Genomic DNA, 101,676 nt, shown 5'->3' on the forward strand with positions numbered 1-101,676 from the left:
TTCAGGGTGTTCAGATCCTTGTAGTCGATGAACTCGACCCCTTCGGCACTGAAACGGCAATACTTGCGACGACGGAAGAAACGGGACATGGTCTATCCTCGGAATGAATCAGGTGAACAGTGGCTCAGTTCGACGCGGCGGACGGACGATCATCATCGGCATCGTCGTCATCGCTGTCGTCGGAGAAGGAAGAGGATGAGCTGGAGTCATCGTCGTCCCGGTTCTTGGCCAGGGGGGAGACTTCGGTAAAGGCACGCTCCATGCGCATCACCAGGTGACGGATCACGGCGTCGTTGAAGCGGAAGGCACTGACCAGTTCTTCCAGGGCGCTTTCCGGGCACTCCACGTTCATCAGCACGTAGTGGGCCTTGTGCAGCTTCTGGATCGGGTAGGCCAGCTGACGGCGGCCCCAGTCTTCCAGGCGATGGATCTCGCCCTCGGCCCCTTCGATGATGCCGCGATAGCGCTCCATCATGGCGGGGACCTGTTCACTCTGGTCCGGATGGACCATGAATACGATTTCGTAATGACGCATCTTCAGATTTCCTTGCGGGTGACAGCCTCCCGACCAGCGGTGAGGCAAGGTGGATCTCCGGGAACACCCCGGAAAAGAGCGGAATCTTAGCCGTTCGGGGCGGTGGAAGCAATCCGACGCTGCCGCACCGCCTCGTACAGGCACACCCCCGACGCCACCGACACGTTCAGGCTCTCCACCTGCCCCAGCATGGGCAACCGGACCAGGGCGTCACACCGCTCCATGGTCAGCCGCCGCATGCCCTTGCCTTCCGCCCCCAGCACCAGGGCGGTGGGCCCGGTGAGGTCGGCGTCATAGAGTTCTCCGGAAGCCTCGCCACTGGTTCCCACAATCCAGATGTTGAACTCCTTGAGCAGGTCCAGGGTACGCGCCAGGTTGGTGACCTGGATGAAAGGCACGCTTTCGGCGGCGCCCGAAGCCACCTTGCGCACCACCGGGGTCAGGCCGGCGGCCCGATCCCGGGGAGCAATCACGGCCGTGACGCCCGCCCCGTCCGCGGTACGCAGACAGGCCCCCAGGTTATGGGGGTCGGTCACCCCGTCCAGCACCAGCAGCAAGGGCGCCGCGTCGCCGCCCTCCAGCCCCATGAGAAGATCGGGCAGATCCCGCTCTCCCAGAGCGGCCACCGGCTCCACCGTGGCGATGACCCCCTGGTGGCGGGCATCGCCGGCCAGGGCATCCAGCTCCCGCCGGGCTACCCGCCGGACACTCACCCGGGCCTGGGCGGCCAGGTCCAGCAGCGCCTGCATGCGCCCGTCCACCCGCCCTTCCTGAACGCGAAGTTCACGCACCCGGGCGGGGCTGCGACGCAGCAGGGCATCCACCGCATGCAACCCAAAGACATTGTCATTGGCAGCCATGCTTCACCCCTGACGGCTGCGGCGACGGCGACGGGAAGACCGGGCCTTCCCGTCGGCCTCGACCTGCGCCCCATTTGGTTCCGACGCGACCTTGGCGGTCTTCCCACTGGAGCGCTTGCCGGCCTTTTTCGGTTCGGAGGGCGGCACGGCGGCCTCGACCGGGTCGGCGGGCGTCTCCGCTTCCTGTCCGCGACTCTTGCGCCGTCGACTGCGGCCCGACTTGCGGCCCTCGCCACCGTCTCCCCGGCCACGCTTCTCCCCGGGACCCACCTCCTCCGGCACAAAATCGATCTTGCGCTCATCCAGATCCACCCGGGCCACCTTGACCCGTACCGGATCCCCCAGACGATACACCCGACCGCTACGCTCGCCGCTCAGGCGATGCCCCGCCGGATCGAAGTGGTAATAGTCGTTGGACAGACTGGTGACATGCACCAGACCTTCCACATAGATGTCCTTGAGTTCGATGAACAGACCAAAGGAAGTGACGCTGGTCACCACGCCGTCGAACACCTCGCCCACCTTGTCCAGCATGTACTCGCACTTGAGCCAGGCGGTCACGTCCCAGGAGGCCTCGTCCGCCCGCCGCTCCCGCATGGAGCAGCTTTCGCCCAGGGCCACCATGTCGATGTGGGCGTAGCAGAAGTCCTTGGGCTTGCCGCCGTCCAGCACATGATGAATGGCCCGGTGTACCAGCAGGTCCGGGTAACGCCGGATGGGCGAGGTGAAGTGCAGGTATTCCTCGTGGGCCAGACCGAAATGCCCCAGGTTGTCCGGGGCGTAGACCGCCTGGGACAGGGATCGCAGCAGCGCGGTCTGCACCAGCCGGGCATCGGGCCGATCCTTCACCTGCTCCAGCAGGGCCGAGAAATCCGCCGGCGTGGGTTCGTCACCCCCGCGCAGGGACAGGCCCAACTCCCCCAGGAAGCGACGCAGATCCTCCAGCTTGGCGGGCTTGGGTCCTTCATGCACCCGGTACAGGGTGGGCATGCGCTTGCGCTTGAGGAAACCGGCCGTGGCCACGTTGGCGGCAATCATGCACTCTTCGATGATCTTGTGGGCGTCATTGCGCTCATAGGCCACGATGCGCTCAATCTTGCGATCCTCGCCGAAGAGGATGCGGGTCTCGGTGGTCTCGAAGTCCACCGTGCCCCGGGTGTCCCGGGCCTTGCGCAACAGCTTGTAGAGGCCGTAGAGGTTTTCCAGGTGAGGCACCAGGGATTCGCGACGGCGGATGGCATCGGCCTTGCGCTCCACCAGGATCTCGGCCACCTCGGTGTAGGTGAGGCGGGCATGGGAACGCATCACCGCCTGATGGAACTTGGCATCCTTGATGCGGCCACGGGAGTTGATGGTCATCTCGCAGGCCAGGCAGAGGCGATCCACCTCCGGATTCAGGGAACACAGACCATTGGACAGCACCTCCGGCAGCATGGGGATGACCCGCTCGGGGAAATAGACGGACGTGCCCCGATGACGGGCCTCCATGTCCAGGGAATCACCCGGCCGCACGTAATAGGCCACATCGGCGATGGCCACCCAGAGCTTGTAACCCCGACGGCCGAGGGATTCGCAATAGACGGCATCGTCGAAGTCCCTGGAATCCTCCCCGTCGATGGTCACCAGAGGCATGTCGCGCAGATCCAGGCGCCATTCCTTCGCCTCTTCCGGCACCTGATCGGAAAACCCCTTCACCGCTTCCTGCACCGCTTCGGGCCATTCGAACGGCAGACCATGGGCGCGCACGGCGATGTCGATCTCCATGCCGGGGGCCATGTGCTCTCCCAGCACCTCAATGACCTCGCCGATGGCGCGGGTACGCTTGGTAGGCTGCTCCTTGATGCGAACCGTGACGATCTGGCCGGGCCGGGCCTCGCCCATGTATTCCGGCGGGACCAGGATGTCCTGGGGCATGCGCTTGTTGTCGGGGGCCACGAAACCGATCCCGCCTTCCATGGCCAGGCGGCCCACCACCGTCTCGGTATTACGCTCCAGCACCTCGATGATGGCGCCTTCCCGACGCCCGCGGCGGTCGATGCCGATGACCCGGGCCACCGCCCGGTCGCCATGCATGAGGATGCTCATCTGACGGGGGGACAGGAACAGGTCCTCGCCCGGTTCGTCGGGGACCAGGAAGCCGAAACCGTCCGGGTGACCGATGACCCGGCCGCGGACCAGGTCGGACTGGTTGACCGGCAGCCAGCCGCCGGCACGGTTGCAGACCAGCTGGCCGTCCCTCTCCATGGCCCTCAGGCGACGGCGAAGGGCCTCCAGGTCCACCTCTTCTTCCAGACCCAGGCGGCGGGCCAGGGGATCAAAACCGATGGGACCATCCGACTGGTCGACCACCTGCAGGATGAGTTCTCGACTGGGAATGGGACGTTCGTACTTGCGGGCTTCGCGATCGAAGTGGGGATCCTGGGGCAAACTCTTTTTCTTTTTTGTCATGTACTGGCCGATCAAAATTTTTTCTGGCGGAGGTGTTGACAACCCCTCCGGCGGGTACTATTATGGCGCCTTCAGTTGAGACGCAAGAGCAACACGCTTCTCACTGGGATTGCCGAGGTGGCGGAATTGGTAGACGCGCTAGTTTCAGGTATTAGTGGGGGAGACCCCGTGGAGGTTCAAGTCCTCTCCTCGGCACCAACTTGATTTCGATGAACGGCCCGCTCAATGCGGGCCGTTTTCGTTTCAAGCGCCGGATTGTACCTCCTTTACTCCGGGAATCCCAGCCCGGACTTGCTGATCCGCCCAGCCAGCCGGATCAACCCGCCAGAAGAAAGTACAGGATGGCGAGGGCGCCGAGCAGAGCGATGACGGACATGACGACCATGAGTCGCCACATCAGCACGTCCATCGGACCCGGCAGTCGACAGACCGGACCGGAACGCCCTCCCCCGGCCCGCCGCCGAGCCGGGATTTTTGGCGCGCCACGCCTGCCCATGAACGGCAACCGCATGGCGGGACCGGCTCAATCCAGCGCCAGCGCCGACTCCGGCAGGGTCTGGCCGCCGTCCACCACCAGGGTCTGACCGGTGATATAGCGCGCCTCCTCCGAGGCCAGGAACAGCATGGCCCAGGCCACGTCTTCCGGCTCTCCCAGATACCCCATGGGGATGGAGGCCTCCATCCGGCGCAGGTATTCCGGCCCCACATCCTTGAGACCCTCGGTGCGGATGTTGCCGGGCAGCACCGCATTGATGGTGACGTTGTCACGGGCATATTCCAGGGCTGCCGAGCGCATGAAGCCCAGCATCCCCGCCTTGCTGGCACCGTAGTGCGCCCAGCCGGGGAAGCCCGTCATCGGCCCGGTGATGGAGGACGTGAGCAGGATGCGGCCGCTCTGCTGGCGCCGCATGGCCCAGGCGACGGATTTAACGCAGAAAAACACCCCCTTGAGGTTCACGGACATGACCCGGTCCCATTCGGCCTCGCTCATGTTCTCGATGGTGGCCGAGGGGAAGATCCCCGCATTGGCCACCAGAATATCCACGCTACCAAAATGGGACATGGCCTCGCCGATCATGGCCTCCGCATCGGCACGCTTGCTCACGTCCGCCTGACAGGCCACGGCCTGACCACCGTCTTCCTCGATCAGGGCCACCGTGGCCCGGGCGGCGGCCAGATCCAGGTCCGAAACCAGTACGCGCGCCCCCTCGGCGGCGAAGACCCGCGCAATGGTGCGACCGATCCCCTTCCCTGCTCCGGTGACCACCGTACTGCGATCCTGAACCCTGTCGACCATGGATGTACCTCTTGATGGATTGACTCGTGGAAGTCCCCTGCCTCCCTTCGGGGGCAGGGGCATTCATCATGAACCGGCGGCCCTGGTTCGGCGGCCGGACTCATTGGTGATTCGATTCCGTACCGCCTTCTCCAGTTCCAGGATGAAGAACAACACCACGCCCACGGCGAGGATGATGCCCCATTCCTTGAGGCCCACCGGCTCGCTGTCGAAGAAGAACTGCATGAAGGGCGCATAGGTGAATACCAGTTGCAGGGCCACCACGATCAGGATGGCGATGAGCACGGCCCGGGTCCCGATCAACCCCTTGAAGCTCAGGGATGTGACCTGCAGGGAACGCACGCTCAGGAGATAGAAAATCTCCATCACCACCAGGGTGTTGACCGCATGGGTACGGGCCATTTCCACACTATAGCCCTGCTGCACCGACCACAGGTAGATGCCGAAGATCCCGATCAGGAACAGGAACGACACGAACAGGATACGCCAGATCAGGAACAGGGACAGGATGGCCTCCCCCGGCGCCCGAGGCGGCCGTTTCATGACATTCTTCTCCGCCGGCTCGAAGGCCAGAGCCATCGCCAGCCCCACGGAACTGACCATGTTCACCCACAGCACCTGCAGGGGAGTGATGGGCAGGGCCATGCCCAGCATGATGGCGGTGATGATGGAGCCGGATTCACCGCCGTTGATGGGCAGCAGGAAGGTGATGGCCTTCTTCAGGTTGTCATAGACCCGGCGCCCTTCCCGCACCGCGTGGGCGATGGAGGCGAAGTTATCATCCGCCAGCACCATCTCCGATGCCTCCTTGGCGGTCTCGGTGCCGTTGCGTCCCATGGCCACGCCCACGTCCGCCTGCTTGAGGGCCGGGGCATCGTTGACACCGTCGCCGGTCATGGCCACCACATAGCCATGCCATTGCAGGGCGCGCACCAGACGCAGTTTGTGTTCCGGGGTGGTGCGGGCAAACACGTCCACCTCCGGCACGGTACGGCGCAGGGTCTCGTCGTCCATGGCATCCAGATCCCGGCCGGTCAGTACCTTCTCCCCATTGGCCAGGCCCAGTTGTCCGGCAATGGCCCGTGCCGTGCCGGCATGGTCGCCGGTAATCATCTTCACCCGGATGCCTGCCTGCTGACAGTCGGCCACCGCCTGGATGGCCTCCTCCCGCGGTGGGTCGATGAGTCCGAACAGGCCGATCAGTTCCAGGCCGTCCTCCACGTCGGAGAATTTCAGTTCCCGATGCCCCGGTTCCGCCGGCATGCAGGCCACGGCCAGCACCCGCTCGCCCCGGGCCGCCAGGGCATCCACCCGCTCCAGCCAGGCATCCCGATCCAGTGCCGCCGGGCCATCGGTGGTACGCACCCGGCAACACATCTCCAGTAACTGCTCGGGCGCGCCCTTCACGTAGATCATGCCCTGCCCTTCATGGTCATGGTTCAGGGTGGCCATGAAACGGTGTTCGGACTCGAAGGGAATGATGTCGGTACGGGGGCGGTCCTTGTGTTCGAAGACCGGGTCCATGGCGGCCTTGATGCCGGCGGTGAGCAGGGCCCCTTCCATGGGATCTCCCTCCACCTGCCACTGCCCATCCTTCTGGCGCAGACGGGAGTCGTTGCACAGCACCATGGCCCGCAGGGCCTCCAGCAACAGATCCTCTCCAGCCGGATCCACCTCCTTGCCATCCACGGTGAAGCCACCGTGAGGATCGTAGCCCACCCCGGTGATCTCGTAGTCCCGCCCGGCCAGGGCAATGGAGCGCACCGTCATCTCGTTGCGGGTCAGGGTGCCGGTCTTGTCCGAGCAGATGATGGACACCGAACCCAGGGTTTCCACCGCCGGCAGGCGACGGATGATGGCGTTGCGGGAGGCCATGAACTGGACACCGATGGCCAGGGTCACGGTGAGGATGGCGGGCAGCCCCTCGGGGATGGCCGCCACCGCCAGGGCCACGGAGGCCATGAACATCTCCACCACGGTGTAGTCCCGTACCAGCATGCCGAAGGCGAACACCAGACCCGCCAGACCGATGATGGCCACCGTCAGCCAGCGGGCAAAGACGTTCATTGCCCGCAGCAGCGGTGTGGTGAGGGATTCCACGTCGGACAGCAGGGTGCTGATGCGGCCGATCTGAGTGCGGGCGCCGGTTTCCACCACCACGCCGGTGGCCTGCCCCGCCGTGACCAGGGTGCCGGAGAAGGCCATGGACGCCTGGTCTCCCAGATCGGCCCCGGCGGAGACCGCCTCGACGGACTTGTCCACGGGGACGGATTCGCCGGTGAGCATGGCCTCCTGGACCTGTAGGCCCTTGACCTTGATCAGTCGCAGGTCGGCAGGCACCTTGTCGCCGGGCTCCAGCAGCACCAGGTCACCGGGCACCAGCGCCTCGGCCTCGACGGTCATGCGCTCGCCGCCCCGGATGACCGCGGCATGGGGCGAGAGCATGTCCCGGATCGCCTGCAGGGCCTTTTCCGCCTTGCCTTCCTGAACGAAGCCGATGATGGAATTGAGCAGCACCACCGCCAGGATGACGCCGGTATCCACCCAGTGCCCCAGCAGGGCGGTAATGACCGCGGCGCCCAGCAGGACGTAGATGAGCAGGTTGTTGAACTGGGCCAGGAAACGGCCCAGGGGGCCACGGGTCCTGGGGGGCGGGAGACGGTTGGGACCGTATTCGGCGCGGCGGCGCTCGATCTCGTCCGTGGTCAGGCCTTCACGGTCGGAGGTCTCCAATTGCCTGACGGCATCCCCGGCCTCCAGGTGATGCCAGCGGGGGGTGACTCCGGTCTCTTTTTCCTCGGACATGGGGCATCCTTCTTGTGAGTGGACTCACGCGTGAGTGTACCCGGCGCCCCCTCTCCCCCCGTCGGGGGAGAGGAAGGGAATCGGGGAGACCGAACGGCGGACCGCCGGCACTCCCCTGCCCTTACTGGAAGGGATGACGCATCAGGATGGTCTGATCCCGGTCGGGGCCGGTGGAGATGATATCCACCGGGATACCGGCGATCGCCTGGATACGCTCCAGGTAGGCACGGGCGTTGGGGGGCAGACGGTCGTATTCGGTAATCCCCAGGGTGGACTCCTGCCAGCCGGGCATTTCTTCGTACACCGGTTCGCATTCGGCATAGGATTCGGCGCCGGCCGGAGGTTCGGTGACCATGGTGTCGCCGCAGCGGTAGCCCACGCAGATCTGCAGGGTCTCCAGGCCATCCAGCACGTCCAGCTTGGTGATGCAAAGGCCGCTGATGCTGTTGATGGACACGGCCCGCTTGAGGGCCACGGCATCGAACCAGCCGCAGCGACGGGGACGGCCGGTGGTGGAACCGAACTCATGACCGCGGCGGGCCAGATGCTCGCCCATGGTATCGAACAGTTCGGTGGGGAACGGACCGGCACCCACCCGGGTGGTGTAGGCCTTGGTGATCCCCAGCACGTAGTCCAGATCCAGCGGACCCACGCCGCTGCCGGTGCAGACACCGCCGGCAGTGGTATTGGAGGAAGTCACGAAGGGATAGGTGCCGTGGTCCACATCCAGCAAGGTGCCCTGGGCGCCTTCGAACATCACCGCCGCCCCTTCATTGCGCAGGTTGCGCAGACGCTCCGGCACGTCGATCACCAGAGGCCTGAGTTGCTCGCCCATGGCCAGGGATTGTTCCAGCACCTGCTGAAAATCGATGGTGTCGGTGTGGAAGTAATGCTTGAGCACGAAATTGTGATAGTTGAGCACCTCGCCCAGCTTGGCGGCGAAGCGGTCCCGGTGGAACAGATCCCCCAGACGCAGGCCACGACGGGCGATCTTGTCCTCATAGGCCGGACCGATGCCGCGACCGGTGGTGCCGATGGCGGAGGCGCCCCGGGCCTTTTCCCGGGCCTGATCCAGGCTGACGTGAAACGGCAGGATCAGCTGGCAGGATTCCGACAGACGCAGACGCTCACGCACCGGCACGCCGTTTTCTTCCAGCATGGCCATTTCCTTGAGCAATGCCTCGGGAGAGAGCACCACGCCGTTGCCGATCATGCACTCCACCCCGTCCCGCAGGATGCCGGAGGGGATCAGGTGCAATACCGTCTTCCTGCCTTCGATCACCAGGGTATGACCGGCGTTGTGCCCTCCCTGGAACCGCACCACGGCAGCGGCCTTTTCGGTGAGCAGGTCCACGACCTTGCCCTTGCCTTCATCGCCCCACTGACTGCCCAGGACTACCACGAATTTACTCATGTTCAAGCGTCCACCACTGTCCACTGATTGTTTGTCTTGACCAGCACCCGGTCACAGCCCAGGGCCACTGCATCGTTATCCTGCCCGTCCAGCCCCTGGATCACCCGCTCACCCCGGCGACGCAGGTCGACGATGGCGTGGATCAGGTCCGGGTCCGGGTCCGCCGGTGCCAGGATGCCCCCCGGCGCGGCACGTTCCGGACACCGGGACAGGCGCACCAGAGTCTTGAGATCGGCGCTGAAACCGGTGGCCGGACGGGCGCGCCCGAACACGCGCCCGATGTCGTCATAGCGGCCGCCGCGGGCCACTTCCTGGCCGTTGCCGGGCAGGTAGGCGGCAAAGACCAGGCCGGTGTGATAGTGATACCCCCGCAGTTCCGCCAGATCCACATGCAGGGTCACATCGGGGTGGGAGGCCTGCACTGCCCGCGCCAGGTGTTCCAGGGCGTCCAGGGCGATCATCACGGCATCGTCGGCACCGGCCAGTTCGATGCGGGCCCGGTCCAGGGTGTCCCGGTCGCCGTTCAGATCCGCCAGGACACCCAGGCGCCGGCGCTGATCCGCAGTGATCGGCAGCTGAGCCAGACAGGCACGGATTTCCGGCAGGGCCTTGCGCTGCAGCAGATCGAACAGACGGGTTTCCTGCTCCGGGTCCAGCGCCGCGTCGGCGGCCAGGCTGCGGAAGATGCCCACATGCCCCAGGTCCACGCAGGGAGTATCCACTTCGCAGACCGCCAGGGTTTCCAGCATCAGGCGCAGGATCTCCACGTCGCTGGCCAGGCCGGCATGGCCGTACAGTTCGGCTCCCAGCTGCAGCAGGCTGCGGGAACCGGCAAAGCCGTCGGGACGGGTATGCAGCACGGTGCCCACGTAGCACAGGCGGCTGACCCCCTCGCGCTTGAGACGATGGGCATCGATCCGGGCCACCTGGGGGGTCATGTCGGCGCGCACTCCCATGAGCCGGCCGTTGAGTTGATCGGTAAGCTTGAAGGTCTGCAGGTCCAGGCCGTGGCCGGTGCCCGTGAGCAGGGACTCCAGGTATTCCACGAAAGGCGGCATCACCAGCTCGTAGCCCCAGCCGTGATGAAGGTCAAGGATGCGGCGACGGCAGGTTTCCAGGCGCTCCGCCAGCGGCGGCAGGGCCTCGTCGATACCTTCCGGCAACAGCCAGCGGTTGGAATCAGTCATGTGAACGGGTCGCTTGGATTGGTGCCGCATTATAACCCGAGCCGGCCGGCATCACGAAAAATGCGGTGTCATGCCCGTATCCACCAGAGGGCCAGGGCCCCGGTCAACAGGCTGAACAGGCCGATCCCCCGCAACACGTTGTCGGGCAGTTCGGCCACCTGCAGCAGGCCGCGGCGAAAACCGGCGGGATTGAGAAACGGCAACAGGCCTTCGATGATCATGAGCAGGGCCAGTGCCGCCAGCAGATCGGACCACATGATGAGGGAGTGACCTCGCGATGATCAGCCCCGCCAGGGGCAGGTAAGAATGTGATGCACATTTAAGAATGTGATGCACATTGCCGCCGGACGACAAACGGCGGCCACGGGGGCCGCCGCTGTCATGGACTTCAAACCACCGGGATCAGTTCTCCCGGACCCCGCGCATACCCATGGGATCCTGGAAATAGCGGAAGAACTGCGAATCCGGCTCCAGGACGTAGAAGTTGTCCTTGCCCACCATGGTATTGCGATAGGCCAGCAGACTGCGGTAGAAGGTGAAGAATTCCGTATCCTGCTCATAGGCCGCGGCATAGACCGCCGCCGAAGACGCATCACCCTCACCCCGGATCTGCTCGGCCTCACGATAGGCGTTGGCGATGATCACGGTGCGCTGACGGTCCGCGTCGGCACGGATGCGCTCCGACTGCTCCTGACCGCGGGCACGGAAGTCCTGGGCAATACGCTCACGCTCGGCGCGCATCCGGCTGAACACCGATTCACTCACCTCGTCGGGCAGGTCCATGCGGCGGATGCGCACGTCCACCAGGGTCACGCCCAGCTCGCCGGCAGTGTCCAGGGCCTGCTGGCGCACGGCGCCCATGATGGTGATGCGATCACCGGACACCACTTGATCCAGGGTGTACTTGGCAAACTCGTTACGCATGCCGTCGCGCAGGATCTGCGCCATGCGATCCTGGGCGTTGCGCTCGTCACCCCGGGTGGCCCGGAAGAACTGACCCACGTCGTCGATACGCCACTTGGCATAGAAGTCGACGATGACGTTCTTGGCCTCGCTGGTGAGGAAGCGGTCCGGCGGGATGTCCAGGGTCATGATCCGGGCATCGAACTTGCGCACGTTGTTGACGATGGGGAACTTGAAATGCAGCCCCGGATCCAGGTCCGTGCGCTTGATCTCACCCAGACTGAACACGATGACGCGTTCTCTCTCATCCACCGTGAAGGTGGACAGCCACACGACCAAGGCCGCAACGGCTATGGCAATCGCTGCGATCCTAAACATCAACGCACCTCCCGGGAACGGGGATCAGGCCGCTGCTGATTCAGGGGCTGCAACGGCATGGGACGAGTGGAAAGGGTGGACGGCGCGGCGGTGGAGGCGCGGGCATCCCGCAGGGCCTGACCGTCACCACCCATGATCTTGTCCAGCGGCAGGAACAGCAGGTTGTTGCCGCCCTTCACGTCCACGAACACCTTGCTGGCGGAGCCCAGCACCACCTCGGTCGTCTCGATGAACAGGCGCTCGCGGGTCACTTCCGGCGCCTGCTGGTATTCGGCCAGCAGCTGGGTGAAGCGGGCGGCGTCACCTTCCGCCTGGGCCAGGACCTGATCCCGGTAGGCCATGGCCTCTTCCATCAGACGGGCCGCCTCACCGCGTGCCCGGGGGAGCACGGTATTGGCGTAGGCCTCGGCCTCGTTACGGAAGCGCACCTCGTCCTCGCGGGCACGGATGGCATCGGCAAAGGCCTCCTGCACCGGCTCCGGCGGCTGGGCCTGCTGCATGCTCACGGCGGTCACGGCGATGCCGGCGCCGTAGGCATCCAGGGCTTCCTGGATCACCACGCGAGCGGAGGTGGCCACCTCGCCACGTCCGGCACCCAGGATGAACTCCAGGGTGTTCTTGCCGATCCGCTCGCGAATGGCGGATTCCATCACCTGTCGGGCAGTGGCATCGGGGTTGCGGACGTTGAACAGGAAACGCTCCGGATCCATCACGCGGTACTGCACGGCGATGTCCACGTCGATGATGTTTTCATCACCCGTGAGCATCAGGGCCCGGTGCTGGATGGAACGGATGTTGTCGATGTCGACGATCTCCACCCGCTCGATGGGATAGGGCAGATGCCAGTTGGGGCCGGGGGTGGCCACGGACTGGAAGGCCCCAAAGCGCAGCACCACGCCCCGCTCACCCTCGCTGACGATGAAGAAGCCGGAAGCCAGCCAGATCACCAGGGCCAGGATGGCGGCCAGACTGATGCCGGCCGAGGCATGCTTACCCATGCCGCCGCCGTTGCCGCCCTCGCCACCACCACCGCCGCCGAAGACGGCGCCCAGCTTGTTGGACAGTTTCTTCAGGACCTCATCCAGGTCCGGCGGACCCTGGTTGCCGCCACGGTTGCCACCGCCGCCACCCCAGGGGTCTTTGCTGTTGTTTCCTGGTTCGTTCCAGGGCATGAGCTGACTCCGTTGAAAACGCGATCAAACGTCTGATGATAACAGGAAAAACGTGCAGATCAGGCGTACAAACCGCCCATTTTAGTCATCCATCAGTTTCGGTGTGAACCCACCCCCCCGAAAAAGTTCCTCCAGGCGCCGTCGGGGCAGGCGGACCTTGAGACGCAGCTCGCCGGTTTCGCTCACCTCCTCGGCTTCCACCGCCTCCAGGGCATAGAGCCCCGCCCGTTCACGACCGGCCTGGGGCGGCAACGCCAACCAGCCCTGGACGATGGATTCGGCGAAGTAGTCCCCCAGCCACTGCAACAGGTCATCCACCCCCGCCCCGGTCCGGGCGGAGACCCAGGCCCGGGTGGGCGTGCCCACGGTACCCGGTTCGATCCGCGGCTCGGCGCCGGAAATGAGATCGATCTTGTTGAAGACCAGCACTTGGGGCACGTCCCGGGCGCCGATCTCCTCCAACACCTCGTCCACCTGCCGCAGATAGATGTCCCGCTCGGCGGCATGGGCATCCACCACGTGCAGCAGCAGCGCCGCTTCCCGGGTCTCGGTGAGGGTCGCGCGAAAAGCCGCCACCAGGTCATGGGGCAGATGACGCACAAAGCCCACCGTATCCGCCAGAATGACGCGCTGCTGGGAAGGCAGATCCACCCGACGCAGGGTCGGATCCAGGGTGGCGAAAAGCTGGTCGGCGGCATAGACCCCGGCCTGGGTGAGCCGATTGAACAGGGTGGACTTGCCGGCATTGGTGTAACCCACCAGGGAAACGGTGGGGATCTCCGCCCGCCGTCGCGACTGCCGCCCCTGCTCCCGCTGCTGCTCCACCTTCTCCAGTCGTTTCTGAATCTGCTTGATGCGCACGCCCAGGAGCCGCCGGTCGGTTTCCAGCTGCGTCTCGCCCGGGCCACGCAGGCCGATGCCGCCCTTTTGCCGTTCCAGGTGGGTCCAGCCCCGCACCAGCCGGGTGGACATGTGGCGCAACTGGGCCAGCTCCACCTGCAGCTTGCCCTCGTGGGAGCGGGCACGCTGGGCAAAGATGTCCAGGATCAGGCCGGACCGGTCCAGCACCCGGCACTGGAACAGCCGTTCCAGGTTGCGCTCCTGGCTCGGCGAGAGGGCGTGATCGAAGATCACCAGTTCGGCTCCATGGGCCGCCACCAGATCGCGGACTTCCTCCGCCTTGCCGCTGCCGATGAAATAACGGGGGTCGGGCGCCTTGCGGGCACCGGTCACCAGGGCCAGCGGATCGGCACCGGCGGATCGGGCCAGCTCCATGAATTCGGTGCAGTCGTCATCACCGTCCTGCGCGGGAAGGTCCACATGGACCAGGATGGCGCGCTCGCCACTGCGGGGTCTTTCGAACAAGTGGTGTCACAACCTCGATGTGAATGGGTCGGGCGCCTTTCCCCATCAGGGGAAAGGCCTGTCGGAGGCGTCAGTGATGGCCGTCCTGATCGCCCTCATCACCCGTGGAGAGCTTGACCGGCCGGGACGGCACGATGGTGGAGATGGCGTGCTTGTAGACCATCTGGCTCACGCTGTTCTTGAGCAATACCACGAACTGATCGAAGGAATCGATCTGTCCTTGCAGCTTGATGCCGTTCACCAGGTAGATGGAGACCGGAATGCGTTCCTTGCGAAGGGTATTGAGAAAGGGTTCTTGTAGCGTCTGCCCTTTTGACATGGTCTGCTCCCGGGTTATGGTCATCATTATTGTGTTCGGCAGGCGGGGATGGACGATCCCGGCCCCAGGCCTGATGGTTTCAGTCTAGCATACCGCCTGAGTCAAAAATCCCACGCCGATTCCGTTCCCGAACAGACGTGGACGGGCGCGCGGCAGTCATTGCGATCCAAGGTGGACCCGCACCCGCGCCAGCACGCCCGTGGGGTCAAGGCGCTCAGGATCCAACACCTCCACCTCAGGATAGCCACGCAACCAGGTCATCTGTCGCTTGGCCAGCTGTCGGGTGGCGGTGATCGCCTGGGCCACCATGACGTCATGGTCGATCCGACCCTCCAGATACTCCCATGCCTGACGATATCCCACCGCCCGCATGGCGGGCAGGTCCAGACTCAGGTCATCCCGCGCCCGCAGGGCACTGACTTCATCCAGCAGACCCTGTCCGAGCATTTGACGGAAGCGATGGGCAATCCGTTCCCTCAACCGGGTACGATCCGGCGGCATCAGGGCCAGGCGCAACACCCGCCAGGGCAGTTGCGAACGACGGGGACCCCCATGGAACGAGGACAGGGGTGACCCGGTGATGCGGTAGACCTCCAGGGCCCGCTGCAGCCGCTGGGGGTCGTTGGGATGGATGCGTGAGGCCGATACCGGATCCACCCGGGTCAGTTCCCGATGCACCGCCTCCCAGCCCTGCTCGGCCGCCAGGGCGTCGATTCCGGCCCGGATGACGGGATCCGCTTCCGGCAGGGTATCCAGACCAAAATCCAGGGCCCTGAAATAGAGCATGGTCCCACCCACCAGCAGGGGCACCCGCCCCCGCGCCGTGATGTCGCCCATCAGGGCCAGGGCGTCCTCCCGGAACCGGGCGGCGGAATAGGCCTGGGCCGGGTCCAGGATATCCACCAGATGATGGGGGACCCGGGCCAGCACATCGGCCCCGGGCTTGGCGGTGCCCACGTCCATACCTCGATAGATCAGCGCGGAGTCCACGCTGATGATCTCCAGGGGCAGGGACTCGCACAGGCGGATGGCCAGATCAGTCTTGCCGGTGGCCGTCGGCCCCATCAGGAAGACCGCCGGCGGGAGTGTCGGGGCAGAGGTCATGTCAGCGGCCCCGCAGGAACAGACGGTCCAGCTGTTCCATGGACAGGCTGACCCAGGTGGGCCGGCCGTGGTTGCACTGGCCGCTGCGCTCGGTGGCTTCCATGTCCCGCAACAGGGCGTTCATTTCAGGAATGCTCAGGCGCCGGTTGGCCCGCACCGAGCCGTGGCAGGCCATGGTGGCCAGCAGGGCGTTGACCTGCGCCTCCACCCGACGGGACAGGCCATGGGCCTTGAGATCGGCGATCACGTCCCGCACCAGGGTGGCCGTATCACCCCCGGACAACAGGCTGGGCACCGCCCGCAGCCGCAACTGCTCGGGCCCGGCCCGGTCCACCTCGAAACCCAGGCGCCGGAAGTCCTCCTGATGAGTCTCGGCGGTGTCCGCCTCGGCCCGGCTCACGGCCAGGGTCTCGGGCACCAGCAGGGGCTGGGACTTGAGTCCCTCCGACCAGTAGGCCCGCTTGAGACGCTCATAGGTCACCCGTTCATGCCCCGCGTGCATGTCTACCAGCACCAGTCCGTCCACGGTCTGGGACAGGATATAGACGCCCTGCAACTGAGCCAGGGCATGGCCCAAGGGGTGGTCCACCGGTTCGGCGGCCGAGTCGGCGGACCGATCCGGCTCCGGGTGCAGGCGGGCATAGGCGGCCATGGACTCGGCCACCGGCAGGTGCAGGCTGCCCTGGCGCACAGGCCCTGGCCCATACCCTCCCCCGCTTCCCCGACCCGACGGGGAATGCGCCGGAGCGGATGACGGCGACACGGCGGGCACAGGGACGACAGGCCCCGTCGTCGGCATCGTGGCCGCCAGGGTGGGCTCCTCGCCGGCGGCAGGTTCACCGGCAGCGGGCTTCACCCCGGGACGCAATTCGGCCAGGGCCCGGTGCAGACTGCTGAAGAGGAAATCATGCACCATCCGCGATTCGCGAAAGCGTACTTCATGCTTGGCCGGATGGGCGTTCACATCCACCAGCACCGGGTCCAGGGTCAGGTAGAGCACGAAGGCCGCATGGCGGCCGTGATAGAGCACGTCCTGGTAGGCCTGACGCACCGCATGGCTCACCACCTTGTCCCGGACCATGCGACCGTTGACATAGAAATACTGCAGATCCGCCTGACTGCGGGAAAAGGTGGGCAACCCCATCCAACCCTCCAGCCTGAGACCGGCGGCGGCCTGTTCGATGAAGACCGACTGCCCGATGAAAGCCTGGCCACAGACCTGAGCCACCCGATGATCCCGCTCGGCCTGGGACGAGGCCGCCGGCAGCCGCAGGGTGGATTTGCCGTTATGACTCAGGTCCAGGGTCACATCGAAGCGGGACAACCCGATCCTTCGCACCACTTCTTCCAGATGGCCGTACTCGGTGCGTTCCGTGCGCAGGAACTTGCGCCGTGCCGGGACATTGAAGAACAGGTCCTTGACGTCGATGGTGGTACCCACCGGATGAGGGGCCGGCTCGGGATCGTCGAAGCAGTCGCCGCCATCGCCCCGCAGGCGCCAGCCGCTGCCCTCCCCGGCCACCGCCGAGGTCAGGGTCAGGCGGGAGACCGAGGCAATGCTGGGCAGGGCTTCGCCGCGAAACCCCAGGCTGGCCACCCGTTCCAGATCCTCCAGACTGGTGATCTTGCTGGTGGCATGGCGGGACAGGGCCAGGGCCAGTTCGTGGCGCGGAATCCCGCATCCATCGTCCCGGATGCGGATACGCCGCACCCCGCCCTGCTCCACCTCGATGTGGATGCGATTGGCACCGGCGTCCAGGCTGTTCTCCAGCAACTCCTTGACCACGGAGGACGGGCGTTCCACCACCTCGCCGGCGGCAATCTGGTTGATCAGCTGGGGGGGGAGTTCCTGAATGGGCACGCGCGTCAGCTATCCCGCATGGGAATTTCCAGCACCTGGCCCACCCGGATGACATCGGAGCTGAGATTGTTGTGCGCGCGCAGCTGGGACACCGGTACCTGGTAGCGGGTGGCGATGCCGGAGAGGGTCTCGCCGCGCTGGATCACATGCCGCCCGCGGCGCCGTTCCGCCAGCAGGGTGCCCGGCGGGGCATGGCCGTCGAAATAGGCCCGCAGGCCGCCGAGCAGGGCCTCGGCCATGGACTGCTGGAAGGCCGGCGTGCGCAACTTGCGCTCCTCGGCGGGGTTGGAGATGAAGGCGGCCTCCACCAGCACGGAAGGGACATCCGGGGAACGCAGTACGGCAAAGCCGGCCCGCTCCACCCGGGGACTGCGGACCTTCCCCACCCGGTGCAGTTCACCGATCATGGCATCCGCCAGGGTCTTGCTGGCCTCCAGGGTGCCGTTCTGGGTCAGGTCCAGCAGGACCGAGGCCAGGACGTCATCCTTGTCGTTGATAGGCACCGCCCCCAGGCGCCGGTCGGCCTCGTTCTCCCGCTGGGCCAGCCAACGTGCCGCCTCACTGGTGGCGCCGCGATCGGAGAGCATGTAGACAGAGGAACCCTGCACCTGGGCATTGGGGGCGGCATCGGCATGGATGGAGATGAAGACGTCGGCATGCTGCTGCCGCGCCCGGTTGATGCGTTCACGCAGGGGCAGGAAATAGTCGCCGGTACGGATCATCACCGGCGTCATGCCCGGCTCCCGCTGCACCAGGGTCTCCAGACGGCGGGCAATGGCCAGCACCACGTCTTTTTCATAGGTACCGCCGGGTCCGATGGCGCCCGGGTCCTTGCCCCCGTGTCCGGCATCGATGGCGACGATCACATCCCGGGACCGAACCGCTTCCCGGACGGACTGGGTGACGACCGGCTCGGCAACACCTTCCTGCTGGAGGTCGATCACCAGACGGTGACCGGCCCCGTCGGCGGGCCGCAAGAGGAAGGTTCGGGGACTGACGGGATGCCTGAGATCGATCACCACCCGCAGATCCTGTTCATTGCGAGGGGCATGGCGCACGCCGCGCAAAGGCCCCGAGGCGGCACCGGCGGCACGCAGATCGACGGCGGCCCGGGCCTTGCGCAGATCAAGCACCACCCGGTCCGGATTGCTGAGGGTGAACACGGCATGATCCACCGGACCACTGAGCTCGAACACCAGACGCGTCACCTCGCCGTCCACGGAGGTGCGCACCCCTCTCACCGCCGTCTGACCGGACGCCCATACGGCCCCCGGCCACCACAGACCGGCCGCCGTCGCACTGGAGGCGAACAGCAGACTTCGCAGGAATTGCCGCCGCCTGGCTTGGTATCCGTCGTCGGTCACGGTTCCGACCCCCTGAAAAGATTCAGACTCTCTCTCCTATAGTGTGGCTGATGAGACGGGAATTGCAAGCCTGAAAGGGCTGTAATATTAGCCAGATACGCGGCTGTCTTAGGGTGAATTCTCCATCACCTGCCGTACCCACTCCGCACCGGCGGGGCTTTGCGCCGACACCACCACACGACGTCCCGCGCCGCTGGCCGTCAGGGACAGGCACAGATCCGGCGCCGGCAACCAGCCCCGCCCCTGCCGCGGCCACTCCACCAGATTCAGTGCCTGCCCCCCCAGTTCCTCGCGAACCCCCAGGTATTCCAGCTCCTCGGGGTCCTCCAGTCGGTAGAGATCAAAGTGCAGGATGCGACGACCGGCGATGTCATAGGGTTCCACCAGGGTATAGGTGGGACTCTTGACCGCCCCCCCATGCCCCAGCCCCCGCAGGAAACCCCGGACCAGGGTGGTCTTGCCCGCCCCCAGGTCCCCTTCCAGAAACACCACCCCCTCGTGGGGGCAGGCCGCCGCCAGACGAGCCCCGAAGGCTTCGGTGGCGGCCTCGTCCGCCAGTTCCAGGATCATGAATTGATGACCTCGCGCAGATGACATAGAAGATCGGAGGCCAGCAGCCCCCGCTCACCGACCCGGGCCGCCCGATCGGCGGCCGCGCCATGGACCCAGCAGCCCAGGGCCGCCGACTCTGCCAGGCTCCCGCCCGCGGGCAGATGCTGGGCCAGCAACCCGGCAATGATACCGGTCAGCACATCCCCCATGCCGCCGGAAGCCATGCCGGGATTACCGGTATCACACAGATGCAGCCCGGATGCATCCCGGATCAGACTGCCCACCCCCTTGAGGACACAGACGCCGCCATGGCGCCGGACAATGGCGGCGGCCGCGCCGGGTCGGTCGGCCTGGATCGTCGCTGTGTCACACCCCAGCAGGCGCGCCGCCTCACCGGGATGCGGGGTCAGAATCCAGTCTTCCCGGCATCGGGGGGCGGCGGCCAGCAGATTCAGGCCATCGGCATCCACCACCATCGGCCCATCCCAGTCCCCGAGGCGCGCCCACAGGCGCCGCCCCCAGTCTCCGGTGCCCAGCCCCGGCCCCACGGCCACCACGTCGGCCCGCGCCAACAGGACCTCCAGGTCACCGGGGCGCTGGATGCCGTGGCACATCAATTCCGGTCGCGCCAGGGGAATCAGGGCGGCATGATCGGGATGGGTGGCCAGGGTCACCAGTCCCGCCCCCACCCGGGCCGCCGCCTCTCCCGCCAGCCGAACAGCCCCCGGCATGCCCTGACCGCCGCCGATCACCAGCACATGACCAAAATGGCCCTTGTGGGCATCCCGGGATCGCGGCGGGAAGGCCCGGGACAGGTCGGGCCGGACCCGCCGGGCCGCCGGCGGCAGGTCGTCGAACACCGGCGCCGGAACCCCCAGCCCATCCATGAACAGTTCCCCCCGACAGGCCGGCCCCGCCCCGGTCATGAGCCCCAGTTTGAGGCCGATGAAGCTCAGGGTGACATCGGCCTCCACCACACATCCCATGACGGCGCCGGTATCCGCATTCAGCCCCGAGGGGATGTCCAGGGCCAGTATCGGGCCGGCCGCCCGGTTGATGGAGCGGATCAGGCGGGCCATGTCGCCTTCCACCGCCCGCGTCAGCCCCGTCCCCAGCAAACCGTCCACGATCACGTCCGCGGCCGCCAGGGCCTCGTCCGGCGCCGACAGGGGCTGACCGCAGGCCTGCCAGTCCCGCCAGGCCCGCTCGGCTTCGCCGCGGAGCCGGGCGGGATCGGTGGCCGCCACCACCCGCACCGACAGACCCGCCTCCAGGGCCAGGCGAGCCAGCACATAGCCGTCCCCGCCGTTGTTGCCCGGCCCGCAACAGACGGCCAGGGTACGGGCCCCGGGCCACTGCCGCCTCAGCCGGTCGAAGGCGGCCGCGCCGGCCCGGCACATGAGGGTGTAACCGGGAATACCGTGATCCTCGATGGCCCGGCGGTCCAGCTCCCGGACCTGGGCTGCGGTGTAAAGGGCTTCGGACAGGTCGGCGGACATGGCAGGCTCGATCCGGTGGCAAAGGGCTTGTCAGCCGTAGTATAAGCCCAGGATGACCACCACTGATCTGCTCGCCCTGACCCAACGGATCAAGACCTGGGCGCTGGAACTGGGCTTTGACCGGGCCGGCATCTGCGACACCGACCTCGCCGTCCACGAGGCCCACCTGCTGCGCTGGCTGGACCAGGGCCGCCATGGCGAAATGGACTACATGGCCCGCCACGGCACCCGGCGCTCCCGTCCTGAAGCACTGGTCCCGGGCACCCTGCGCATCATCTCCGTGCGCATGGCCTACTGGCCGCCCCGGACCCGGGACGCCGGCTCCGTGCTCGACGATCCCGAGGCGGCCTTTATCTCCCGCTATGCCCTCGGACGGGACTACCACAAGGTGATCCGCAAGCGTCTGCAGACCCTGGCCGAGCGCATCGAGTCGGTCACCGGACCCTTCGGCTACCGGGCCTTTGTCGACAGCGCCCCGGTGCTGGAAAAGGCCCTGGCGGAGAAGGCCGGACTGGGCTGGATCGGCAAGCACACCAACCTGCTCAGCCGGCACCACGGTTCCTGGTACTTCCTCGGTGAACTCTACACCGACCTGCCCCTGCCCCTGGATGAGCCGGAGCGCAGTCACTGCGGTCGCTGTCGGGCCTGCCTGGACGTCTGCCCCACCGCGGCCATCGTTGCTCCCTATGAGCTGGATGCCCGGCGCTGCATCTCCTATCTCACCATCGAGCACCCCGGCAGCATCCCCGAACCGCTGCGGCCGCTGATGGGCAACCGGATCTACGGCTGCGACGACTGCCAGCTGGTCTGCCCCTGGAATCGCCGGGCCGGGGTGGCGGTGGAACCGGATTTTCGTGCCCGGCATGGGCTGGATGACATCGGCTTGGTGACCCTGTTCGACTGGGACGAGCCGACCTTCCTGCGACTCACCGAAGGGTCGGTGATCCGGCGCATCGGCCATGAACGGTGGCTACGCAATCTGGCCGTGGGGCTGGGCAATGCCCGGCCCTCACCCACCGTCCGGGAAGCCCTGACGCGGCGACTGGAACATCCCAGCGCCTGTGTGCGGGAACATGTGCGGTGGGCCCTGGACCGGCACGGTCAATGAGAGAATGCCGGTTATCGGGCCTCGGCCAGGAACCGCTCCACATCCTCCACCATTCGCCGCGAGCCGACATAGAACGGTACCCGCTGGTGCAGATCCTCCGGCGGGATCTCCAGAATGCGGCGGGCGCCGTCGCTGGCCTTGCCGCCGGCCTGCTCCGCGATCATGGCGATGGGGTTGCACTCGTACAGCAGACGCAGCTTGCCCTGGGGGGCCTTCTGGGTGGAGGGATACAGGAACACCCCGCCCTTGAGGAGATTGCGATGGACGTCCGAGACCAGGGAACCGATGTAGCGCGAGGTATAGGGACGACGGGTGTCCGGGTCCACCACCTGGCAATGCTTGATGAACTGCTTCACCCCCGCCGGGAAGTGGGCATAGTTGCCTTCGTTGATACTGTAGATGGTGCCGTTCTCGGGGGTGCGGATGTCCGGGTGGGAAAGGCAGAACTCACCGATGGTCGGGTCCAGGGTGAAACCGTTCACCCCCTTGCCGGTGGTGTACACCAGCATGGTGGATGAGCCGTAGATCACATAGCCGGCCGCCACCTGCTCCGTCCCCGGCTGCAGAAAGTCCGACAGGTCCGCCGGGGTGCCCCGCTCGGTACGGCGGCGATAGATGGAAAAGATGGTGCCGACGGAGACATTCACGTCGATGTTGGACGAACCGTCCAACGGGTCCATGCAGAACACGTACTTGCCGTCACGGGACAGGCCGTCATCAAAGATGGTGATTTCCTGGTCTTCCTCGGAGGCGATGGCGCAGCACTCGCCGGTGGAACGCAGGGCGGCGATGAAGTGCTCATTGGCGAACAGATCCAGCTTCTGGACATCCTCACCCTGGACGTTCACGTCGCCGGCCCGGCCCAGAATGTCCACCAGCCCCGCCTTGTTGATCTTCTTGTTCACCACCTTGGCCGCCACGCCCACATGGTGCAGCAACCGGGACAGCTCCCCCTTGGCATAGGGAAAGTCCGCCTGACGCTGGATGATGAACTCGTTGAGGGTGGTGATGTTGTAAGTGCCGGTCGCTCTTGTCATGATTTACCCGTCAGCCATCATTTTGTTCGGCAAGAGCATACCATGGGTCCCGACCCATGGCCCCCAGCCCCAAGGGCCGCCGCTTCTTGTCCACCGCCATCCCGTCATGCCCGTCAGCGGCATGACATGACCGGCGGCTATACTGCGGTACACCAATGCCACCCGATACCCGGATATCGGGCATGGCCGTCATATCCCAATGGAGAGCATCATGACTTCGTCCACGGAAGCCGGCACATCCACCGCGCCCAAGCCCGCCTCGCCTTCCCTCTGGCGGCCCAGGCTGGGGCTGGTGCTTGGCCCCCTGGTCTTTTTCGGCATGCTGCTGGCGGGCCCGCCCGGGGAACTGGCCGCCCATACCTGGGCCGTGGCCGCCCTCACCGCGCTCATGGCCATCTGGTGGGTGACCGAGGCCATCCCCATCCCGGCCACCGCCCTGCTGCCCATTGCCGTACTACCCCTGCTGGGGGCAAGCACCATCGCCGAAGCGGCGGCACCCTATGCCAATCCCCTGATCTTCCTGTTCCTGGGCGGATTCATGATCGCCCTGGCCATCCAGCGCTGGAACCTGCACCGGCGCATCGCCCTGTTGATCCTGGGCCTGGCCGGACAACGACTGGATCACCTGGTGGCCGGCTTCATGGGCGCCACGGCGGGGCTGAGCATGTGGGTGAGCAATACCGCCACCGCCGCCCTGATGCTGCCCATCGGCATCTCGGTGCTGATCCTGCTGGAAGACCGGGGCATGGACAAGGCGCAGGTCCGCAACGTGGGGCTGGCCCTGCTGCTGGGGATCGCCTTCGGCGCCAACATCGGCGGCATGGCCACCCTCATCGGTACCCCGCCCAACGCCCTGCTCGCCGCCTACATGAACGACAACTACGACCATCAGATCGGCTTTGCCCAGTGGATGATGGTAGGTCTGCCGCTGGCCCTGACCCTGCTGGTGGCCTGCTGGTGGGTGCTGTGTCGCTGGGCCTTCCCGGTGTCCCGGCGGCCGTTGGAGGGGATCGGTGAACTGCTGCGCCAGCAGCGGGAACAGCTCGGCCCGATGACCCGGGCGGAACTGCGGGTGCTGCTGGTGTTCGTCGCCGTGGCCCTGGCCTGGATCCTGCGTCCACTGCTGGAATCCCTGTTCCCCGGCGTCTCCATCACCGACCCGGGCATCGCCATCGTCGGTGCCCTGGCCCTGTTCCTGATCCCGGCGGACTTTCGGCGTCACCAGTTCCTGCTGGACTGGGAGTCCACGCGCCAGCTGCCCTGGGGGGTACTGATCCTGGTGGGCGGGGGCCTGAGTCTGGGCTCCGCCATCGGCGGCAGCGGCCTGTCGGACCACATCGCCGCCTCCCTGGTGCAACTGAGCAACTGGCCCACCTGGACCCTGGTGGGCATCGTGGCCCTGAGCGCCATGCTGCTCAGTCACGTCACCAGCAACACGGCCACGGCCGCCACGGTGCTGCCGCTGGCGGCCGCCCTCGCCGTCAGCCTGGGTCACGACCCCCTGCTACTGGCGATCCCCGTCGCCCTGGCAGCCTCCTGCGCCTTCATGCTGCCCGTGGCCACCCCGCCCAATGCCATCGTCTTCAGCAGCGAACGGATCACGGTGCCGGACATGGTGCGGGCGGGATGGCGCATCAGCCTGATCGCACTGATCCTGGTGACCGCCGCCGTGTTCGGCCTGGCGATGCCGCTGCTGGCCGGGGCATGAGGACCGGGCTTACTCCCGTGCCAGCCGCTTGTAGTAGTTGATCAGCCCGTTGGTGGAGGCATCATGCCCCGCCACCGGGTCCGGATCCCGCAGTTCCCGCAACACGGTGCGGGCCAGCTGCTTGCCCAGTTCCACCCCCCACTGATCGAAGGAGTTCACGTTCCAGATCACCCCCTGGACGAAGATCTTGTGCTCGTAGAGGGCGATCAGTGAACCCAGGGTACGGGGCGTCAGGCGCTTGAACAGGATGGAATTGGTGGGCCGGTTGCCCTCGAACACCCGATGGGGCGCCAGGGCCTGTACCTGGGCCTCGGACATCCCGGCGGCCAGCATTTCCTCCCGGCATTCCTCCAGGGTCTTGCCCCGCATCAGGGCCTCGGTCTGGGCAAAGAAATTGGACAGCAGGATGGCGTGATGCTCCCCCAGGGGGTGATGGCTCAGGCAGGGGGCCAGAAAATCACAGGGGATGAGCTGAGTCCCCTGGTGGATGAGCTGGTAGAAGGCATGCTGGCCATTGGTCCCCGGCTCGCCCCAGATGGCCGGCCCCGTGTGCCAGCTCACCCGCCGCCCCTGCCGGTCCACCGACTTGCCGTTGCTCTCCATGTCCCCCTGCTGGAAGTAGGCCGGGAACCGATGCAGATACTGGTCATAGGGCAGGATGGCATGGCTGCGGGCGCCGAAGAAGTTCACGTACCACACGCCCAGCAGGGCCAGGATGACGGGCATGTTCTCCTCCAGCGGCGCGGCACGAAAATGCTCATCCATGGCGTGGGCACCGTCCAGCAGGGCCTCGAAGTGGGCCATGCCCAGGGACAGGGCAATGGACAGGCCGATGGCGGACCACAGGGAATAGCGTCCCCCCACCCAGTCCCAGAACTCGAACATGTTGGCCGGATCGATGCCGAAGGCGGCCACCGCTTCCCGGTGGGTGGACACGGCCACGAAATGACGGGCGATGGCCGCTTCAGTGCCCCCCTGTTCCAGGAACCAGCGCCGGGCCGAATGGGCATTGGTGAGGGTCTCCTGGGTGGTGAAGGTCTTGGAAGCGATCACGAACAGCACCGTCTCCGGGTCCACCTGGGCCAGAGTCCGGGTCAGGTGGGTGGCATCCACGTTGGAGACGAAATGCATCTGCAGGCGCTCATGGGCATAGGGTTTCAAGGCCTCGCAGACCATCAGCGGCCCCAGGTCCGAGCCGCCGATGCCGATATTCACCACATGCTGGATCGGTCGACCGGTATGCCCCGTCCACTGCCCCGATCTCACCCGCGCCACGAAGTCGCCCATGTGGGACAGCACCCGGCGCACCCGGGGCATGACGTCTTCCCCATCCACCCACATGGGCCGGTCACCGCGGTTGCGCAGGGCCACATGCAGCACCGCCCGATCCTCGGTGGTATTGATGCGCTCACCGGCGAACATGCGGTCCCGCCACTGGGGCACCAGCGCGGCCCGGGCCAGTTCCACCAGCAGATCCCGGGTTTCGGCCGTGATGCGGTTCTTGGAATAGTCCAGCAGGATGTCCTCGAACTGCAGGCTGAAGCGCTGAAAACGCTGGGGATCCTGGCGAAAGAGCTCACGCATGTGAAGATCGCAAACGGCCTCATGATGGGCTTCCAGGGCTTGCCAGGCGAGGGTCTTGGGCAGTGCGTTGCTCATGGGTCACTCCATTTCTATGTTCACGAACGCGAGATCATTTATTTATTATGATGGTCCTAAACCCATCATAAACAGGGAGCGCTTCATGGCCGTGACGTCATCAAGGCGCCGCGGACATGACATCGGCCTATGCGAATTCTCTTCGCCACCAGCGAGGCACACCCCCTCATCAAGACCGGCGGACTGGCGGACGTCTGCGGCAGTCTGCCCCCGGCCCTGAAACGACTCCGGCACGATATCCGCCTGATTCTGCCAGCCTATCCGGCCGCCCGGGCCGCGGTGGGCAAGCTGGAGACGGTGGCCGAGTTCCCCGTGGCCGGCAGTGAGCAGCCGGTCAGGATCCTGGAAGGGCTGCTGCCCAAGACCCGCGTCCGGCTCTATCTGGTGGACTCCCCCCTGCATTTTGATCGTGCCGGGGATCCCTACCGGGCCTCCGACGGGCGTGACTGGCAAGACAATCACCTGCGCTTCGGCGTCTTTGCCCGGGCCATCGTGAAACTGTCCCTGGACCAGGCAGGCCTGGACTGGAAGCCCCAGGTCCTGCATTGCAACGACTGGCAGACGGGTCTGGCCCCGGCCCTGCTGAGCCAGCACGGAGAGCGGCCGGCGACCCTGTTCACCATCCATAACCTGGCCTACCAGGGCCTGTTCCCCCGCCATGCCCACGAGGATCTGATCCTGCCGCCGGAATTCTGGGGCATGTACGGCCTGGAGTTTCATGGCCAGCTCTCGTTCATCAAGGGGGGACTGGTCTATGCGGACCATCTCACCACGGTCAGCCCCACCTACGCCCGGGAGATCCGGACCGCCCAGTTCGGCTACGGTCTGGACGGCCTGCTCAATGCCCGCGCCCAGGATCTGAGCGGCATCCTCAACGGTGCCGACTACCGGCATTGGGACCCGGCCGGAGACCGCCATCTTGCCCGGCGTTACAACGTCGAACAACCAGAAGGCAAGGCCGACTGCAAGGCCGCCCTGCAGGCCCACTTCGGCCTTGAGATCAATCCCGACATACCGCTGCTGGGCCACGTGGGGCGCATGGTGGCACAGAAAGGGGTGGACCTGATCCTGTCCGCCTGCGAACCCCTGCTGGCGGCCGGTCAGATCCAGTTGGTCATCCTGGGCAGCGGCGACCGCACCCTGGAGTCACGGGCCCGGGCCATGGCCACGCGCTACCCCGGCGCCATGGGTCTGCACGTGGGTTACAACGAGGCCCTGGCCCACCAGATAGAAGCCGGAGCGGATCTGTTCCTGATGCCCTCCCGGTTCGAACCCTGCGGCCTGAATCAGCTCTACAGCCTGCGCTACGGCACCGTGCCGGTGGTCCGGCGCACCGGCGGCCTGGCGGACACGGTGATCGACGCCGACGCCCACCACATGGCCGAGGGGACCGCCACCGGCCTGGTCTTTGACGGCCCCACCACCGAGGCCCTGGGCGAGGCGATTCAACGGGGTCTCGCCCTGTACCGGGACCGCGCCGTCTGGACCCGTCTCATGGGGCACGGCATGCGCCAGGAATTCAGCTGGGACCGCAGCGCCCAGGCTTATCAGGATCTCTACAAGCGACTGGTGAACCGATGATGCCCACCACCACCAAGGACACCTCTCGCTTCCTGGTCCCCAGGGACCGGGAACTGCGCGCCCGGGTGAAGCTGTTCGGCAATCTGCTGGGCAACATCATCCGGCGCCTGGAAGGGGAAGCGGTACTGCAGGCGGTGGAAACCCTGCGCAAGGGTTTCGTGGCGCTGCGCAAGAAGGACAACCCGGACAAGCGGGAGCGTCTGATGCGCTATATCGACGCCCTGGACCCGAAGACCCTGGAAACCATCATCCGGGCCTTCAGCATCTACTTCAGCCTGGTCAACCTGGCCGAAGAGGAATACCTGCACCGGGAGCGCCGCCGCCAGGTCACCGAAGGCGGCCCCCTGTGGCTGGGCTCCTTCGATCACACCATCCGGGTTTTCCACGGCCGGGGCGTCCCCCCGCGGGCGCTGGAAAGCCTGCTCGACCGGCTGGAATACATGCCGGTGTTCACCGCCCATCCCACCGAGGCCCGGCGGCGCACGGTGATGGAGGCCCAGCGGCGCATCTTCCTGGCGGCGGAGCGCCTGGACATGCCGCGCCTGGGCCGGGAGGAACGGGAAGAACTGACCCGCCAGCTTGAGGTGCAGATCCAGATCCTGTGGCGCACCAATGAAGTGCGGGTGAAGAAGCCCCAGGTGCAGGACGAGATCAAGTACGGGCTGTTCTATTACGTGGAAAGCCTGTTCGACGCCGTGCCCCATACCTACCGCCTGCTGGAAAAGGCGATCCGGCGCAGCTACGGCAGCGACGAACACGGCAACCCGGCCATCAGGGTGCCCAGTTTCCTGCGCTTTGGTTCCTGGATCGGCGGGGACCGGGACGGCAATCCCTACGTCACCCCGGCCATCACCGAAATGGCCTGTCGCCTGGCCATGGAGCAGGTGCTGTCCGAATACCTGCGCCGGGTGCACACCCTGCGTTTCGTCCTGACCCATTCCCTGCTCATGTGCCGCCCCACCGAGGCCTTCATGCAGAGCCTCGAGGAGGATGAGAATATCTCCAGGGCGGTGTTCAAGGAGCTGCCGGACAAAATGGAATCGGAACCCTACCGGCGCAAGCTCTACATCATCCGTTACCGGCTGCGCGAGACCCTCGACACGGTGCGTCGTCGGCTCGCCGGGGAAACGGCGGTGATGCCCACCCATGCGGCCTATGCCTCCAGCCAGGCCCTGCTGCGGGATCTGACCCTGATCCGCGACTCCCTGATCAGCCACGGGGACGGCAATGTAGCCCGCGGAGAACTGACCGACCTGATCCGCCTGGTGGAAACCTTCGGCTTTCATCTGCATCACCTGGATGTCCGACAGGAATCCACCGTGCACACCACGGCGGTGACGGAAATCCTGGCCCAATGGGAACCGGACATCGACTACGGCAAGCAGGACGAGGCATCCCGCCTGCGGCGACTCTCCGAACTGCTGGATCGGGAACAGTGGCCGAACCTCTCCCGTGATGCCCTCTCCGAGACTACCCGGGAAACCCTTGAGGTCTTCCACGTCATTGCCCGCATGCGCGGCGAGGTGGGTCCGGAAGGCATCGGCACCTACGTGATCTCCATGACCCACGCCGCTTCCCATGTCATGGAAGTGATGCTGCTGGCACGCCTGGCGGGACTGTGCGGCCGCAACGACCAGGACGAGCCCTTCTGCCATGTCCGGATCTCGCCCCTGTTTGAAACCATCGAGGACTTGCGGCACGTGGAGTCGGTGCTGGAGCACCTGCTGGGCAACCCCATCTATCGGACCCTGCTGCGCGCCGCGGGCAATCTTCAGGAAGTCATGCTGGGGTACTCGGACTCCTGCAAGGACGGCGGCATCCTCGCCTCCGCCTGGAACCTGTACCAGGCCCAGCAGCGGATCATCGCCATCACCGGCGCCCACGAGGTGGAATGCCGTCTGTTCCACGGCCGGGGCGGCACCATCGGTCGCGGCGGCGGCCCCACCCACGAGTCCATCCTGGCCCAGCCGCCCGGCACGGTACAGGCCCGAATCAAATTCACCGAACAAGGGGAGGTCCTGTCCTACAAGTACAGCAACACGGAAACGGCCATCTACGAGCTGAGCATGGGCACCACGGGGCTGATCAAGGCCAGCGGGGGGCTGATCGGCCTGGGCAGCCAGGACCGGACAGCGGATCTGGAGGTCATGGACACCCTGGCCCAGCAGGGGGAAAAGGCCTATCGCACCCTGACGGACCACACCCGGGGTGTGCTGGACTATTTCTACGAAGTCACGCCGGTGGAGGAAATCGGTCAGCTCAACATCGGCTCCCGTCCCTCTCATCGGCGCAAGGCAGACCGCTCCAAGAATTCCATCCGCGCCATCCCCTGGGTGTTCGGCTGGGCGCAGTCGCGCCACACCATTCCCGCCTGGTACGGCCTGGGCACCGCCCTGCGGCAGTGGCGCAAGGACGATCCCGGGCGTCTGGAACAGCTCCGGCAGATGTATCGGGAATGGCCCTTTTTCCGCGCCCTGCTCTCCAACAGCCAGATGTCCATGGCCAAGGCGGACATGGAGATCGCGGAAGAATACGCCAGACTATGTCACGACCGAGGCTTGGCGGAGCGGGTGTTCGGTCTCATCCGGGAGGAATACCTTCGCACGGTGGAGGAGGTACTCACCGTCTCCTGCAAGGAGACCCTGCTGGATGACAACCCGGTGCTGGCCCTGTCCCTGATGCGCAGGAATCCCTATCTGGACCCCCTCAATCACATCCAGATCACCCTGCTGAGACGCCATCGGGCCCTGCAGGGGAGCGGAAGCGACGGGGTGGATGACCCATGGCTTTCCCCCCTACTGCGCTCCATCAATGCCATTGCGGCGGGGATGCGCAACACCGGCTGACGGACGGAAGCATTCATGGGATGACAGGTAGCGCCAAACGGCGGCGGCGGCAGGCAAAATCCGGCGGACGGACCATAATCGGTAAGGCGTCGCCGCCGACTGTCAGGGCGCGATGCAATCCAGCCTGTCAACTACATGCTTGCCGAAAGACGGCGGAGGTGATCGGCCATGAATCTGGCCACGGTTCGCTATATCGCCCAGAACAAGGGCATTGATCCCGGCTCATTACCCAAGAGAGAACTGATCCGGGCCATTCAGGTGACGGAAGGAAACTCACCCTGCTTCGGCTCCGCCGAGACAGGGAGCTGCGAACGGGTGGAGTGTCACTGGCACCTGGACTGTCTGAAAACATCCACGCACCGGGGCAGCTGACACCCCACCCGGTGAAGTCTGCTCAGGCGGCCTGGGTGGCAATCTCGTCGCCGGTGCCGGTGACGTGGTTATGCTCGTTCAGGTAGACCAGGGAAGGCTTGAACAGGTCCGCCTCGGCCGCCGTCATCTGGGCGTAGGCGCAGATGATCACCCGATCACCGGGACTGGCCTTGTGAGCCGCGGCACCGTTGACCGAGATCACACGACTGCCCGCCTCGGCACGGATGGCATAGGTGGTGAAACGCTCCCCATTGGTCACGTTGTAGATCTGGATCTGCTCATAGGGGCGAATGCCCGCCAGTTCCAGGAGATCCGAATCAATGGCACAGGAGCCTTCGTAGTCCAGCTCGGCGTGGGTTACCGCCGCCCTGTGGAGCTTGCATTTGAGCAGAGTCAAGAACATGGTTTCAAACATCCTCCAGGCATTACGCCCCTTCGAGTCCCCGAGGGGCTGTCGTTATCATCCCTGCACATACAGGACTTCCCTCATCCGGCGGATGAGGGAAGGTCCAGGCATAGATTGTCAATGAGCCTCGCCCGGCCCAGCCAAGCGGCCGCCAGAATCACCAGTTGGGTGTCTCCCGGCTGCGGCGGCAACAGATCCCGTCTTCGCCGCACTGCAACATAATCGGGCCGCAGACCCCGTTTTTCAAGTATTTTCTCTGCTTCCCGCTCCAAACCGGGGCAATCCCGCTCCCCTGCCTGCATGCGCGCGGCCAGCTCCGACAGCACCTGATAAACAGCCGGGGCCAATGGGCGTTCATCCGCGCCCAGATAGGCATTGCGCGAACTCATGGCCAGGCCGTCGGCTTCCCGGACCGTGGCCAACCCTTCGATGCGCACCGGGATATCCAGATCGGCGACCATGCGCCGGATCAGCAGCAGTTGCTGGAAATCCTTCTCGCCGAACACGGCCACATCCGGCTGCACCAGGTTGAACAGCTTGCAGACCACGGTGGCCACGCCGACAAAATGACCCGGCCGATGCGCCCCCTCCAGCAATGCGGACAGTTCGGGCACGTCCACCCGGGTCACCTGCTCCCGACCCGCCGGATACAGCTCACCTTCGGAGGGCGCAAACACCAGGTCCGCGGCCTCGGCCGCCAGCAGCCGGCAGTCCTCCGCCAGGGTACGGGGATAGGCGGCCAGGTCTTCGGCCCGGTCGAACTGAAGTGGGTTGACGAAGATGCTCACCACCACCCGGTCCGCCAGGGTTCGGGCATGGCGCACCAAACTCAGGTGGCCTTCATGGAGATTGCCCATGGTGGGCACCAAGGCAACCGTGCAGCCCTCCGCCTGCCAGGCCCGGCGTGCGCCTCGCAGGTCTTCAACATGATGTACGATATCCATGATCAGGTCAGGAAGCTGTGTTCCGCGGCGGGGAATGCCCCCGATTTGACAGCCTGCACATAGGCCGCCAGAGCGGCCTGCACGCTCGGCTGTTCGGCGAGGAAATTCTTTGCAAAGCGCGGGGCGTGATCGGTCATCCCCAGGATGTCCTGAACCACCAGGATCTGTCCGTCACACTGGACACCGGCACCGATGCCGATGACGGGGATCCGGGCCATGGCACGGATCTCCGCCGCCAGGGTGGAGGGTACGCATTCCAGCAGCAACATGTCGGCGCCGGCCTCCTGCAGGGCCATGGCATCCTTGATCATGCGCTGGGCAGCTGCCGCCTCCCGTCCCTGGACCCGGTACCCACCGAGCTTGTGGACCGACTGGGGCCGCAGCCCCAGATGGGCACAGACAGGGATGCCGTGATGGGACATGGCGGTGACCACTGCCACCTGCTGGGCATCTCCCTCCAGCTTGACCATCTGCGCCCCGCCTTCCTGCATGAGTCGGGCGGCATTGTGCAGGGCCTGGTCCACCGACACGTAACTCATGAACGGCATGTCGGCCATCAGCAGGGCACGACGCAGGCCACGGGCCACGGCCCGGGTGTGGTAGATCACATCATCCACCGTCACCGGTACCGTGGTTTCGTGGCCCAGCACCACCATGCCCAGGGAATCCCCCACCAGCACCAGATCCACGCCGGCCGCGTCCATCAGACGGGCCTGGATGGCATCGTAGGCGGTGAGACTGGCGATGGGTTCCTGTCTCTCGCACAGGCCCTGCAGATCCCGCAGGGTCAGCCTCTTTGTCTGGGAGTGTACGCTCACGCTATATCCGCGGTTATCAGAATGAAGATGATGGTCCGCCCCACCGACCACCGCTCAGACGGCGGACGGTAGCGGATTGAAGTAATGACGCCCCGCGCGCACCGTGCGCATGAACGTCAGCAGCTGCTGAAAATCCTCGTCCCGTTTGACCCAGTCGATCTCGCCGGCGTTGACGATCAGCAGCGGGGCCTCCGCATAATGATAGAAGAAACTGGCATAGGTATCACTCAGACGCTGCAGATAGACGCTGTCCATCATGCGCTCGAAGGCGCGTCCCCGCTGGGCGATACGCTCCCGCAGAACCTCGACCGGGGCCTGCAGATAGATCACCAGATCCGGCCGGGGGACATTCCGGTCCAGCTCATTGCGAATCTGCTGATACAGACGATACTCGTCGGTGTCCAGGGCCACCTGAGCGAACAGCTCATCCTTGGCCAGCACAAAATCCACCACCCGGATTGGTGGGTGTCCCGCCTCCTGCCTGGCCATGTCGCGCAGCAGCCGCAGACGCTGCATGAGAAAGCTGAGCTGGGTGGGCAGGGCGGTACCGCGGGGATCCTGGTAAAAACGCTCCAGAAAGGGATTGTCCTCGGGGGATTCCAGCACCAGCTCCGCACCGAGGACCTCGGCCAGGCGTTGGGCCAGGCTGGTCTTGCCCACACCGATGGGACCCTCGACAGCGATATACGTCGGTTCGGCTTCAGTCATGCAGGTTCTTCCACCAGTCTTTCCAGGCCGGAGAGCGGACACCGGACCAGCAGATCCGCCAGCGCTCCCTGGCCGGGAATTCGGAGATCGGGGGCTATTTCCGCCAGAGGATACAGGACAAAGGCTCGCGCCTGTATACCGGGATGGGGCACCGTCAGATGCGGCTCCCGGATGACCCGGTCACCATAGAGGAGGATATCCAGGTCCAGGGTTCGCGGCCCCCAGCGCTCGCCGTGGCGGACACGACCATGACGACGTTCCAATTCCAGCAATGCCTGCAGCAGTTCCGAGGGAGAGAGTCGGGTTTCCAGTGCGGCCACCGCATTGATGTAGTCCGGCTGATCGGCCGGCCCCATGGGAGGGCTGCGATAGAGGGAGGACTGCCGCAACAGGCGGGAATGGGGCAAGCTCGCCAAGGCCTCCAGGGCATCAAGAACCTGGGTGCGCGGCGTCCCCAGATTGGCGCCGATACCAATATAGGCCAGTGCGGGCGTCATGACGTCAGACGTTGCCGGATGACTTGCCGCGCGACCGGCGTCGCCGGCGGGACCGGGGTTTCTTGTCGGACACTTCCACCATGCGACGCCGCTCCGCCTCATCCACTTCCTGCAGTCGGGTCCACCACTCGCAGCCTTCCGCGAGCGCCTCGCCGGAGCGGGCACGCAGACAGTAGAAATCATAGGCAGCCCGGAACCGGGGGTGGGTCAGCAGGCGCAGGGCGCGGGCACCGCGGCGATGTTCGAAGCGGGGTTGCAGTTCCCAGATCTCCCGCATGGGCAGGGCAAAGCGCTTGGGGATCAGGATATGGCGGGCTTGGCGGGACAGAATCATGCTCCCGGCATGTTGCAGCGCGGGGAGTTCGGCCTCGCCCTCCTCCATGAAGCGGCGCGCGGCGTGGCGTACCGGCTCCCACAGCAGAACCGCGTAAAGGAATGCCGGATTGACCCCCTTGCCGGACTGGATGCGTTCATCCGTATTACGCAGGGCATTGGCCACGAAGGTGATGGGAAAGCCCTCTTCCTCGTGGGCGAGGGCCTCTTCCGTCAGCGGAAACATGCGTCCGAAAAGATCGTGATGCCGCAGTGCCTCGAAGGTCTGCAGCCCGCAGCCGGCGTGAAACAGTTTGATCACCTCGTCGAACAGGCGCGCCGGCGGCACATCCAGCAGCAGATCCCCCAGACGGGACAGGCAGGACTCCGTCGCCGCATCCAGGCGAAAGCCCAGTTTGGTGGCGAAACGGACGGCACGCAGCATCCGTACCGGATCTTCCCGGTAACGCACTTCGGGATCACCGATCAGCCGCAATATCCCCTGATTGAGATCATCCATGCCGCCGGTGTAATCCACCACCGAAAAATCCCGGATGTCGTAGTAGAGGGCATTGATGGAAAAATCCCGGCGCCAGGCATCCTGCTCGATGGTGCCGTAGACATTGTCCCGGATGATGCGACCGTCCTCGATCAGGGCCTCGGCGGCGCCATCGGCATCCCCCTCATCGACGAAGCTGTCATGGGGGGCACGAAAGGTGGCGACCTCAATGATCTCCGGCCCGTAAAATACATGGGCCAGACGGAAGCGCCGCCCGATCAGCCGGCAATTGCGGAACAGGCGCCGGACCTCCTCTGGATGGGCATCCGTGGCCACATCGAAGTCCTTGGGTTCGCGGCCCAACAAAAGATCCCGCACCCCACCGCCGACCAGGCAGGCACGAAAGCCGGCATCCTTCAGGCGGTAGAGGACCTTGAGGGCGTTCTCGCTGATGTTGGCGCGGGAAATGCCGTGCTCCGCACGGGCATAGATGCGGGGAGCACCGGCACCGGATTCAGGCTGAATTGGCTGAAGTTCGTTGGACACGCATGTCTTATGCTGCTTGTTGTGGGCGCTATCATAGCAGCTTCGTATCGGCATGAGGACTTTACCTGATGAAGCCGGCGCCCACGGGCGGGGTCATGCCCGCCCGGCGGCTTCATGCCATGGATCACATGGCCATTTCGGAATACGGCAGCATTGCCACCTGACGGGACTGACGCGGCCCCTTCACTTCCGCCAGCAGAGTGCCGCTCACCTTCTGGAACCGCTTGAGCTCCTCACCGGCCAGGCGCTCGCTGCGCGGCAGTTCAGCCCGCATGGCATCCACGGGGCGACCATTCACGTGCAGCTCATAGTGCAGATGGGGGCCGGTGCTGCGACCGGTATTGCCGGACAGGGCAATACGCTGGCCACGTGACACCGTCTCGCCGGGACGCACCAGGGCGCGACTCAGATGCAGATAGCGGGTGGTATAGCCCTGCCCGTGCTCAATCACCAGGAAGCGACCGGCATAGGGATGCTCATCCACCCGCACCACCCGGCCGTCGGCGGGTGCCTGAATCGGCGTACCGATGGGCATGGCGAAATCCGTACCGTGATGGGGGGCGACGGTGCCGGTCACCGGATGCCGGCGCCGCAGATCGAAGGGAGAACTGATCCGATAGCTGCCGGCAAAGGGACGCCGGTCAAAGGGCGGCAGCAAGCTGTGCCCCTCGGGGGTGTAGAAGCGTCCGTCCACATGACGGGCGGCACTGATGTTCAACTGTGCCCCCTGGTAATCAAAGGCCAGCAGTCGCAGCTCGATGGGCTCGCTCTCGCCGGCCAGGGTCTCCTGTTCCACCAGCAGGGAGAAGACATCCCCACTGCGGGCATGCATGCGTACCGGCAGGTGACGATCCAACAGCACCGCCAGGGCGGCGGCCGACCGACCGGAGAGTTCGTCCCGACCGGCCAGGGCAGCGGAAATGCTGCCCTCGACCCTGGCAGTGATCACCATATGGGTGATCTCACGACTGTTCTGCACTTCGCGGCGTTCAAAGTCCCAGCCGTCCGCGACCCGCTCCCACTCCACGCCCTTGCCACGCTCGGTCCAGATCCGCAGGCGGGTCAGATAGCCCTCATCATCGGTCTGCCACTCCACCTGCTGCCCCACACTCAGGCGATTGAGCACGCGGGCATTTTCGGCATCGCCCAGCAGGCGGTACAGGGTGGCCAGCGGCAGCCCCCAGTCCCCGACCCAGAGGGAGGATAGGCGATCACCACGGGCAATGGTGTACTCGAACCAATCGGAAGCCTTGGGTGCCTCTTCCTCGTCACCCAGGCTGAAGGACTCGTAGGAGGTTGGATTCTCGTCCGTCCCCGGCGCCGGGCTCATGCGCTCCTGGGGCATGAAGGAAGCCCGTTGCAATTCGCCCTGCCCTACCTCGGCGGCCGAAGCCACCGCAATGCGGCGTCGTTCCCGGGGCTCGGGAGCGGCCGGCAGGGCTGCGCCCCCTTCGGCCGACGGGCCCGCGGGGATGTCCAGGGCCTGGGTAAGGGTTGCGGACGGGGAGGAATCACCACCGAAACCGGAAAGAATCTTGGGATACAAAGCAATAATGATCAGGAAAACAGCAAAGATTCCCATCACCATCGAAACACTTGGTCTTGAAAACGGCATGGATGCCCCCGTAATTTGCTCACAATGCCTTGCCCTTGTCCCGCCGGCTTCTGACGGCACGCATGTTATCGGGCGCGGGTCCCTTTCCGGTCACGCCGGCAAGACCCGGACGGTCAAAGCGCTGGAGACATCGGCGGCGCCGACTCCCCTTTGCGGACGTTCTCCCGACGCCCGCCTGGACAGGGCGGAATTCCCTTGGTGGAAATTTCCGCTTAACCCCAAAACACGGGGGAGAATAGCACCAGATAAAACCAGGTGCGAATAAATATCATCAAATCAAGCGTTGAGGATGCATTTTTACCACATCACTTTCAATTTTTCGTGACATCCATCACGCTTCAGAAAAGCCCTTGAACACAGAAAACGGGCCCCGAAACGGGGCCCGCACGAGACGTGGTCTCAGCCGATAGGGCGAACAACAGCCTCAGAAGGAGGTAAACAGACCACCATTGACCGGAATGTTGGCACCGGTGATGTAGCCCGCCTCTTCGTCGCAGAGCATGGCCACGGCGAAGGCGATGTCGGCCGTGGAGCCCATGCGCCCGGCCGGAATCTGCGCCACGATGGCGTTGCGCACATCCTCGGGCATGGCGTCGGTCATGGCCGTGGCGGTATAGCCGGGGGACACGGTGTTGACGGTGACACCCTTGGCGGCCGTCTCCTGGGCCACCGCCATGGTGAAGCCGTGCATACCGGCCTTGGCCGCGGAATAGTTGGCCTGACCGAACTGACCCTTCTGACCGTTGACGGAGGAGATGTTGACGATGCGGCCGAAACCGCGGGAAGTCATTCCCTCCACCACGTGACGGGTGACGTTGAACACGCTGTTCAGATTGATGTTGATGACATCACGCCACTGGTCTTCGGTCATCTTGCGCAGCGTCTTGTCCTTGGTGATGCCGGCGCAGTTGACCAGGATGTCGACGGGTCCCAGGCGGGACTCGATGTCCTGGATCATGTCGGCACAGGACTGGAACGAGGACACATCTCCGGCGGCGATGTGCATGTCCAGGCCTTCCGCCTTCATCTGCTGCTGCCAGGCCTCGGCCTCGGCCTGCAGGGCGGGCAGGTAATTGGCCACGACCACATGACCCTGACGGGCCAGCTTCTTGCAGATCTCGGTGCCGATACCGCCGGTACCGCCGGTCACTAACGCTACTCGCTTGGTCACTATTCGGACTCCTTGTTTCTTGACTGGCCTTGAGGGCTGCGACAGAGGAAATCAGGCAGCCTTCTTGGCAACAGTGCTCACGTGCTTGACGGTTTCTTCCGCCGCCTTGACGGAATCATCCATCAACCGGCTCATGGAATTGCGGGCATCATCAAGGATCTCCTGCCCGCTCTTGTAAGTGGCAACCATCTTCTGGCTGCAATCACGCAGCAGATCCGTCTGCAGGGTCACGAGTTCCTGATACCCCTTGGCCTTGCCCACCTGCTCAAGGTGTTTCATGCTCACATCCACCAGGCCCGTGGTCAAGTCCAGCTGCTGCTCCACCAGCTTCTGGAAGGTCTGCTGGTTGATGTCGCTCAACTTGCGGAAGGTGTCGAAGCCGGTCTGGTTGGCCTTGTTGAACAGCTCGATCATGTCGTTCATGGTGCGCTCTCCGGGTTGGGGTTATGTGGACACAGCATCCAGCCTTGCCGCCGCCTATGCTGCAGCGCAACATATAACCCCATCCGGGCACGGCGTCAAGCCGATATGCGGGTTTTGCGACGCATACCCGCCCGCCACCCCACCAAGCGCGGACAGTCGACTATTTCGGTTTTTTTCCCGCCTTGTCCGCGGTGGCGGTGCCCCCATCACCCGAATCCGCCGGCGGCGACTGTTCCGGCGGCTTGGCGGGATCCTTCCTGGTCTCATGACCCGGGCCGGGGAATACCGCGGCCTTGAAGAACTGATCCTGCATGCCTTTCCAGAACTCCAGGTTGCGACGGGTCATCTCGGTAATGTCCCAGGTAGCCCGCCCACCCAGCACGTCCCGCATGCGGTCATTGAAATCCCGCTGCTGATCGGCGAAGAATCGCAGGCTCTGGTCCAGATAACCGGAAAAAGCCTCATGAACCGCCTCGTCATAGAAGCGGATGAAACGCACCAGCATCTCGGTGGTGAAGAGCGGCTCTCCGGCCGTCTCCTGCTCGGTGATGATCTGAATCAGAATGCCCCGGGTGATGTCCTTGCCCGACTGACTGTCGATCACCTTCACGTTGATCCCGCGGCGCACCAGCTGCTGTACATCGGCCAGCGTCACATAACGGCTCTCCTCGGTATCGTAGAGACGCCGATTGGGATACTTCTTCACTATCCGCGGTTCGTTCACCCACTTCTCCCATCAACATTCAACTGGACCGCTTGCAAAGGGCGGATCCGAAAAGAAACCCGAATCCGCCCGTCACGCCCCGGTCAGACTGCCTCGACAGCCAGCGCCACACCCTGACCACCACCGATGCACAGGGTGGCCAGACCCCGCCTGGCACCGGTGCGCTTCATGCCGTGCAGGAGGGTCACCAGCACCCGGGCGCCGGAGGCACCGATGGGATGGCCGATGGCAATGGCCCCGCCGCTCACGTTCACCTTGGACAGGTCCCAGCCCAGCTGCTTGTTGACTGCAATGGCCTGGGCGGCAAAGGCCTCGTTGGCCTCCACCATGTCCAGATCGGCGGGACGCCAGCCGGCCTTCTCCAGGCACTTGATGGTGGCGGGGATGGGACCGGTGCCCATGATCGCCGGGTCCACGCCGGCGGCGGCGAAGGAAACGATGCGGGCCAGGGGGTTGAGGCCCAGCTCGCTGGCCATGGATTCACGCATGACCACCACGGCCGCGGCACCGTCATTGATACCGGAGGCATTGCCGGCGGTCACCGTGCCATCCCGGCTGAAAGCCGGCCTCAGCTTGCCCAGGCCTTCCGCCGTGGTGCCGTGACGGGGAAATTCATCCATGTCGAAGACCTTGACCTCGCCCTTTTTCTGCGGAATCTCCACCGGCACGATCTCATCCTTGAAATATCCCGCCTTCTGGGCGGCCTCGGCCCGCTGCTGGGACTGGGCGGCAAAGGCGTCCTGCTCATCCCGGCTAATCCTGAACTCGCCGGCGATGTTCTCGGCGGTGGTGCCCATGTGATAATCATTGAAGGCACACCACAGGCCATCCTTGATCATGGTATCCACCATCTTCCAGTCGCCCATCTTGGTTCCCTGACGGGAGCCCGGCAGGACATGGGGAGAGGCACTCATGTTTTCCTGGCCTCCGGCGATCACCACGTTGGAATCGCCGCACAGGACCGACTGCCAGGCCAGATGAACCGCCTTGAGACCACTGCCGCAGACCTTGTTGATGGTCATGGCCGGGGAAGAATAAGGGATACCGGCCTCCACGGCGGCCTGACGGGCGGCATTCTGGCCCACGCCGGCCTGCAGCACCTGCCCGAGGATGACCTCGTCCACCTGCTCGGGGGACAGGCCGGTGCGAGCCAGCAGCGCCTTCATGACCATGGCCCCCAGGGTCGAGGCCGGAATCTGTGACAGGGAACCGTTGAAGGTACCGACCGGGGTGCGCGCCGCATCGACGATGACAATAGATTCAGCCATGTAAATCCTCCTGATCAGGGGCGTGTTTCTGAAATGGGGTATGCCTGCGGCCACCCCTTGACCGGGTTTTCATGCCGGGCACCGGGGGTGGTTCGCACTTTCAGGGTACTTGGTCTTGCTTTCCTGGCATATTTGATCCAAAAGGAATGGCACCCTTGAGGATCAAGTGATTGCTCCGGAAGTTTATACCAGAAGCGCTGCACCCCTGACCAACCATGGAGCATCATCCCGGCAGAATTGTTGCAGCGCACAAAATCTATGCTAACCTTATCCTTATAATGCTGTACCCTGTCAGATCGTCCCAAGCAATGACCGCCCAGGCCCGGGAATGCCCGTCGGCCCAGGCTCTTGATTGAGCGGTCGCGACAACGATCCCGGCTGATAACCACCTGGCCCAGAATGGACCCAAAGGAGATGATTGATGGCTGACTCAAACCCCTTCAACCCCGAAGACTGGATGGAAGCCCAGCGCAAATACTGGTCTGCCTGGATGGACATGAGCCGCAAGGCCGTAGGCGGCAGCGAAGGCACCAACCACTGGGGGGATGGCCTGGATCAGTGGTGGAAGACCGTTTCCAGCGGCATGCCCCTGTCCGGCAATGACGCCATGGACCAGATGATGAAGATCGGTCGCAATTATTTTTCCATGGCGGAAAACCTCTATCGGGGCGCGGAAGGCAACAATGCCGCCGAGGCCGTGAACAAGTGGCTCGACCAGATGAGCAACGCCTTCCAGGGCTTCACCAACATGCCCGGTGCCAGCCGGGATGCCAATGCCTTCTGGCAGATGCCCCTGGACACCTGGCGTCGCGCCACGTCGTCCTTCATGCCCATGCCGGGCGACTACATGCAGGCCCTGCGGCCGCCGGCCCGTGCCCCCTACGGCGATGCCGTGCAGGAACAGCTGGACCGTTTCCTGTCCGTGCCCGGCGTCGGTTACACCCGCGAATCCCAGGAGCAGTACCAGAACCTGGCCAAGCTGATGGTCAATTACCAGCAGGCCATGCAGAACTATCAGGCCGCCTTCAACAAGGTCGGCATGGACTCCATCGACCGCTTCCGCGCCCGTCTGGACGACGCCGGTCGTCAGGACAAGCCCATCACCTCCATGCGCGCCCTCTACGATGAGTGGGTGGACGTCTGCGAAGAGGTCTACGGCGAATTCGTCATGTCCGAGGAGTACGCCAAGATCTACGGCGAGATGGTCAACAGCCTGATGGCGGTAAAGCGCCAGGGCACCCGCCTCATGGACGAGGTCACCGAAAGCCTGAACATGCCCACCCGCCGCGAAGTGAACACCCTGCACCGCCGCCTGCAGGAAAGCCGCCGTGAACTGCAGGCCCTCAAGGCCACGGTTCGCAAGCTGACCGATCAGGTGAACGGCCAGCCCGTGCCGGCAAGCGTGGAAGCCCAGGTGGAAAGCAAGGCCGAAGACAAGGGGAACGCCAGCGCCTCCCGCGCCGCCACCGGCACCCGTAGCCGCGCCACGGCCACGAAACGCCAGACCACCACCAAGGCCAAGCAGAACGACTAAAAGGAGAGCCGGCCAATGATTCCGATTCAGATCAGACCCGATCAGGTCATGGACGAACTGACCACCTTCCAGAACAAGCTCACCCAGGGCCTGCAGAACCTGGCCGATGCCGGTGACATTCCCTCCGGCGTGACACCCAAGGAAGCGGTCTACAAGGAAGACAAGCTCACCCTGTACCGCTTCCAGGCACCGGCCTCCGTGGTCCAGCACCCGGTACCGGTGCTGATCGTCTACGCCCTGGTGAACCGCCCCTACATGACGGACCTTCAGGATGACCGCTCCACGGTCAAGGGCCTGCTGGAAGCCGGCATGGATGTTTACCTGATCGACTGGGGCTACCCTGACCGGGCCGACCGTTTCCTGACCATGGACGATTATCTCAACGGCTACCTGGACCGCTGCGTGGACGAGATCTGCCGTCGCCACAACCTGGACAAGATCAACATCCTGGGTATCTGCCAGGGCGGCACCTTCAGCCTGTGCTACAGCGCCATGCATCCGGAAAAGGTGCAGAACCTGATCACCATGGTGACCCCGGTGGACTTCCAGACCCCGGACAACATCCTCTCCCACTGGGTCAAGCACGTGGACATCGACACCCTGGTGGACACCATGGGCAATGTCCCGGGTGAACTGCTCAACTGGACCTTCCTCAACCTCAAGCCCTATCAGCTCATGGGCCAGAAGTATCTGGACATGGTGGAAGTGCTGCAGGACAAGGACAAGCTGGACAACTTCCTGCGCATGGAGAAGTGGATCTTCGACAGCCCGGACCAGGTCGGCGAAACCTACCGCCAGTTCATCAAGGACTTCTACCAGAAGAACAAGCTCATGAACGGCGGCCTTCAGATCGGCGAGTACGAAGTGAGCCTGGCCAACGTGACCATGCCGGTACTGAACATCTTTGCCGAGCAGGATCACCTGGTACCGCCGGATGCCTCCAAGGCCCTGGCCGGCAAGGTGGGCACCAAGGACTACACCGAACTGTCCTTCCCCGGCGGCCATATCGGCATCTATGTGAGCGGCAAGGCACAAAAGACCGTACCGCCAGCCATCGGCAAGTGGGTCAAGGAACGGGGTTAATCAATCCCCTGTCATCCCTCTCCCCCTCCCCCACCGGGGGGAGGAGGGAGCGGCGCCACCCGGCCCGTGCGCCGGAATTCCAGATAGTCATCCAGTATCCGGCGATGATCGAAGGCCAGGGGCCGGTCCACTTGGTCCGCGGCCACAACCCAGACCGCCTTGGCATCATCCGCCGCCACCGGCATCCCCCGGGCAACCGCCGCATAGACGGCACTCACCGTATGCCCCCGTTCATCCCGGCCGGGATCCGAATAGCAGCCCAGCAGGACCTCCAGTCGCACCACCAATCCGGTTTCCTCTTGGGCCTCGCGGATCGCCGCCTGCTCCAGTGACTCCCCCACATCCATGAAGCCGCCGGGCAAGGCCCAGCCATGGGGCGGATTGAGGCGCTCGATCAGCACGATACGATCGGCCTGATCCTCCAGGCGGATGATCACATCGGCGGCGATGAGCGGCGTCACGGGTCTGGGCACGGGACTACTCCTTGCCGATAAAGCGGCGGATATGACGCCGGTCACGGCGATCCGGGCGATGTTCGGTATGGGGCACCGCCAGGCGGGCCAGACGCCGTGCTTCGGCCTCCTCGGCGCGACGGGCCCGACTCTGTTCCGACTCCCGGTACAGGGCCTGAGCCTCGACGGCGGGCCGACGCCGATCATTCAGCCCCACGACCTCCACCTCCCAGGCCTCGGCATTGCGGGTGATGCGAAGCCGGTCCCCCACCTTGACGGCCCGGGCCGGCTTGACCCGCTGCCCGTTCACATGGACGTGTCCCCCGCTCACCGCCTCGGCGGCCAAGGCGCGGGTCTTGAAGAAACGGGCGGCCCAGAGCCATTTGTCGATTCGCACAACATCCAGTGGGTCACTCATGAATCCTGCCTGCGTGGGTTGATACACTGTCCAGCTTACCAAACCAAGGAGCCGCCTCTCCTCATGCATCTGAGACTTATCAGCTTCGAACTGTGCCCCTTCGTCCAGCGCAGCGTCATCACCCTGCGCTACAAGCAGGCCCCCTACGAGATCGACTATATCGATCTGGAACACCCGCCGGAATGGTTTCTTGCCCTCTCCCCCACCGGCAAGGTCCCGGTGCTGCAAGTGGATCGACAGACGGTTCTGTTCGAATCCGCCGTCATCAACGAATTCATCGACGACATCACCCCGCCTAGCCTCAAGCCCAGCGACCCGCTGACCCTGGCCCTGAACCGTGCCTGGATCGAATTCGGCAGCCAGGCGATCATCGACCAGTACCGGCTCATGATGTCGGAAACCGAGCATGACCTGGAACACCACCTGGCCGCCGCCATCGCCGGCCTGCGCCGCCTGGAGGCCAGCCAGGGAGAAGGCCCCTGGTTCAATGGCGAGGCCTTCTCCCTGGTGGATGCCGCCTACGCCCCCCTGTTCATGCGCTATGCCCTGCTGAACCAGGCCATGCCCCTGTTCGACGGGGCCGATTTCCCCCGCATCCAGGCCTGGGCGGACCGGCTCAATGCCCTGGAGGCGGTCAAGGGATCCGTGGTGCCGGATTTTGCCGCCCGTCTCAAGGCCTATCTGCAAGCCAGGGAGGGGTACGGTCCCCGGCAATTCGCCGGGATTCCGGGCTAAGGCACGGATCAGTCCGGCCCGTCCCGGCAGGGCCAGAGGACGATCCGGGACTCCCAGTCATCCCCCATCTTCTGCTCGCAGAGGATGCGGCCGCGCACGGATACGCCCGCCCGGTGCACGCTCTCCGGGTCATGGGTAAGCAGGGGGTGCCACGAGGGCAACCCCCTGCCCTCGTGCAACCGGCGATAGGCACAGGTGGGCGGTAGCCACGCCACCTGGCTCACCTCATCCGGACTCAGCCGGACACAATCCGGCACCTGGGACAGACGATCCTCATAATGGCTGCAGCGACAGGTCAGAGGGTCCAACAGGCGGCAGGCCACGTCGGTGTAGTAGATCTCGTCGGTATCCTCGTCCTGCAGCTTGTGCAGGCAGCAGCGTCCGCAGCCGTCGCAGAGGGCTTCCCATTCATCAGTGTCCAGGTCGGCCAGCGGCCGCCCCTCCCAGAAACCGGGCCTGCACCATGCCCCGGTCATGGCTGCAACCGGTCCAGACCCTCGCCGGCCAGGATGCGGCCCTGGGCCTCGTCGAAACGGGCCGGCGCGACATAGTGCAGCACATCCCGCCCCCGGCGATTGAACATCAGCACCAGTCCCTGCTCCGGATAGAGCCAGTAGCGGCGGCCGTCATCCATGGGCAGGCGCCGCACAGGCTCACCGAAACGGGCCAGCACGGAATCCTCGTCATACCGGGCCCTGGGGACATAGGTGATTTCCACCACCGGCAGGGCCAGCGCGGCCCGGGTGTCGTTTTCCGACAGTTCGAGGCGGCGCGCGCCGCTGGGGGTGGCCTTGCCATGGACCGCCCGCTCGGCAAACCCGGCCAGGGTCTGCTCATCCGCCGCCAGCACCGCCAGGAAGTTGGCCTCGAAAGGCCCCAGTTTCACCGGCCCGAAATAGGCTTCCAGGCTCTGCCCGTCCTCCCGGCTCTGAAACAGGGCCAAGCTGGGAAACACCATGAACCGCTCCCGCAGTTCCGACAGGGGCGTCTGTTCCAGATGGATACCGAAGACACTGGAGGTCCCATCGCCATGGACTTCCACATCCCAGGGCAGATTGTCGTAATGGGTCCGGGGTGGCGAGCCGGTCAGCAGAAAGGCCAGCCCGAAAAAGGGGATGGCAACGGTCAAGGTCAGCAGGATCTTTTTGAACATGATGGGGTCACACAGGGAAACGCCGTGGGATGGACAAGATTAACATTCCCCGAGCGGCCGGGCGCGGCCGCCGGACGGCACGAAGCATCCGCCCGATGGGAAGACAATCACCCATCATTCAACTAAACTCTTAGTAAGCCTCAATCCAAGACAAGCCGATGGTCATCACAACCGCAAGCCAGAGTGCACTGTCCGGCATCCACGCCGGCATGCAGGGGCTGCGCAAGAACGCGGCGGAAATCGCCAGTGCCGGACAGATGGACGGCACGGCACGGCGAGGTCTGACGGCACCCCTGGTCGAGCAGGTTCAGCACGCCAACCAGGTGGAAGCCGCCGTCAAGGTCCTGCAGACGGAAGACCGGATGCTGGGCGCACTCATCAACGTGAAGGCCTAACGGCGAGGAGTCCAAGCCATGATGGTCACGACCCCAGTCATGAACCCGGTTCAGCCGGTGATTCCCAACCCGGTGGTCCCCGCGCCCGTGGAACGCGAAGGCGGCGGCGGCACGGTAACCGCCACCGAAATCGACCGGGCCGTGCTCAACAGCGAGGAGGTCGAACAGGGACGTCCCGACGCGGCGCGTTCACAGGAAGAAGCCATCGCCCGTCAGCAGGGCGGCAGTGAGCTGGCGGCTCAGGCCCGACTGCAGGCGGCCCGCGAAGCGGAAACCGCGCCGGCCGGCTTCGGTGTCGATCCCGCACGGCAGGCAGTGGCCGGCCCCGAACAACAGGCACCCGCTGCTGCCGACACGAACGATAGCAGCGGGCCGATGTCCGGCACCGTGCCCGGCAACGACACCGGCCCGCAGACCGTGACCCAGATGCAGGAACAGCTGGAATCACGCATCGTCCGTGACATGTTCCCCGACCCCAACCGGCCGGCGGAATCCAATCGGTTCTTCGACGTCACCTGAGGTCGGTCGAGGTCGCTCGTGTTCCTGCCCCAAGCCCCCTGATTCAGGGGGCTTTTTGTTTGATCCCGCCGACCCCCGCACCCCTCTCCCATCATGACCCATATTGGCGCCGCACCGACCTCCCCCGTATACTGAGCGGCTTATCCCAAGCACGCATCAGGCAATGACCGAACCGGACACCCAGGGCCCCACCCACTTCATCCGCAACCGCATCCGCAAGGAACTGGAAGCAGGCCAGTATCAGCAGATCATCACCCGTTTTCCGCCGGAGCCCAACGGCTACCTGCACCTGGGTCATGCCAAGTCCATCGCCTTGAACTTCAGTGTGGCCGAGGAGTTCGGCGGCTATACCAATCTGCGTTTCGACGACACCAACCCGGCCAAGGAAGAGCAACGTTACATCGATGCCATCAAGGAGGATGTGCACTGGCTGGGCTATGCCTGGAAGCATGAGCGCCATGCCTCCGACTACTTCGAACAGCTCTACGAGTGGGCCCTGCACCTGATCGACCACGGTCTGGCCTATGTGGACAGTCAGGACGCGGATACCATCCGCGCCCAGCGCGGCACCCTCACCGAACCCGGCGAGGAAAGTCCTTTCCGCAACCGCCCCAGGGAAGAGAGCCGTGATCTGTTCCAGCGCATGCGGGCTGGCGAGTTCGCGGACGGCGCCCATGTGCTGCGGGCGAAGATCGACATGGCCTCCGGCAACATCAACCTGCGGGACCCGGTCATTTACCGCATCCGCCACCTGACCCACCCGCGTACCGGCAACCAGTGGTGCATCTACCCCAGTTACGACTACGCCCACGGCCAGAGCGATGCCATCGAGCACATCACCCACTCCCTGTGCACCCTGGAATTCGAGGATCACCGCCCCCTGTATGACTGGCTGCTGGCACACCTGCCGGTACCGTCCCGCCCGGTACAGATCGAGTTTTCCCGGCTGAACCTGGACTACACCGTCCTCTCCAAGCGCCGCCTCACCCGCCTGGTGGATGAAGGCCATGTGAGCGGCTGGGACGATCCCCGCATGCCCACCCTGGCCGGGGTCCGTCGCCGGGGCTTCACCCCCGAGGCCATCCGTGCCTTCTGTGCCGAGATCGGCGTCACCAAGTCCGACTCCATCATCCCCTTCGGCGTGCTGGAAAACGCCCTGCGCAATGACCTGAACGAACGCGCCCCCCGTACCATGGCCGTCCTGCGCCCCCTCAAGCTGGTGCTGACCAACTTCCCGGAAGGCGAGACGGAGTGGCTGGAAGCGGCGGTCCATCCCCAGAAGCCGGACATGGGAACCCGCCGGATCGCCATGTCCCGGGAAATCTTCATCGAGGCCGACGACTTCATGGAAGAAGCGCCGAAGAAGTTCTTCCGTCTCAAGCCCGGCGGCGAAGTACGCTTGCGCAATGCCTTCATCATCCGCTGCGACGAAGTGATCAAGGACGCGGACGGCCAGGTGGTGGAACTGCGCTGCACCCTGGACCCGGACACCCGCTCCGGCCAGCCCGGCGCCAACCGCAAGGTCAAGGGCACCATCCACTGGGTCTCCGCCGTCCACTCGGTACAGGCCGAAGTCCGGCTTTACGACCGTCTGTTCCAGACACCCGACCCCGCCGGCGACAAGGCCGTGGACTTCATCGAACATCTGAACCCGGAATCCCTGGTGATGATCCCGGATGCCCGCCTCGAACCGGAGACGGCCCAGGCACGTCCGGGCGAGTCCTTCCAGTTCGAGCGCCTGGGGTATTTCGCCGCCGACCCGGACGGCACCCCGGAGCGTCCGGTATTCAACCGGGCCGTCACCCTGCGGGATACCTGGGCAAAGATCGAGAGTCAGGCCTGACCGCCCCCCGAGGGAGTCAATCCCGCCAGGCGCACCTAAAAAAAGCCCCCGCCGATGATCCATCGGCGGGGGCTTTTTTCATGTCACATCATTTCATTTCCCATCAGCCGCACTTGCTGTCCCCGCAGTTCAGGCAGGTGAGGCAGTTGTCCATCACCACCACCGCCTTGGTGTGGCACTTGCCGCAGAGTTGGGCACCGGGAGGAAAGCTTTCCCGGGCCTGGGGATCGTCGCTGGCCTGGTGCACACTGGCCTCGTACTGGGCGCGCTTTTCCTCCACCAGGCGGCGCTGGTGCTCGTCCAGGCCCTCGTCCTTGATCAGGCCGATCATCCGCATGTGGCTCTCGATGGCATCGCCGATCTCGGCCACCAGCGAGGGCATGTACTTGCCGCCCTTTTTGAAATAGCCACCCCGGGGATCGAACACCGAGCGCAACTCCTCCACCAAGAAGGTGACGTCGCCGCCCTTTCTGAACACCGCCGAGATGATACGGGTCAGGGCCACGATCCACTGGAAGTGATCCATGTTCTTGGAGTTGATGAAGATCTCGAAGGGGCGCCGCAGTTCGTGCTCGGTACCCGGGTTCAGGATCACATCGTTGATGGTCACGTACAGGGCATGCTCGGAGAGCGGAGTCTTCAGCTTGTAGGTGGACCCCAGCAACATCTCCGGCCGTTCCAGCTTCTCGTGCATGTGCACCACCTTGGGGGCCTTGTCGGCCGTGTCCGCGGCCGGCGCCGCCACGGGCGCCGGTTCCTGGGGCATTGCCGGCGGCTGGCTCTCACCATCGGGGTGAGGCTCGCGACTGATGCCGAAATCCACGATCTTACTGCTGATCTTGATGGTCATGATGATGCCCCTGTTCAGAATTTACCGTAATACCCTTCCTTCAGGGCATCGTAAAGATTGGCGGCGTTGTGGGTCTCGCCGTCGTATTCGATTTCTTCGTTGCCCTTGGCCAGCACCACGCTGCCGTCTTCCAGCACGAAGCGATAGGTGGTGTTCTCCAGATCCTTTTCCTTCACCAGCACGCCCTGGAAGGCCTCCGGGTTGAAGCGGAAGGTGGTGCAGCCCTTGAGCCCCTGCTCATAGGCGTACATGTAGATGTCCTTGAAGTCGTCGAACAGATGGGCCGTGGGCACGTTGATGGTCTTGGAAATGGACGAGTCGATCCACCGCTGTGCCGCCGCCTGCACATCCACATGGGCCTTGGGATCGATCTCGTCGGCGGTGATGAAATACTCGGGCAGTTGGGCCTTGGGGTCTTCCGCATAGGGCATGGCCTCGGGATTGACCAGGTGCCGGTAAGCCAGCAGCTCGAAGGAGTACACATCCACCTTTTCCTTGGTCTTCTTGCCGGAGCGGATCACGTTGCGGGCATAGTGATGGGCGAACGAGGGCTCGATCCCGTTGCTGGCATTGTTGGCCAGAGACAGGGAGATGGTCCCCGTGGGCGCGATGGAAGTGTGGTGGGTAAAGCGGCAACCCTGGGCCGCCAGGGACTTCACCAGCTCAGGGTCCACCTGGGCCACCTGCTGCATGTAACGGCTGTAGCGGGCATGCAGCACCTTGCCCTTGATCCTGTCGCCCACCTTGATGCCGTCCTGCTCCATTTCCGGGCGCAGGCGCAGCATGGTGGGGGTCACCTCGAATTCTTCTTCCATGATGGGCGCCGGCCCCTTCTCCCGAGCCAGGGACAGACCGGTGCGCCAGCCCGACAGGGCCATCTCCCGGGTGACGTCCTCGGTGAAGCGCAGGGATCTTTCCTCGCCGTACTTCATGCCCATCATGGTGATGGCGGAACCCAGCCCCAGATAGCCCATGCCGTGGCGGCGCTTGCGGATGATCTCCTCCCGCTGCTGGGGCAGTGGCAGGCCGTTGATCTCCACCACGTTGTCCAGCATGCGGGTAAAGACGGCGACGGTCTCCCGGAACTGTTCCCAGTCGAACCGGGCCTTGGCGGTGAAGGGCTCGCGCACGAACTTGGTGAGGTTGATGGAGCCGAGCAGACAGTTATGAACAACCACGCCGTTCACCACCAGCGTATGGGTGGAATATTCCTCGATGTCATACACCGTTTGCTCACCCATGGCGGTGATGGCCTCAATTCGGGCGACATGGTCTTCCTTGGGTGCCCGCCACCGCTCCTTGCCAGCCAGCAGGGATTCCAGCTTTTCCTGCTTGGTGGTGTTGAAAAGGAATCCGATATACCGATAAAAACGATAAGCATCCTGATGCTGCAGGCAAAGTGTGTAGAAGGCGTTGCCTCTGGAAACGGACGCCATGATGGTCCCGTGAATCCCGAAATTCAGCAACAGAAGCTGGATGTCCTGCAACCACTCCCGAGAGGCAGAAGTCAGACGGATATTGAGCTTTTCAGTGTCGATGCTGCCATCGGCGCAGAACACGGCCGTCAAAAATGATGCCTGCTTGGCAGAGTCCGCACGCCAGATCCGCTCCGGCACCCGCACTTGGCGGGAGCGATAATCCTCCAGGCCCAGATTAGATTTCAGGTTCTCGATAGCGGAAGCACGATAGCAAGCCAGAGAGTACACATTGCGTGCCTGCCCCGTATACGCCTGACGCAGCGTACCTGAAGTCCCTGTCATGGCAGCAAACTGCGGCGCAATTGTCTCCATGGCCACATCGTCCTGATCGCTGAACAACACGCCTGCCGAATGGGTAAGCCATCCATCGGCCAGTAACCAGCCGTAGGTTGCATACTCCAGATCCAGGGCATAACGATCCATGGTCGGCATCTGCAGGGCCAGATCGGGTAGCAGCACCCGGTACGTCTCCTTGCGGTGACGACTGATGCGCACAGGCTCATGGGTCAGGCGCTTGATGGCCTCGGCAAGCGCCTCACAAACGACCCGCTCACCATATGCCGCCGGCTTGTCCTTGTAGCGGCCGGCGGTCAACTGAGCGGCATGGACATAACCTTCCACCGCCCGCAAGGGGGCCAGAGACAGATCCAGACGATCAATCTCTTCCATCAGTGGGTGGTAGCGGGATAGCTGAAGCCCCTTGGGACTTTCCTGATAATTCACCTTGAGCTGATCCAGCAAGGTGCGTAACAAAGCCCGCCGGGACTGACGGGTCACCATCAACTGATCGCCGGTGTAAGTCTGCAGGAGGTATTTCAGGGCGCCCAGGTAAAAGGGGTCCGCCAAGGAGAGATGGGACAGTTCCCGGGCCTGCACGTGGACAAGACTGCCCACATCAAGTTGGTCCACCCGACGCCAGCCATCGGGTGTGTATACCTGATGATCCGCGGTCAGTTCGATACGCTGACCATTGTCGAAGCGAACCTCGAACACCTCGCGGGTTCCGTTTTCAACCAAGGTACAGGGCCTCAGGTCCGTCTTCTGCCCGGAAAACACATCATCCACGGCCACTTTCAACGCCTCGCCTTGCTGCACCAAGGCAAAGGCATCCTCGGTGCGAATGAGGCCGAAATTGGTATTCAAACGCATATCGCCAGTCCAGCATGCCCCATAAGGAGGTAACGGCTGCTCGCCGCATGGGTTCGTCGCCCGGATCTGCTCGCACCACCAGTTGTTGTTCATCTCATTGACCTTGTCGATGAGCACGAAGCCCGGCTCGGCATAGTCATAGGTGGAGGTCATGACCACGTTCCACAGCTTGCGGGCCGGCAGGCGTCGGTAGATGCGGCAGGCCACCAGGCCGTCATTATTGGTGATGTAGTCGGCGGGATCGGGCCAGTCGCGCCACAGCACCTGCGCCGGATCATCCAGGTCGATGCCGTCCTGCTCCGCCTCCTGCAGGGTCATGGGGAAGGCCAGGGGCCATTCGGCGTCATCCTTCACCGCCTGCATGAAATCGGCGGTGATGAGCAGGGAGAGGTTGAACTGGCGCAGGCTTCCGTCCGCTCGCTTGGCGCGGATGAAGTCCACCACGTCCGGGTGACCGATATCGAAGGTGCCCATCTGCGCGCCACGCCGCCCCCCGGCGGAGGAAACGGTGAAGCACATCTTGTCGTAGATATCCATGAACGACAAAGGCCCGGAGGTATAGGCACCGGCACCAGAGACATAAGCCCCACGGGGACGCAGGGTGGAAAAGTCATAGCCGATGCCGCTGCCCGCCTTCAGGGTCAGGCCCGCCTCGTGGAGCTTCTGCAGGATGTCGTCCATGGAATCATGGATGGTGCCCGACACGGTGCAGTTGATGGTGGAAGTGGCGGGCTTGTGCTCCCAGGCGCCGGCATTGGCAATGATGCGGCCGGCCGGGATCGCCCCCTGGCGCAGGGCCCAGAGGAACTTGCCGTACCATTTCTCCCGCAGCTCGGGGGTGGCCTCCACATCGGCCAGGGCCCGGGCGATGCGCTTCCAGGTATCGTCCAGGGCCTGATCCAGAACCTCTTCGGTGCGGGTCTTGAGACGGTACTTCTTGTCCCAGATGTCCAGGGAGGCCGGCTGCATCGGCACTTCCCGTGAAGATGGATTCGCAAGGGCTTGTTCGGCCTGGGATTTCATCGGGGGATTCCTTTTTGAGATACAACTTGTTGTGCCCTGCAGAATGCATTAGCACAACATAGGGGAATTTCGTGGGGAAAGACTAGCCCCTGGGCGGGAGAAATTCAAGCTGGAAAGTCGGAGGGGAATGGGCTACGGCGCAGCCGATTGTTAAACCCTTAATCGTACATTATCCTGTACATGATAAACATCTTGTACAGGAGCGCCCCATGGATGCCATCAGCTACACAGCCGCTAGAACCAACCTGGCAAAAACCATGGAACGGGTCTGCGAAGACCATTCTCCGGTGATCATCACCCGGAGCAAGTCGCAGTCCGTGGTCATGATCTCTCTTGAAGATTATGAAGCGTTGCAAGAGACTGCATATCTCCTGCGCGCACCAAAGAACGCCCGTCGTTTGCTGGAATCCGTCGCCGAACTGGAGCAAGGTGGCGGCCAGGAAAAGGGGCTTCTTGAATGAAACTTATCTTCTCCGAAAACGCCTGGGAAGATTATCTGTACTGGCAGAAAACCGACAAAAAGCTCCTGAACCGAATCAACAAACTGATCAAGGAGACAAAACGAGAACCGTTCGAGGGCGTCGGCAAACCAGAGCCCCTCAAACACAGTTTCGCTGGTTACTGGTCCCGCCGAATTAACGACGAGCACCGCATGGTCTACAAGGTTACGGATGACGCATTGCTCCTTGCCCAGCTCCGGTACCACTACTGATTTAACGTTGAGGTTCACCGGAGGCAAAAAGCATAGTGAGGAACGAGCGGCGCTGCTTTTTCTGTCCGTGTGAAATTGCCTTGTTATGCGATTTATTCATCTCGTCGCTTTCCAGACTTTAAAGGGAATCCATACAATAACGCGCAGCAATATATATATTAGCGTGATAGGAAAAAATATAATGGCTAGCACTATCAATATCTTTTCCAGTGGTTTCGCTTCACTTGCTACTTCACCATCTTCTGCATTCCATTCCTCTTCTTCATAGAACAGCCTTCCGCCAAACATATCTTTTACATTTACCAGCGCAGAAAAGACTGAATCCGGAATTTTTCCTTCGCATCGAATCTCATAAGATGATTCATCGAAAAAAACCATAAATTCGCACTCAACAGACTTTTCTATAATGCTCTTATGTGCGAGATTTGCTTCCTTTTGAAACATCGTACATGCCTCTTCATAGTGTTCAGGCACTCTAATTGATACTACTTGGCTCATATACCTACTTTACGCATAACGCCGCCAGCACGCGCGACTTTGTAGTGAAGGCGAAGCCGAACCTTACCGTGACCCGGACAGCGCGCCAATCGGCAACGCTTGGCGTGATGAGGCAGAAGTCAGCAGACGGCATAGTAGCCAAACGCTCACCGTAATGGGTGAGACACGGTGAAGGTCACCACGGTTGCATGGTCCTTTGAACTCCGGAGGAAACGCCCCGTGCGGACTCGCATGCGGGGTGTTGTGGAGGCCGGGAGAGAAAAACCCCCGGTTATCTGATTAAAACTACCACAGCACCAGCCCCCGCGCTCCTGACGAAAAGTTCTTTGAAAACTCCCAGAAACGATCAAAGCTTCCTTCAAATTGCCAGTTTATGCCGTCGGCTCCCGGGAATCCCTGCTGTAGCAAGGAGTAGAACTCGATCGCGTCAACGTCTACTGGCATTGAATGAAATACGACCTTTCCTGGGGAAACATAAACGTTGTGGCATCCATTCTTGCGTGGAGTTCCGTCACGCTTCGTTGGAGAAGCGACAGAGGATAGGGTAGCCACATCCACTAGCCACGTCTGGGAAAGTAGATTTGGGTTCTTTTTTAGCTCCGCCGTGTTGCCCACCAAAGGGAAGGCATAAAACACGGAGCGAACTTGACCCTTAACCTGAGTGCGCAAGGCGACAAGTTGATCATGGGGTGCAAGAAATACCCGCTTCTTTGACCTCAGGACACGGTTGGACGCCTTGAACTGAAAGATAAGCAAGCGACCACCAAGCTTCGTACAGGCATCAAAGCCAGCTCTTGCCTCCTGCTTCTGAGTTAGCCCAAACCAAAACAGCTGTTGGTTTGACCCCACATGTTTCGAGGCTTGAGCGCAAATATTAAGTTCTAGGGTCTTTTCTGAAAGCTTCATGCCACCTGAACTTCCCCGTGAGTTCTAACGCCGCGCACACCAGCGCGAGCTTGCGAGCGTCCGACAGCCGAAGGCTGTGTAGTGCTGCGCTTGGTTATGCCTAAATCTGCACATCGTAGCCTGCCGCCTTGAGTTCACGAATGATACTGTAAGCTTGCTCATCTATAGAGCCCCCAACTTTTTTGTAAACAAGCCCGCTTAAATCACTGGGTATTGCGACCTCACCTTTGTGCAGACAGCATACCCGTGAACGTCCAAGTCTCCCGACAAAATACCCAAACTCGAATATCACGTTTGGTCTTGCTCGTTTTTCTAAGTCCCTCTCCTGCTCTGGAAGGCCTAACTGAGTAATAGTGTAGGCAACTTCGTCGGGCGTAAGTAAGATAAACGCATAACCTACATCTGCATGCTTTTCGAATTTTTCAATTATCGTTGCGCCTTCATCTACTTGACGATGCAACACCACTGGCTCCAAGCCAATTTCATGCAGAAACCTTTCGATGTCCGCTTTCAACTCCGAGTCGTGCCCATGGACGACAAAGACTCTATTGGATAATGATGCTGAACGATGTGTTGTAATCGGCCCAGCTAGCTCCCCGTATACATCAGACTCTAGTGCAGTTCGAGTAAGCTCAAGCGCTTTTAGTAGATTTGATTTAGCACTTTCGAATTGTTCTGGCCCATTTCCCTGGGTATAAGCCGACGCTCCCTTTGCCACAAGTGCTCGTGCGGGAGATGAATCTTTGCAAATCCGGTCGACGGTATTGCGTGATCTCGTCTTCCACGCGAGCCAATCTGGCGTGTCTGTTCCTCCGTACTGACCAGGGTAGCTGGCATCAGGCTGGCAGAAGTTGGACCAATTAAACTTCTGGCCCTCCTCTATGAGGTTGTCGATAAGTTTTATTTCACTATCCATATTCACTATATTTCTTCTTGGCTAGTAAAAGGCATAACGCTGTTGTAACTGGACCAAATTGCGGGGCAGTTTTGTGTTCGCTGCGCTCATAACACAAAACCGCTCCGCAATTTGGTTCCGGCTTACAACTTTGTTATGCACCTAATGAACACCTCGACATAAACTATTGCCCCCATAATATAGGCGGCTGCCCTGCTGGCCTATTCGCGATATTACAATAATCTATAGCTTCTAATAAGCTTGGGGGGAAGTTCATATGGGACGTATTTGCATCAAATACCCATTTAAAATATTCCATTACAAAAGTTCGCAACACCCTAACGCTGAAATACCATTGCTCATCAACAGTAACTCCGGGCAAGTCCTCGTGAAAAAAATAGCTGTACCAATTTGACTCCATACCCGAATGAACTTCGTCTACAATTCGCTTCTTCGCAGCCTTCTCATCAAGCCTAAAGTGTTTGCTTCCATTGACAATATCACGTACAACTCCCAATACAATTTTCATTTGCATTGGGAGTTTATTCCAGTCTCTTTTTGTCCTGGACTGGCATTTTGGGTCATCACTTTTCTTCCAATCGTGGTAGAGATGCCAAGCAGTTACAAAGAAATTGAAGGCGTCATAAATTTCAAATCCCTGCTCCAGTCTGTTTGATTCAAAAATCAACTTCCGATAAAGATCGTTACTGTCTCTCAACCAAAAAATCGGACCTTCATTCGGAGTTGACAATTTAACCATAGCCGATTTTATCTCTCTAACCTTGGCGGGAGGCTCAAAATTTTGAGCTTGCATAACAGTATATTATGCCCGCGTCGTCAGTATTGGTATTAACCCGGCAATCAAATAAATTAATTGACTTCGTTTTTAATCTTCAAAAAATCAGCAGCTTATAACAGGCGATACAGACATGAATGGTTGCCGGGTTAATAATAGTGCTGTCATGGCCTACTGTCTGAGCAGAGTTATACTCAATTCCGGTGTACGGGAGTGGGGAGGCAGGGTGGCGTATTCTGTTGACTGATCACGTCCAATATCTCAACTGGTCGATGACTGCCTGCCCCTCGCGCACACTATTTGTTGTGCTACGCAGAGAGAATTAGCACAACATATGGTACTTTCGTGGGGAAAGACTAGCCCCTGGGCGGGAGAAATTCAAGCTGGAAAATCGGCGGGGAACGGGCTACGGCGCACAAAAAAATGCCCCTCTCCCCGACCGGGGAGAGGGGCACCGGGCAGCACCCTCAGCCGCTGGTGATCAGGGCGTTCAGGCGCCGCACGAAGCCGGCGGGATCTTCCAGCTGACCGCCTTCGGCCAGGATCGCCTGATCCATCAGCAGGCTGGCCCAGTCGGCGAAACGGGCGTCGTCGGTCTCCTCGCCCATGCGCTCGATGAGACGATGGGCCGGGTTGACCTCCAGCACCGGGCGGGTATCCGGCAGGTTCTGACCCGCCTGCTTGAGCAGCTGCTGCATGTACAGGGCCATGTCGTGCTCGGAGAGGACGATACAGGCCGGTGAGTCGGTGAGCCGGTGGGAGAACCGCACGTCTTCCACCCGTTCCTCCAGAGCCGCCTTGATGCGCGGCAACAGATCCCTGACCTTTTCCTCGGCGGCCTGCTGGGCCTGCTTTTCTTCCTCGGTCTCGGTGTCACCCAGGTCCAGTTCGCCCTTGGCCACGGACTTGAGGGACTTGCCGTCGAATTCGTGCAGGTGGGACACCAGCCATTCGTCTACCCGGTCGGACAGCAGCAGCACTTCGATGCCCCGCTTGCGGAAGACCTCCAGATGGGGGCTGTGCAGGGCCGCCGTATGGCTATCGGCGGTGATGTAGTAGATGTGCTGCTGGCCTTCCTTCATCCTCGCCACATAGTCCGCCAGGGAAACGGTCTGGGCGGATTCACCGGTGTGGGTGCTGGCAAAGCGCAGCAAACGGGCGATCTGTTCCCGGTTGGCATAGTCCTCGCCGGGGCCTTCCTTCATCACCCGACCAAAGGCATCCCAGAAGGTCCGGTACTTTTCGGGCTCGTTGGCGGCCATGTCCTCCAGCAGGCCCAGCACCTTTTTCACCGAGCCGGCGCGCATGCCGTCGATGAGTTTGTTGCTTTGCAGGATCTCGCGGGAGATGTTCAGAGGCAGGTCGCTGGAGTCCACCACGCCGCGCACGAAGCGCAGATAGGTGGGCATCAGGTGTTCGGCGTCGTCCATGATGAAGACCCGCTGTACATACAATTTGATCCCGTGGCGACGGTCCCGATCCCACAGATCGAAGGGCGCGCGGGTGGGGATGTACAGCAGGGAAGTGTATTCCTGGCGCCCCTCGACCCGGTTGTGGGTCCAGGCCAGGGGGTCCTCGAAGTCGTGGCCCACGTGCTTGTAGAAAGCCTTGTACTCGTCGTCGGTGATCTCCGATCTGGGACGGGTCCACAGGGCATTGGCCCGGTTCACCGTGTCCCATTCGCCGTTGGGCTCACCCTTGTCGTCGGTGCCGGGCATGGCGATGGGCAGGGGGATGTGGTCGGAATAGCGGGTGATGATGTGACGCAGCCGCCACTGATCCAGGAACTCGTCCTCGTCCGCCTTCAGGTGCAGCACCACTTCGGTGCCCCGCTCGGCCTTTTCCACGGTTTCCACGGAGAATTCGCCGGTACCGTCGGAGACCCAGCGCACGCCGTGCTCCGGGGTCATGCCGGCACGGCGGGTGGTGAGGGTCACCCGGTCGGCGACGATGAAGGCGGAATAGAAGCCGACGCCGAACTGGCCGATGAGATGGGCGTCCTTCTTCTGGTCGCCGGTGAGCTTGCCGATGAATTCCCGGGTGCCGGAACGGGCGATGGTGCCGATGTTCTGGATCACCTCCTCCCGGCTCATGCCGATACCGTTGTCACGCACGGTGATGGTACGGGCCTCTTTGTCAAAGCTCACCTGGATCTGCAGCTCCCCCTGCCCTTCCATCAGGGCGTCGTCGGACAAGGCCTCGAAGCGCAGCTTGTCGCAGGCGTCGGCGGCATTGGAGATGAGTTCGCGCAGGAAGATCTCCTTGTTGGAGTACAGCGCATTGATCATCAGGTGCAGCAGTTGGCTGACCTCGGTCTGGAACTGTCGGGTTTCCTTGTGGGTATCAACGCTCATGGATGCTCCGCGATTGAGAATTGGCTCTGATCAGGTGAGAGGTATTTGGGGATGATCAGTCGGGTTTCAAGGGGGGCTCAATCCCCTTGCGGAGGTACCCGCCATTCCAGCGTGCTGCTCCCCTGCCCCTGGGGGTCAAGGCAGGCGTACAACCAGGCCTGTACGTCGGCCAGAGTCCGATCAAGCTGCCAGGGCGTATTGAGGATGGCCATGCCCGATCCATTGAGCCCCATGGGGGTCTGCGGCGGGGCAATACACAGCTCGCTCACCAGCAGGTCCTTGACGCCGCCCCGCGCCAGCCCCTGGACCAGGCCCCGGTGCCGCCCGGCGGACAGGATGGGATACCAGACCATGACGACCGCGGTCGGCCAACGACGATGGGCCTCCAATATCAGATCCAGGGTCTCCCGGTACTCCCGGTCCCGCTCATAGGGCGGGTCCACCAGGACCAGTCCGCGACGGATCACCGGCGGCAGCAGGGCCTTGGGGAGTTCACGGGCGTCCCGCTGATGCACCGCCACCCGCGGATCGCCGGAGAAGTTGGCCCGCAGCACCCCATGATCCGCCGGGTGCAGTTCATTGAGGATCAGTCGATCCTGATCCCGCGTCAGCATCCGGGAGACGGTGGGGGATCCGGGATACAGGGTCAAGGTGCCATCCGCCGCGTTCAGGGCGCGGATCATCTCCAAATAGGGTGACAGGGCCTCGGGCGGATTGGGTGCGGACCAGACCCGCATCACGCCATCCCGGTACTCGGCGGTCTTGAGCGCCAGTGGATCATGCAGATCATAAAGACCGGCACCGGCATGGGTATCCACCACCGCCAGCGGCTTGTCCTTGCGGGTCAGGGCCGCCAGCACACAGGCCAGCAGCGCGTGCTTGTGCACGTCGGCAAAATTGCCGGCGTGAAAGCCGTGACGGTAACTCAACATGTAGGGATTCTCTCGGGACTCAAGACAAGGGCGATGCCGGGGAAGAAAAACGGCGGACAGGCACGAGCCGTCCGCCCGGAAGTCCCCCATGGACTCCGCGGAGATGATAGAGGTTTTACGTCACTCAGGGAAAAGATTCGGGACATCCCTGTCCCGGGCCGTGACCGTCATCTGGCGTGGCGGGAGTTCACCGGCGATTCCGGATCCAGCAGGTAGGCCATGATGTGGGCAATGCTTTCCTGCGTCAGGAACTGGTTGACACCAAAGCGAGGCATCTGGGTACAGGGGAAGAAGCTATGAGGATTGTAGATCATGTCGTAGACGAATTTGCGCACCGCCTCGCTGTCACCGCGCAGGGCACCATAGGCGGCCAGGCTGGGCCCCAGATTGCCGAAACCCAACTCATCCGGGTCCAGCTGGTGGCAGGCGTAGCAGTTCCCGCCCACGGGCTGGCTGTGATCATCCACGTTATGTCCGATGCGAAACCCCGTCCCGCTGCGGGCCAGTTCGGCACCCTGGCGCCAGTCTCCCAGCTGGATGCCGCCCTCGGGATAGACGATGCTGTCCCGAGCTGCCCCAACGATGCGCACGGCCAGTTCGGGCTGAGGACGATTACGAGCCTCGCTGCACATGCGTTGCAGGACATCCTGTGTCATGCGATCCGCCGCCGTGGTGCCTTCCTGGGTGGCCTGATCCAGGTTGAAACTGCCCGAACGGAAGATCAGGTACTCGGCGTAGGCCTCCGGGGACATGCGACTGAAATCCCGCTCCGCCTGGGTATCCGGCCGAGGCTGGGCACATCCGACGATCAGGGCCGCCGAGGCCAGCACCATGCCGATGGTGACCAGGGCATATCCGACAATATTGTTCTGTTTGTTCATGATCCGCTCCCCCCCCGGCATCAACGCTTGAGATCAGGCAGGGTGGCCACGCCACCCCGGGCCTGATGGGTCCAGTAGGAAATGATGGCAATGGAGGCATCCGACCCGAACTGGATGCCGGCCTGGCGCATCTGGTAATAGCAGCCCCGGACCCGATGCTGGGAAGTCCTCACCACCCCGTGACCGATGCGGTAGGCGGGCCAGGAGATGGCCTTGGACCATTCCTCAACATTGGATTCCACCGGCAGGAAGGATAGCCGGATGCGCTTGCGGGGCGTGGTGTGGCAGGTGGCGCAGGCAAAATCCATGCTGCCGGCACGACGATGGAACAGGACCTCCCCGGCGTTGCGGGTCAGCCGTTCCATGGGATGATTCATGGGAGGGTTCCACTTCATGCCGTTGGACTGGCTGGCCACGTAGGTATAGATGGCCACCAGATCCGCCTCGCGGGTGTCGCTGGAGTGCTTGCGGGCAATGGGGTCATCCTGGTCGGTGAATCCCTGGAGGGTTTTCATGCAATGGATGATCCGGGACTCAAGATCCATGACCCGCCCGGCATCCTCGAACCAGCGCGGCATCCGCACATAGGCCCCTTTCAGCACCCCGGGCCCCAGCCCGAAGTCACAGCGCTCCAAGGATGCGTTCTTCGGTCCCCGGACCTCATGAAACAGATCCTCACCACGCCACTGGGTCAATTCCGCGGGATTGTCATCGGCCAGCATGAGCAGCTGTTCACGCCCGGTCAGATACGGTGAATCGGAAGCCATGGCACCACCCACCAAGCTTCCGGCCAGCGCCACGCCGGCCAAGATATTCTTCAGCATACCCCTGTCCTCCACACGTTTTTCCAACGCCGTTGTTGTCTTTACTCAGCCCCCGAAAAGCACGCAAACGGGCGCCCGAAGCCCTTGCGCATAAGACTGAGCGCAACATAGACAAATGTCAATACATCAAGGAATACACTAAGAACCCGAAGGAATAACGAAGCATGACGAAGACACCGACACGCCTTCGTGCGCCAGCAACCAGGATTTGATCTCAATCCCGGCACCACGGGTCGCGCCTCCATAGCCGCACAGACTGCCGTCGGCCGCGATCACCCGGTGACAGGGAACGATCACCGGCAGTGGGTTGGCCCGGCAGGCACCACCGACTGCCCGGGGACCGGACCCCTGCCGGCGGGCAAGCCCCCCATAGCTGAGAACCTCACCACTGGGAATTCGGCACAGTGCCGACCAGATGCGCTGCTGAAACGGGGTCCCTGCCAGGTCCAGGGGCAGGTCGAAAATGAAGGCGGGATCATTGAAATAGTGCCGCAGCTGTGCCGCGGCCCGGGACGAAAGGGGATTGCGGGGATCGCGCAGGGGGACTTCGCCGGTGACATAATCCAGCGCCATCAGCCCCCGATCGGAGCAGCGCAGAGCCAGTCGCCCCAGTGGCGAGTCCATGACCAGATCGTAATCGGGACTGCAAGGCATGGATGAAACCATGCCCGGCAGCCTACTGCTGCAACTGCAACTGTTGCAAGCGTTGCCTGAGCACCACCCGGCGCTCCGCCTCCGGGGTACGACGGATCAGGTCCTCGTAAATGACCCTGGCATCCCGGACCAGACCCGCCTCCCCGAGCGCCTCGGCCGCCTGGAACCGGGCACTGAGCGCCCACATGTCGGTACTGTCCCCCAGCAGGGCGGAGCGCAGATACAACCGGGCGGCCTGCTCATGCTCGCCCAGAGCACGGTGGGAGTCGGCCTGCCAGAACATCAGTTCACGCAACCTGCGCCGCTCCGTCAACCGGGGGGCAACCACCTGAAACAGGTTCAGGGCATCCTGATGACGACGGACCGACTGCAGATCGAACAATACCTGCATGAAACGGTCCGCCGCCTCACCTTCCAGCTGACGGACCCCGGACAGCACCCGGTAAAGGCCATCGATACCCGCCTCCTCCTGGCCGCCCAGAATCAGGGTACGCGCCCGGCGCAATCCCCACAGGAACGGGTCCACCCCCTCCGGCGCCCGCTCCAGACCCGCCATCAGACGGGAAGCGGTGTCGAGATCTCCCTGTCCCAGGGCGGTTTCCGCCAGCAGATGACGCACCGGAGCCGGGACCCGGTCGGCCGCTCCGAACGGGCCGTCGCCAAGATAGAGGGCCTGCAGCAATGACTCACCCAGACCTTCGACGGTCGCCAGCTGCTCACTCAGACGCCGATGGGCCTGGGCCTGCCCCTGCGGCATGGGGCTTCTCAGGGCAACGACCGCCAGCAGCCCACGGGCAGCCAGGGGCTGCCGGGCCTGCAGACTGTCCACCAGCGTGAACCAGGCCTCGTCATCACCGATCAGGAGCTGACGCTCGTTGGCCAGACGCTCCCCCAGGCGCAGATAGCTCTGCCAGAGCGGCTCTGCCGTCAGTCGATACAGGTCATCCCCGCTACCCAGCCGGGACTGTGCCACCAGGGCGGATTCCAGCACCGGAATCTGCTGCACCGGATCCTGCAACGACCGGGCGGCCACGGCCGCAACCGCCAGATAGCGCGCCGCCGCCACCGAGTCCCGGTCCTGTCCGCGGGCGGCCCGACCGGCCTGGCTGACCGCCTCCTCGGCGGCAAGCGCGCCGGCCCGGAATCGGGCCAGGATGCGCAAGGCGCCGGCCTCGTGACCGTCCACGCCGGTCAGGGCGTTGACCGCTTCCTCATGCCGCCCCACCGAGAGCAGGATGCGCGCTTCCAGCAGTGCGGCATCCCCAGCCTCGCCGCCGTAATCCAGGCGGTAACGACGCAACGCGGTCAGGGCGTCTTCCGGCCGACCATCCAGGCTGTAGGATTCCGCCAGCATGCGGCGCCAGGCCCGAAACCAGGAGTCCGTGGCGTTCGGGGCACCAAACCAGATCAGGGGCCTGAGTACATCCCGTGCTTCCCGCCCCCGTTCCAGGGCGATGAGGGCATGGGCCTGCCGGGTGCGGGTCCAGATCAAGAAATCCACCGGCAGTTCCACCGGCACCCCCTGAGTCCGTTCCACCACCTGCTCCCAACGCTCGCTGGTTCCCAGGATCTCGATACGCGCCTGTTCCCGGGCCATCCATCGCCCCGGCTGGGCCTGATGATCCACCGGTTGCCTCGCCAGCACCCCCAGGGCCAGATCGGTGGCACCCAGGCGCGACAGGGCCATGGCCTCATCCACCACCGGGTCGGCAAGGACCCGCGGCATCCCGCCCAGCAGCAGGCTCATCAGGAAAAAGACCAGGAAAACCTTCGGCATCCGTAAACCAGGCATGACGATACTCCTTGACCACATCCTCCGGCGGCCCATCAACACAGGCGAAAAAAAAGCGCCCCGGTTTCCCGAAGCGCTTTCTTCATGACTCTCAAGACCACCGCTATTACTTGATGTCTTCCTTGATGCGGGCGGCCTTGCCGGTGCGGCCACGCAGGTAGTACAGCTTGGCGCGGCGCACGGCGCCACGACGCTTCACCTGGATCTCCGCCACGGTGGGGCTGTAGGTCTGGAACACGCGCTCCACACCCTCGCCGTGGGAGATCTTGCGCACCGTGAAGGCGGAGTTGAGGCCGCGGTTACGCTTGGCGATGACCACGCCTTCAAAGGCCTGCAGACGCTCACGGTTGCCTTCCTTCACCTTCACCTGGACGACAACGGTGTCGCCTGGCGTGAAATCGGGCACCTCGCGGTTCATCTGCTCGGCTTCCAGTTGCTGGATGATGTTGCTCATGTTTCGACCCCTGTCAGTCACTGCTCGGCGCGGCCTGCGCGTCCGCCAGCTCGCGTTGATATTCTTCCAGCAGGCGGCAGTCCGCCTCGCTTAATTCCTGTTGTGCCAATAGATCGGGCCGCCGTTCCCAGGTTCGACCCAGCGCCTGCTTGCGACGCCAGCGCTCGATACGGCCGTGGTCACCGCAACGCAGCACTTCCGGCACGCCCAACCCGTCCACCACTTCCGGCCGGGTGTAATGAGGACAATCCAGCAGTCCCTGGCTGAAGGAATCCTGCGTGGCGGACAATGCGTCCCCCAGGGCCCCGGGCAAGAGCCGGGCGCAGGCATCGATCACCACCATGGCTGCCAACTCGCCACCGGACAGCACGTAGTCGCCGATGGACCATTCCTCGTCCACTTCCAGCTGAATCAGCCGCTCGTCGATACCTTCGTAGCGGCCTGCCAGCAGTATGACCCTGGGCAGGGCCGCCAGGTGGCGGACACCCGCCTGGTCAAGCCTTTGCCCCTGGGGGCTCATGTAGATCACCCGGGCCGGCGCCGGATCGTCGACCCTGGCCGCCTGAATGGCCTGGCGCAAGGGGTCCACCTTCATCACCATGCCGGGACCACCCCCATAGGGCCGGTCATCCACGGTGCGATGCCGGTCACGGGTGAAGTCCCGCGGGTCCCAGCAATGGACGGACATCAGCCCACGCTCGCGGGCACGCCCCGTGATACCCCAGTCGGCGACCGAAGCCACCCAGTCGGGGAACAGGCTGACGACATCGAATCTCACCGTGGCGGACCTAGAAATCCGGGTCCCAGTCCACGCGAATGATGCCCGCCTCCAGGTCAATCTCCTGGATTACCTGATCCCTGACATAGGGGATCAGACGCTCCCGATCTCCACTGACCACCAGTACATCGTTGGCGCCGGTCTCCATCAGGTGATCGACCCACCCCAGACTGACGGCCTCAAGGTTGATCACTTCCAGGCCGACCAGATCGGCCCAGTAATACTCGCCCTCCGGCAAGGGTTCCAGCTGCTCCCGGCGAATGCCGATGGACGCGCCGATCAGTGCCGCCGCGGCATCGCGATCATTGATGCCCTCCAGCTTGGCCACCACGCCCTTGCCATGAGCCCGGCCGGATTCCACCTTCAGGACTTTCCACTCGCCGCCGATCTGAATGGAGAGCGGATCATAGTCCACGATGCCTTCGCGGGGCTCGGTCTCGGAAAACAGCTTGACCCAGCCCTTGACGCCGTAAACCCCGGCAACACGACCCAGTATGATCCAGTCCGGACGGTTCATCGGCGGGGCGACTCGAACGGACCGTCGCCTTAGGCGGCGGCAGCGTTCTGCTTGGTGAATTCCTTGATCAGCCTGGCGGCGCGGTCGGAAGCCGCGGCACCCTTGGACAGCCAGTGCTCCACGCGCTGGGCATCCAGGTGCAGACGCACCTCCTGACCACGGGCCACGGGGTTGAAGTAGCCCACGCGCTCAATGTAGCCGCTGTCGCGGCGGCTGCGGGAATCGGTCACCACGATGTGGTAGAAAGGCGCCTTCTTGGCGCCGCCGCGAGCCAGTCGAATCGTTACCATCTGCTGTTAGCCCTGCTTGTCTGGTATCGTTTGGGGGACATGCCCCGGAAAAACGCGCCATTATACACGCGCTTCGGCAAGGTACAAGCTTCAGAAGGGCAAACGCCCTCCCGGCATGCGGCCCTTGAGGGATTTCATCATCTTGCTCATGCCACCCTTGGAGAACTGCTTCACCATCTTGCTCATCTGCATGTGCTGCTTGAGCAGGCGGTTCACGTCCTGCACCTGGGTCCCGGACCCGGCCGCAATGCGCCGCTTGCGTGACCCCTTGATGATGTCCGGATGACGACGTTCCTTGGGGGTCATGGAGTTGATGATGGCCACCATGCGCTGCAGATCCTTGTCATGGGACTTGTTCTTGATGGCATCGGGCAGATCCCCCGCCCCAGGCAGCTTCTCCAGCAGGGAACTCACGCCGCCCATCTTGGACATCTGCCCGAGTTGATCACGCAGGTCCTCCAGATCGAAGGTCTTGCCCTTCTTGATCTTGCGGGCCAGCTTCTCGGCCTTGTCCTGGTCCACCTGGCGGGAAGCCTCTTCCACCAGGCTGAGGACGTCCCCCATGCCCAGGATGCGGGAGGCCAGGCGATCGGGATGAAACGGCTCCAGGGCGGCGGTTTTCTCGCCCATGCCCAGGAACTTGATGGGCTTGCCGGTGATGTGGCGTACCGACAGGGCCGCTCCGCCCCGGGCATCGCCATCGGCCTTGGTGAGGACCACGCCGGTGAGCGGCAAGGCGTCGTTGAAGGCCTTGGCGGTATTGGCGGCGTCCTGGCCGGTCATGCTGTCCACCACGAACAGGGTCTCGGCGGGATCCAGGCGCGCATGCAGGCGCCGGATCTCGTCCATCATCTCCCCGTCGATGTGCAAACGCCCGGCGGTGTCCACGATCAGCACGTCCTGATACTGCTTGCGGGCCTGCTCCAGGGCGGCGGCGGCAATGTCCAGGGGGTCCTGACCGGACTCGCTGGGGAAGAAGTTCACACCCACTTCGCCCGCCAGGGTCTGCAGCTGCCGGATGGCGGCGGGACGGTAGACGTCACAGCTGGCCACCATCACCTTCTTGTCCTGACGCTCCTTGAGCCAGCGCGCCAGCTTGGCCACGGTGGTGGTCTTACCCGCCCCCTGCAGGCCGGCCATGAGGATCACCGCCGGTGGCTGCACATTGAGTTTGAGGCCGTCATTGGCCTCGCCCATGACCTTGATCAGCTCATCGTTCACCACCTTGACCAGGGCCTGGCCCGGGGTCAGGCTGGCCAGCACTTCCTGGCCCACCGCCCGCTCCTTCACCCGGGCGATGAACTCGCGCACCACCGGCAGGGCCACGTCCGCTTCCAGCAGGGCCTTGCGGACCTCGCGGATGGTGTCCTGGATGTTCTCCTCGGTCAGGCGGGCCTGGCCGCGAAGGCGCTTGATGGTGCCCTGAAGGCGTTCTGAAAGGCTGTCGAACATAGGCTTTTAGGCGCCGCGGCGCTGCATGCAACCGGTTGGAAGGGTGAGGGATTATATCGTGAAAACATCGCCACTGCAGAGCCGCAGCAGCTCCCGCCCGGGAACCCGGGCCTGCAACGCGGCAAACACGCTGTCTTCCTCGCCGGACTTGAGGTGGGTGATGCCGACCCGGGGAGCATGACGCAGCTTGGTAAGATCCCTCGCCAGCAACGCGGGACAGTAATGTCCCGCCTGCTGGCCCAGGGCCTGCTCCCGGTCCGGAAAGGCACATTCCACGAACAAAAGATCCAGGGTGTCATGGGCGTTGAGGGCATCCCAGAAACCGTCATTGCTGGTGGTGTCGCCGCTGAAGGCAAAGGCCGCCCCGTCCCGCTCCACCCGATACCCCACCGCCGGTACCGAATGGGCCACCGGCAGCATGTCGATGCGACGTCCGTCCAGATAAATGGGGACAGCGGGTTCCATGGCATGGAACCGCACCACCGGCCGCTCCCGTTCCGGCAGCTCGAAGAAATCCGGCCAGATCTGCCAATTGAAAATGTGATCATGGATAATATGCATACAATCCGCACGGGCATGGATCACCAAGGGCCGGGACTGCAGCCGGCTGAACAGGGTGTCCAGCAGCAGCGGAAGACAGGCTATATGATCCAGGTGGGTATGGGTGATCAGCAGATGCCTTATCCTGGCCATGGCTTCCAGGGACAGGTCACCCACTCCGGTGCCGCAGTCGATGAGGATGTCGTCATCGACCAGGAAGGCGGTGGTACGACGGCCGGCGCCGATGCCGCCGCTGCAACCAAGGACCGTAATCTGCATGCTCCTTGCGCACCTTGCTGGACCAGAATATTGAGCTTGATCCTAACACGCTGTCCGCCGGGACCGATATCATGTTCGATCCCTTCTCCGGGAAGGGAATTTATGCAATGATTCTCAATTGAAATCTAAGGTTTGGTGCTCATAAATGCTCGTAGCCGCCATCGGATTCATCACCACCGTGCTCTACTTCACAGGGGGCGCTCTGCTCATGCAGCGGTTGCGCAAGGGCTCCGGCGGCGCCGCGCCGCCCGCCCGGGGCAAGATGCTACTGTTCTCCGTCTGGGGAGGGGCGGTTGCCCTGCACGCCCTGCTGCTCTACCTCCACGTCTTCAGTGCCAACGGCACCGGCATGGGGGTCTTCAGCGTGGTCTCCATGGTGGCCTGGCTCATCGCCTTCTTCCTGCTGGTGGCCTCCATCCGTTACCCCATCCATATCCTCGGCATCCTCCTGCTTCCCTTCGCCGGGGTTACAGTATCCCTGGAGCTGGCCCTGGCGGGAGACCTTCACACCACCACCGCGGTCGACCCCAGCCTGCGCGCCCACATGCTGCTGGCCATGATCGCCTTCAGCCTGCTGACCATCGCCGCCATCCAGGCCGCGCTGCTGGCCTTGCAGAACTACAGCCTGCACAACCACCGCCCCGGCGGACTGATTCGCGCCCTGCCGCCGCTGTCCACCATGGACTCCATGCTGTTCCACGTCATCGGCTGGGGCTTCATCTTCCTGACCGCGGCCCTGGTGACCGGCCTTTTCGTGCTGGAAGACCTGTTCGCCCAGCACCTGGCCCACAAGGTGGTGTTCGCCATCATCGCCTGGATGATCTTCGCCACCCTGTTGATCGGCCGCTTCCGCTTCGGCTGGCGGGGCCGGCTGGCCGCCCGCTGGACCCTGATCGGATTTGCCCTTCTGTTTGTGGCTTACGTGGGCAGTAAGATGGTCCTGGAAATGATCCTGGGCGTCTGACGGCAAATCGCGCCGGATGGCGGGACGGGGCCGGCTTCCACGACGGCCCCGTCCCGCATTGCGGCACGCCCCTTGACAGAGACATGATCCGGCCCGTGTAATTCCACGGGTGTTCAACCGCCCCGTGGTACCGGACCCACCTTGGAACAAATACCCCTGAGTGTACTGGCGGCATTGCTGGTCACACTGTTTTTCTGCTCCGCCTTCTTCTCCGGCTCCGAAACTGCGCTGATGGCGCTCAACCGCTACCGCATGCGCCACCTGGCCCAGGCCGGGCATGGGGGCGCCGGTCGGGCCCAGCGGCTGCTGGACAAGCCGGACCGGTTGATCGGCCTGATCCTGCTGGGCAACAACTTCGTCAACATCATCATCACCCAGCTGGCCACCTATATCGGCTTCCGGCTCTACGGGGATGCGGGCATCGCCATCGCCACCGGCCTGCTGACCCTGGCCCTGCTGGTCTTCGCCGAGGTGGCTCCCAAGACCCTGGCGGCCCTGCACTCGGAGAAGGTGGCCTACCCGGCCGCCTACGTCTACACCCCCCTCATGGTCGTCGCGTACCCCCTGGTGTGGACGGTCAACCTCCTCTCCAACACCGTCCTGCGGCTGCTGGGCGTGCGCGCCCAGGCCCGCGCCCAGCACGCCCTCTCCAGCGAAGAACTGCGGGTGGCCGTGAACGAGGCCGGCGCCCTGATCCCGGCCCGCCATCAGCGCATGCTGGTCAACCTGCTGGATCTGGAAAAGGCCACCGTGGAAGACATCATGGTGCCCCGCAACGAGATCGTGGGTATCGACCTGGAAGATGACTGGGATGAAATCACCCAACAGCTCATTCACAGCCAGTACACCCGACTGCCGGTGTTCGAGGGCAACGTGGACAACATCCTGGGCTTCATTCACCTTCGCCGAGTCCTGCCCATGGTCTACCGCAACGAACTGACTCCGGGACAGCTACGCGAATCCCTGCGTGACCCCTACTTCATTCCCGAAGGGACCAACCTCAATCGCCAGCTCCTCAACTTCCAGCGGGAGAAGCGGCGCATCGGCCTGGTGGTGGATGAATACGGCGACATTCAGGGGCTGGTCACCCTGGAGGACCTGCTGGAAGAGGTGGTGGGCGAGTTCACCTCGGACCCGGGCGCCATCACCCCGGAAATCCTCCCCCAGGCCGACGGCAGCTATCTGGTGGATGCCACCATCCATCTGCGCGAACTCAACCGACTGCTGGGCTCCCACTTCCCCCTGGATGGCCCCCGCACCCTCAACGGACTGTTGCTGGAACATCTGGAAACCATTCCCGATGCCAATATCAGCGTGCTCATGCAGGGGTATCCCATGGAAATCGTGCAGGTAAAAAACAACGCCATCCGCACCGTGCGCATCAGTCCGCGCCTGCCGCCGCGCCCGACGGCACAGGAGTGAGCGCGTCGTGGCCAAGCCAAAGACCCAGTACCAGTGCACCGCCTGTGGCGCATTGACCCCGAAGTGGAGCGGCCAGTGCCCGGACTGCGGCGCATGGAACGCCATGGAGACGGTGATCTCGGCGCCCGCCGCGCCCACCACCGGCCGCTTTGCCGGATATGCCGGCGCCGCCGCTCCCCAGGTGCGCCGCCTGGGCGATGTCGGCGGCGGCGAGCAGGCCCGCACCAGCACCGGCATTTCCGAACTGGACCGGGTTCTGGGCGGTGGGCTGGTACAGGGGTCGGTGGTACTGATCGGCGGCGACCCGGGTATCGGCAAGTCCACCCTGCTGCTGCAGACCCTGGCCACCCTGCCGGAGCTGCACAGCCTGTATGTCACCGGCGAGGAATCCCCGGAACAGGTCTCCCTGCGGGGGCGCCGCCTGGGCCTGCCCTGCGACGACCTGCGCCTGCTCACCGAAACCTGTGTCGAACGGATCACCGCCCACGCTGAACGGGAACGGCCTCAGGTGATGGTGGTGGATTCCATCCAGACCATCTACTCCGAACAGCTGCAGTCCGCCCCCGGCTCGGTGGCCCAGGTACGGGAAAGTGCCGCCGTCCTGGTGCGCTACGCCAAACAGACGGGGACTGCCCTGTTCATCGTCGGCCATGTCACCAAGGAAGGTCAGATCGCCGGTCCTCGAGTGCTGGAGCACATGGTGGATACCGTTCTCTATTTCGAGGGGGACCCCGGGGGACGCTACCGGGTCCTGCGAGCGGTCAAGAACCGCTTCGGCGCGGTCAACGAACTGGGCGTGTTCGCCATGTTGGAAACCGGCCTCAAGCCGGTCACCAATCCCTCGGCCATCTTCTTGTCCCGCCACGAAGCCCCCGTTTCCGGCAGCGTCATCATGGTCACCCGCGAGGGAACCCGGCCGCTGATGGTGGAGGTGCAGGCCCTGGTGGCCGAAAGCCATGCCCCGCAGCCGCGCCGCATCACCGTGGGACTGGAACAGAACCGGCTCACCATGCTGCTGGCGGTACTCCACCGCCATGGCGGCCTGGCCCTGTATGACCAGGATGTCTTCGTCAACGTGGTGGGCGGGGTCCGGGTCACCGAGACGGCAGCGGACCTGCCCATGCTGCTGGCGGCCCTGTCCAGCTTCCGCGACCGCCCCCTGCCCCATGAACTGGTGAGCTTCGGCGAGGTGGGTCTGGCTGGAGAGATCCGTCCCGTGCCCAACGGCGAGGAACGCCTGCGGGAAGCCGTCAAGCATGGCTTCACCCGTGCCATCGTGCCCGCCGGTAACGCCCCCAGAAAGCCCATCGACGGCATGGAGGTGATGGCGGCCAAGCGCCTGAGCGACATTCTGGAGTGGATCTGACCCGATCCAGGACAGGCAAACTCGCCGTTGGGCTTTCCCGTCCCGCCGGATTCCTATAAGTTAGCAGCCTTTCAGGTACATCTCAGGTACATCCCCGATCAAGGACCAGGAGTGATGGTGAAGAAAACGCCCCCGGCCGCCGAGCCCGCCACCTTCGAGCAGGACCTGGAGGCACTGGAGGCGCTGGTCACCCGCATGGAGCAGGGAGAACTGAGCCTGGAGGCCTCGCTCAAGGAATTCGAGCGCGGCATCGCCCTCACCCGCCGATGCCAGCAGGCCCTGACCCAGGCTGAACAGAAGGTCCGCCAACTCACCGAAAGCGGCACCGACATCGACTTTGACACGTCGGACCACGGCACCGACGAGGAAGGAGAACGCTGAGTGGAGTCCCGCATTTCCGAACTGCAGCAACGGTTTGAGAACGCCCTGGCCGGCTGGCTGCCGGGGGAAAACATCCTGCCGGCGCGCCTGCACGAAGCCATGCGCTACTCGGCCCTCAACGGCGGCAAGCGGATTCGTCCCGTCCTGACCTATGCCACCGGCATGGCCCTGGGCGTCCCGCTGGAACGCCTGGATGGTCCCGCCTGCGCGGTCGAGTTGATCCATGTCTACTCCCTCATCCACGACGATCTACCGGCCATGGATGATGACGACCTGCGCCGCGGCAAGCCCACCTGCCACAAGGCCTATGACGAGGCCACCGCCATCCTGGCCGGTGACGCCATGCAGGCCCTGGCCTTCCAGATCCTGGCCTGCGACCCGGCCATGGTGGACGACTCCCGGGCCCGACTGCGCATGATCGAACACCTGGCCCGGGCATCCGGCTCCCGGGGCATGGTGGGCGGACAGGCCATCGACCTGAGCTTCGAGGGCCAGACACCGGACATCGCCCAGCTGGAAAACATGCATATCCACAAGACCGGCGCCCTGATCCGGGCCGCCGTGATGCTGGGCTTCAACAGCTGCCCGGATGTGGACGAACCGCTGGCGGCCAGACTGGACTGCTTCGCCAAGTCCATCGGACTGGCCTTCCAGATCCGTGACGACATCCTTGATGTCGAGGGCGATACCCAAACCCTGGGCAAGACCCAGGGCGCGGACCAGGCCCTGGGCAAGGCCACCTACCCGGCCATTATCGGCCTGGAGGCCTCCAAGCAGCAAGCCCGGGAACTGGTGGATCGCGCCCTGGACAGTCTCAAGGAGCTGGACGAAGGCGCCGACCTGCTGCGCTGGATCGCCCGCTACATCATCGAACGCATCCATTGAGCCGCCGCCGCGGCACCCGGCCCATGCAGGTTTCGGCTTGCGCGGCCGGGCGCCCCTCCGGATAATGCACTTTTCGCCGAACGACAGTGAAATGACACACACCGTTTCGTACCCCCTGCTGTCTCGCATCCAGTCACCGGAAGACGTGCGCAAGTGCTCTCTCAATGAGCTCCCCGTACTGGCGGACGAGTTGCGCGGCTTCCTACTGGAATCGGTTTCCCGCACCGGCGGTCATCTGGCGGCCAACCTGGGCACCGTGGAACTGACCATCGCCCTGCACTACACCTTCGCCACCCCGGAAGATCGCCTGGTCTGGGACGTGGGCCATCAGAGCTACACCCACAAGATCCTCAGCGGTCGCCGGGATACCATGCATACCCTGCGCAAGAAGGGCGGCCTGGCCGGTTTCCCCAAGCGGGACGAGAGCCCCTATGACGCCTTTGGCGTCGGTCACTCCAGCACCTCTATCGGCGCGGCCCTGGGCATGGCCCTGGCGGCCCGGCAGAAAGGGGAAAAACGCAAGTCCATCGCCATCATCGGCGACGGCGCCATGACCGCCGGCATGGCCTTCGAGGCCCTCAATCACGCCGGCGACGAGAAGGCCGACCTGCTGGTCATCCTCAACGACAACAACATGTCCATTTCGCCCAACGTGGGCGCGATGAACCGCTACCTGGCCCGCCTGCTGTCCGGCCCCATCTACTCCACCATGCGGGAAGGCAGCAAGAAGGTCCTGGAGCACATGCCCCCCATGCGCGAGTTCATGCGGCGCGCCGAGGAGCACGTCAAGGGCATGATCATTCCGGGCACCCTGTTCGAGGAACTGGGCCTGAACTACTACGGCCCCGTCGACGGCCATGACGTGGTCGGACTGGTCAAGATGCTGCGCAACCTGCAGGCCATGGACGGACCGCTGCTGCTCCATGTAGTCACCCACAAGGGCCGCGGCTACGCCCCGGCGGAGGAAGACCCCTGCACCTACCATGGCGTGGGCAGCTTCGATCCGGAACAGGGTATCCAGAACGGCAAGAGCGGCGGCACCCCCACCTATACCCAGGTGTTCGGCGACTGGCTGTGCGACCAGGCCGCCGCCGACGAGCGCATGGTGGCCATCACGCCGGCCATGTGCGAGGGCTCCGGCATGCGGGCCTTTGCCTGCAAGTATCCGGAGCGTTACCACGATGTGGGCATTGCCGAACAGCACGCCCTCACCCTGGCGGCCGGCATGGCCTGCGAAGGCTTGAAGCCGGTGGTGGCCATTTACTCCACCTTCCTGCAGCGCGCCTATGACCAGCTGATCCACGACGTGGTGCTGCAGGATCTGCCGGTGCTGCTGGCCATTGATCGTGCCGGCGTGGTGGGTCCCGACGGCCCCACCCATGCGGGCAGCTTCGACCTGTCCTTCCTGCGCTGCATCCCCGGCATGGTCATCATGACCCCCGCCGACGAAAACGAATGCCGCCGCATGCTGTCCACCGGCTATCTGCTGGATCAGCCGGCAGCGGTGCGTTACCCCCGCAGCAAGGGCACCGGCGTGACCATCGACGAAGGCCTGCTGCCCCTGCCCGTGGGCGAGGCCGACATCCGCCGCAAGGGCAAGGGCGTGGCCATCCTGGCCTTCGGCACCCTGCTCACCCAGGCCCTGGAAGTGGCCGACACCCTGGATGCGACCGTGATCAACATGCGTTTTGTCCGCCCCCTGGACGAAACCCGGGTGCTGGAAGTCGCTCGTACCCATGACCTCATCGTCACCATCGAGGACAATGTGGTCGCCGGCGGGGCCGGTAGCGCCGTGGCCGAGTGCCTGGCACGCCATGACGTGACCGCCCGCCTGCTCCACCTGGGCCTCCCCGACCGTTTCCAGAGCCACGGCACCCGCGAGGAACTCCTCGCCGATGCGGGACTGGACACGGCCGGCATCGAGGCCGCCATCAAGGCTCGCCTGTGATCAGCAGGCTTGTGCCGCTCATGACAGTCGCGTAATATCCGACAAAACTGGTAAACAATAGCCCGCCGTGCCCAAATACACCCTCAAGGTGCTGACCGATTTCGCGTCGGCACATACGCTCCGTGATTACCCGGGGAACTGTTCCCGCCTGCATGGTCATAACTGGAAGGTCGAAGCCGAAGTGGAGGCCACGGTGCTGGATTCCCTGGGCATGGCCGTGGACTTCAAGACCATCAAGTCGCTGGCGAGAGAAATCGCCGGCGAGCTGGATCACACCTATCTCAACGATCTGGCACCCTTCCGGGACGTGAACCCCACGGCCGAGAACATCGCGGCCTGGTTCTTCCGGGAGATGGCTGCCCGCCTGAACGCACCGGGCGTCCGGGTCAGCGCCATCACCCTGTGGGAGACCGAGCGGGCCTGTGTCCGCTATACGGAAGAGTAGCCAAAGGACACCGTCATGAGCACAACCGTCTCCCCGGCCCGCGCCTCGGCCATTCCCGATGTGCAGTCCAGCGCCGATACCCGGCGCATCCCCATCAACAAGGTGGGCATCAAGGACATCCGCCATCCGGTACGGGTGCGGGATCGCACCGGCAAGGACCAGCACACGGTGGCCTCCTTCAACATGTACGTGAACCTGCCCCAGGACTTCAAGGGCACCCACATGTCCCGCTTCGTGGAGATCCTCAACACCCACGAATACGAGATCACCGTGGACTCGTTCAAGACCATGCTGCACGAGATGGCGGAGCGCCTGGAAGCCGCCACCGGGCACATTGAGATGCGCTTCCCCTTCTTCGTCAACAAGGCGGCGCCGGTATCCGGCGTGCAGAGCCTGATGGACTACGAAGTCACCTTCATCGGCGAGATCAGTGACGGCAGACCGAGCATGAACATTCAGGTGGTGGTGCCGGTCACCAGCCTCTGCCCCTGCTCCAAGGGCATCTCCGAGTACGGCGCCCACAATCAGCGTTCCCACGTCACCGTCAATGCCCGGGTGGAACAGTTCGTCTGGGTGGAGGAACTCATTGATCTGGTGGAATCCCAGGCCTCCTGCGAGCTCTACGGCCTGCTCAAGCGGCCGGACGAGAAATACGTGACGGAGCGGGCCTACGACAATCCCAAGTTCGTGGAAGACCTGGTTCGCGACATCGCCATCCGCCTGAACGGGGATGCACGGATCAGTGCCTATTCCGTGTCCTCGGAGAACTTCGAGTCCATTCACAACCATTCCGCCTATGCCCTGATCGAGAAGGACAAGACGGCAGGTTGACGCCAGGGAACCGGGCAGGGCGCCATGCCCTGCCCGCGTGAAGGGAATGACCCTATCCCTGATTGCCGCCGGGATTGAGTTCCTGCTCGATCCGCTCCAGTACCGCGGCGGCCTCGCCGCCTGACAGCGCTTCCCCGGCCTGGGAGCGGGGAATCACCTGCACCCAATCCCCTGCCTGCCGCAGATGAATCTGGTACTGGGTATCGGGTCGCAGCCTGGCACCCTCACCGGTACTGAACAGGCGACTGAAGAAGCCGCCCCGGCGCTCGTGGGCCTCGGGCCGGAAGGTCACGTAATACACCCCTTCACTGCGGTCCTGGTCGTCCACCAGCAGAGCGGCCCGATCCAGCAACACCCCCATGCGGCGCCAAAGTCCGGTGAACTCACCCCGAACCTCCAGGGCGGTTTCACCATTCGCCTCGCTCAGGCGCAGCCCCGGGGTGAGATCGGGGGCCTGCCCCAGGGCTTGGGCGGCCTGCTCGGGCTCCAGACCCAGATGCACCATCAGGCGCACCAGCATCTCGGCCTCGGCTTCCGGATCGGAGGGACGCATGCGCCAGCGGACAATATCCTCCCGCTCGGCCACTTCCTCGACACTGCGATGGCTGACAAAGACGGCCGTGCCGGAGTCCCCCTGGGGCTCCAGCCGCACACGATACTGGTCCCGGGTACTGGCATCGTAGAAATCGCCGAACAGCCTGCCCAGCAAACCTCGGATACCGCCCTCCATGGGCACCTGGGCACGGGCCTGGAACCACTCGGTTTCCAGAATGCCCAACGCCGGCTCTTCCCGGTTCAGGGGCAGCGACTGGGCCTGGAAGAAGGCCCTCAGCTGGGGCCAGAGATCCGCCGGCGGCGTATCCTCCACCTCCAGCCAGCGCACATTGCCTTCGCGACGAAGCTGCAGCGTGCTCGCATCCACCAGGACCGGCACCCGGGCCTGGGTGCCGGAAGAGATCTCTCCCGGCACTGCCCGGCGATCCTCCAGGGCGCTGGCCCTGGCCGTGGTCTGCTCGGGGATGCGGAAACTCGGGTCCACGTTCGGGGCCACCAGGTCGGGGGGGACTTCCAGGGCCCGGGTTTCGCGACTGTCGGCGTGACCATCACGGGAGCCGAGGCTCCCGCAGGCGGTCAGCACCATGACGGCAGTCAGGCCCGGCAGCAGTATCCAGGCCCTGGCCATATTGAGAGATGTCTTCATGCAGGATAGGTACTCAAGGGTATGCCGGCGGCCCGCAGGGCTTCACGCAGGGGCTCGCGCAGGGGTTCGGACAGGGGCGTCAGCGGCAGGCGGATCCCGGGCGGGATCAGGCCCATCTCATGCAGGGCCCACTTGACCGGAATGGGGTTCGACTCCAGGAACAGGGCCTTGTGCAGCCCCTTGACGGGGGTATCGGCGGCCACGGCGGCCTCCCTGTCGCCGGCCAGTGCCGCGGCGCACATGTCATGCATGGCGCGCGGTGCCACGTTGGCCGTGACCGAGATGATGCCCTTGCCGCCGGCCAGCATGAATTCCAGGCTGGTGGCATCGTCGCCGCTGTAGAGATCCAGACGGTCGCCGCATCGCTCCATCAGGAGGCGGGCCCGGTCCAGGTCACCCGTGGCTTCCTTGAGACCGACGATGTTGGAAATATCCGCCAGGCGTTCCACGGTCTCGGGCAGCAGGTCCACGGCGGTCCGCCCCGGGACATTGTAGAGGATCTGGGGAATGGGCACGGCATCGGCGATGGCCCGATAATGACGGTACAGCCCCTCCTGGGTGGGCTTGTTGTAATAGGGCGTCACCAGCAGGCAGGCATCGACGCCCATCTGCATGGCCACCCGGGTCAGGTCGATGGCCTCCGCCGTGGAATTGGCCCCGGTCCCGGCAATCACGGGAACGCGTCCGGCGGCGAACTCCATCACAAGGCGGAGCACCCGGCAATGCTCGTCCACATCCAGGGTGGCGGACTCCCCGGTGGTGCCCACCGCAACGATGGCGTCGGTCCCCTGGTCGATATGAAACTCCACCAGCCGCTCCAGCGCCGATTCGGAGATGAAGCCATCCTCCTCCATGGGTGTGACCAGTGCCACCATGCTGCCGTGAAACATCGAAACCTCCGCGCTGAATGCAAGCGGACATAGTAATGTCCGCCCTCCTCACCATCAAGCCATGACGCGGGTGCGTGCGGGATTGTTTCCACGCCGCCGCGGACGCCTCGCCACCGCCGCGGCCTTGATAGGCGAGGCAGGCGGAAACTGATACCCTTTGCCCATCATCATTGCCTGTCCGTGACCATGCCCCAGCCCACCAAGCATCCCCGTACAACTCATCTGGTCATTTCCGCCATGGGGGAGGACCGCCCGGGACTGGCGGAGCAATTGTCACGGGTGATCCTGGAAAGCGGCTGCAGCATCCAGGACAGTCACATGTCGGCCCTGGGGGGCACCTTTGCCGCCCTCATGCTGGTATCGGGCAACTGGAACACCCTGAGCAAGCTGGACGGTGCGCTGGCGGCCCTGGGACGACAGGCGGACCTGGAAATCCTGTCCCGGCGCACGGGTCCGCGCCAGGATACGGTGGTGCCGAGCCTGCCCTACTCCGTGGATGTGATTTCCCTGGACCAGCCGGGGATCGTGCATCAGCTGGTGGGCTTCTTCACTGCCCGCGGGGTGGGCATCCGTGAACTCAACAGCCATGCCTATGTGGCCGTTCACTCCGGCACCCCCATGTTCAATGCCCACCTGTCGGTGGAGATCCCCACCACGGAACATATCGCCTCCCTGCGGGAGGACTTTCTGGATTTTTGTGATGAACTGAATCTGGATGGTGTCATCGAACCCATCAAGGGGTAGGTCAGTGACACATGAGGCCACCCCCAGGCTGATTTGCAGTGATTTCAGGCTCAGGAGACCAGGCCCATGACGGACAACACGATCGAAATCGGCGGGAGCGTGCCCGATTTTGAACTCCCCGCCACCGGCGGCGACCCCATCCGACTCTCGACACTGCTGGCGCAAGGCCCGGTGGTGATCTACTTCTACCCCAAGGACGATACCGCCGGCTGCACCACGGAAGGCAAGGACTTCACCGCCCGCCACGATGCGTTTCGCGCCGCCGGCGTCACGGTGATCGGCATTTCCCGCGACAGCCTCAAGTCCCACGAGAAGTTCAAGGCCAAGCACGGCTTTCCCTTCGAACTGCTGGCCGATGAATCCGAAACGGTCTGCGAGCAGTTCGGGGTCATGAAGCTGAAAAACATGTACGGTAAACAGGTGCGAGGCATCGAGCGCAGCACCTTCCTCATCGACCGGGACGGCATCCTCCGCCGGGAATGGCGCAAGGTGAAGGTGGCCGGCCATGTGGACGAGGTGCTCAAGGCCATCGACGTGCTCTGACCCACCCGCCCCCGTTCCGGAGCCCGTTCATGGTCAAGAAGGACATCCACGGCAAGCGCCTGTTCGTGCTGGACACCAATGTGCTCATGCACGATCCAGCGGCGCTGTTCCGCTTCAAGGAACATGATGTGTTCCTCCCCATGGTGGTCCTGGAGGAACTGGACAAGGCCAAGAAGGGCGTTTCCGAGGTCGCCCGCAACGTACGCCAGGCCAGCCGGTTCATCGATGAACTGATGGCTGACGCGAGCCACGCCCAGATTGCCCAGGGGCTGCCCCTGACCGGCGCGCGCCTGGGCGACTCGGATGCCGCGGGTACCGGCCGGCTGTTCTTCCAGACCCGCGTGCTGTCCTCCCATCTGCCGGACAACCTGCCTGGGCGCACCCCGGATCACACCATCCTGAGCACGGCCCTGGCGCTGCAGGGAGAACGGCCGGACGAGGCCGTCACCCTGGTCTCCAAGGACATCAACCTGCGCATCAAGGCGGCGGTACTGGGCATCCATGCGGAGGATTACTACAACGACCAGGTCCTGGACGACGTGGACCTGCTCTACCGGGGCACCTGCGAGCTGCCGGCGGATTTCTGGGACAGCCACGGCAAATCCATGGATTCCTGGCAGGAGAGCGGTCGCACGTTCTATCGCCTCACCGGCCCGCTGGTGACCCAGTGGCACCCCAACCAGTGTCTCTATCGGGAAGACGATCCTGCGTTCACCGCCCTGGTACGACGCCGGGAAGGTGACTCCGCGGTGGTGGAACTGGCCCGGGATTACACCGGCGCACGACACACGGTCTGGGGCATTCACGCCCGCAACCGGGAACAGAACTTTGCCCTGAACCTGCTGATGGATCCGGAGGTGGACTTTGTCTCGCTGGTGGGCACGGCGGGCACCGGCAAGACCCTGCTCACCCTGGCGGCGGGCCTGGCGCAGACCCTGGAGGACAACCGCTACCGGGAAATCATCATGACCCGGGTGACGGTGCCGGTCGGCGAGGACATCGGCTTTCTGCCCGGCACCGAGGAAGAGAAGATGACCCCGTGGATGGGGGCCCTGATGGACAACCTGGAAGTGCTCACCCGCTCCGAGACCGGGGGTGACTGGGGTCGGGCGGCGACCCAGGACCTGATCGGTAGCCGAATCAAGATCCGCTCCCTGAACTTCATGCGCGGGCGCACCTTCCTCAATCGCTTCATCATTCTGGACGAGGCCCAGAATCTCACGTCCAAGCAGATGAAGACGCTGATCACCCGGGCCGGCCCGGGGACCAAGGTGGTCTGCCTGGGGAACGTGGGGCAGATCGATACCCCCTACCTGACGGAAACCACCTCGGGCCTGACCTACGTGGTCGATCGCTTCAAGGACTGGGACCATGCCGGCCACGTACTGCTGCAGCGGGGCGAACGCTCACGACTGGCGGATTTTGCCTCCGAGCATCTCTGAAAACCCGCGCTCAGGCCGCCTCGTTGTCGTAACGTGTCTGTTCCTCATGATCGGGCATGTTGCCATGGCGGGGCCAGGAACGGATCACCGCCTGGATCAGGGTGGCCAGCGGGATGGCGAAGAAGACCCCCCACAACCCCCACAACCCGCCGAACAGGATCACCGCGGTGATGATGGCCACCGGATGCAGATTCACCACCTCGGAGAACAGCAGGGGCACCAGTACGTTGCCGTCCAGGAACTGGATCACCGCATAGGCAATCAGCACATAGGTGAACTCGCTGCTCACCCCGAACTGGAAATAGGCCACCACCGCCACTGGAATGGTCACCAGGGCCGCACCGATGTAGGGGATGATCACCGACAGCCCCACCATGAATGACAGCAGCAGGGCGTAGTTGAGATTGAAGTAGATGAAGGTCAGGTAGCTGGCGGCCCAGACGATGAGGATCTCCACGAACTTGCCGCGGACGTAGCTGGCGATCTTGATGTTCACCTCGGCCCAGACCTCGTTGGCCAGGCCCCGGTCCCGGGGCAGGAAACCGGTGATCCAACCCAGGATGGCATCCTTGTCCTTGAGCAGGAAGAACACCATGATGGGCACGATGACCAGGTAGACCATGATGGTGACCGCATGCACGGCCGAGGCCAGGGTCAGGTTCACCACCCGCTGCCCCAGGGCGATGGATTCCGCCCGGATGGCACCCATGATCTCGCGCACCTGCTCCTCGGTGATGAACTGGGGATAGCGCTCGGGCAATTGCAGCAGGATGTTCTGTCCCTGCACCACCATGTTCGGCAGTTCCCGTACCAGCTGGGTGATCTGCTGACTCAGCACCGGCACCACCACCAGCAGGGTGGCCACCAGTACCGCCATGAACACCAGGAAGACCAGGGTCACCGCCGCCATGCGCGGAATGCGCCAGTTCTGCAGGCGACGCACCGCCCCCTCCAGCAGGTAGGCAATGATGATGCTGGCCAGCAGCGGCGCCAGCAGCCGGCCGGCAAACAACACCACGGCAAATCCCAACAGCAGAAGGAACGCCAGGATCACCACCTGGGGATCGGAAAAATGGCGTTCGTACCAGCGACGCAGGACCGGGATCATTCGCGGGCCTCGCACAGACGCTGATAATGGCGGGCAAACACCGCCTCCAGTTCATCGATCACTTCCACCGCCGCCCGCCCCTGCATCACATGTTGGGTCATGAGCTGTGAAGTCTCGTTGAGCAGACGCGCCTTGTCCAGCATCGGATAGGTGGCGGACAGGCGTTTCATGGCCCGGATCACGCTCTCCTCCTCGGGACGGGGAATGGGTTCGGGTGCGGGAATGGACGTGGGTACCGCCGCGGCTCGGCCGGCAAGGAACTCGGCAAAGGCCAGCAGGGTATCCCGATCAGCGGTCGACAGGCCACGATACAGACTCCGCAGGCGTCGCTCGGAGGTGGAATGGGGCGGCAGACTCACTTGGGCTCCAGTTTGAGATTGAACACGGGCATCTTGCGGCGCTCCCGCATCAGGCCCAGCGCCGTCACCAGGGCCGCCACCACCCGGGCCGTCATGTCCTGCATCCGCGGCCAGAGATCCCGGGCCTGCACCAGCAGTGCCGTGATGTCGGGGGGCGGATTGTGCCCGGGCTCCATGATGATGTCTTCCAGCATGCCCGGCTTGAGCTCGGGCCGAAACAACAGACCGTAGGTCAGGGGATCGGGCCGCACCGCCAGCCAATGCCCCGACTCGTCCACCAGGATGGGCTCCAACCCCTCGGGCAGGACGATGTTACCATGGTACATCACCAGTACCTGCTGCCCGTCCACGGCCTCCGCCAGGGGATCGCCCTCGCCTGCCGGCGTCTTGCGGGCGGTGACGAAACCCGCGGTGCAGTCAGGCGACAGGGTCGCCTCGCCGCCGGCGGCCTGCGCCACCAGCAGCCCCCCCATGCCCAGCCCCACCACCGGACGCCGGGCCTTGCGGAAAATGTCGATCAGGCGCAACTCATCGGGCACCTGGGGATTGCGGGCCGCGTCGGCGGTGGGCCAGGCGCCTCCCAGCAGCCAGAGGCCATCGAACTGGGCAGCCGATCCCGGCAGCCCCTGTCCGACGAAGGGACGGAAATAACTGAAGCCGATATCTCGACGCTCCAGGTGGCTCTCGATCAGGCCGAGAAACTCTGCATAGCTGTGCTGTACAACCGCATAGTTCTTCATGGCGGACTCCCTTGCAGGGTCTCGCGGCCTGAAGCACCGGATCCTGGGCGGGGACCGGTCAGGAAGACGGACAGCGCTCCTCCTCGGCAGCGGACTGGGTTTCGCAGTAATCACGGGCGAAGGACAGGAGTTCCTCCATGGCCCGCAAGCGGAACTTCTGGCGCTGATGCACGAACGAAAACTGTCGCGTCAGGGGCGGCTCCAGCGGGATGCCCACCAGACGTTCCAGGGCCAGTTCCTTGTCGATGGTGGAACGGGAGAGGATGGAGACCCCCATGCCGGCCTCGACAGCTCCTTTGATCGCCTCGGGGCTGCCCAGTTCCAGACAGATGGCCAGGCCGTTGCGATCCACGTCCTGGGCGACCAGATAATCCATGATCACCTCGCGGGTGCCCGAGCCCTCTTCCCGACAAATGAAGGGGAACGGCAGGATCTCTTCGATGCTCAGGCAGTCCTTCTTCGCCAGGGGGTGGGAGGGCGGGACAATGACCACCAGTTGATCCAGTCGGCACATCTCCACCTGCAGGTTGCGGTTGGACACGGGGCCTTCCACCACGCCAAGGTCGATGATGTTGTTCTCCACCATGGAGACGATCCCCTCGGAATTGGACACCTTCAGGCGCAGGTTCACTTCCGGATACTTCTTCTTGAAGTTACCCAGCAAGGCCGGAAGCATGTACTCGGCGATGGTAGTGCTGGCCCCCAGGGTCAGTGCGCCGGTGACATCGCCGGTGATCTCCCGAATGGCGTTGTCCATCTCCGTGTAGGCCTCGAAGATGCGCTCGGCATACCCGTAGGCAGTGCGTCCCGCCTCGGTGAGACTGACCCGGTTGTGGGTACGATCGAACAAGCGCGTATTGAAGTGTTCCTCCAACTGGCGGACCTGAAAGGTGACTGCCGGTTGGGTCATGTGCAGGGCCTCCGCCGCCTTGGTGAACGACAAAAGTCGCGCCACCGTATAGAACACCTGAAGTCGTCGGTCAGCCATGATGGGATATCCCTGATTTCGTCCTACACTCTGATGATTGGGTATGGTGACTGCAACGGGAGGGTATGCATGAGCAAGGCTTGGAGGCAGCTGGACCTCAAGGGGGCCGGTCTGCAGCAGATGAATGCCGAATACATCCGCGACATGCGCCGCCCTGTCGTTGCCTATGCCCTGATGGCCGCTTTCCCGCTGGGCCTGCATCGATTCTATCTGAAGGAACCCCTCGGCGGGATTGCCTACCTGATCCTGAGTCTGAGCCTGCTGTTGGGCCTGCCCATCGGTGCCGGGATCTTGCTGCTGCTACCGGCCCTGGGTCTGCTGGGCGGCGCGATTTTCGATCTGTTCTGGATCGACCGCCGCGTCACGCACCTCAACAAGACCCTGCGCATGCGCCATTTCCTGCGGCCGGATCATCGGCCGCCGCCGGGTTATCAAGGACGAGGAGAAGAACCGGATCCGCGAGAAGAGCGGAGCACCGGGGCGCAACCGGCCTCTTTCAATCAGCAGGAAGCCATGCTCCGGGCGCTGATGAAGGCCAACAAGGGCCGCCGGACGCCACCCTGAGGCAAGGGTCGTCCGGCATTCACGGATCGCCCGGGCGCCAGATACCGAAGGCCTCCTGGGGGGCGTGGGCAGGCTCCGGCGGCACCTGACGCTGCTGTGCCACCACGTCCTCGAACACGCTTCCCATGAAGGCCTGCAGTTGCTCCAGAAACTCCCGGCGTCGATCATCCGGCACGTGCTGGCAGGCCAGCAGGTAGCCGGTGACGGCGGCCATGTACTGGACCGCCACCAAAGGATCCCCGCAGCGCGGGTCGTGGCCGGCCAGCACTTCCTGCAGTTGCTGGACCAGTTCACCTGATAGTTGCAGTGTCTCGCTCATGGGCGAAGCATATCGCGATCATTGCCGAAGGTCAGCCCCTCCCCGGCACAATCCACCGCCACCACATCCCCGGGGCCGTACTCGCCCCGCAGGATGCGCTGGGCCAGCGGATTTTCCAGCTGCTGCTGAATCGCCCGCTTCAAGGGGCGGGCGCCGTAGACCGGGTCGAACCCGGCTTCGCCCAGGCGATCCAGGGCCGCCTCGGATACCGTCAGTCGCAGGTCGCGATCCGCCAGGCGACGACGCAGATAATCCAACTGAATGGTGGTGATGGCCCGGATCTGATCCCGACCCAGGGGATGGAAGACCACCACCTCGTCCACCCGATTGATGAACTCGGGACGGAAATGGGTGCCGACCACCTCCATCACCGCCGCCTTCATCTGATCATAGTGTTCCTCGCCGGCCATCTCCTGAATCAGCTGGGATCCCAGATTGGAGGTCATCACGATCACGCTGTTGCGAAAATCCACCGTACGGCCCTGGCCGTCGGTGAGACGACCGTCATCCAGCACCTGCAACAGCACGTTGAAGACGTCCGGATGGGCCTTTTCCACCTCGTCCAGCAGGATCACCGAGTAGGGCTTGCGCCTGACTGCCTCGGTCAGGTAGCCACCTTCCTCGTAGCCCACGTACCCCGGAGGCGCGCCGATGAGCCGGGCCACGGAATGTTTCTCCATGAACTCCGACATGTCGATGCGCACCATGGCCTCGTCGGTGTCGAACAGGAAGGCGGCCAGGGCCTTGGTCAGCTCGGTCTTGCCCACCCCGGTCGGCCCCAGGAACAGGAAGGAGCCATTGGGGCGGTTGGGATCGGAAAGCCCCGCCCGTGCCCTGCGGATGGCATCGGCCACGGCCCTGACTGCCTCGTCCTGCCCCACCACGCGCCGGGTGAGGGCCTCCTCCATGCGCAGCAGCTTCTCCCGCTCCCCTTCCAGCATCTTGGCAACAGGGATGCCGGTCCAGCGGGAAACCACCTCGGCAATCTCCTCGTCGGTCACCTTGTTGCGCAACAACCGCATCTCGTGCATTTCCGCCTGGGCGGCCATGTCCAGCTGCCGTTCCAGCTCGGGAATGCGACCGTATTGCAGCTCGGACATGCGTCCCAGGTCGCCGGCCCGGCGCGCGGTCTCCAGCTCCAACCGGGCCCGCTCCAGTTCTTCCTTGATGGAGGCGGTGCCGGACAGGGCGGCCTTTTCCGCCTTCCAGATCTCGTCCAGGTCCGAATACTCCCGCTCCAGGCGATCGATCTCCCCCTCCAGGGCCTCCAGGCGCTTGAGCGAAGCCTCGTCGGATTCCTTTCTCAGGGCTTCGCGCTCGATCTTGAGCTGAATCAGACGCCGCTCCAGGCGATCCATGCTCTCGGGCTTGGAGTCGATCTCCATGCGGATGCGGCTGGCCGCCTCGTCCACCAGATCGATGGCCTTGTCCGGCAGCTGGCGATCCGTGATGTAGCGATGAGACAGGGTCGCGGCGGCGACAATGGCCGGATCGGTGATCTCCACCCCGTGATGGACCTCATAACGCTCCTTGAGGCCACGCAGGATGGCGATGGTGTCCTCCACGTTGGGTTCGTTCACCAGCACCTTCTGGAAGCGCCGCTCCAGGGCGGCGTCCTTCTCCACATACTTGCGATACTCGTCCAGGGTGGTGGCGCCGATGCAGTGGAGCTCTCCCCGCGCCAGGGCCGGCTTGAGCATGTTGCCCGCGTCCATGGATCCCTCCGCCTTGCCGGCGCCCACCATGGTGTGCAGCTCGTCGATGAACAGGATCACCCGTCCCTCCTGCTTGGCCAGGTCACTGAGCACCGCCTTGAGCCGCTCCTCGAAGTCACCACGGAACTTGGCCCCGGCGATGAGCGACCCCATGTCCAGGGACAGCAACCGCCGGTCCTTCAGACCCTCGGGCACTTCGCCGTCCACGATACGCTGGGCCAGCCCCTCGACGATGGCGGTCTTGCCCACGCCGGGCTCGCCGATGAGGACGGGGTTGTTCTTGGTGCGCCGCTGCAGCACCTGAATGGCGCGGCGGATCTCCTCGTCGCGACCGATCACCGGGTCCAGCTTGCCCTGTTCGGCGCGCTCGGTGAGATCGATGGTGTATTTTTCCAGGGCCTTGCGCTGCTCCTCCGCATTGGGGTCATCCACCCGCTGACCACCACGCAGGTCATGGATGGCCTTGTCAACGGCCCCCTTGGTGGCGCCGGTCTTGCGAAGCAGTTCACCCAGTTGACCCTGATGCTCCAGGGCTGCCAACACGAACAGTTCGGAAGAGATGAACTGATCCTTGCGGTCCTGGGCCAGCTTGTCGCACAGATTCAGCAACCGGCCGAGGTCGTTGGAAATGTGCAGGTCACCGGCCGCCCCCTCCACGCTGGGCAGACGCTCCAGGGCCTCCCCCAGCTGGGACCGCAGCAGATTCACATTGACGCCGCTCTGAGCCAGCAGGGGTCGCACCGATCCCCCCGCCTGGTCCAGCAGGGCGATCATCAGGTGGACCGGCTCGATCATCTGGTGATCACGGCCCACGGCCAGGGACTGGGCATCGGCCAGTGCCAGCTGGAACTTGCTGGTGAATTTGTCCATGCGCATGGTGGCAAAACCCCTTGAGACTATGTCAGATTAATCCTGGATATTGGGCTGGAGCGGCAGGCTTTCAAGCAGGACTGACTTGCAACCCATTTTTATTAACATATACCTGCGCCGGTGATCCATGCTGTCGCCATCACGGCGTTTCGGAACGTCCCGCCTGTGGCACAATCCAAAGTGATATAAGTCATATCTGCCCCCATTCACCGGTTTTTATAATTTTTGGCGGGCGGCACTTCACGACGGCGACGGATCCTGCCCGCCCCCCGGAGCCGCCGGGCGGTCCGGAACGGGAGTGCGAGGCCGGCCACTTGTTCAGAGGATGTACCGTGTCATCAGTCAGTCAATATCCGGTATCACTCGACCAGCCCCTGGGCACCGGTACTCCGGGCGTGGGCCGAGATGCCGGAGGCGACTGCCTGGATACCGGTGGCCCCCTGCATGGGGCGGTGGAAACCCTGCTGGGCCGGATCAAGAACTGGTCCTTCCGCAGCGACCATCTGCTGCACCTGAGCGTACCCGTCCCCCGGACCAACCCCTTCCGCTGGCTGCAGGCCGCGCCGGCCGGCGAGCGCAGCCTGTGGCAGAACCGGGAAGGGGACGAAAGCATCGCCGGCATCGGCATCGCCGCGGCGTTGAGCGCCCGGGAAGCCACTGCCTACCCTGCCCTGCTGCGCCGGATCCATGACATCCTCGACGGACAGGCCACGGCCTTCATCGGCGGCTTTTCCTTCGACGGCCAGGCCGGGAAAGACGACTGGGAGGGGTTTCCGGCGGCCCGTTTCGTGCTGCCGGCCGTCGAGCTGCGACGACAGGGAGGCCAGTGCCGCCTGGGAGTGAATCTGCTGGCGGACTCACGACGGGATTTCATGACCCGCAAGACCCGGCTCATCGCGGCCCTGTGCCGACTGCGTCAGACCCCGGCAGACGGCCTCCCCCGGGCAAGCGTGCGCATCACCCGGCGCGTCGACCACATGGACTTCGACACCTGCAGCCGCCACATCGGCAACATCCTTAACCACATCGCCCAGGGTCCCATCCGCAAGGTGGTACTGGCCCGGCGGGTGGACCTGCAGCTGAACGAATCCCCGCCGGCCTTTCTGACCCTGGAACGCTGGCATCGCAGCAATCCCGGCAGCTTCTGCTTTGCCATTGAAAATGGGGAACGGCTGTTCATGGGATGCTCCCCGGAGCGCCTGTTCAGTCGTTCCGGCCGACATGTATTCACCGAATCCCTGGCCGGCACCGTGCGCCGCGGCGGCACGGCGCAGGAAGACGCGGCCCTGGAACGCGTCCTGCTGCAAGATCCCAAGCTGATCCATGAGCATGAGCTGGTCACCCGCTATGTACGTGAACAGATCGCGCCCTGGATCACCCAGATCGAAGGCCCCGCCCAGGCCCAGGCCGGTGTCTTCAAGCTGGATCGCATCCAGCACCGCTACCTGCCCATCCATGCCACCCTCAGGGAGGACGTGCGTGACGAGCAGTTGCTGGCGGCCCTGCACCCCACCCCGGCGGTCTGCGGCTTTCCCCGCGGCGAGGCCCGGGATCTGATCAGCCGTCAGGAGACCGCCCGGCGGGGCTGGTACAGCGGCGTGATCGGCAGGATCTGTCCGCAGCGCTCGGAATTCGCCGTGGCCATCCGCTCCACCCTGCTCCATCGCAATCAGGCATTGTGCTACTCCGGCGTCGGTATCGTGGAAGGCTCCGACCCCGCCGCGGAATGGAACGAACTGGAGGCCAAGATCGAGTCCTTCCTCGCCGTGCTGGAATCCTGAGGGGCGGTCATGGAGGCACCGTTCACCCACATCAATGAGGCATGGGCGCATCTGCTGATAGATCGTCTTTATCAGCATGGGGTACGGGATATCTGCCTGGCCCCGGGCAGTCGCAGTGCCCCCTTGGCCCTGGCCGCGGCCCGTTATCGGGACGACCATCCCGAGCTGCGGTTGCATACCCACTTCGATGAACGTGGCCTGGCCTTCCTGGGACTGGGTCTGTGCAAGGCCAAGCGACGCCCGGTCGCCCTGATCACCACCTCGGGCACCGCCGTGCCCAACCTGCATCCGGCCCTGGTGGAGGCCTTCCAGACCCATCAGCCCCTGGTGGCGATCACCGCCGATCGTCCCGAGGAACTGGTGGGCTGCGGCGCCAACCAGGCCATCGTCCAGCCGGGCATCTTCCAGCACCATGTGCGTGCAGCCCTGAATCTGCCGGCCCCCGACGCCGCCCTGACCGGCGGCTGGCTGGCCCAGCAGCTTGATAGGGTCCTCGCCCGGCTCCAGGGACCCGGACGCGGTCCCGTGCATATCAATGTCCCGTTCCGGGAACCACTCTACGGCACCGAAGAATCCGTCGACTTCGGCCCCTGGCTGTCCGACGTGGTACCGGTGGCATCCTCCCCGCCGCCATTGCCCGGCTTCAGCCTGCATCGGCTCAGGGAGCCGGTGATATTCGTCGCCGGGCAACTGGATACCGACGAGGCCGCGGCGGTCCTGGCCCTGGCCGAACGGTCCTCGGTACCCATCCTGGCCGACATCGGCAGCCAGCTGCGGCTCACGGAACATCCCTGCGTCCTGGCCCACCCGGATCTGCTGCTGGCGATCACCCATGTCAGACGCCGCTTCAAGGCCATGCATCAGGTGATCCAGTTCGGCGGCCGCATCACCAGCAAGCGGATCAATCAATGGCTGGCAGGCTTCCAGGGTCAGTACTGGTTGGTGAGTCCCCATGAGGACAGTCTGGACCCGGAGCACCGGGCCACCCAGATCCAGGCCTCGATTCCCGAGTTCTGCGGCCAGATCCAGATCCCGCCCCAGCGAGGGCTGGGCATCGACGCCCTGCAGTCCCAGCTCGGCGAGCATCTGACGTTGGCACTGACCTATCCGTTCTCGGAGCCGGCCGCGGCCCGCATCATCACCGAGACGATCCCGGAGGACATGCTGCTGCTGCCCGGCAACAGCCTGAGCATCCGACTGCTGGACATGGTCGCCCGTCCCGGACGCGGCAATCGCTGCATCACCAACCGGGGGGCCAGCGGCATCGACGGACTGGTGGCCACGGCCATGGGACTGGCCATGGGGCATCCGGCCGGGGCCACCCTGCTGATCGGGGATCTGTCCCTGCTCCATGACCTGAACAGCCTGGCACTGGCGAAACAGTGTTTCCACCCGCTGATCATCGTGGTCCTGAACAATGACGGTGGGGGCATCTTCAACCTGCTGCCCGCCGCCGAGCAAAAGTCGCATTTCCAGACCCTGTTCCAGTTGCCCCACGGCCTTGCGTTCCGCAATGCGGCGGCCCTGTTCGGCCTGGCCTACGCCAACCCGGATTCGGCCGCCGGCTTCGAAAAGGCCTATACCGATGCCTGCCGCAAGGGCGGCGTCACCCTGATCGAACTGAACTTCCCCCCCAACCAGAGTAGCCGGATCATCAAGGGCCTGATCGGCGCCCTGGTGGACGTCCGCTACGAGACATGACCCGGCCAGCCCCCATCCGCTCACGGGGTGCCGCCCATCTCCCCACCCTGGTCCTGCTCCACGGTTTCATGGGTTGCGGTGATGACTGGCTACGGACGGCCCGCCTGCTGTCGGATCGTTACCACTGCCTGCTGCCGGACCTGCCGGGGCACGGAAGTCAGCCCCTGCCGGCAGATCTGGACTTCGAGGGGTACTGTGAGCGGTTCTGGCGGCAGCTGGCACCCTTGCTGCCGGCCCGCATCGCCCTGGCGGGCTATTCCATGGGCGGGCGAATCGCCGCCTGGCTGGCAACCCGTCATCCCGAATCCATCGCCGCCCTCGTCCTGGAGGGCGCCCATCCGGGGCTGGAAACCGAGGCAGAGCGCCGGGCACGCCGCCGCCATGACGAAAACTGGGCCACGCGGCTGGCGCGTGAGCCCTGGCCGCAGGTCCTGGAAGACTGGTATCGACAGCCGGTGTTTGCCGACCTGGCACCCGCTCGCCGGGAAGCCTTCATCCGGGTTCGGTCCGCCCAGGACCCCGCCACCCTGGCCCGGGTGTTGCTGGCCACCAGTCTGAGTGGCCAGCCGGACCTGCGCCCCGGTCTGGCCGGACTGACCTGTCCCCGGGTTTTCATCGCGGGCGCACAGGACACCAAGTTCAGTGCCTTGGGACAGGCACTGGCCGACACCTGCGTCGGGCTTGAACTTGTCAAACTGGACGGCCTGGGGCATAACTGCCACGCTCAGGACCCCGGGCAGGTGGCCGCCGTCATGGAACGGGTCTGCCACCCCATGCATTTCACCCAAACGAGTAAAGCATCCTCATGAGCACAGCAGCGTCTTCCATCATCCCGGCACTGGACTGGCAGGACCACTCGGCCCCTTATGAAGATATCCTCTATCACAAGGCCGAAGGCATCGCGAAGATCACCATCAACCGGCCGGAAGTCCGCAATGCCTTCCGCCCGCGCACGGTCAAGGAGCTGCGCCAGGCCCTGTCCGATGCCCGCTTTGACGAGGGGATCGGTGTCATCATCCTCACCGGCCAGGGGGATCTGGCCTTCTGCTCCGGAGGTGACCAGCGGGTCCGGGGGGATTCCGGTTACAAGGATGAACAGGGCGTGCATCATCTGAACGTGCTGGATCTGCAAAAGGAAATCCGCTCCTGCCCCAAGCCGGTGATCGCCATGGTGGCCGGCTATGCCATCGGCGGCGGCCACGTGCTGCATCTGATCTGCGACCTGAGCATCGCCGCGGACAATGCCCGCTTCGGCCAGACCGGCCCCAAGGTGGGTTCCTTTGACGGCGGCTTCGGCGCCAGTTATATGGCCAGCGTGGTGGGTCAGAAAAAGGCCCGGGAGATCTGGTTCCTGTGCCGGCAGTACGATGCCCGGGAAGCACTGGACATGGGGCTGGTCAACACCGTGGTGCCGCTGGCGCAACTGGAGCAGGAAACCGTGGCCTGGTGCCGCCGGATCCTGGAGCACTCCCCCATCGCCCTGCGCATGCTCAAGTCCGCCTTCAATGCCGGGGTCGATGGCCAGGCGGGCATCCAGGAACTGGCCGGCAACGCCACCATGCTCTTCTACATGACCGAAGAGGGGCAGGAAGGCCGCAACGCCTACCTGGAGAAACGCAAGCCCGACTTCCGCAAATTCAGACGTCAGCCCTGAAGTCGTGCCGCCGACGGGAACGGAAAACCCATGGCAGCAGGGATGCCCGCCCCATGAAATCCGGCTTTGGCGTTTCTCCCTGCCCCTCCGTCAGGCGTTATCCATGCCGGGGCACACCCTGACACGACGGGAGGGACTGCTGCTGGAATGGTGTCGGCCCCGCGCGGACAGCCTCTGGTCCGAGATCAGTCCCCTGCCCGGCTTCAGCCGGGCAACGCTGGCCCGATGTCATCAGCAGGTCCGGCAGATCCTTGAACAGGACGGCCCCCTGCCCGACCGCCTCCTGCGTCTGCCGATGGAAACCGCCCCGGAGGTGTGTTTCGGCCTGGAAGCCGGACGGCTGCAATGGAGCGGACAATTGCCACCGGCGGCTCCGGTCCCCCGCTGCCGTCTGATCCGCCATGACGATGCCCTGGACATTGCCGCGGATCGGGCATCCCCCTGTTTCAAGCTCAAGGTGGGGCGCGACGCCCTGGCGACGGACATCGACAGGATCCGCCGGGTCACGGCACGGCTCACGGAAGGGCAGCAGCTACGCCTGGATGCCAATCGCTCCTGGACCCTGGAACAGGCCGAGACACTCTGTCGCGCCATCGACCACCGACGGATCCAGTTCATCGAGGAACCCCTGCCGGCAGGCAGTGACTACCTGTCATGGTGGTCCCGTACCGGCATCCCCTTTGCCTGGGATGAAACCCTCAGAGAAACCATGGCCCCCGATCTGCGGACACCGGGCCTGGGTGCCCTGGTCGTCAAGCCCATGCTCACCGGCCTGAGCCGCGCCGGCATGCTGATACAGCAAGCCCGCCAGCTTGGCATTCCCGTCGTTCTGAGCGCGGCCTATGAAAGCAACCTCACCCTGGACTTCCACGCGCGCCTGGTCCATGACTGGGATCTGCGGGGTCCACAGGGCCTGGATACCTTCGGTATATTTGCCCGGGCGCTGCTGACGCCCATCCTCAGCCAACCGGAACATCGTACATTGCCGGTCACACCACACGCTGAACTGGAATACCTTGGATGCTGGACATGAAACACACCCCGCCCCATGCCGACGTGCCCTGCCTGCTATGGCAGGCAGGCAGGCGTCATGCCGGGACCCTCGCCATCATCACCCCGGAAGACAGCCTGAGCTTCGCCGAACTGGAAACGCGGGTGGATCATCGGGCCATGACCTTTCTGGCCCAGGGCGTGCAGGGTGGAGACTGGATCGCCCTGCGGACCCGGACCACGATTGACGGCATCATCGACCTGCTGGCCGTTCTGCGCAGCGGCGCCTGTCTGTTGCCGGTCAATCCGGCCATGCCGGAAACCCCGTTGCATGCCCTGCTGCGGCAACAGGGTGTTCACTGGCTGGTACGGGAACCAGGGCAGCCCCTGCAACCGACCGATACGACCGAACGGGATGTGATCGTCCCGTCCCCGCCATCCCCTCCCCCGGAACTGCGCCGTCAATTTCAGCCGCACACCCCCTGCACCGGCATTCTGACCTCCGGCTCCACCGGGCAACCGAAGCTGGCCGTCCACAGCTACGCCAACCATGCGCTCAGCGCCGCGGGGGCCGCGACACGCATTCCCCTGCGGCCGGGAGACCGATACCTGCTGTCCCTGCCCACCCACCATGTGGGTGGACTGGCCATCGTGTTTCGCTGTCTGATGGGGGGGGCCGCCCTGGTGCTGGACGGGCGCGCCGAGGATACCGGTTTCCTGATGCACATGGGCGTGACCCATGTCTCCATGGTGGAAACCCAGTTGCACCGCCTGCTGCAACAAAGCGGCCCGCCTCCCTCCAGCCTGCGGTACCTGCTCCTGGGGGGCGGGCCGGTCCGTGACTCATTGCTGGAGCAGGCACGCCGGCAGAACCTGCCCTGCTGGACCAGCTATGGCCTGACCGAGATGAGTTCCCAGGTGATCACCCAACCCCCGGAGGGACCGGCCCGCATCCTGCCTCATCGGGAATGCCGGCTGGCCGAAACCGGCGAGATCCTGGTCCGCGGTGACACCTTGTTCCTCGGGTATCGGGACGCGGGACGCATCCTCCCCGCGACCGATGAAGAGGGCTGGTTCCATACCCGCGACCTGGGTCGCTGGGAAAACGGCCGTTTCCATGTGGTGGGGCGGCTCGACAACCAGTTCATCAGCGGCGGGGAAAACATCCAGCCGGAAGCCATCGAGCAACTGCTGCATACCCATCCCGACATCCTCCGTGCAGTGGTGGTGCCGCGACAGGACGCGGAATTTGGCCAGCGCCCGGTGGCCTTCATCCAGTCCGGCACGGAACTGGATGCCCATGCCCTGCGCACCTGGATGCGGGAACGGCTCAAGCCCTTCATGGTGCCGGTGGCCTTCCTGCCCATGCCTCCCACCAGCGGACTCAAGATTCAACGCCGCGACCTGATCCGGCTGGCCAATGTCATGCATCCCCGGGAAATCTGATCATGTCCCTCTGGCAACGCCCCATCGATCTGCAGGCCATCAATGCCGCCCACCAGGGGACCCTCATGGAAGCCCTGGGGATCGAGATCACCCGGATCACGGACACGGCCCTGTTCGGCACGCTGCCGGTGGATGCACGCACCCGACAACCCCATGGCCTGCTCCATGGCGGCGCCTCCGTGGCCCTGGCCGAAACCCTGGGCAGCGTGGCCTCCAATCTGGCGGCCCCGCCAGGCTGGGTGGCCGCCGGCATGGAGATCAGCGCCAGCCACCTCAAGTCCGTCCGCCACGGTCGGGTCCTGGGCTGTGCCCGCCCCCTGCACCGGGGACGCAGTACCCAGGTATGGGACATCCAACTGGAAGACGAGACGGGAACCACGATCTGCGTCTGTCGACTGACAGTGATGCTCAGGGAGAAAAACCCCGTATAGTACGATGACAATCCCTCACCGGAGATCCCCCATGGCGACGCCCGGCACCTTGAGTCCTTCCGCGGACGACTCGATCGGTCCGAATGCCCTCACCCTGGTGTTCGGTGCCAGCGGCTACATCGGCAGTAACCTGGTACCCCGCCTGCTGGCCCGCGGCACCCGGGTTCGGGCCTCTTCGCGCACGCTGAAGGTACTGGAGGCCCGGGGCTGGACCGGTGCCGAACTGGTCCCGGCCGATGCCCTCAAGCCCGAGACCCTGGGGCCGGCCCTCAAGGATGTCCAGGTCGCTTACTATCTGGTCCACTCCATGGGGGCCGGCAAGTCCTTCGGGCGCCTGGACCTGGAAGCGGCGAGACATTTCGCCCGTGCCGCCGCCGAGGCCGGGGTCCGGCGCATCGTCTATCTGGGCGGGCTGGCCCCGGACTCGGCACGCAGCGAGCACATCGTCTCCCGACGCCTGACCGGTGACGAGCTGCGCAAGGGCAGCGTCCCGGTCACCGAATTGCGGGCCGGGATCATCGTCGGCCCCGGTTCGGCGGCCTTTGAAGTGATGCGTGATCTGGTCCTGCACCTGCCGGTCATGGTCACCCCGAAATGGGTCTCCCGCACCTCACCGCCCATCGCTCTGGAGAATCTGCTCGACTACCTGGAGCGCGCCCCCCGGATCCCGGAGGCCGCCGGCGAGATTCTGGATACCGGCGGTCCCGAATACCTCACCTACGCAGACATGATGCGCATCCTGGCCGAGGAGGCCGGGCGCACGCCACCCCGGATCATCCCGGTCCCCCTGCTCTCACCGAAACTCTCCTCCTACTGGCTGCGTCTGGTCACCTCGGTGCCCACCTCCATTGCTCAGGCCCTGATCGAGGGCCTCAAGGAAGACTATGTGGCCGATGATGCACTGACCCGCCGCCTCATGCCCCAGGCGCTGATGGATTTTCGTACCGCGGTGCGCGCCACCTTCGAGGCTGAAAAATCCCACGGAGTCGCCGCCCGCTGGACCGAAGGGGCGTTCATGTTCCGAGACTACCGGGTGGACTACGCCTATTACGCCAAACAGGCTTCCGGCAGTGCCCTGGTGGAGGCCACCCCGGATCAGGTCTGGGAGGTGGTCCGTCGCATCGGCGGGGAAAACCGCTACTTTGCCCATGAACTCCTGTGGAGGATCCGGGAAGGCATCGACTGGCTGCTGGGAGGCCCCGGCCGCAACTACGGTCGCCGTCATCCGACCGAGCTGCGCCTCGGCGACATGGTGGACTCCTGGCGGGTGATGGCCATTGAACCGGAACGACGCCTCACCCTGGGATTCGGCATGCGCGCCCCCGGGGCGGGTGTGCTGGAAATCGAATTGTCACCGGAGGCGCCGGGCACCCGGATCACCGTCACCAACTACTGGCACCCGGCCGGCGTGTGGGGGCTGCTGTACTGGTACCTGATGGCACCGGCCCACGCCTTTGTCTTCAAGGGATTGGCCGAGGGGATCGCCGGAAGGGTCCGGGCCGCTTGACCCGTCCGATGGTCTTTGACATAACCACGCGGGGCATGATTCGTCCCGCCGTTCATGGGAGCTGATTATCAGATGCCGGTCGTTGATCATGACATGCTGTTTCCCGCGGACCAGGAGGAAGTCTTCGGGATGATCCGGCGGGTGGATGAATTCCCCCGCTATGCCGACGCCGTGGAATCCGTCACTCCGCTGGACGACAAGACCTATCGCTGGCAGGTCCGCGCCAACGGCATGGTCTTTCACTGGGACGTGACCATCATCGACGAGGATCCACCGCACATGATCCGCTGGCAGTCCCTGAGCGGCATCCGCAATACCGGACACTATCGGTTTTCCTCCGTCCCCGGCGGCACCCGGGTGCAACTGACCATCGAATATCATCTACCCACCCGGCTGCTGGACAAGACCGTGGGCCGGGTGGCCAAACCGATCATCCATCACATCAGTCGTCAGGCCTTCGAACGTATCCGCCGCTCCCTGATCAATGCCCGAGCGCTGGATTCCCGCAACGGCTCGTCCGGTTCGAAGACCTGACATCCCCCCATTCCCTTGATCGGAACAACCCTGCATGGACAAACAGCAACGCATCATTCAGATGTTCAACGACATCTCTCCCACCTATGACAGGCTGAATCGCATTCTCAGCTTCGGGGTGGACCGGCAGTGGCGACGCAACGGTTGCCGGGCCGCCATGAAAATTCATGGCGGTCCGGTGCGCCATCTGGTGGATGTGGCCACCGGCACCGGTGACCTGATCCTGTTCTGGCGCGAAGCAGCCGCATCCCAGGGCACCACCATCGAACGGGTCACCGGCGTGGATCCGGCCGTGGGCATGCTGGAACTGGCACGCGGGAAGGTGGATGACGTGACGTTCATGGAGGCACCGGCCACTGCCCTGCCTCTGGAGGACGACAGCGCCGACCTGATCAGCATCAGCTACGGCATTCGCAACGTGGTGGACGTGGAGGGTGCCCTGAGGGAATTTCACCGGGTGCTGGCACCGGGCGGGCTGGCGGTGATCCTGGAGTTCATGAGCCGTGAAAAACTCACCCTGATGGACCGGATGAATCGTCTCTACATGAGTCAGGTACTGCCCCGTGTCGGCGCCATGATTTCCCGGGACAAGGAAGCCTACACCTATCTGCCGGAGTCCATCCAGGGCTTCATGAGCACGGAACAGCTGTGTGACATGCTCACCCGGGCCGGGTTTGAGCTGGTGGAGGTGCAAGATGAATTCCTGGGGATTTCGACGCGGTTCATCGCCCGCAAACCGGCCGCCTCCGCAAGCCAGTGACTGGCCGGGCATCGCGGCACATGACTTGATCATCATCAACCCATGCCGGGCATGACAGCCCGCATGGCCATTTCGACACAGATATAGAGAATAGAAAGGGAGACACCCATGCGGGTAGCCATTATCGGGGCCGGTATCAGCGGTCTGGCCACGGCCTTTTATCTGCAACGCGCCCGGAGCGATGCGGACATCGTCATCTATGAAGCCAATCCCCACGTGGGCGGCACCCTGCACACCATCGACATCGAGGGGTTTCGCTTCGAGGAAGGCGGCAACGGCTTTCTGAGCAACAAGCCGGACATGCTGCAACTGGTCACGGACTGCGGCGCCGGTGACGTACTCATGCGCAGTCAGGATGCCTCCCGCAGACGCTTCATTTATACCGATCGAATGCACCCCATGCCCGACTCTCCGGGCAAGTTTCTCAAGACCGAACTGCTCAACTGGCCGCAGAAACTGCGGGTGATGGGCGAGGTGTTCATTCGTCCCAAACGGGACGATAGCGACGAGACCCTGCAGTCCTTCGGCTACCGTCGTCTGGGCAAGGCATTCACCGACATCTTCCTGGATGCCATGACCGCCGGCATCTACGGCACCACCGCCGACCGGGTCTCCGTGAAGGCGGCCTTCCCCCTGGTGACGGAGCTGGAACGCAAGCACGGCGGCCTGTTCAAGGGCATGATCGCCCGCCGCAAGCAGAGCGCCGGCCCCGGCGGCGTACTGATGAGCTTCAAGGGCGGCATGAACGCCCTGACCGAACACCTTCACAAGACCATCAAGGCAGAATGGCATCTGGGCACACCGGTGGAAGCCGTGGTTCAGGAAGGCAAGGGGTTCCGGGTCGAGGCCGGCGACAAGTCGAGCACCGTGGACCAAGTGATCCTGGCTGTGCCGGCTTATGCCGCCGCCCGCATCCTGGCCGGACTGGACCGGGAGCTGGAACAGCAGCTGGATGCGGTCAACTATGCCCCCATTGCCGTGGTGGGCTTTGGCTGGAAGCATCTGGACCACCCCCTGGACGGCTTCGGCGTGCTGACCACCGCCGCCGCCCGCATGCCCTTCCTGGGCATCCTCTGGGACAGCTCCATCTTCCCGGACCGGGCGCCGGAAGGCATGAAATGCGTGCGCGTGATGCTGGGTGGACAACGGGATCCACACATGGTGGATCTGGACGACGACGCCCTCATTGCCCACGCCCGGGACGGCGTCACCAAGGCCCTGGGGATCGATGTCACGCCTGACGTGCAGTTCGTGAAGAAATGGCCGCGGGGCCTGCCTGGCTACCCGGTGGGCCATATCGAGGCCATGGATCGTCTGATGGCCCATGTGGGCCGTTATCCGGGGCTGCACCTGACCGGCAACGCCTACCGAGGCATTGCCATGAACGACTGCGCCCGCAACGGTCGCCTGACCGGCGAGGCCGCCGCCCTGCTGGGAGAGAAAAAGCTGTAGGGAAGACCTTCCGCCTGTGATGGTCCCACCTCTATCGTCATCATTCCTTCGTCATTCCCGCGTTTTTTCTGTCTTGACGAGGGGGGCCACTTTATTCGTCACTCCCGCGCAAGCGGGAGTCCAGGGTTTTCTGCCCTGTCACTGGATTCCCGCGTTCGCGGGAATGACGGAGGAGGTGGCGGGAATGACGCGGGGCGGGAATGA

The 101,676-nt window shown here is 63.9% G+C and carries 97 protein-coding genes and 1 tRNA gene (1 of these 98 only partly in view); 37 read left to right on the forward strand and 61 right to left on the reverse strand.

Translation table 11 applies throughout. From position 1 onward, the window contains the following. The 4 genes from rpsR to rnr form a co-directional block, all read right to left on the reverse strand. Positions 1-89: the start of a 30S ribosomal protein S18 gene (gene rpsR / locus LQD11_RS11230; protein ID WP_090208543.1), read on the reverse strand. 136 nt of this gene lie to the left of the window's left edge; the window shows 89 of its 225 coding nt (coding positions 1-89); its start codon is at positions 87-89; the stop codon falls past the left edge of the window. 35 nt (positions 90-124) lie between these two features. After that, a complete protein-coding gene (rpsF, locus tag LQD11_RS11235) occupies positions 125-535 on the reverse strand; it encodes a 30S ribosomal protein S6 (protein WP_238617620.1) in 411 nt (136 codons plus the stop codon). An 86-nt stretch (positions 536-621) separates the two neighbouring features. Then, positions 622-1,395 (reverse strand): 23S rRNA (guanosine(2251)-2'-O)-methyltransferase RlmB, encoded by a 774-nt coding sequence (rlmB, locus tag LQD11_RS11240; protein ID WP_238617621.1) that lies wholly within the window; start codon positions 1,393-1,395, stop codon positions 622-624. 3 nt (positions 1,396-1,398) lie between these two features. Beyond that, positions 1,399-3,843, reverse strand: a complete 2,445-nt coding sequence (gene rnr, locus LQD11_RS11245) for a ribonuclease R (RefSeq protein ID WP_238617622.1) — start codon at positions 3,841-3,843, stop codon at positions 1,399-1,401. A gap of 111 nt (positions 3,844-3,954) precedes the next feature. Between rnr and LQD11_RS11250 the strand changes: the two genes are divergently transcribed. After that, positions 3,955-4,041, forward strand: a tRNA-Leu gene (locus LQD11_RS11250). Positions 4,042-4,366: 325 nt separating this feature from the next. On the opposite strand, the gene fabG is transcribed toward LQD11_RS11250, so the two are convergent. From fabG to LQD11_RS11320, 14 genes are all read right to left on the reverse strand, one after another. Next, a complete protein-coding gene (fabG, locus tag LQD11_RS11255) occupies positions 4,367-5,140 on the reverse strand; it encodes a 3-oxoacyl-ACP reductase FabG (protein ID WP_238617623.1) in 774 nt (257 codons plus the stop codon). A gap of 66 nt (positions 5,141-5,206) precedes the next feature. Further along, on the reverse strand, positions 5,207-7,945 hold the full coding sequence (locus LQD11_RS11260) for a cation-transporting P-type ATPase (protein WP_238617624.1): 2,739 nt from the start codon (positions 7,943-7,945) through the stop codon (positions 5,207-5,209). Between the two features lie 121 nt (positions 7,946-8,066). Further along, the gene (locus LQD11_RS11265) at positions 8,067-9,359 is read right to left on the reverse strand and encodes an adenylosuccinate synthase (protein ID WP_238617625.1); all 1,293 of its coding nucleotides are present in this window, start codon (positions 9,357-9,359) and stop codon (positions 8,067-8,069) included. 2 nt (positions 9,360-9,361) lie between these two features. Beyond that, the gene (locus tag LQD11_RS11270; RefSeq protein WP_238617626.1) at positions 9,362-10,546 is read right to left on the reverse strand and encodes an ATP phosphoribosyltransferase regulatory subunit; all 1,185 of its coding nucleotides are present in this window, start codon (positions 10,544-10,546) and stop codon (positions 9,362-9,364) included. Positions 10,547-10,614: 68 nt separating this feature from the next. Next, positions 10,615-10,803 (reverse strand): DUF2065 domain-containing protein, encoded by a 189-nt coding sequence (locus tag LQD11_RS11275; protein WP_238617627.1) that lies wholly within the window; start codon positions 10,801-10,803, stop codon positions 10,615-10,617. 145 nt (positions 10,804-10,948) lie between these two features. Continuing rightward, positions 10,949-11,827 carry a protease modulator HflC gene (hflC, locus tag LQD11_RS11280; RefSeq protein WP_238617628.1) on the reverse strand — a complete coding sequence of 293 codons (879 nt, stop codon included), beginning with the start codon at positions 11,825-11,827 and terminating at the stop codon, positions 10,949-10,951. Continuing rightward, positions 11,827-12,999, reverse strand: a complete 1,173-nt coding sequence (gene hflK / locus LQD11_RS11285) for an FtsH protease activity modulator HflK (protein WP_238617629.1) — start codon at positions 12,997-12,999, stop codon at positions 11,827-11,829. Before hflK ends, hflC begins: the two co-directional genes overlap by 1 nt. A gap of 81 nt (positions 13,000-13,080) precedes the next feature. Next, positions 13,081-14,364 (reverse strand): ribosome rescue GTPase HflX, encoded by a 1,284-nt coding sequence (gene hflX, locus LQD11_RS11290; protein ID WP_238617630.1) that lies wholly within the window; start codon positions 14,362-14,364, stop codon positions 13,081-13,083. A 70-nt stretch (positions 14,365-14,434) separates the two neighbouring features. Then, complete coding sequence (hfq, locus tag LQD11_RS11295; protein ID WP_238617631.1) at positions 14,435-14,683, reverse strand: RNA chaperone Hfq; 249 nt, start codon at positions 14,681-14,683, stop codon at positions 14,435-14,437. A gap of 156 nt (positions 14,684-14,839) precedes the next feature. Then, positions 14,840-15,787 (reverse strand): tRNA (adenosine(37)-N6)-dimethylallyltransferase MiaA, encoded by a 948-nt coding sequence (gene miaA, locus LQD11_RS11300; protein WP_238617632.1) that lies wholly within the window; start codon positions 15,785-15,787, stop codon positions 14,840-14,842. Position 15,788: 1 nt separating this feature from the next. Next, on the reverse strand, positions 15,789-17,648 hold the full coding sequence (mutL, locus tag LQD11_RS11305; protein ID WP_238617633.1) for a DNA mismatch repair endonuclease MutL: 1,860 nt from the start codon (positions 17,646-17,648) through the stop codon (positions 15,789-15,791). Positions 17,649-17,653: 5 nt separating this feature from the next. Continuing rightward, a complete protein-coding gene (locus LQD11_RS11310; RefSeq protein WP_008930679.1) occupies positions 17,654-19,012 on the reverse strand; it encodes an N-acetylmuramoyl-L-alanine amidase in 1,359 nt (452 codons plus the stop codon). 108 nt (positions 19,013-19,120) lie between these two features. Beyond that, on the reverse strand, positions 19,121-19,582 hold the full coding sequence (gene tsaE, locus LQD11_RS11315; protein WP_008930678.1) for a tRNA (adenosine(37)-N6)-threonylcarbamoyltransferase complex ATPase subunit type 1 TsaE: 462 nt from the start codon (positions 19,580-19,582) through the stop codon (positions 19,121-19,123). Continuing rightward, positions 19,579-21,063, reverse strand: coding sequence for an NAD(P)H-hydrate dehydratase (locus LQD11_RS11320; RefSeq protein WP_238617634.1), 1,485 nt, complete (start codon positions 21,061-21,063; stop codon positions 19,579-19,581). Before LQD11_RS11320 ends, tsaE begins: the two co-directional genes overlap by 4 nt. 52 nt (positions 21,064-21,115) lie before the next feature. Between LQD11_RS11320 and queG the strand changes: the two genes are divergently transcribed. Next, positions 21,116-22,171: a tRNA epoxyqueuosine(34) reductase QueG gene (gene queG, locus LQD11_RS11325; protein ID WP_238617635.1), complete on the forward strand. Its 1,056-nt coding sequence runs from the start codon at positions 21,116-21,118 to the stop codon at positions 22,169-22,171. Positions 22,172-22,182: 11 nt separating this feature from the next. On the opposite strand, the gene fbp is transcribed toward queG, so the two are convergent. Further along, positions 22,183-23,208, reverse strand: coding sequence for a class 1 fructose-bisphosphatase (gene fbp, locus LQD11_RS11330; RefSeq protein WP_238617636.1), 1,026 nt, complete (start codon positions 23,206-23,208; stop codon positions 22,183-22,185). 211 nt (positions 23,209-23,419) lie between these two features. Here fbp and LQD11_RS11335 point away from each other — a divergent pair, with 211 nt between their 5' ends. After that, entirely contained in the window at positions 23,420-24,916 is a 1,497-nt protein-coding gene (locus LQD11_RS11335; RefSeq protein ID WP_238617637.1) for an SLC13 family permease, read from the forward strand. 9 nt (positions 24,917-24,925) lie between these two features. On the opposite strand, the gene pgi is transcribed toward LQD11_RS11335, so the two are convergent. After that, on the reverse strand, positions 24,926-26,575 hold the full coding sequence (pgi, locus tag LQD11_RS11340) for a glucose-6-phosphate isomerase (RefSeq protein ID WP_238617638.1): 1,650 nt from the start codon (positions 26,573-26,575) through the stop codon (positions 24,926-24,928). A gap of 129 nt (positions 26,576-26,704) precedes the next feature. Between pgi and glgA the strand changes: the two genes are divergently transcribed. The 3 genes from glgA (at position 26,705) to LQD11_RS11355 (ending at position 31,374) form a co-directional block, all read left to right on the forward strand. Next, complete coding sequence (glgA, locus tag LQD11_RS11345) at positions 26,705-28,156, forward strand: glycogen synthase GlgA (protein ID WP_238617639.1); 1,452 nt, start codon at positions 26,705-26,707, stop codon at positions 28,154-28,156. Beyond that, the gene (gene ppc, locus LQD11_RS11350) at positions 28,156-31,002 is read left to right on the forward strand and encodes a phosphoenolpyruvate carboxylase (protein ID WP_238617711.1); all 2,847 of its coding nucleotides are present in this window, start codon (positions 28,156-28,158) and stop codon (positions 31,000-31,002) included. Before glgA ends, ppc begins: the two co-directional genes overlap by 1 nt. 168 nt (positions 31,003-31,170) lie before the next feature. Further along, positions 31,171-31,374: an SAP domain-containing protein gene (locus tag LQD11_RS11355; protein WP_238617640.1), complete on the forward strand. Its 204-nt coding sequence runs from the start codon at positions 31,171-31,173 to the stop codon at positions 31,372-31,374. A 22-nt stretch (positions 31,375-31,396) separates the two neighbouring features. Here the strand turns inward: LQD11_RS11355 and panD are convergent, their stop codons facing one another. From panD to LQD11_RS11410, 11 genes are all read right to left on the reverse strand, one after another. Continuing rightward, positions 31,397-31,777: an aspartate 1-decarboxylase gene (gene panD, locus LQD11_RS11360; protein WP_008930669.1), complete on the reverse strand. Its 381-nt coding sequence runs from the start codon at positions 31,775-31,777 to the stop codon at positions 31,397-31,399. A gap of 83 nt (positions 31,778-31,860) precedes the next feature. After that, the gene (panC, locus tag LQD11_RS11365; protein WP_238617641.1) at positions 31,861-32,724 is read right to left on the reverse strand and encodes a pantoate--beta-alanine ligase; all 864 of its coding nucleotides are present in this window, start codon (positions 32,722-32,724) and stop codon (positions 31,861-31,863) included. Positions 32,725-32,726: 2 nt separating this feature from the next. Further along, positions 32,727-33,542, reverse strand: a complete 816-nt coding sequence (gene panB / locus LQD11_RS11370; protein WP_238617642.1) for a 3-methyl-2-oxobutanoate hydroxymethyltransferase — start codon at positions 33,540-33,542, stop codon at positions 32,727-32,729. Between the two features lie 54 nt (positions 33,543-33,596). Beyond that, entirely contained in the window at positions 33,597-34,250 is a 654-nt protein-coding gene (locus LQD11_RS11375; protein WP_238617643.1) for a deoxynucleoside kinase, read from the reverse strand. Continuing rightward, the gene (gene folK / locus LQD11_RS11380) at positions 34,247-34,747 is read right to left on the reverse strand and encodes a 2-amino-4-hydroxy-6-hydroxymethyldihydropteridine diphosphokinase (protein WP_238617644.1); all 501 of its coding nucleotides are present in this window, start codon (positions 34,745-34,747) and stop codon (positions 34,247-34,249) included. Before folK ends, LQD11_RS11375 begins: the two co-directional genes overlap by 4 nt. Before the next feature lie 4 nt (positions 34,748-34,751). Continuing rightward, complete coding sequence (pcnB, locus tag LQD11_RS11385) at positions 34,752-36,104, reverse strand: polynucleotide adenylyltransferase PcnB (RefSeq protein WP_238617645.1); 1,353 nt, start codon at positions 36,102-36,104, stop codon at positions 34,752-34,754. Positions 36,105-36,228: 124 nt separating this feature from the next. Beyond that, positions 36,229-37,692 carry a peptidoglycan DD-metalloendopeptidase family protein gene (locus LQD11_RS11390; RefSeq protein WP_238617646.1) on the reverse strand — a complete coding sequence of 488 codons (1,464 nt, stop codon included), beginning with the start codon at positions 37,690-37,692 and terminating at the stop codon, positions 36,229-36,231. A 451-nt stretch (positions 37,693-38,143) separates the two neighbouring features. Continuing rightward, positions 38,144-38,890, reverse strand: a complete 747-nt coding sequence (gene phbB, locus LQD11_RS11395) for an acetoacetyl-CoA reductase (protein WP_238617647.1) — start codon at positions 38,888-38,890, stop codon at positions 38,144-38,146. A gap of 51 nt (positions 38,891-38,941) precedes the next feature. Next, positions 38,942-39,313 (reverse strand): phasin family protein, encoded by a 372-nt coding sequence (locus tag LQD11_RS11400; RefSeq protein ID WP_238617648.1) that lies wholly within the window; start codon positions 39,311-39,313, stop codon positions 38,942-38,944. 160 nt (positions 39,314-39,473) lie between these two features. Beyond that, the gene (gene phaR / locus LQD11_RS11405) at positions 39,474-40,037 is read right to left on the reverse strand and encodes a polyhydroxyalkanoate synthesis repressor PhaR (RefSeq protein ID WP_238617649.1); all 564 of its coding nucleotides are present in this window, start codon (positions 40,035-40,037) and stop codon (positions 39,474-39,476) included. A gap of 83 nt (positions 40,038-40,120) precedes the next feature. Then, complete coding sequence (locus LQD11_RS11410; RefSeq protein WP_238617650.1) at positions 40,121-41,305, reverse strand: acetyl-CoA C-acetyltransferase; 1,185 nt, start codon at positions 41,303-41,305, stop codon at positions 40,121-40,123. A gap of 421 nt (positions 41,306-41,726) precedes the next feature. Between LQD11_RS11410 and phaE the strand changes: the two genes are divergently transcribed. After that, entirely contained in the window at positions 41,727-42,839 is a 1,113-nt protein-coding gene (gene phaE / locus LQD11_RS11415) for a class III poly(R)-hydroxyalkanoic acid synthase subunit PhaE (RefSeq protein ID WP_238617651.1), read from the forward strand. Positions 42,840-42,854: 15 nt separating this feature from the next. Next, on the forward strand, positions 42,855-43,922 hold the full coding sequence (locus LQD11_RS11420; RefSeq protein WP_238617652.1) for a class III poly(R)-hydroxyalkanoic acid synthase subunit PhaC: 1,068 nt from the start codon (positions 42,855-42,857) through the stop codon (positions 43,920-43,922). An 11-nt stretch (positions 43,923-43,933) separates the two neighbouring features. On the opposite strand, the gene LQD11_RS11425 is transcribed toward LQD11_RS11420, so the two are convergent. Further along, the gene (locus tag LQD11_RS11425; protein ID WP_238617653.1) at positions 43,934-44,395 is read right to left on the reverse strand and encodes an NUDIX domain-containing protein; all 462 of its coding nucleotides are present in this window, start codon (positions 44,393-44,395) and stop codon (positions 43,934-43,936) included. 4 nt (positions 44,396-44,399) lie between these two features. After that, positions 44,400-44,792, reverse strand: a complete 393-nt coding sequence (locus LQD11_RS11430; protein ID WP_238617654.1) for an RNA-binding S4 domain-containing protein — start codon at positions 44,790-44,792, stop codon at positions 44,400-44,402. 63 nt (positions 44,793-44,855) lie between these two features. Between LQD11_RS11430 and LQD11_RS11435 the strand changes: the two genes are divergently transcribed. Next, positions 44,856-45,527, forward strand: coding sequence for a glutathione S-transferase family protein (locus LQD11_RS11435; protein WP_238617655.1), 672 nt, complete (start codon positions 44,856-44,858; stop codon positions 45,525-45,527). Positions 45,528-45,535: 8 nt separating this feature from the next. On the opposite strand, the gene LQD11_RS11440 is transcribed toward LQD11_RS11435, so the two are convergent. Together LQD11_RS11440 and LQD11_RS11445 are read right to left on the reverse strand one after the other, a co-directional pair. Further along, a complete protein-coding gene (locus LQD11_RS11440; protein ID WP_238617656.1) occupies positions 45,536-46,003 on the reverse strand; it encodes a YcgN family cysteine cluster protein in 468 nt (155 codons plus the stop codon). Continuing rightward, the gene (locus LQD11_RS11445; protein ID WP_238617657.1) at positions 46,000-46,680 is read right to left on the reverse strand and encodes a hypothetical protein; all 681 of its coding nucleotides are present in this window, start codon (positions 46,678-46,680) and stop codon (positions 46,000-46,002) included. The genes LQD11_RS11440 and LQD11_RS11445 overlap by 4 nt, the downstream gene beginning before the upstream one ends. Before the next feature lie 158 nt (positions 46,681-46,838). Between LQD11_RS11445 and LQD11_RS11450 the strand changes: the two genes are divergently transcribed. From LQD11_RS11450 to LQD11_RS11460, 3 genes are all read left to right on the forward strand, one after another. Then, entirely contained in the window at positions 46,839-47,075 is a 237-nt protein-coding gene (locus LQD11_RS11450) for a hypothetical protein (RefSeq protein ID WP_008930651.1), read from the forward strand. 18 nt (positions 47,076-47,093) lie between these two features. Then, positions 47,094-47,594: a hypothetical protein gene (locus LQD11_RS11455; RefSeq protein ID WP_238617658.1), complete on the forward strand. Its 501-nt coding sequence runs from the start codon at positions 47,094-47,096 to the stop codon at positions 47,592-47,594. A gap of 163 nt (positions 47,595-47,757) precedes the next feature. After that, positions 47,758-49,437 (forward strand): glutamine--tRNA ligase/YqeY domain fusion protein, encoded by a 1,680-nt coding sequence (locus LQD11_RS11460; RefSeq protein ID WP_238617659.1) that lies wholly within the window; start codon positions 47,758-47,760, stop codon positions 49,435-49,437. 103 nt (positions 49,438-49,540) lie between these two features. On the opposite strand, the gene LQD11_RS11465 is transcribed toward LQD11_RS11460, so the two are convergent. Together LQD11_RS11465 and LQD11_RS11470 are read right to left on the reverse strand one after the other, a co-directional pair. Beyond that, positions 49,541-50,287, reverse strand: coding sequence for a TSCPD domain-containing protein (locus tag LQD11_RS11465; protein ID WP_200176808.1), 747 nt, complete (start codon positions 50,285-50,287; stop codon positions 49,541-49,543). Positions 50,288-50,301: 14 nt separating this feature from the next. Then, a complete protein-coding gene (locus tag LQD11_RS11470; RefSeq protein ID WP_238617660.1) occupies positions 50,302-53,937 on the reverse strand; it encodes an LAGLIDADG family homing endonuclease in 3,636 nt (1,211 codons plus the stop codon). A 209-nt stretch (positions 53,938-54,146) separates the two neighbouring features. Here LQD11_RS11470 and LQD11_RS11475 point away from each other — a divergent pair, with 209 nt between their 5' ends. Then, positions 54,147-54,398 carry a type II toxin-antitoxin system Phd/YefM family antitoxin gene (locus LQD11_RS11475; protein WP_200176806.1) on the forward strand — a complete coding sequence of 84 codons (252 nt, stop codon included), beginning with the start codon at positions 54,147-54,149 and terminating at the stop codon, positions 54,396-54,398. After that, the gene (locus tag LQD11_RS11480) at positions 54,395-54,649 is read left to right on the forward strand and encodes a Txe/YoeB family addiction module toxin (RefSeq protein ID WP_135480032.1); all 255 of its coding nucleotides are present in this window, start codon (positions 54,395-54,397) and stop codon (positions 54,647-54,649) included. Before LQD11_RS11475 ends, LQD11_RS11480 begins: the two co-directional genes overlap by 4 nt. Positions 54,650-54,745: 96 nt before the next feature. Here LQD11_RS11480 and LQD11_RS11485 read toward each other — a convergent pair whose 3' ends face one another. From LQD11_RS11485 to LQD11_RS11560, 16 genes are all read right to left on the reverse strand, one after another. After that, a complete protein-coding gene (locus LQD11_RS11485; RefSeq protein WP_238617661.1) occupies positions 54,746-55,147 on the reverse strand; it encodes a hypothetical protein in 402 nt (133 codons plus the stop codon). A gap of 285 nt (positions 55,148-55,432) precedes the next feature. Continuing rightward, positions 55,433-56,053: a hypothetical protein gene (locus tag LQD11_RS11490; protein ID WP_238617662.1), complete on the reverse strand. Its 621-nt coding sequence runs from the start codon at positions 56,051-56,053 to the stop codon at positions 55,433-55,435. A gap of 100 nt (positions 56,054-56,153) precedes the next feature. After that, the gene (locus tag LQD11_RS11495) at positions 56,154-56,969 is read right to left on the reverse strand and encodes a TIR domain-containing protein (protein WP_238617663.1); all 816 of its coding nucleotides are present in this window, start codon (positions 56,967-56,969) and stop codon (positions 56,154-56,156) included. 163 nt (positions 56,970-57,132) lie between these two features. Then, positions 57,133-57,762: a hypothetical protein gene (locus LQD11_RS11500; protein ID WP_238617664.1), complete on the reverse strand. Its 630-nt coding sequence runs from the start codon at positions 57,760-57,762 to the stop codon at positions 57,133-57,135. A 449-nt stretch (positions 57,763-58,211) separates the two neighbouring features. Further along, positions 58,212-60,098 carry a molecular chaperone HtpG gene (htpG, locus tag LQD11_RS11505; RefSeq protein WP_238617665.1) on the reverse strand — a complete coding sequence of 629 codons (1,887 nt, stop codon included), beginning with the start codon at positions 60,096-60,098 and terminating at the stop codon, positions 58,212-58,214. 77 nt (positions 60,099-60,175) lie between these two features. Continuing rightward, positions 60,176-61,030 (reverse strand): 23S rRNA (adenine(2030)-N(6))-methyltransferase RlmJ, encoded by an 855-nt coding sequence (locus LQD11_RS11510; RefSeq protein WP_238617666.1) that lies wholly within the window; start codon positions 61,028-61,030, stop codon positions 60,176-60,178. Between the two features lie 167 nt (positions 61,031-61,197). Continuing rightward, complete coding sequence (soxX, locus tag LQD11_RS11515; RefSeq protein ID WP_238617667.1) at positions 61,198-61,911, reverse strand: sulfur oxidation c-type cytochrome SoxX; 714 nt, start codon at positions 61,909-61,911, stop codon at positions 61,198-61,200. A gap of 20 nt (positions 61,912-61,931) precedes the next feature. Continuing rightward, the gene (soxA, locus tag LQD11_RS11520; protein WP_238617668.1) at positions 61,932-62,735 is read right to left on the reverse strand and encodes a sulfur oxidation c-type cytochrome SoxA; all 804 of its coding nucleotides are present in this window, start codon (positions 62,733-62,735) and stop codon (positions 61,932-61,934) included. A 138-nt stretch (positions 62,736-62,873) separates the two neighbouring features. Then, on the reverse strand, positions 62,874-63,389 hold the full coding sequence (locus LQD11_RS11525; protein WP_238617669.1) for a methylated-DNA--[protein]-cysteine S-methyltransferase: 516 nt from the start codon (positions 63,387-63,389) through the stop codon (positions 62,874-62,876). Between the two features lie 22 nt (positions 63,390-63,411). Next, positions 63,412-65,181, reverse strand: coding sequence for a tetratricopeptide repeat protein (locus LQD11_RS11530; RefSeq protein ID WP_238617670.1), 1,770 nt, complete (start codon positions 65,179-65,181; stop codon positions 63,412-63,414). A 106-nt stretch (positions 65,182-65,287) separates the two neighbouring features. Next, positions 65,288-65,635, reverse strand: a complete 348-nt coding sequence (rplS, locus tag LQD11_RS11535; RefSeq protein WP_008930640.1) for a 50S ribosomal protein L19 — start codon at positions 65,633-65,635, stop codon at positions 65,288-65,290. Positions 65,636-65,648: 13 nt separating this feature from the next. Next, positions 65,649-66,413, reverse strand: a complete 765-nt coding sequence (gene trmD, locus LQD11_RS11540; RefSeq protein ID WP_238617671.1) for a tRNA (guanosine(37)-N1)-methyltransferase TrmD — start codon at positions 66,411-66,413, stop codon at positions 65,649-65,651. 10 nt (positions 66,414-66,423) lie between these two features. Continuing rightward, entirely contained in the window at positions 66,424-66,930 is a 507-nt protein-coding gene (gene rimM / locus LQD11_RS11545) for a ribosome maturation factor RimM (protein ID WP_238617672.1), read from the reverse strand. Between the two features lie 29 nt (positions 66,931-66,959). Then, positions 66,960-67,220: a 30S ribosomal protein S16 gene (rpsP, locus tag LQD11_RS11550; protein ID WP_008930637.1), complete on the reverse strand. Its 261-nt coding sequence runs from the start codon at positions 67,218-67,220 to the stop codon at positions 66,960-66,962. A gap of 90 nt (positions 67,221-67,310) precedes the next feature. Then, entirely contained in the window at positions 67,311-68,672 is a 1,362-nt protein-coding gene (gene ffh / locus LQD11_RS11555) for a signal recognition particle protein (RefSeq protein WP_008930636.1), read from the reverse strand. Positions 68,673-68,723: 51 nt separating this feature from the next. Beyond that, positions 68,724-69,491 (reverse strand): 3',5'-cyclic-nucleotide phosphodiesterase, encoded by a 768-nt coding sequence (locus LQD11_RS11560; RefSeq protein ID WP_238617673.1) that lies wholly within the window; start codon positions 69,489-69,491, stop codon positions 68,724-68,726. A 145-nt stretch (positions 69,492-69,636) separates the two neighbouring features. Between LQD11_RS11560 and LQD11_RS11565 the strand changes: the two genes are divergently transcribed. The 8 genes from LQD11_RS11565 to folE2 all read left to right on the forward strand — a co-directional run bounded on the left by LQD11_RS11565 (position 69,637) and on the right by folE2 (position 77,733). Next, positions 69,637-70,455 (forward strand): cytochrome C assembly family protein, encoded by an 819-nt coding sequence (locus LQD11_RS11565; protein ID WP_238617674.1) that lies wholly within the window; start codon positions 69,637-69,639, stop codon positions 70,453-70,455. Positions 70,456-70,596: 141 nt separating this feature from the next. Next, positions 70,597-71,877 (forward strand): HlyC/CorC family transporter, encoded by a 1,281-nt coding sequence (locus tag LQD11_RS11570; RefSeq protein WP_238617675.1) that lies wholly within the window; start codon positions 70,597-70,599, stop codon positions 71,875-71,877. A 7-nt stretch (positions 71,878-71,884) separates the two neighbouring features. After that, a complete protein-coding gene (radA, locus tag LQD11_RS11575) occupies positions 71,885-73,243 on the forward strand; it encodes a DNA repair protein RadA (RefSeq protein WP_238617676.1) in 1,359 nt (452 codons plus the stop codon). 114 nt (positions 73,244-73,357) lie between these two features. Beyond that, positions 73,358-73,624, forward strand: a complete 267-nt coding sequence (locus LQD11_RS11580) for an exodeoxyribonuclease VII small subunit (RefSeq protein WP_238617677.1) — start codon at positions 73,358-73,360, stop codon at positions 73,622-73,624. Continuing rightward, complete coding sequence (ispA, locus tag LQD11_RS11585; protein ID WP_238617678.1) at positions 73,625-74,509, forward strand: (2E,6E)-farnesyl diphosphate synthase; 885 nt, start codon at positions 73,625-73,627, stop codon at positions 74,507-74,509. Between the two features lie 91 nt (positions 74,510-74,600). Beyond that, positions 74,601-76,457, forward strand: a complete 1,857-nt coding sequence (gene dxs, locus LQD11_RS11590; protein ID WP_238617679.1) for a 1-deoxy-D-xylulose-5-phosphate synthase — start codon at positions 74,601-74,603, stop codon at positions 76,455-76,457. Positions 76,458-76,524: 67 nt separating this feature from the next. Further along, positions 76,525-76,902 carry a 6-carboxytetrahydropterin synthase QueD gene (queD, locus tag LQD11_RS11595; protein ID WP_200177040.1) on the forward strand — a complete coding sequence of 126 codons (378 nt, stop codon included), beginning with the start codon at positions 76,525-76,527 and terminating at the stop codon, positions 76,900-76,902. 15 nt (positions 76,903-76,917) lie between these two features. Further along, complete coding sequence (gene folE2 / locus LQD11_RS11600; protein WP_238617680.1) at positions 76,918-77,733, forward strand: GTP cyclohydrolase FolE2; 816 nt, start codon at positions 76,918-76,920, stop codon at positions 77,731-77,733. A gap of 52 nt (positions 77,734-77,785) precedes the next feature. Here folE2 and bamC read toward each other — a convergent pair whose 3' ends face one another. Next, the gene (gene bamC, locus LQD11_RS11605; RefSeq protein WP_238617681.1) at positions 77,786-78,934 is read right to left on the reverse strand and encodes an outer membrane protein assembly factor BamC; all 1,149 of its coding nucleotides are present in this window, start codon (positions 78,932-78,934) and stop codon (positions 77,786-77,788) included. Continuing rightward, entirely contained in the window at positions 78,931-79,824 is an 894-nt protein-coding gene (gene dapA, locus LQD11_RS11610; protein ID WP_238617682.1) for a 4-hydroxy-tetrahydrodipicolinate synthase, read from the reverse strand. The genes bamC and dapA overlap by 4 nt, the downstream gene beginning before the upstream one ends. Before the next feature lie 186 nt (positions 79,825-80,010). Here dapA and LQD11_RS11615 point away from each other — a divergent pair, with 186 nt between their 5' ends. The 3 genes from LQD11_RS11615 to LQD11_RS11625 all read left to right on the forward strand — a co-directional run bounded on the left by LQD11_RS11615 (position 80,011) and on the right by LQD11_RS11625 (position 82,553). Next, complete coding sequence (locus tag LQD11_RS11615; RefSeq protein ID WP_238617683.1) at positions 80,011-80,568, forward strand: glycine cleavage system transcriptional repressor; 558 nt, start codon at positions 80,011-80,013, stop codon at positions 80,566-80,568. 66 nt (positions 80,569-80,634) lie between these two features. Beyond that, positions 80,635-81,111, forward strand: a complete 477-nt coding sequence (locus LQD11_RS11620) for a peroxiredoxin (protein WP_238617684.1) — start codon at positions 80,635-80,637, stop codon at positions 81,109-81,111. A 29-nt stretch (positions 81,112-81,140) separates the two neighbouring features. After that, positions 81,141-82,553: a PhoH family protein gene (locus LQD11_RS11625; protein WP_238617685.1), complete on the forward strand. Its 1,413-nt coding sequence runs from the start codon at positions 81,141-81,143 to the stop codon at positions 82,551-82,553. Positions 82,554-82,563: 10 nt separating this feature from the next. Here LQD11_RS11625 and LQD11_RS11630 read toward each other — a convergent pair whose 3' ends face one another. Genes LQD11_RS11630 through LQD11_RS11645 form a run of 4 tightly spaced genes read right to left on the reverse strand, consistent with a single transcriptional unit; the run spans position 82,564 to position 85,748 of the window. Beyond that, positions 82,564-83,661 carry an AI-2E family transporter gene (locus LQD11_RS11630; protein WP_238617686.1) on the reverse strand — a complete coding sequence of 366 codons (1,098 nt, stop codon included), beginning with the start codon at positions 83,659-83,661 and terminating at the stop codon, positions 82,564-82,566. Further along, positions 83,658-84,134 carry a Crp/Fnr family transcriptional regulator gene (locus LQD11_RS11635; RefSeq protein ID WP_412852744.1) on the reverse strand — a complete coding sequence of 159 codons (477 nt, stop codon included), beginning with the start codon at positions 84,132-84,134 and terminating at the stop codon, positions 83,658-83,660. The genes LQD11_RS11630 and LQD11_RS11635 overlap by 4 nt, the downstream gene beginning before the upstream one ends. Continuing rightward, complete coding sequence (locus LQD11_RS11640; RefSeq protein WP_238617688.1) at positions 84,017-84,760, reverse strand: type 1 glutamine amidotransferase; 744 nt, start codon at positions 84,758-84,760, stop codon at positions 84,017-84,019. Before LQD11_RS11640 ends, LQD11_RS11635 begins: the two co-directional genes overlap by 118 nt. Positions 84,761-84,818: 58 nt before the next feature. Then, positions 84,819-85,748 (reverse strand): selenium metabolism-associated LysR family transcriptional regulator, encoded by a 930-nt coding sequence (locus tag LQD11_RS11645; protein ID WP_238617689.1) that lies wholly within the window; start codon positions 85,746-85,748, stop codon positions 84,819-84,821. Between the two features lie 69 nt (positions 85,749-85,817). Between LQD11_RS11645 and LQD11_RS11650 the strand changes: the two genes are divergently transcribed. Continuing rightward, positions 85,818-86,312 carry a TM2 domain-containing protein gene (locus LQD11_RS11650; RefSeq protein WP_238617690.1) on the forward strand — a complete coding sequence of 165 codons (495 nt, stop codon included), beginning with the start codon at positions 85,818-85,820 and terminating at the stop codon, positions 86,310-86,312. A gap of 19 nt (positions 86,313-86,331) precedes the next feature. Here LQD11_RS11650 and LQD11_RS11655 read toward each other — a convergent pair whose 3' ends face one another. After that, on the reverse strand, positions 86,332-86,631 hold the full coding sequence (locus LQD11_RS11655; RefSeq protein WP_238617691.1) for a hypothetical protein: 300 nt from the start codon (positions 86,629-86,631) through the stop codon (positions 86,332-86,334). Then, positions 86,628-89,222, reverse strand: coding sequence for an ATP-dependent chaperone ClpB (gene clpB / locus LQD11_RS11660; protein WP_238617692.1), 2,595 nt, complete (start codon positions 89,220-89,222; stop codon positions 86,628-86,630). The genes LQD11_RS11655 and clpB overlap by 4 nt, the downstream gene beginning before the upstream one ends. 326 nt (positions 89,223-89,548) lie before the next feature. Here clpB and LQD11_RS11665 point away from each other — a divergent pair, with 326 nt between their 5' ends. The 11 genes from LQD11_RS11665 (at position 89,549) to hemG (ending at position 101,472) form a co-directional block, all read left to right on the forward strand. Then, complete coding sequence (locus LQD11_RS11665) at positions 89,549-90,997, forward strand: isochorismate synthase (protein WP_238617693.1); 1,449 nt, start codon at positions 89,549-89,551, stop codon at positions 90,995-90,997. Positions 90,998-91,006: 9 nt separating this feature from the next. Next, positions 91,007-92,698 carry a 2-succinyl-5-enolpyruvyl-6-hydroxy-3-cyclohexene-1-carboxylic-acid synthase gene (menD, locus tag LQD11_RS11670; protein ID WP_238617694.1) on the forward strand — a complete coding sequence of 564 codons (1,692 nt, stop codon included), beginning with the start codon at positions 91,007-91,009 and terminating at the stop codon, positions 92,696-92,698. After that, positions 92,695-93,507: a 2-succinyl-6-hydroxy-2,4-cyclohexadiene-1-carboxylate synthase gene (menH, locus tag LQD11_RS11675; protein ID WP_238617695.1), complete on the forward strand. Its 813-nt coding sequence runs from the start codon at positions 92,695-92,697 to the stop codon at positions 93,505-93,507. Before menD ends, menH begins: the two co-directional genes overlap by 4 nt. Further along, a complete protein-coding gene (gene menB / locus LQD11_RS11680; RefSeq protein WP_238617696.1) occupies positions 93,504-94,352 on the forward strand; it encodes a 1,4-dihydroxy-2-naphthoyl-CoA synthase in 849 nt (282 codons plus the stop codon). Before menH ends, menB begins: the two co-directional genes overlap by 4 nt. A 4-nt stretch (positions 94,353-94,356) precedes the next feature. Then, positions 94,357-95,385, forward strand: coding sequence for an o-succinylbenzoate synthase (gene menC / locus LQD11_RS11685; protein ID WP_338081490.1), 1,029 nt, complete (start codon positions 94,357-94,359; stop codon positions 95,383-95,385). Further along, entirely contained in the window at positions 95,382-96,788 is a 1,407-nt protein-coding gene (menE, locus tag LQD11_RS11690) for an o-succinylbenzoate--CoA ligase (RefSeq protein ID WP_238617698.1), read from the forward strand. Before menC ends, menE begins: the two co-directional genes overlap by 4 nt. Before the next feature lie 2 nt (positions 96,789-96,790). Then, positions 96,791-97,219: a hotdog fold thioesterase gene (locus tag LQD11_RS11695; protein ID WP_238617699.1), complete on the forward strand. Its 429-nt coding sequence runs from the start codon at positions 96,791-96,793 to the stop codon at positions 97,217-97,219. A gap of 31 nt (positions 97,220-97,250) precedes the next feature. Continuing rightward, positions 97,251-98,726, forward strand: a complete 1,476-nt coding sequence (locus tag LQD11_RS11700; protein ID WP_238617700.1) for an SDR family oxidoreductase — start codon at positions 97,251-97,253, stop codon at positions 98,724-98,726. 72 nt (positions 98,727-98,798) lie between these two features. Beyond that, entirely contained in the window at positions 98,799-99,260 is a 462-nt protein-coding gene (locus LQD11_RS11705) for an SRPBCC family protein (RefSeq protein WP_238617701.1), read from the forward strand. Between the two features lie 34 nt (positions 99,261-99,294). After that, positions 99,295-100,020, forward strand: coding sequence for a bifunctional demethylmenaquinone methyltransferase/2-methoxy-6-polyprenyl-1,4-benzoquinol methylase UbiE (gene ubiE, locus LQD11_RS11710; protein ID WP_238617702.1), 726 nt, complete (start codon positions 99,295-99,297; stop codon positions 100,018-100,020). A 108-nt stretch (positions 100,021-100,128) separates the two neighbouring features. After that, the gene (gene hemG / locus LQD11_RS11715) at positions 100,129-101,472 is read left to right on the forward strand and encodes a protoporphyrinogen oxidase (RefSeq protein ID WP_008930603.1); all 1,344 of its coding nucleotides are present in this window, start codon (positions 100,129-100,131) and stop codon (positions 101,470-101,472) included. The last annotated feature ends 204 nt before the right edge of the window (positions 101,473-101,676 follow it).

Origin of the sequence: Ectothiorhodospira shaposhnikovii (assembly GCF_022227765.1) — a bacterium.
Lineage (GTDB): Bacteria > Pseudomonadota > Gammaproteobacteria > Ectothiorhodospirales > Ectothiorhodospiraceae > Ectothiorhodospira.

Coding starts and splice junctions, on each gene's coding strand:
- rpsF (WP_238617620.1), bottom strand. CDS start 535: ATGCGTCATTACGAAATCGTATTCATGGTCCATCCGGACCAGAGTGAA.
- rlmB (WP_238617621.1), bottom strand. CDS start 1,395: ATGGCTGCCAATGACAATGTCTTTGGGTTGCATGCGGTGGATGCCCTG.
- rnr (WP_238617622.1), bottom strand. CDS start 3,843: ATGACAAAAAAGAAAAAGAGTTTGCCCCAGGATCCCCACTTCGATCGC.
- fabG (WP_238617623.1), bottom strand. CDS start 5,140: ATGGTCGACAGGGTTCAGGATCGCAGTACGGTGGTCACCGGAGCAGGG.
- LQD11_RS11260 (WP_238617624.1), bottom strand. CDS start 7,945: ATGTCCGAGGAAAAAGAGACCGGAGTCACCCCCCGCTGGCATCACCTG.
- LQD11_RS11265 (WP_238617625.1), bottom strand. CDS start 9,359: ATGAGTAAATTCGTGGTAGTCCTGGGCAGTCAGTGGGGCGATGAAGGC.
- LQD11_RS11270 (WP_238617626.1), bottom strand. CDS start 10,546: ATGACTGATTCCAACCGCTGGCTGTTGCCGGAAGGTATCGACGAGGCC.
- LQD11_RS11275 (WP_238617627.1), bottom strand. CDS start 10,803: ATGTGGTCCGATCTGCTGGCGGCACTGGCCCTGCTCATGATCATCGAA.
- hflC (WP_238617628.1), bottom strand. CDS start 11,827: ATGTTTAGGATCGCAGCGATTGCCATAGCCGTTGCGGCCTTGGTCGTG.
- hflK (WP_238617629.1), bottom strand. CDS start 12,999: ATGCCCTGGAACGAACCAGGAAACAACAGCAAAGACCCCTGGGGTGGC.
- hfq (WP_238617631.1), bottom strand. CDS start 14,683: ATGTCAAAAGGGCAGACGCTACAAGAACCCTTTCTCAATACCCTTCGC.
- miaA (WP_238617632.1), bottom strand. CDS start 15,787: ATGACCTCTGCCCCGACACTCCCGCCGGCGGTCTTCCTGATGGGGCCG.
- tsaE (WP_008930678.1), bottom strand. CDS start 19,582: ATGATCCTGGAACTGGCGGACGAGGCCGCCACCGAAGCCTTCGGGGCT.
- LQD11_RS11320 (WP_238617634.1), bottom strand. CDS start 21,063: ATGTCCGCCGACCTGTCCGAAGCCCTTTACACCGCAGCCCAGGTCCGG.
- queG (WP_238617635.1), top strand. CDS start 21,116: ATGACCACCACTGATCTGCTCGCCCTGACCCAACGGATCAAGACCTGG.
- fbp (WP_238617636.1), bottom strand. CDS start 23,208: ATGACAAGAGCGACCGGCACTTACAACATCACCACCCTCAACGAGTTC.
- LQD11_RS11335 (WP_238617637.1), top strand. CDS start 23,420: ATGACTTCGTCCACGGAAGCCGGCACATCCACCGCGCCCAAGCCCGCC.
- pgi (WP_238617638.1), bottom strand. CDS start 26,575: ATGAGCAACGCACTGCCCAAGACCCTCGCCTGGCAAGCCCTGGAAGCC.
- glgA (WP_238617639.1), top strand. CDS start 26,705: ATGCGAATTCTCTTCGCCACCAGCGAGGCACACCCCCTCATCAAGACC.
- ppc (WP_238617711.1), top strand. CDS start 28,156: ATGCCCACCACCACCAAGGACACCTCTCGCTTCCTGGTCCCCAGGGAC.
- LQD11_RS11355 (WP_238617640.1), top strand. CDS start 31,171: ATGAATCTGGCCACGGTTCGCTATATCGCCCAGAACAAGGGCATTGAT.
- panD (WP_008930669.1), bottom strand. CDS start 31,777: ATGTTCTTGACTCTGCTCAAATGCAAGCTCCACAGGGCGGCGGTAACC.
- panC (WP_238617641.1), bottom strand. CDS start 32,724: ATGGATATCGTACATCATGTTGAAGACCTGCGAGGCGCACGCCGGGCC.
- LQD11_RS11375 (WP_238617643.1), bottom strand. CDS start 34,250: ATGACTGAAGCCGAACCGACGTATATCGCTGTCGAGGGTCCCATCGGT.
- folK (WP_238617644.1), bottom strand. CDS start 34,747: ATGACGCCCGCACTGGCCTATATTGGTATCGGCGCCAATCTGGGGACG.
- LQD11_RS11390 (WP_238617646.1), bottom strand. CDS start 37,692: ATGGTGATGGGAATCTTTGCTGTTTTCCTGATCATTATTGCTTTGTAT.
- LQD11_RS11400 (WP_238617648.1), bottom strand. CDS start 39,313: ATGAACGACATGATCGAGCTGTTCAACAAGGCCAACCAGACCGGCTTC.
- LQD11_RS11410 (WP_238617650.1), bottom strand. CDS start 41,305: ATGGCTGAATCTATTGTCATCGTCGATGCGGCGCGCACCCCGGTCGGT.
- phaE (WP_238617651.1), top strand. CDS start 41,727: ATGGCTGACTCAAACCCCTTCAACCCCGAAGACTGGATGGAAGCCCAG.
- LQD11_RS11420 (WP_238617652.1), top strand. CDS start 42,855: ATGATTCCGATTCAGATCAGACCCGATCAGGTCATGGACGAACTGACC.
- LQD11_RS11430 (WP_238617654.1), bottom strand. CDS start 44,792: ATGAGTGACCCACTGGATGTTGTGCGAATCGACAAATGGCTCTGGGCC.
- LQD11_RS11435 (WP_238617655.1), top strand. CDS start 44,856: ATGCATCTGAGACTTATCAGCTTCGAACTGTGCCCCTTCGTCCAGCGC.
- LQD11_RS11440 (WP_238617656.1), bottom strand. CDS start 46,003: ATGACCGGGGCATGGTGCAGGCCCGGTTTCTGGGAGGGGCGGCCGCTG.
- LQD11_RS11445 (WP_238617657.1), bottom strand. CDS start 46,680: ATGTTCAAAAAGATCCTGCTGACCTTGACCGTTGCCATCCCCTTTTTC.
- LQD11_RS11450 (WP_008930651.1), top strand. CDS start 46,839: ATGGTCATCACAACCGCAAGCCAGAGTGCACTGTCCGGCATCCACGCC.
- LQD11_RS11455 (WP_238617658.1), top strand. CDS start 47,094: ATGATGGTCACGACCCCAGTCATGAACCCGGTTCAGCCGGTGATTCCC.
- LQD11_RS11460 (WP_238617659.1), top strand. CDS start 47,758: ATGACCGAACCGGACACCCAGGGCCCCACCCACTTCATCCGCAACCGC.
- LQD11_RS11465 (WP_200176808.1), bottom strand. CDS start 50,287: ATGACCATCAAGATCAGCAGTAAGATCGTGGATTTCGGCATCAGTCGC.
- LQD11_RS11470 (WP_238617660.1), bottom strand. CDS start 53,937: ATGAAATCCCAGGCCGAACAAGCCCTTGCGAATCCATCTTCACGGGAA.
- LQD11_RS11475 (WP_200176806.1), top strand. CDS start 54,147: ATGGATGCCATCAGCTACACAGCCGCTAGAACCAACCTGGCAAAAACC.
- LQD11_RS11480 (WP_135480032.1), top strand. CDS start 54,395: ATGAAACTTATCTTCTCCGAAAACGCCTGGGAAGATTATCTGTACTGG.
- LQD11_RS11485 (WP_238617661.1), bottom strand. CDS start 55,147: ATGAGCCAAGTAGTATCAATTAGAGTGCCTGAACACTATGAAGAGGCA.
- LQD11_RS11490 (WP_238617662.1), bottom strand. CDS start 56,053: ATGAAGCTTTCAGAAAAGACCCTAGAACTTAATATTTGCGCTCAAGCC.
- LQD11_RS11495 (WP_238617663.1), bottom strand. CDS start 56,969: ATGGATAGTGAAATAAAACTTATCGACAACCTCATAGAGGAGGGCCAG.
- LQD11_RS11500 (WP_238617664.1), bottom strand. CDS start 57,762: ATGCAAGCTCAAAATTTTGAGCCTCCCGCCAAGGTTAGAGAGATAAAA.
- htpG (WP_238617665.1), bottom strand. CDS start 60,098: ATGAGCGTTGATACCCACAAGGAAACCCGACAGTTCCAGACCGAGGTC.
- LQD11_RS11510 (WP_238617666.1), bottom strand. CDS start 61,030: ATGTTGAGTTACCGTCACGGCTTTCACGCCGGCAATTTTGCCGACGTG.
- soxX (WP_238617667.1), bottom strand. CDS start 61,911: ATGAACAAACAGAACAATATTGTCGGATATGCCCTGGTCACCATCGGC.
- soxA (WP_238617668.1), bottom strand. CDS start 62,735: ATGCTGAAGAATATCTTGGCCGGCGTGGCGCTGGCCGGAAGCTTGGTG.
- LQD11_RS11525 (WP_238617669.1), bottom strand. CDS start 63,389: ATGCCTTGCAGTCCCGATTACGATCTGGTCATGGACTCGCCACTGGGG.
- LQD11_RS11530 (WP_238617670.1), bottom strand. CDS start 65,181: ATGCCTGGTTTACGGATGCCGAAGGTTTTCCTGGTCTTTTTCCTGATG.
- rplS (WP_008930640.1), bottom strand. CDS start 65,635: ATGAGCAACATCATCCAGCAACTGGAAGCCGAGCAGATGAACCGCGAG.
- rimM (WP_238617672.1), bottom strand. CDS start 66,930: ATGAACCGTCCGGACTGGATCATACTGGGTCGTGTTGCCGGGGTTTAC.
- rpsP (WP_008930637.1), bottom strand. CDS start 67,220: ATGGTAACGATTCGACTGGCTCGCGGCGGCGCCAAGAAGGCGCCTTTC.
- ffh (WP_008930636.1), bottom strand. CDS start 68,672: ATGTTCGACAGCCTTTCAGAACGCCTTCAGGGCACCATCAAGCGCCTT.
- LQD11_RS11560 (WP_238617673.1), bottom strand. CDS start 69,491: ATGCAGATTACGGTCCTTGGTTGCAGCGGCGGCATCGGCGCCGGCCGT.
- LQD11_RS11565 (WP_238617674.1), top strand. CDS start 69,637: ATGCTCGTAGCCGCCATCGGATTCATCACCACCGTGCTCTACTTCACA.
- LQD11_RS11580 (WP_238617677.1), top strand. CDS start 73,358: ATGGTGAAGAAAACGCCCCCGGCCGCCGAGCCCGCCACCTTCGAGCAG.
- dxs (WP_238617679.1), top strand. CDS start 74,601: ATGACACACACCGTTTCGTACCCCCTGCTGTCTCGCATCCAGTCACCG.
- folE2 (WP_238617680.1), top strand. CDS start 76,918: ATGAGCACAACCGTCTCCCCGGCCCGCGCCTCGGCCATTCCCGATGTG.
- bamC (WP_238617681.1), bottom strand. CDS start 78,934: ATGAAGACATCTCTCAATATGGCCAGGGCCTGGATACTGCTGCCGGGC.
- dapA (WP_238617682.1), bottom strand. CDS start 79,824: ATGTTTCACGGCAGCATGGTGGCACTGGTCACACCCATGGAGGAGGAT.
- LQD11_RS11615 (WP_238617683.1), top strand. CDS start 80,011: ATGCCCCAGCCCACCAAGCATCCCCGTACAACTCATCTGGTCATTTCC.
- LQD11_RS11620 (WP_238617684.1), top strand. CDS start 80,635: ATGACGGACAACACGATCGAAATCGGCGGGAGCGTGCCCGATTTTGAA.
- LQD11_RS11625 (WP_238617685.1), top strand. CDS start 81,141: ATGGTCAAGAAGGACATCCACGGCAAGCGCCTGTTCGTGCTGGACACC.
- LQD11_RS11630 (WP_238617686.1), bottom strand. CDS start 83,661: ATGATCCCGGTCCTGCGTCGCTGGTACGAACGCCATTTTTCCGATCCC.
- LQD11_RS11640 (WP_238617688.1), bottom strand. CDS start 84,760: ATGAAGAACTATGCGGTTGTACAGCACAGCTATGCAGAGTTTCTCGGC.
- LQD11_RS11645 (WP_238617689.1), bottom strand. CDS start 85,748: ATGGCTGACCGACGACTTCAGGTGTTCTATACGGTGGCGCGACTTTTG.
- LQD11_RS11650 (WP_238617690.1), top strand. CDS start 85,818: ATGAGCAAGGCTTGGAGGCAGCTGGACCTCAAGGGGGCCGGTCTGCAG.
- LQD11_RS11655 (WP_238617691.1), bottom strand. CDS start 86,631: ATGAGCGAGACACTGCAACTATCAGGTGAACTGGTCCAGCAACTGCAG.
- clpB (WP_238617692.1), bottom strand. CDS start 89,222: ATGCGCATGGACAAATTCACCAGCAAGTTCCAGCTGGCACTGGCCGAT.
- menD (WP_238617694.1), top strand. CDS start 91,007: ATGGAGGCACCGTTCACCCACATCAATGAGGCATGGGCGCATCTGCTG.
- menH (WP_238617695.1), top strand. CDS start 92,695: ATGACCCGGCCAGCCCCCATCCGCTCACGGGGTGCCGCCCATCTCCCC.
- menB (WP_238617696.1), top strand. CDS start 93,504: ATGAGCACAGCAGCGTCTTCCATCATCCCGGCACTGGACTGGCAGGAC.
- menE (WP_238617698.1), top strand. CDS start 95,382: ATGAAACACACCCCGCCCCATGCCGACGTGCCCTGCCTGCTATGGCAG.
- LQD11_RS11695 (WP_238617699.1), top strand. CDS start 96,791: ATGTCCCTCTGGCAACGCCCCATCGATCTGCAGGCCATCAATGCCGCC.
- LQD11_RS11700 (WP_238617700.1), top strand. CDS start 97,251: ATGGCGACGCCCGGCACCTTGAGTCCTTCCGCGGACGACTCGATCGGT.
- LQD11_RS11705 (WP_238617701.1), top strand. CDS start 98,799: ATGCCGGTCGTTGATCATGACATGCTGTTTCCCGCGGACCAGGAGGAA.
- ubiE (WP_238617702.1), top strand. CDS start 99,295: ATGGACAAACAGCAACGCATCATTCAGATGTTCAACGACATCTCTCCC.
- hemG (WP_008930603.1), top strand. CDS start 100,129: ATGCGGGTAGCCATTATCGGGGCCGGTATCAGCGGTCTGGCCACGGCC.